The following is a 115,343-nucleotide window of genomic DNA, read 5'->3' as shown; positions in this document are numbered from 1 at the left end:
TGACAGTATTACGCTGTTCCCCCGTTTCAAAGCATGGGGGTTTGATTCTGTTGAAATTGCGCTGGAAGATCCGGCACATATTAATCCCTCGCTGGTACGGCGGGCGCTTGATGATAACGGACTGGTATGTGGTTCCATATGTGCAGCCATGGGTCCCGGGCGCGATCTGCGGGGGAGTGTTCAGGAACAGGAAACTTCCCTCTCCTATCTCAAAAGCGTGCTGGATGTAATGCCCATACTGGGTTGCGGTATGCTGGCAGGGCCGCTGTATTCTTCTGTAGGAAGAGCCGGCGTTGAAACACCCGATGACTATCAGCAGCAATGGGAACTGGTGGTAAAACATTTGAGCAACCTCTCCATGTATGCCGCTGAAATGGGCCTGCAACTCGCCATTGAACCGTTGAACCGTTATGAAACGGATTTCATCAATACAGCAGAGCAGGCATTGCAGATGATCGATGCAGTTGGCAACGAAGCGCTGTTGCTACACCTGGATACTTATCACATGAATATTGAAGAAAAAGATCCGGTGCAGGTTATTCTGCAGGCAGGGCATCGCCTTGGGCATTTTCATGCATGCGGCAGTGACCGGGGAACGCCGGGTAAGGACCACATAGACTGGCGTATGATCAATGCCGCACTGCAGGTAACCGGGTATACCGGTGATGTGGTGATAGAGTCTTTTACACCGGATGTAAAAGTTATTGCCAAAGCAGCCTCCATCTGGAGGCAGATAGAAAGCTCGCAGGAGGCCATTGCTGTGGAGGGATTGGCCTTTTTGCGGCACAAGATTAACTGAATTTTAACACCCTTTCCACAATTATATAAAAGCCAAAGAAGAGTTGTAGGTTATCTTTGCCCAAAATAACTGCAGCTCAATAGGTGAAAAAAGTATTACTCATACTGCTCATTTGTGTTTATGCTATCTCCACATTTGGAGTAAGTATAAAGGAGTTCCATTGTTGTGGTCAGAAAAAGTTTGTAGGCATTAGCTATCTAACAGTTCTACATAATAAGGTAAACAGTGATTGCTGTGAAACAACTCATCATTTCTATAAAATAACGGATTCCCACCGGGTTGCAAAACATGTTAAAAAGCCGGTGAAGCCATTTACAGATCAAACTGTTCAGCTCCGTCCATTCGGGGTTACGTTTTCTATTCCCCGGCTTTCCAGCAAAACAAATACTACTTACGCTTCTCTTATTCCATTTAAAGCGCCCATTTACACCCGCCATTGCGTTTTCAGGATTTGATTCCCCTCTCTCCTATTTTTTATCCAACATTTACTTCATTAAAAACTACTTCAATCATGAAAACGATTAGAATATTCATGGCTATTGCCATTGCCGTATTATCTGCCCAGGGAGTCAAAGCACAGGATCATAAGCTCAATCTTTTCAACTTCGAGCCAAAGGCACAAAAAGCCACCATTAAAGTATATGGCGAGTGCGGGATGTGTAAAAGACGTATTGAAAAAGCCCTGAAAATTGAAGGGATCAAATCCTCCTATTGGGATGTGGATACCAAATTACTGACGGTAAACTATCACAAAAAGAAAACAGACATTGATAAAATCTCTGCTTTGATCGCTGCTGCAGGGCATGATACCGATAAAGTAAGGGCAAAAGATGAGGTCTACAATGCATTTCCGGATTGTTGCCAATATGAAAGAGCACCTGACAATAGCCCATCAGAGGCAACAAAATAATCAATAAGCACAGCCGGCAAACGCTGGCTGTGCTTTTATAATGCCTTCTGCTGCCGATACTGTGCTGATCCTAATCAATGTAGCGATGCCCTGCATCTATCCAGGCAGTAATTTTATCCCGCTCAACCTGTGGTATCAGGCCGGATGTTGGCATAGGCGATGGAATCCCCTCTACTGCGCGGGCTTTTATTCTTTCCCATTTTAACAGAATATCACATGTTTTACTCCAGTCATGACCTGCCTGGGGATTATTGCCACTATGGCAACTGATACAATATGTTGCCAGCACCTGCTTTACCTTGCTAAACAACGGACCTGCAATTGTGGAAGGAATTACAACTGTATCGGCCTTTTCACAGCCCATACCATTTTTTACTACAATAGTATATTTTCCGGCAACCAATGATTGAAAGTCCGGTGAGTATTGATAAGGGCCATTATTAATACGGTACTGATGATCATTACCGATGGGCTTTATAATCCTGATAGCCCCCACAGGAATGCAGGAATCGGATGGCGTAGTTGAAACTTCAATCCGGATAACATCAGAACAAGATATCTTATTATCATTGTTTTTATTACAACCAATTGTAAACAATACTATCAATGATATGCTAAGCTGTTTCAACAAGGTTTGGCTTAATAGTTTATACTTTTGTCTGTTAATCCATTAATAAAAGCTATCATGGATTTTTTTTCATTGTCATTCAGGGTCAATGAATCAAAAGGCAATGTTTGAGCAGGTAAGTTAATACCAATACCAGCACCTCCCCCTTTGTGATAAAATTCTATTACATCATCAAGGGTTTTGAACACACCATTATGCATATAAGGCCCCGTCTTCTCTGCGTTTCTTACGGTTGTGGTTTTAAATGAAAACATTAGTTCCGGGATATGGTTTATTTGATAGCGCCCGCTATCCGGATCAATTACAGCATTTTCCCAAACTGCCTTTACCGGTACGCCTATGATCTCTGATTCTGATTTTGTATACCAGGGAGGAATATTCCCGTTAAATACCGGGATGAAATGACAGGTGGCGCATTTAGCTTTACCCGCAAATAAATTAAAGCCTCTGATCTGTTCACTGCTTAATGCCCTTTTGTTTCCTCTCATATATTCATCAAAAGAAGAAGAAAAGGGAGCAAGTGATCTCACAAATGCGGCCATTGCATTTCTAACCTCAAACCCACCAATGGAGTCTGTATTAAAAGCCTTCTTAAACATGGGTATATATTCCGGCTCAGCAGCAATCTTCCGGGCAATGGCGGCAGAAGAGAAGTTAAACTCATCGCTGCTTTTCATTACTTCGTGAGCCTGGTCCTCAAGCGAGGGGGATCGCAGGTCATAGAACTGGCTGCTTTGAAAGCCTGCATAGTAAAGCGTGGGCGTATTACGCTGCAAGGATCCGCCATGTACAAAATTCCCTGCTTTTTCCTTACCATCAGTAAAAAACAACTGTGGCTGGTGGCAACTGGCACAACTAATAGTGTTTGATCGGGAAAGCCTGGTATCAAAAAAGAGTTTTTTACCCAGTAAAACCTTTTCAGGATTGCTCTTTGCTATTTCGTACGGAGAATAATAATCAGCATTCAGGCCTTTCCCCTGCATTAATAATGTAAGTGTACCTGTAAAAGGTTTTCTTACAAGACTATCCATTTTCCTGTCAATATCCGGAACCGCATTAGCAAGGATATCACTTAATGGCATTAAATGGGATGTTATAAAATTTAACCGGTCGAAATTGTCAAACTCATTATTTAGCCAGAGATACTGTATGGCATCAGCTACTTTTTTCCGGGTATCCGCATCCGCCTCCCCTGTATATAACAAAGTTATTTTTTCAATTCCCTGTAAGCTATAACCTGATTCCTGCAATGATAATTTGCTTAATGGTGCGTCAAACCCCGTAATACCCATGCAGGCGACCCTGATGAGCTGATGCTGCAGCATCTCTTTAACATGGTTCCCGGTTATAGAGATATATTGCATATTATCTTTTATAAACTTCAGATCTGTCTGCAGGGTCTTTATTTTATCTGATAAAGCAGGTTGCAGACTATCATTGTATCGATCATATAAAAACTGCTCAATTACCTGAAATCCAGCAGGAGGCCACACCACACCATCTTCAGTTTTCACATCCGGTAGTGCCGGGCCGTTAATACGTTTGGTTACTCCCTGGAAATAATATTCAACAACAGCTTCAATTTTTTTATATGTAAACCTGCAATTGGCAAACTGGCCCTGCAATACTGCAACAGGTTTCTTTTGATCCGTCAGAACGTCAAGTTTATCAAGTTCGTCTAAAAGCGTATCCATTTCATTGAAAAAATATTCCTTTACAGCGGCATCTCCTTTTTCAGGCCTGTTATTACAACCACTGATCTGCCATTGTATAAGCAGGAAAACACCCAGCAGGACAATGAGAACCTTTATCTTCATACAGATGATTAATAATATAAAAATCCCCTATCTATTTACAGATAGGGGATTGTTTTTTTCAACATTAAATTTATTTAGGTATTCCTTTCAATATAATGGTTTGGCCGCCACCGGCATATGACTGAACATTTGAAGTGGCTTTACTGGGATTCAAAAATTTATTGCCTTCAACCCAGGTATGGGCGTGTATATTGATGATAAAAGTATTTGGCTCTCCGATAATATCGGAAACATCGAGCATAGCACCGTGTTCCCAGGTAGCAAATCGCTGATCATTAGCAGGATTATATTTCGTACTGCCCAGCGTTTTGTTTTTCATGTCAATCATCTTCTTCTTAGTACCTTTGGCAATATCATACTGCCAGATAAGTGAATTATGGGATGCACCGGGGAAATACGAATCGCCATCCTCCTGTATATAAACATAATTTTGGGTTACACACAGGTTATCCGGATTAATTATCTCATTTCCCGGATTCAGATCACCATCTTCTATGATCTCCAGCTTTCCGATCAGAGGATTACCAGCATCCATCTTAAGACGGTAAATACGTCCCCAATATGTTTTTTCAGGAACACCGCTTATCCCGGTTGCTGTAAAATAAACTTCCCGGCTATTTGCGCCACCACCTTTCCTATAGTCCAGGTCTTCCACACGGGCAAACTGTATGGATTTTAAAGTACCATTTAACGCTTCCATTTCCGGACCGGTAATATTTTTCGCATTGGGCACTTCAATGAATTCCACATCATAAGTATTCCCCTTGCTCATGCTGGTTTCAATCTGGTTCAGGTTGGTTCTGCGTAATGCATATAATTTCCCGTTTTCCAGGTCACCGGGTGTGTTAGACACATACAAATAAACCTGTCCATTGGAATCATCTTCACCTAATATAATTACTGTTTTCCCTGGATAAGCATCTTTAGCCAGCGGAACTGCGTTTTCTCCGCTAAACTTCCCAAGAGCTGGTTTCTTACGTGTGGCATCGCTGGCATTTGCTGCCCCAACCGGATCAATCTCATGCGTCATTGCATTTACATTACTTTCTCCCGTGCTTAAGAATGTATATTTGGGGAAACCATGTTCCTGCGGCGTAGCAAGGGAACCAGAACACAAGCGTGTTGTAGCCCCCTGGGAATTAAGAATATATTCTCCTTTTACAGGATTTAATTTTTTATCGAGATAAACCCTTGAGATAGCCCAGGGATTCTCATGATTTGTAACCATTATATATCCTGATCCATCAGGGTTTTTCAAAAACCCTTGTCCGTCAGGAGTACCGCCATACACAAAATCCTTAAACCCGGGTATGGTATCACTGCTGCTTATAAGGGTATAAGCACTGACATTGGAAAAAGCGGGATCAATAGTAATCAGTAATTCTGCGTTAGAGCGGTTCTTAAATTCCGGACGATCTTCTTTTGGATCAACACCGTTTTTGTCTTTACATGCAAAAATAAATACCAGCGCCAGGGGTAAAAGCTTCTTCATACCAGCTTATAGTTTAAAGGTTAGAAATTCAGATTCAGATCGACCCAATGTCACACAAAGAACATGGTTGATCATTATCGAATTGTTAACATAACAACAACAAATTGTAATAATTGGCGCCGGGAGCCTCCTTTAACCCTTCATCGCGGATATTTTTGAATGGTAATAGTCTGCCAAACCCTGTATCGGATCCTGGATGATCCTGCCGGTAGTCATACCGTAATGCATAGCGGTTTCCTTCAGTATCTCTTCAAAATGAAAGGCGATAGAACCTACGCAATTAAGCGTATAACCTTCATAACCCGGATAGTGGCAAACAAGGGAACGAAAGAAATCATGAAAGGCATCTGCTGCGAGCTGATGTATATATGGATCGTTGAGATGCTGTTTTACAAATTTTGTGAACCCGGCACAAAAACGATTAGCCATCGGATCTTTGTACACACGCTCCATGATGCGCTCCTTTGTTAATCCATAAACAGCCAGGAACTCCTGCCGCAGCGGGAGCGGAAGATATTCACGGCAATAGGCGGTCAGCAATTTCTTCCCGATATAGCTACCGCTCCCTTCATCTCCCAGCATATAACCTAAGGGATCAATGGAGTGGATAACCTGTTTCCCATCATACAGGCAGGTGTTGGTGCCTGTTCCGAGAATAGCTGCAAAACCCGGCTTATTACCTAATAATGCCTGAGCGGCGGCCAGCAGATCACTGCCCACGGTTACCTCCGCATGCTCAAATAATGCACTGAGGCCTTGTATGATCACCGCCTCCGTAGAAGGCTCACAGCCTGCACCATAAAAATGCACTGCTGTTACTTCCGCACGCGGCACTTCCGCAGGCAATGCATTGTGCAGTGATTGATGGATGTAATGACTATCTACGTAGTACGGGTTATATCCTTCCGTGCTGAAATACAACACCTCGTTTTCCGGGTGGATCAGGCACCAGTTGGCTTTGGTAGATCCTCCATCTGCAATCAATATCATGTTTAAGTTCTTGCTGAGAGATGATCTAATGCTTTTCTTACGCTCCCATGAGCCATCAGTAATTCTTTTGCTGCTTCGTAATCCCGGATGTCTGCTTTTATCATCAGCATCTTTACAGCCCTGTCGATGATCTTGTTATTGATCAGCGCAACATTCACCATGCGGTTATCTTCTACTCTGCCGAGTTGTATCATGGTAGTGGTACTGATGATATCGAAGATCATCTTCTGTGCCGTACCACATTTCATACGGGTACTGCCTGTAACAAATTCAGGCCCTGTGATCACTTCTACCGGGAAGTCTGCCTGGGCCGCAATAGGAGAACCCGGATTGCTCACAATACAACCAGTGGCTATTCCATGTTGCCTGCATTGCTTCAAACCTTCCAATACAAAGGGCGTAGTGCCGCTTGCTGAAATACCGATCACAATATCATTCTTACTGATCTGCTGCAGTTGCAATTGTTTCCATCCTTCTTCCGTATCGTCTTCCATTTCTTCCCGTGCTTCTACGAGGTGATCTGTACCTCCCGCCAATACTGAATTCAAAAGCCCCTTTGGGACGCCGTAAGTGGTAGGCATTTCAATTACATCCAGCACTGATAAACGGCCGCCGCTGCCAGCCCCCAGGTAAAACATCCTTCCACCGTGCTGCAATTTCCTTACCACCGCATTGATCAATGCATTCAGATACGGCAAGGCTTTTTCCACCGCCAGCGCTACTAACTGGTCTTCCCGGTTAATATGAGCAGTGATCTCTTCAATGGTCATTTTTTCAAGATGCCTGTACCTGGAAGGCTCTTCTGTTACTTTTAAGATGTTCATGGTTCGAATATTACGTATTTGATCGTTTATTTCGATAAATATAACTGCACAAAAACGCAAATCATAATCTACAATGCAGTTTTTTAGACAGGTAAATACATCATTTTTAATTCTTATTTAGGCTTATTTGATGCTAAATTTTCAGTTATAAAACCATAAAGCATGGTTTTAGTTAATAAAACAGAACTATTGAGAATATAGCCACATCCAACATCTATTCATTTGCGTTTTTATTTGACCTGAACTTCAAAAACGCAAATAAACGCATACCTTCAGGGCCGATATGATGATCAAAGAAGAACGACATAAGCTGATCATGCGGGAAGTGAACCTGCATAACAAGGTATTATCCAACGACCTCAGCGTCCTGCTGGATGTTTCGGAGGACACCGTACGCCGCGACCTGAAGGAGCTGGTGGAGGATGGATATATTATTAAAGTGCATGGCGGGGCCATCAGCAAATCCCTGGCTACACCGTTCATGAAAGACAGCACGGTCTATGCAAAGGACTCCAAGCAGGTGATCGCAGAAAAAACATTATCCCTGATCAAAAAAGATATGGTGATACTTACTGAAGGTGGCACTACCATGCTTGAGTTTGCGAAGATCATCCCGGATCACCTGACGGTAACCTTCTTTACCATCAGCCCGCAAGTGGCCATTACATTATCTGAAAAGAGCAACCTGGAGGTGATCACCATAGGAGGCAAACTTTGTAAGAACGCAAACCTGCATACCGGTTCCAGCGTGATCAACCAGCTGGCCGAGATCAAAGCAGACCTTTGCCTGCTGGGCGCCAATGGATTTTCTTCTGAAGAGGGGCTAACGGATGTAGACTGGGAAATTGTGCAGGTAAAAAAAGCCATTATCCGTTCTGCCCGTAAAACGGCGGTGCTCTGCATCAGTGAGAAACTGAACAGCAGCCGGAGGCTGAGGATCTGCGACCTTAACCAGGTGGATTACCTGGTAACGGAGCTTTCATATGACCATCCGATGATGGCGGCGTACAGTAAAGAAGGATTAACCGTTTTATAAATGCCAAAAGCCCCACGCGAACGAGGAGCTTTTCTATTCGTAAGTTTAAAAGATTCTATTCCGCTCTCAGGCTTTTCACCGGATTACCCAACGCTGCTCTTATGGATTGGTAACTTACCGTGAGCAATGCTATCAATACAGACAAAGCACCTGCTAATGCAAACACCCACCATTCAATACCCACCCGGTATGAATAATTCTGCAGCCATTTATCCATCCCCCACCATGCAAGTGGTGTAGCTATTAAAAGTGAAATGAGCACCAGTTTCACAAAGTCTTTTGATAACAAGGTGGTGATGCCGGTTACGGATGCACCCAGTATTTTTCTAATGCCGATCTCTTTGACCCTGTTCTCTGCCATATAGGTAGCCAGGCCAAATAAACCAAGGCATGAAATAAATATAGTGAGGCCGGCAAATAAAGCAGCGAGTGTACCCTGCAGCTTCTCCCGCTCAAAATTCTTCGCATAGGCCTGGTCTACAAACTTTATATCAAAGGGATATTCAGGATTATATTTTCTAAAAATAGCTTCTGCCCTGCCCAGGTTTTTATCCGTAGCATTACCTCCGTTTAGTTTTATCTGCATCACCTGGAAGGTCATGAAGCGGCTCTTAGCTCCACATATCAACAAAGGGTTTATTGGTTCGTAAGGATTGGTCAATATAAAATCTTTCACCACTCCTACAATGTGCCAGTCGATACCAAGGTCTCCTACTACTTTTCCGATCGGATCTTTAAACTTCATCACTTTCAGGGCGGATTCATTGATAATAAGCCCTGTTGAATCTGTCGGGAACTTTTTCAGATCAAAATCACGGCCCTGTACAAACTGCAGGCCAACGGTATTCCCCAGATCTTCATCAGACAAAAACCGGTCAAAAGATGTTTTATCATTAGGGTCCTTACCTTCCCAACTCTGCCCCCATCCATCGCTCCATCTGTCAGTGATCGGAGAATTGGTTCTGGTGATCGATCTTGCAATACCGGATGAGATCAATTCATTTTTTATCAGTTCGAAGTTCTTAGGTATATCGCCCGTCATGAAATGATAAACGAGATGATCTTTGTTATACCCTATTTTCCGGTCGCGGGCATAGTCTATCTGCTGCTTTACGATAATAGTACAAATGATGAGCACAATCGCAAATGTGAACTGCAACACCACTAACACCTTTCTGGGCGTTACGAGTGCGTTTGCTTTTTTAAATGTGCCTTTCAATACTTTAACCGGTTGGAAAGAGGAAAGGAAGAAGGCAGGATAACTGCCGGCCAGCAGACCAGTGAACAGGATAAAGCCCACAAATGCTATCCAGGTATAGATATTGCCATAGTTGATGAAAAGTGCTTTATCAGTAAGCTTATTGTAGGCAGGCAGGGATACCTGCACAATAAGGAGCGCTATGATACCTGCCAGTAAGGCAAGAAAAACAGATTCTCCTATAAACTGGCTGATCAGTGAGCTTTTCTGTGCCCCTATTGATTTTCGTATGCCTACTTCCTTTGCCCGTTTCTCACTTCTTGCTGTACTGAGATTCATAAAATTGATACATGCGATCAATAATATGAAGCCAGCAATGATGGCAAATAGTTTTACAAATCCAATACGGCCATTGTTATCCTCTTCTCCATTGGTAAAACTTGAATATAAATGCCAGCGTTTGAGCGGATAAATGAGATACTCCCATTTCAACTCTTTCGCTTCACCGCCATCATACCTTTGCTTCAGGTCTTTGATTTTAGCAGACACAGTAGCAAAGCTTGCATTTGGCCTCAGTATTACATAAGTAGGCGTACTGTTATCAGACCAGCCCAGGTCCTGCCCCTCGCCGTATTTTTTATATGCCATGGGCAACAGGTATTCAAAATCGAACCTTGAATTAGACGGCGGATCTTTTACAATACCCGTAACCGTAAAATTATCCCGGTTCTCCAGTTTTACTATCTTACCCAATGCCTCTTCATTACCGAATAAAGCCTTAGCAGTACTTTCCGTCAGTACCAGTGAATGCACCTCGTTCAGCGCAGTAGAAGGATCACCTTCCAGCATAGGGAAGCTGAACATCTGCAAAAAACCGGTATCCACCATTTGGCCCGACTTCACTATTTTTTTATCTCCTACCGAAAGCAATCCCTCATACGACACCACCCTTACTGCGCGCTCCACTTCAGGTATGTCCTTTTCCAGTGCAGGGCCTAATGGTGAGGGTACGGAATTCCATAAGGAAAGCTTACCATCAAATGGTACGCGGTTCCATACCTCGTAGATCCTGTCCTTATTTTCATGAAACTCATCATAGCTCAGCTCGTCCTGGATCCACAGGAGGATAAGGATAGCTGCAGACATACCAATAGCCAGTCCTGTAATATTGATCACGGAAAAGCCTTTGTTGCGCAGAAGGTTACGGTAAGCGACTTTGAAGAAGTTTTTAATCATGGCATACCGTGGTGTACAAACAGGATGCCGGACAGGCAAAAGGTTGATTTACAGCGGAGTTATTATTTTACCTTGTCCGCTTTCGACACAAAAACTGTCCGGTTTTGATACATTTCCTATTATTCGGTATGCCTCAGAATTAATTCTGCAGCGGACTGATCTGCCACGCTTGTATCTATTTCCAGATCCGCATCTTCTCTGAGCAATGGTTCTATCACCTGTTTCAGCCGAAGCACACGTTCTGCTTCTTCCGGCGATTGGCCATAAGCGTTGCCTTGCCTTTGGCTAAGGCGCTGAACGATTACCGCATCTGGTGCCGTAAGCAGTATGATATGATCAAAATAAGGGTAAAACTTAGCCATATTACTCGCGCAACCGCTTACAAAAAGTGGCTCCTTATGCTGCAGGAGTTCCAGCACACGGGGTTCATTCCATACCCAGTCTTTGCCTGGTTTTACCTCATCGTCATCTCCGGTTGCATCCACCCATACTGAAAAGGCTTCCGTATCCAGGTCTATTGCTTTATGGCCACGAGAGACCAGATCTCTTATTACGGTACTCTTTCCAGTAGCGGACATTCCGGTGATAAGGGTAATCTTCATTACCGTAAATATACTGGATGAGGCCGAAGAATTGCGGAATCAGGCCGGCGCAAGGCCGTTACAAGGCCGATTGAGGCCGTCACGAGGCCGTTACAAGGCCGATCAAGGCCGTCACGAGGCCGTTTAAGGCCATTACAAGGCCAATACAAGGCCGCAAAAGGCCATCTAGAAACCTAAAAAGGGGGGCGCCTCAAGAGAAAGATCATACTTTTGAGAGGGCTTCCGCTGATTTAATGCTTTTTCCCATTGGCGTCTTTTTTACCGGCCGGGGAACAGCAGTTTGCGCCTTCTTCCTTCTACCCCACCAGATGTAAAACCCGGTAACGGGTAGCGAAGCGCAGAATAATGCGATGAAGGTAGCTAACAGCTTAGTGGGCCATCCATAAATACTGCCTACGTGAATGGGATAGTTACTGTTACGCCATTTGGCACCCAGTGTTTTCTGATCGTGCGTGATGGTGTGGTATAATTCCCCTGTTTTAGGATGATAATAGTAGTTATCCCATTCATTCCAACCTGAACGGCCGGAGGTATATTTTACATTCATTGAGATGGCACGATCCTCTTTCCTTAGGATAGAAACACCCATGTTTTCCCATCCTGGAACACGTTTGGCTGCATCCGCCAGCACAAGATCCAGCACATTGTTCACATTATTTTCTGCGGGTGCAGGCACCGGAGGTTTCGGAAATACTTTTTTGGGATCATTGCCCAACATGCGGTAAACACTGTCTTCCCACCAATCGAAAGTCCATACCAGGCCGGTGAGGGCAAAGATGATAATGAAAAAGAAACTGTAGATACCGCCGATGTTATGCAGGTCGTAGTTTTTCCTTTTCCAGCGGGTAGTGTCTTTCCAGCGGAACCATACGCGTTGTTTTAATGCAGCCTTGTTCTTTGGCCACCATAACACAATACCCGTCACTACCATGATGAGGATGATCAGCGTGGCAAAACCAACTATGTAATGGCCTACATCATAATTGATCAGCAGGCACTGATGCAGCATACGTATACTGAAGATCCAGTCGTACCGCATATCAATGGCGCCCAGTACTTCGCCGGTATATTGATCAACATAGATCCGGCTGTATGCATCCATCCCCGAGGCCCAGGTCCAGCCTTTTTTTACTGCCGGTTTATAGTTGATGAAGCTGAAAGCTTTTGCGGGATCACTATCTACGTTCATGAAGGTGAGCGTACTGTCCGCAAAGGCCAGCGTTCTGGCTTTTGCGATAATCGTATCCATTGGTAAACGCTCCCTGCCTACTGACTTAACAAATATCTTATCGTGGTGATACCATTCATTCAGTTCCTGCTCCCATACGAATACTGCGGCGGCCAGCAAACTTATTAAAACCACCAGACCGGCGGTGAGGCCGAGCCAGAGATGCAATTTTCCTGATATTTTCTTAAATGTCATTTACAAAGTATAATAGATGGTCGCCTGAATGTTACGTGGTGCGCCCGGGAACAGACGGTTATAATCGTATCCACCGATCCAGTGTGTTTTGTCTAAAATATTGTTGATGTTAACAGCGAGCTGGATCTTATCGAAATGATAATACAGCGCTGCGTTCGCTACCGCATAACCCGGCAGCTCCAGTATTTCAGAGAACGTTCTCCGCTGGGTCACAAAACTACCACCGGCAGCAGCACCCAAACCTTTCAACTGACCATTCCGGAAAGCGTATTTCACCCAGAGGCCGCCTTGCTGGCGCGGAGCATTCTCCTTCAGCCTGCCTGCCATTTTGGGATCAGCGGAGCGTGTAATTACGGTTTCGCTGAAAGTATAGTTTGCGCTGATGGAGAGATTATCCAGTATGCGGCCGTTAACGTCTACTTCTACACCACGGCCACGCTCTTGCCCCCGTTGCTCGAGGCGTTCAGGATTATTGGGGTCGTTGGCATTTACCAGTACATTGTTTTGTTCGAGATGATACAAGGCCACGGTAGCTCCCAGCTTCCTGTTCAGGAAATCTCCCTTTGCACCCACTTCATACATGCGGCTGGTAAGGGGGTCGAAGGGGCCACCTACGTTGGGATTGACCATGGTTGAAGAGGTCTGCGGCATGAATCCCTGCACGTATATTCCATATACATTGATATCGGGTGTAAGGTTATACACGAGGCCGATACGGGGGATGAAAGAATTTTGTTCTACCTGTTTCTCCGCAGGTTTGGAATAGTTGAACTTATCTTTATAGAATTCTTTTCTCAGCCCAATGAGCAGGGAGAATTTGTTCCACCTGATGTTATCCTGCAGGTAGATGCCATGCGCCATATTCCTTGCAGGGGCTGTAGCCGTACTGGTAGTGATATAACCGGAAGTGGTGGCAATGGAATAGTCCGGATTCAGCAGGTTAAAGTGCGGCACATTGGGTACCGGGTTACCATTTGCATCCAGTATGAAATTCTCTTTATTCGCTTTAACATAGTTGCCAACTGTGCCATTCTTCAGGCGGTAACCCTCCTTTGAGGTTTCACTGGAACCACCTACGGGAACGGAAAACTGATTGAAGTCGTACCCCACCAGCAGGTGATGCTCTAATGCGCCTGTGCTGAAGCGGCTCACGAAATAGGCCGTCATATTATCGTTGTATTTCTTCGATAACCTGCGGATGGTCATCATCTGCATAAGGGTAGGAATTTGCCTTCCGGCACTGTCCACCGCATAACCATTGGAGGTGCGGTGCTCCATCAGGTTCTCATTCCACTGATATTTCAGGTAGGAAACGTTGAATGAAAAGTTCTGTGAAAACTGATGGCTCAATGATATGTTGGCTGAAACGTTCTTTTCTTTCAGGAAGTCGTTTGCCTTGCCGATGGTGAAAGAGATGGGGGTAGAATTTAGTTGTGTTCCCGCTTCTGCGCCGAAGATCGGTTGGCCACGGTATAGTTTGCCATTGGACATGGAATACACCAGGTCCAGGTTCACCCTTGTTTTGTTGGTGGGCGCAAATGAGAGGGATGGACTGATCACGAGATTTTCAGTGCCCATATTGGTTTTGAATGTTTCACTGTTCTCGTAGCCGAGGTTCAGGCGGTACAATACTGTTTTCTCTTCATTCAGCGGGCCTGTAAGGTCAATGGTGCCGCGGTATGTCTGGAAACTGCCAACAGAGAAGCCAAAAACCTTTCTGTTTACATCCAGGGGCTTTTTGGTGACGCTGTTGATGGTACCGCCGGGATCTGTGTTACCGAACAGTGCGGCAGCGGGGCCTTTGATAACTTCTACACGCTCGATGTTCACCAGTAGCGGCATACTCCAGAAACCGGTCACTGTTCTGAGGCCGTTGAGTAACTGGGTGGTGCTGCGGAAACCTCTGAGTGTGAAGTCGTCATAACCGGAGAACTGGTTAACTCCGCTGACATTTTTCACGATATCTCCCATGCGGAAAGCCTGTTGGTCCTGCATCAGTTCTTTGGTAACGGTAGAGATGGCCTGGGGCACATCTTTTACTGCCATTTCAATCTTTGTGGCAGAAAAGGAGCGTTCGTTTTTGTAGGAGTTGTCCTTACGGCCCGTTACTTCTACAGTCTGGAGCTGGCGGGTGGTGTCCCGGCTGGCTTTGAGGCTGTCGCTTTTCGTTTGGGCGAAAGAGATGGCAGGTGATATTATTAAAAAGAATTGAAGTAGCTGTTTACACATATGGTTGGGACCTTTTTGCAAAGGTAGCGCTGACGGGAAACGGGGGTTTACCATATCGGGAAAAAGAGCGGCCGGAATTTGCGGTATCGGGAATATTTTCTTCCAACATGGCCATAGGTCAGTCAGGCAGTTTATGATTTAATCCTCTCTTTTCCTGATAACATTTTATCCCATGCAATAATACAGCAGCCTTTCAGGATATAATTGCAAACGTTTGCACTATATTTATATAAGACCCGCCTGTTTTGACCCGACCGCATAAATGATGTGTTGTTATTCCTCTTTTCTTTACCATAAAACCAATATGCGATGAACTTCCACAACGTTATGAAAACCGCTTCCAAATGGGGAGCAGCTATGCTCGTGCTATTAACGGGCCTTACTTCACAGGCACAGGTAACCCTCAAAGCAGATGGCCCTGGCAATACCTACCAATTGATCGAATCAAAAGGATTTGGCATAGAATCACCTGATTGCCGGCACACTTCTTTCGGACCGCACGTAACAGAGATCTTTGATAATACCCTGGGCCGGAACGTATTTGTTTTTCACAGCCATCCTGTTGAGGACGATGACCGTTGCACGAACGAGGACCGTACCCGCATGGAAATAAAAGGCGGCAGCGGCTCTCCGGCAGACATGCAGCACACACAAGGGCAAACCGCCTATTACCGCTGGAAATTCAAACTTGATGCAGGGTTTATTCCTTCCAGCCGGTTCACCCACATTTTCCAGATCAAAGCCATTGAAGGAGACGCTGGTGCTCCGCTGATCACCATCACTCCGCGGGCAGGCAATCCACAAAAGATGCAGATCATTCACAGCACCGGCAGTGAAAGCGGCGGATTGGGTACGGTAGCCGAGGTAAACCTCGCGCCCTTTAAAGGAGCATGGGTAGAAGCCTACGTGAAATACAAAAGCAGCGAAGGCAGCGCGGGCACTTTTGAGATCACTTTAAAAAGACTGAGTGATGGCGTTACCCTGCTTTCTTACACGAATAACAGTCTTGATATGTGGCGTACCGGCGCAGACTACAACCGCGGCAAATGGGGTGTATACCGGGGCAAGGACCCAGTACTCCGCAGCGAGCAGGTTCTGTTCAACGACTTCTGTATAACAGAAAGCAGTGCAAGCCTCTGCCCCAGCGACATAGGCGGCGTAAATCAACCGCCGGCCGTATCCATTACAGCCCCTGCCAATGGCGCTTCTTTTGCTGCCCCGGCTAACATCACCATTAACGCCAATGCTACGGATGCAGATGGCAGCATCAGCAAGGTAGAATTCTTTAATGGTGGAACGAAACTGGGAGAAGCGCTGAGCAGCCCGTTTACTTTTGCCTGGAATAATGTACCGGCAGGTACCTATAGCCTCACTGCCAAAGCTACCGATAACCAAAGTGCTACCACCACATCTACAGCGGTAGGCATCACCGTCACAGGCACACCTGCATGCATTCCCGTTACAGCCAGTGCCGATGATGGAAACGTACCGGCCAATGTGCTGGACAATAACCTTGCTACCCGATGGTCCGCCAGCGGCGATGGACAATGGATACAGTTATGTTTATCCGATACCCAAACAGTTAACGGTGTACAGATCGCATTTTACAAAGGAGATATCCGTACCTCCAGCTTTGATGTGCACACCGGGCTGGACGGTGTTAACTGGACTACCGCCGCTACCAACCTTGTTAGCAGTGGCACCAGCCTGAACCTGCAATCATTTCCATTCTCTGCCCGGGCAGCAAGGTATGTGCGCATTACAGGCCATGGCAACAGCCAGGACCTCTGGAACAGTTATACAGAAGTAAAGGCCAGTACGGCATCCTCTTCCATCGTATTAAACCCTACACAGGATGCTTATGTGCGGGATGGTTCCAATGCCGGTATTACACATGGCACTACAGATCCTACTCTGCTGATCACCAAGGTATCGCCGGCCGGCCAACTGAACAATGCACGGGAAACATACCTGACCTTTAATCTCTCTTCAGCAGGCAGCAATATTACTTCTGCAGTATTGAAGGTATATGGCAAGATAGATGGCACCACCACACCCAGTGTACCGGTAGCTGTATACGCCGTTGCAAATACTACATGGACGGAATCTGCTATTACCTGGAATAACAAACCTGCTTCCGGCACTACCGCATTGGCCACTCAAACAGTAACGAATGCTGCGAACACTTATTACAACTGGGATATCACCACATATGTACAAAGCGAACTTACGGCTGGCCGTACTACTATTTCCCTGGCATTGAAAAGTTTGCAGGCACATGATCCGCGTATATTCTTCAATTCAAAAGAAGCAGCTGCCAATCCGCCACAGTTGGAAATAAATACTGCAGCTCCATTGGCGGGGTTAATAAGTGCTAAAACGGAGTCTCCTGATATACTCCCGGCTCCGTTTACGATTGATTATGCGCCGAATCCATTCAAAGATAATTGCAGGATCACGGTGTTCCTGAAAAACGCGGGGCAAACAAGGCTTACTGTATTTGATATGCAAGGCCGGCCGGTGGCCGTGTTGCTGAATGGATTTTTACTGGCCGGGCAACATAACGCGGTCTTCAAAGGAGAAACAGTACCGGCTGGTTTGTACTCTGTGCAGTTACAACAAAATGGGAAAGCAGTGACGAAGAAACTGGTGAAGCAATAAACCTGCCTTTCCTATAAAAAAATGGGACAGGTCTTCTATCCAAAGATCTGTCCCTATATTTAGTCCGCTACGTTGGAAATCACCCCCCACTGTCCCCGGATCAACGCCTCATCAGCATCTACCACCGCCTCCACACGAATGCTCAGGATCTGGCAAGCCAAAGTATAAAGCGGAATATGCGATGCCCCCGCCACCAGGTATACCGGCATATTAGCCGGCACCTCTTTCAGTTCTGCACCTATAAGTAACCCGCTTAAATAAAAACTGTTATAAGCAGGTGGTATTTTTTTAAGCAACTGGTTAGTCCGCACCATAAAAGCAGCATGCAGCAAATTCCCTGCCCACCCGGCTTGCAACCCTAATTTAAAACAGTCACGGCAGGCGGGATCATCCAACATTCCATCGCTGTTGACCGATGCAGCCAGGATGCTATGTGTAGATAAAAGATCAAAGAACTCTCCCGTCATATAAGTTTTAAAACGAACTACCTCCCCTCCTTTCACTACCAGGTGTTTATTATGCGTACCCGGCATCAGTAACAATGCGGTATCCGGCAAGGAGGCTGCACAACCCACTACTTTCGTTTCTTCACCCCGCATCACATCATTCTCACTGCAGGCACCGGAGATGATAATAAACCGGCCGGACCTATGTACCGTCAGATCACTTCCACTCAGGCTGAAGGGCAATTCCTTATAAGGAAGCTCTACCATCCCTATGCTGGAAGATGCCATGCCGGACAATACCACCGGAATTTCTTCCAGCGAAATACCCGTTCTTTCAGCCAACACATCAATCTGCCGGTTAATGATCGCAGCAAAAAATTCCTCACGTGGTAAAGATGCCTGCTGCCATTGCTGGTATGTACCTGCAATACCGGTACCCGATCTTTCTTCCGCAATTATTTTGAGATCTTCCACCAGCCGCAGCCGGAAGGAACTGGTGCCCCAGTCACAGCTTAAAAAATATTTCATTCTTCGCCTGTTTTTATACGTTCCACATTCCCCACCAGGAAAATGTACGAGCATGCACCCATTAGTCCCATCACCGCAACAAATACCAATGCCGGCGCAAAGCTGCCACCGCTTGCCAGGAAGCCTATTACGACAGGCACAATAATACCGGCCAGCTGGCCAATGAAGTTAAACACGCCGCCTGTAAGATTGATAAGATGTTTAGGCGCCAGCGTTGATACAAAGATCCAGGTAATGGAAGCAAAACCCACTCCAAAAAAGGAAACAGACATAAAAAGGATGATGAACGCAGGTTCATTTACGTAGTTGGCACCCAATATAAAAGCAGATACCAGCAAGCCTATGATAATAGGCCGTTTGCGCGCTTTTGCCGGAGATACCCCTTTCTTCACCAGGTAATCAGATAAAAAGCCGGAGCATAAAATACCTGTGAATGCTGCGAGATAAGGAATCGAGGCCCAATAACCTGATTTAATGAAATCCAGGCCACGATAATCCACAAGGTATTTCGGGAACCAGGTGAGGAAGAACCAGAGTGTGGAGTTCACGGCAAACTGGCCGATATAGATCCCCCAGAGCTTGCGGTAAGAGAGCACAGCTTTAAGGTCCGACCAGCGGAAGGCGTTTTTCTTTTCGGCCGCTGCCTGCTGCTTGTCCAGCAGACCACCGCCGCTTTCAATATGTTCCAGCTCCGCTGCGTTAACCGCCTTGTGTTTGAGCGGATCGCGGTAGAAGATATACCATATAATACCCCAGATAATACCGATGAGACCTGTTACCACAAACAGTCCTTTCCAGCCTACTTCCAGCTGGATCTTCGATAACACCGGCATCAAAAATGCCAGGCCCAGGAACTGGCCGGAGGTATAGACCGCAATAGCAGAAGCCCGCTCATTATCCGGGAACCAGTTGCTCACTACGCGGTTGTTGATGGGAAATGCGGGTGCTTCAAATACGCCGGTGGCCATACGAAGACCGAATAACGTGGCAAAACCCTTTGCAAATCCCTGCATCACCGTTGTCAGCGACCAGGCAATGAGGCTAAAAGCATACAGGATACGCGGGCTGAAACGGTTCACCAGGATACCGCCGGGGATCTGAAAGAGCAGGTACGTCCAGCTGAAGGCGGAGAAGATCAGGCCCAGTTGTACCGGTGTGAATCCAAATTCCTTGTCTATTTCAGAAGCGGCTACGGCCAGGTTACTTCTGTCCATGTAGTTGATCACAACGTTCACAAATATCAGGAACAGTACCTGGAAGCGGATTTTTGTAGGTTTCATGTTTAGGTTCGATCTGTGTTTACCATTCCGCTACACTGCCGTCCGTATGACGCCACACAGGGTTGCGCCAGTTGTGGCCTTCTTCGGCCATTTTTCTTACATGCGCTTCGTTGATCTCTATACCGAGACCGGGTTTGGAAGGAATATCCACATAACCATCACTGTATTGGAATACCGTTTTGTCTGTGAGGTAGTCAAGCAGATCGCTGCCTTTATTATAGTGAATACCGAGACTTTGCTCCTGTATAAAAGCATTGTGACAGGTAGCATCCACCTGCAGGCAGGCCGCCAGTGCAATGGGACCCAGCGGGCAATGCGGCGCTGCAGCTACATCAAATGCCTCTGCCATGGAAATGATCTTTTTACATTCGGTGATACCACCCGCGTGGGAAACATCCGGTTGAATGATATCTGCGTATCCCTCTTTCAGCAATGTTTTGAACTGCCATTTGGAGAACATGCGTTCACCGGTGGCGATAGGGATGGCTACGTGCTGTGCTATTTCTCTTAAGTCTTCGTTGTTTTCAGGGAGTACAGGTTCTTCAATGAACATGGGCCGGAAAGGCTCCAGTTCTTTGGCGAGTATTTTGGCCATGGGTTTGTGTACCCGGCCGTGAAAGTCTATGCCAATGCCCATTCCGGGGCCACCGGCTTCGCGTACGGCGGCGATGCGCGCAATGGCGGCATCTATTTTTTCGTAACTGTCTACATACTGCAGTTCTTCCGTGGCATTCATCTTTACAGCCAGGAAACCCTGTTCTTTCATTTTACGGGCGGCCTCTCCTACTTCTGCGGGGCGATCTCCCCCGATCCAGGAGTAGACTTTCATTTTTTCCCGCGCTTTGCCACCGAGTAACTGGTGAATGGGTGCGTTGTAATATTTTCCTTTGATGTCCCACAACGCCTGGTCGATGCCCGCGATGGCACTCATAAGGATAGGGCCACCACGGTAGAAGCCCGCGCGGTACATTACGTTCCAGTGGTCTTCGATATGCATGGGATCCTTGCCTACCAGGTATTCCATCAGTTCGTCCACCGCGGTTTTAACGGTGGCCGCTTTTCCTTCGATCACGGGTTCTCCCCAGCCGGTGATACCTTCGTCCGTTTCTATTTTCAGGAACAGCCAGCGTGGTGGTACCTGGAACAGTTCGTAGCTTTTTATCTTCATAATGTAGTTTTTTAGGATTGAAGAGCGCGGATGAACTGCCGCGACTTTTCTGTCAGCTGCTGCAGATACTCCGGCGTAACCGCAGTTTTGGCATTCACCAGTGAACTGCCAATACCAAAGCCGGCGGCTCCGGCTTTCTGGAAATCTTTGATATTCTCGGGTGTGATACCGCCTGTGGGTAACAGGTGCATCTTCGGCAGTGGTGCTGAGATGTCTTTGATGTAAGCGGCGGAAGTAGCGGGGAATACCTTGATCATGTCTGCCCCTTGTTTGTAGGCAGCATAAATTTCAGTAGCCGTGTAGGCGCCCGGGATACTCACTACCCCCAGTTCCCTGGCCGTTTTGATCACTTCCGGCTCCAGGATCGGAGAAAGGATGAAACGTGCCCCGGCTGCTGCGGCCTCCTTAGCTGTTGCGGCATCCAGTACTGTGCCGGCGCCTATGATCATTTTATCCCCCATTCTGGCGGAGACTTCTTTGATAACCGCCAGTGGCTCAATGGAGTTCATGGTTACCTCCAATAAACGGATACCGCCTGCATACATGGCTTCTGCGATGGGCAGCACATCCTGGGGTTGTACGCCGCGGATAATGGCAATGATCTTGTGCTCAAGTATTTGTGATAGTGTGGACATGGAATTTGTGCGTATAATTGAATATGGGTAAGATAGAAATAAATAAGTGTATTTTCAACCTTTCCTATAATCCCTTGTTACTGAAAAATCAAAGATGAAAACAAACACAGCAGAATATGATATAAACGGACTTAAAATTGATTGGGGCAAACCTCTCAATGAAGTTCGTTCAATACTTAGTGCGTTTGAAAAATTCCAACCGTATGGAGGTTGGTCTAACATAAGATGTAAATGCACAGAGATCTTCGGGTTACCAACAACAGAAGCTGAAGTAAGAGCACCCTTTGAAAGCCAGCCTGTTTTACAGGTTATATACAGTATAGCCCCAATAGATCATAGTTTTTTTGAAAAACTTCACTCCCCATATCTGAAGCAGTTAGAAAAAGTCCTCGGAAAGGCTGTTAAATCCGAAAGTAAATATAATCAGCGCGGAGTGAAAAAAGAATATTTATATAGCGTAGTTGTATTTAGTGCAACATGGTTGTTTGACGATATTAGGATCAGTTTATCTGTTTTTGGAGCAACAAGGGATAAGGAAAGCGGGCCTTGTGCTGCGGGGATCTACGTAGATTGGATCAATGAAATAAAAGCAGCCAGTCCTTTCAGAGAAAAAACTGAACAATTCGAAAATACACTATCGGCATATATTAAGGATAATATCATTGTTGATAAATTCAAACTTGCTAATAAACAAAACCCATTCAGAATTGTACATTATGAATTAGAAGACCCTTATATAGCGGAAAAGGACCATCAGCTTAGAGTTTCTCAGATGGCATTATACAAAAGAGAACTATTTCAAACCCCTAAAATAATTCGGAACAAATTATATGAAGACGATATAGGGCTTTATTGGATTCCGGAATTAAATAAACTATTCATATCAAACAAATGGGATACAATTTATATTAGTGCAACGGAGGATGAACACAAGCGATTGGTATTTTTGGAAGTTCTACCTGCCAGAGGCGGTGGGAGACGAGAATTGATTCTAAAGGACCTCAAGATCTATGACACTAAAACCAGTGATACACTCATTCATTTAGTGCAAAAAATAGAAATTGAAACTGGACTTAATATCTCAAAAGAAGAAGCATATGATGATTAAAAGAGGCTATTAAAATATATAAGAAAAGATGGATAGGAAAAGGTATGAAATATTAGAAGCACTGCCTGTTTATGGCCCAATGTATATAGCCGTATCCGATAACGAAGAAGAATTCTCTTCACAGGGTTTTGCCATTCGTTTCTACCGAATGGATGAAACCAGTTGGGTCGCAAACTTTAAGCCAGGATGGTCCGGATTAAATGAAGTTCATGAGTTTGCCGGCCTTCCCGATCTTCTGATAATTGCAGGCGGAATGTGTTACATCATGAATCCGGAAGAAGCAAAACCTGTTGCTGTTTTTGGTCTTTATTATAAAGGTTCCTTAAAAATCCCTGATGGGCGGTTGGTTTTATACGATCTGACAAGAATAACCGTTGTTGAAGCTAATTGTCAATATTGGGATTCTGAAAGGATCTCATGGGATGGAATAAAAGAGATAAAGTTGGAAAGTAACCTTGTAAAAGGGCTTGCATATGACCCAACGGATAATGAAGATGAATGGAAAACATTTATTTTAGATCTCGATACCCGAAAGGTAACAGGTGGTAGTTACCTCCTGCGATGAATTGAGAAGAATTAAATGTAGGGAAAAATATCCCCATACGGGATTATATTCACCAACAGATAATTGATAATCAGTAAATTAAAGTTTTGCAAGATTTTTGTGCCTTGTACATCAACCGTTACCTTTACAAAAGTAAGAACAACATTCATGAGCACATCCACCGTCATCATAGGAACAGGCAGTTACATACCCGATGTTATTAAAAATAACAGTGAGTTCGCCATTAATAACTTTTATACTAACACACAGGAGCCTATTCCAAATGCTGCCGGAGAGATCATTGAGAAATTTGAAAAGATCACCGGTATTGCCGCGCGGCGCTATGCAGGAGAAGACATGAACGCCTCCGAAATGGCCTGCCTGGCTGCCAAAGCTGCCATCGCAGATGCCGGCATAGACCCTGAAACGCTTGACTATATTATCCTGGCACATAATTTCGGGAACGTTGTCAAACATACGATACAGACAGACGCAGTTCCATCACTTGCTTCCCGCGTGAAACATGCCCTGGGTATCCATAATCCTTCCTGTATACCTTATGATATCCTGTTCGGATGCCCCGGCTGGGTGCAGGGCCTGATACAGGCGCATATTTATTTCGCAGCAGGTGTTGCCAAACGTTGCCTGGTGATAGGCACTGAAACCTTAAGCCGTGTTATTGATGTATACGACAGGGATAGTATGATCTTTAGTGATGGCGCAGGTGCCTGTGTTGTAGAAGCAAGAGAAAACAGCAAAGCCGGCATCCTGGGCAGCAGCGTTCAATCCTATGCTGTTGACGAACTGGAATACATCAATATGGAAAAGGCCAACTATCCCGGTTCAGATGCCCGTATACGGTATATTAAAATGCAGGGCAGGAAAGTATATGAGTTTGCACTCACGCATGTACCGCTGGCCATTAAGGATTGCCTTGATAAAGCCGCCGTGCCCTTGAGTGAGGTGAGTAAGATCTTCATTCACCAGGCCAATGAAAAAATGGACGAAGCAATTGTTAAGAGGCTTTATTCCCTCTATGATCAGCCGGTTCTCCCGGAAAATATCATGCCGATGAATATACGCGAACTGGGCAACAGTTCCGTTGCCACCGTACCAACACTGTTTGATATGGTAAAAAGAGGCGCTTTCCCTCAGCACCAGCTATCAGCGGGTGATGTGGTGGTTTTTGCCTCTGTGGGTGCGGGTATGAATATTAATGCTGTGTGTTACAGGATATAACATCACACATGTATATATTTCTTACGGGCCGCTTTCCAAAACAACATAGCTGATACAACAAACAGCATAGCAAAGAACACATGCAACCCAAACACTGCTGCTACACCATTATCAAAAGCAGGTGTTCCGATGATCAGCGCAATGGCGGGCACAAGCAGCACAGCGAACGCAGTCGCAAGCAACGCGCGGGACATTCCCTGCGGTTCTAAATGTGCAATAGCGGCACCGGTACATCCAACCAGCAATACGCCAAAATACATCATGTTAGCGGGGTTATCTCCCAGGATACCTCCCACTGCGGCGTTCATCCAAACAAGGAGTAGCGCTGCTGCGAGTGCAACAACTACGGCAAACCGGTATGCTTTATTACTCAGCCTTTTCTCTGCCAGTAATCTGTAGGTGAGGCCGGCACCCACCAACAGAAGAACAAAGGCCAGGATAAAAGAACCCGGCTTCCATTGCCAGATAGCAAGTAATGTCAGTACCAGTGGTATAAGCAATATAAGTCCTGCAATGCGGATGATGTTTTTCATATTTATTTATCTTTTGTGAAAACTCTCTGACCACCGCCACGTTTAATGATCATCTGTTTTTGCGCAACATCAAATTCAACAACGATGGCTCCCTGGATCTGAAATTTATCCTGTGCTATTGCTTCGAGTGGAGCAGGAGATTGTTCGCTGGGTGGTTGAATGAAAAGTATGGAGCCTTGCCTGCTGATCGTAAATTTCATAGGAGCGCCGGCGATTGAATAAGTACCTACATATTGGTCCAAAACTTCTGCGCTAACGGCGATAGGTTCAAAAGATGGTATCTGAAATGGCTTATCGTAGTAGATATCTATCACACCACTGACAATATCTTTTACAGGAGTAACCTTCGCATTCGTAGTGTAAGCCACTGCCAGTTTTTCCTCCGGCAGGTAAGCCAGCCATGCGCCATAGTTATCCACTCCGCCGGTATGGCCATAGAAAGTTTTGCCTGCAAATGAGAATGGTTCCATTCCCATGCCCTCTCCTTCACTCATCGTTTTCATCTGACCGAGGCTTTCCTTTGATATTATCTTTCCTTCGAACAGTGCCAGGATGAATTTGTTCAGGTCATTCGGTGTTGACATAATGGCACCGGCGCTGAAGAGCATACTTGGATGGGTTTCAGGCATCTGTTTCCATCCGCTTAAGTACATATAGGAAAGTGCTTCTTTTTTGTTCACATCAATGTTGCCAATGGCCATGTAAGTATCTTTCAGCCCTATCCTTCCGGTGATCCTTTTTTCGAGGTTTTCCGCATAGGGTTTCCCGGTTACCTTTTCAAGGATAAGACCTAAAACAAGATAACCGGCATTGCTGTAGCCATGTTTTGTGCCCGGTTCAAAATCAGGTTTACCATTAGTGATCAACGTGAGCATTTCATCTTTCGTTATCGGAAGAGTATTCACGTTATCCTGGGGAGTCTGCGTACGCTTTGCATTAGTGATACCGCTGCGGTGCCCAAGGATCTGTGCCATCGTTATTTTTCCGGCGTTCGGGATCTGTGGGAAGAATTTATCAAGCGTGTCCGTCAACTGCAGTTTCCCCTCTTCTATCAGTTGAAAGATCATTGCAGTGGTGAACATCTTTGTGATCGAACCTATGCGGAACCGGTTTTCCACCGTCAGGGGTTTTACATTGACCTGGCCGTAGCCGATGCTGCGGGTATATAACACCTTGCCGTCTTTGGCGATACTGATGTTTCCCATCGCTTTATTCTTTTCGGCCAGGCGGTCAAAATACTGGTCGAGTTTGGCTTTCTGAGGTAGCTGTGCTAAAGCAGCATTACTTAATATCAGGAAGAAAAGGATCTTTTTCATAATACTAAGCTAGTAAAAGTACTTTGAACTTCAAAGCACTTTAATAAAAAAAGAGTTCCTATGCCCGCATTTTATACACTCTCCTTGCAAAAAAGTAAGCTACCACCATAATTCCCACACACCATGCCAACGCAACCCATATTCCATTACCCACCGGCTGGTTTAATAGTAACGCGCGGATGGCTTCCACTATCGGGGTCACCGGCTGATTTTCTGCAAAGGCACGAACAGGTCCTGGCATGGAAGCCGTTGGTACAAACGCAGAGCTGATGATCGGCAGAAAGTGGATCGGATAGGCGATCACACCTGCGCCATCCACCGATTTGGCTGACAAACCGGCAATCGCGGCTATCCATGTCAGGGCCAGTGTGAACAAGGTGATTATCCCGGCCACGGCAAGCCATGATAATACGCCTGCTGATGAACGGAAGCCCATGATGAGTGCTACGAGAACAATTACAACAAGCGAAATAGCATTGGATACCAGCGAGGTCAGCACATGGCCCCACAATGCGGCAGAATGCGCAATCGGCATGGAGTTGAAACGCTCGAAGATACCCCGTTGTTTATCTAAAAACAGGCGGTAAGACACATAGCCTATGCTATTTGCAACGGCAATCAACAGGATGCCGGGCAACACATAATTCACATAATTATCGGAGCCGGATTGAATGGCACCGCCAAATACATAGACAAATAACAACATCATGGCAATAGGCATGATGGTAACCGTAATGATGGTATCCAGGCTGCGGAAAATGTGCCGCATGGAACGCCCAAGCATAACACGCATATCACTGAAAAAATAGCTATTGATCGTTTCCATTTACTTTATTTTTTTATGTGTGATGGTATCTAAGATCAGGATGGCGCCGCTGAATACATACACGAACAGTAACATGCACACAAGGGGTACAATGATGATCATGGTATGCCTGCGGTGAAGGATATGGCGTATGGAACGTCCGAACAGCAGACCCATATCCCTGAAAAAATAGCTTTCTATCTTTTCCATTACTGTCCGGCCTTTTTGCCAATGATGGTAAGGAAGATCTCCTCCAAAGTCGGCTGTTTTTCAATGTATTCAACTTTCGCAGGCGGGAAGAGTTTTTTCAGTTCAGAGAGGCTGCCGTTCACGATAATCCTGCCCTTATCAAGAATGGCAATCCTGTCCGCAAGTTGTTCAGCTTCTTCCAGGTACTGCGTGGTCAACAATATGGTTCTGCCATCGCCGGCAAGTTCTTTGATGACCTTCCAAACCTCTATACGTGCCTCGGGATCAAGCCCGGTGGTTGGCTCATCCAGGAAAATGATCGGAGCATCTCCCACAAGGCTCATGGCAATATCCAGCCTGCGGCGCATACCTCCTGAGTAAGTGGATGACCTGCGGTTGGCAGCATCCGTCAAACCAAAACGTTTCAGCAGATCATCGGCAACCTGATGCGGGTCTTTGAGGTGTCGCAGCCGGGCTATCATGATTAAGTTTTCCCACCCTGTCAGGATCTCGTCCACAGCTGCAAACTGCCCGGTGAGGCTGATAGATGCCCGTACGTTATCCGGCTTTGATGCAACATCAAATCCGTTGACCGTTGCGTTTCCACTATCCTGCCTGAGCAGCGTACTGAGTATTTTTACAATGGTTGTTTTACCGGCACCATTGGCACCGAGCAGGGCGAAAATGCAGCCTTTCTTTACTTCAAGATCCACGCCTGTCAGGACCGGTACATTTTTATAGGATTTTTTCAACCCTTTCACCGAGATGGCAATTTCATGTTGTGTCATAGTCTTCCTCTTTATGCTGTTAACAATGTGATACCGGTTAAATCTGCCTTCCCGCTTTTCAGGAACTCATAGGTCATCCGGTCGGCCTGGCAGTTGATAAACCGGATCCCTTTCAGACTTCTGCATTTGAAAAAGGTGTTGGTAAGTGTTGCATTCTGGAAGGTCACCCGCTTGAAAGCGCAGTTTTCAAAATAGCAGTCCTCTATTTCACCTTCGAAAGTCATATCGCCAAGGTATGTTTCCTTAAAAGAGGTACGATTCCACACAGCATTAGCAAGTGTACTTTTATCCATGCCGCCTGACCTGATCACTACTCCAGTGAGGTCAGCGTCAGTAAGATCGCAACCGGAGATATGGCTTCCTGAAAACTCCGTCTCTTTCATAGAACAGCCTTTAAACAGGTTGTTGGCTAAGTGCGAATTCTGAATATGGCTCCTGCTGAAGTCTGAACCTGAAAAGTCGCAGTTATCAACATTATTGCTTTTGAGCAGCAGGCCTGCCAGGTCCGAACCAATAAACTTACAGCGCTGCATATTGGAGGAGCTGAATTTCTCGTGCAGGTTCTTCAACCCGGAAAAGTCTGCATCCACCCAGTTCCCGCGGGACATATCCCAGTTGAGCTTTTTCTGTTCCTTTTTTGATGGTAACTCAACGGGTTGCTTCATAACCGGCGTCTCAGGTGCCTCAGATGGGAAGCTTTCTGAAAAATAGTTCAGGTCAACACCCAGGATCTCTGAGAGGGTATTAAGTGTAGTGATATCCGGCATTGATTCTCCACGTTCCCACTTTCCTACTGCCTGGGAACTGATAAACAGCCGTTGGGCGAGCTGGGCCTGGGAGATATTTATTTTCTTTCGTGCTGTGGCAATTTTATCGCCGATCATCTTGGCATTCAACATACGTACAATGTTTTTATTTTTGACAGTACAAAGATATTGCGGTTCATTTCCAGAATCAGCAAAACAACCGCTACTCCTGGTTGTGTTTGCGCTACTTGCAGTTGTTTTTTGACAACTATCAGTATATAATAGTCACAAACTGCCTTTTTAATGACGTAAATACCCCTCGCCGGGTAAATCCCTCCTTTCTACCTTTGTTTAAACACTGAATAACATGAGTAATATTAATAACACCATCGCCGGGCTTGAACTCGCACAAATTGGCTGGGTAGTTCCGGACATTCATGCCGCTGTAAAATTCCTTTCCGGTGCCCTGGGCATCAGTTTTCCCGAGCCGGAACATGGGCGGGCAGAAGATTTTGGTGTGAGCTATTACGGGAAAGTGGTGCCTGCCGAATGGCTGACCACCCAAACCTATAACGGGGGCGCCTTCATAGAACTCATTCAGCCGCTTTCCGGCCAAAGCATCTTCCATGACTACCTGATTAAGTTTCCCGCAGGCGGCACACAGCACCTGGCGTTCCGGTTACCGGTGAGTGGTTTTGATAAGGTGATCAGTGAATTACAGGAACAGGGGTATGCGCTTATCAGCGAAGTGGACCATCCCATTGCAAGAATGAAGTTCTTCGATACCTATGCAACGCTGGGTGTTGCCACCGAGATCATGGGCATTACGCCGGATGGTTGGACTGTCATCAAACAAATGGAGGGGCGCTGAAGGGTTTTCATAGATATATATAAACAGACCTTCAGGATCAAATGATCTGAAGGCCTGATGCTTTTAACGTCCGTCAAAACCCGTTTTCAGCCAGCCAGCTTTTAAACATCCTGAACCAATTGTCCTTACTGTTCGCATCGGTAAGGGCAAAACCATGCCCGCCTGATTGCAGGATGTGCATTTCGGCTTTTACATGTGTTTTCAGCAGGGCATCAAAAAAGGAAAGTGTGTTTTTAACCGGGATCACGTCATCATCAGCGGCATGGACCATAAAGGTGGGTGGCGTAGTGGCCGTAACATGTTTATCTGTACTGTAGAAGGCCAGTAATTCCGGAGAAGGCTGTTTACCGATCAGGTTTTCACGGGTCCGGGGAATGGCCGGGTCATAAATGATCACGGGGTATAACAATGCCATAAAGTCTGGCCGGAGGTTGATCTTTTCCTTGTTATCGATCACAACTCTATCCTGTTGCGTTCCTTCCATCGATACCAGGTGGCCGCCAGCCGAAAGACCCATCATACCTACTTTGTTTGGATCAATCCCCCACTCTGCCGCTCTTTTACGCACCAGTCTGATGGCCGCCTGCGCGTCCTGCAAAGGCCCGATGGACCTGTTGATCATGATCGTATCATTGGGTAAACGGTATTTTACAATAAAAGCAGCAATACCTTCTTGGTTAAGCGCCTTCGCTATTTCTTCACATGCTCCCAGTGACAGGAGGCGGTAACCTCCTCCCGGAAAAATAAGTATAGCCGTACCGGTGGCGGTTTCTTTAGCAGGAAAAAATGGAATGAGTGCCGGTTGCGTTATCCGGGTTACAAGGCCATCGGCATCTGTTTGCTCCAGGTAATCTGCCGGAGCCTGACGGGCATTAGGTACATGGTTTTCGTAAATAGGTATTGGTATCTGCTGAGCCCTGGATTGCTGGAAACAAATAATGGACATCAGCACAGCGGATTGTATAAACCTGATCATCATACGCAAAAGTACCAACGTACAGGCACCACCGCTATGCAAAAATGCTCAAATTACCCCTCTGCCCTGAAGCGGGTGGGCTGCACACCGTAGACCGATCTGAATGCCCTGCTGAAAGCAGCCGCATTTTCAAATCCGCACATCCAGGCTATGTCCTGCACCTGCTCATCTGAATGTTGCAATAAACTGGCCGCCTGTTGCAGCCTGACGCCGGTAAGATATTGGTAGGGTGTAGTATGAAAAACAGACTTAAACTGCCTCACCAGCTGTGGAACGGACAGTCCGGCCTCGGTACTGACCTTGTTCAGATCAATATTATCCCCATGAAATGAATGCAGGAGATCCCTTGCTATGCATAAACGTTTATATATTTCCTGCCTGGTGCTGACTTTAACTGCCTTCACCTTACTGACACTATTTGCATCCAGCTGATATACACTTACCAGGTAGCGTAACATGAACACAAAATACTCATCGGTCATGGTCTCATTATATCCCTCGGTTTCAAGCAGGTGTACAAGACCGGATAATTGCCTGTTCATGTCCGGTGTGATCTCACGAAGCGTTTGAAAGAACTCAGGCATATTACCATTACCTGTACCGGGATGGTCCAGTAAAAATTCCTCACTGTGCAGTGTATCAAACAATACGGATGAGGCTAAGGTATTTTTAAAGAAGATGGATAAACACTGTACTTTCTCTTTACTGTTAATGCGGCAGGAATAATGCTGATCATCATTTAAAACAAGGAATTGCCCCGGACGGACCACTAATTGCCGGCCATCAACACCATAGATCTCCTCACCACTCAATATTGTTTTAATGGAAAGGCAGCCTACATGGTCGTCACAATGGCTTTCTCTGCTCTCTGCATTGAAGATGATGTTATGCTTTCTGAATTTGCTAAAATGCTGTGCTTCGTCAAAGCCAGGTTTAGAATGATCTGGTAAACGGGTAAAGTACATGGTGATCTAAGTTACGGGAAATTGAGCATTTTGGCATATCCCGGCTACTCCGCCAAATGTACTTTACATCTTATGAAGCTACTTACTCTTTTAATTTCAATAACCTGCCTGCCAGCAACGAACCGCATCAGCAAAAAGAACATTAAAAAGCTTAGTGATGCCGCAGCACTACTCGTAAGCATATCAGCAACACCAGGAAAGGTCTTTTTTATCTAGCAAAATTAATTATTCACCTTTTGTATGTATTACAGAATGTTTTTACATACATTTACGTAATTAATATCGTAAATGAAAGGTACAAACCTCGGAGAATTCGAAGAACTGGTGCTACTCACCGTTGCAGCGTTGATAAACGAAGCATACAGCGTAGCGATATGTGATGAACTCTCTAACCATACCGGCCGTTCAGTGAAACTCGGCGTGGTGCACGCGGTGCTCAACCGTCTTGAAGAGAAAGGATTGTTGAAAAGTGAGCTGGGTGAAGCAACAAATGCCCGTGGCGGCAAACGTAAAAGGTTCTATCAGGTCACTATGCAGGGAAAAACAGCATTGATCAACGCCAAATCCATGCGCGATCAGCTGTGGGCCAGGATACCAACGCTTGCCTGGAAAAAAATGTAGCATGAAAGAACAACGGCAACACCATCCCCCCTCCTGGGCGCAGCGATTTGTTGAATGGTATTGTAAACCCGGGCTCGTAGAGGACCTTACGGGAGACCTAAACGAATGTTTTGAGCGGAATGTACAATCCATCGGGCCACGCCGTGCAAAGCTGATCTACATCATTGATGCCATCAAGTTCTTCCGGAGTTATACCGTACGAAGCTCAATATTTGTGAACCTTTTTATGAACCGCATCATGATCGGAAGCTACGTCAAAACATCAGGGCGCAACATCATGCGCAACAAGCTGTTCTCTTTTATTAATATCCTTGGCCTTGCCATCAGTATGTCCGTTGGCTTACTGCTGATCGCGTTTGTACTCGACTTGCGTTCGTACGACAGGTTCCACAAAAATGGCGAGCGGATCTATCGCATCACCAATGTAGTAACATCCAACGGTGACGACAACGGCAAGTTTGCCACCACATCCACAAAAACAGGAAAGCTCATCCGTGAGAAGGTATCCGGTATTGAAGTGGCTGTTATGCGCAACAATTTTTCCGGCGATGCAAAGGTGGGTGACAATGTTCTTCCTCTCAGGGGCTTCTGGGCAGAGCCCTCCCTATTCAGGATCTTTACATTTCCGATGGTGGAAGGTAACCCTGCAACAGCGCTGAAAGAACCTTATTCGGTTGTTCTCACGGAAACAGCAGCCAGGAAGTTGTTCGGCAACCAGGCTGCACTCGGCAAGGCCATCCAGGTGGATACGGTCATTTACCAGGTGACCGGTATCATGAAGGACGTTCCCTTCTTCTCACACATCAGTTTCGAAGCGCTGGTATCTTTATCCACGGTTGAACAAAACAATACAGGCGAATGGACGAATATGTGGTCCAACGCCGTGTACCTCCTACCCTCGGAAAATGCTGACATGGCTACAATCCAGTCGCAGCTCAATGCAATTGCAAAGGAGGAAAACCTCGCCGAAGAAAAAACAAAGATCCAGCTGGAATTGCTTCCTTTATATAACATTGTGGTCGGAGAAAGCCTCCGTCAATCTGAAGGCGGCCCCGGTTTTGCCGGCCCTCACATGCCCCCTGTTGTACTGTGGATCCTCGGTGGGCTGGCGCTTGTTGTGATATTGTCCGCCTGCTTCAACTATACCAATCTTTCGATCGCACGTGCTACACGCCGTATTAAGGAAATAGGTCTTCGCAAAGCTATCGGTGCCGGAAAGGGCCAGGTACGGCTACAATTCCTGGCCGAGGCGGTTATGATCTCCCTGGCAGCCCTTCTCCTTTCATTCCTCCTGTTCCTCGTATTGCGGCCGCTGCTGATCAACATGGCGCCGGAAATGCAGCAAACGGTGAAGCTCGATCTCACGCCATCCATGGTGGCAGCCTTCATCCTCTTTTCAGTCACCGTAGGTGTTATTGCCGGTTTCATGCCCGCTGTATTCTTTTCGAAAATAAGCCCCATCAATGCGTTCGGAAGTGTTGCATCCATGAAAATGTTCAAACATCTCACTCTCAGGCGCGCTTTAGTGGTGATCCAATATACGGTTACCCTGATCTTTATTACAACAACCGCCGTGGGGTATGTGCAGTATAAAAACATCCTGGCATTCGACCTGGGATTCAATACAGCCAATATCCTGAACATTGATATGCAGGATAATAAACCAGATGCACTCCTTAAGGAACTTGGTGAAATGCCGGAAATAACCGGATTGTCCCGCTCACTGATCACCACCGGCGTTGGGAACGTCTGGGGCGGCAATATGAAATACAAAGATTCCCGGGATTCTGTTCTGGTAATGACCAACCATGTGGACGAGAACTATTTGCCGTTGCACGACTACAAACTCCTGGCCGGCGGAAACTTTGCTGCGCGCCCTGCTACAACAGCGGCCAGCAGCGAGGTGATCGTGAACGAGCAGGTTTTAAAACGATTCAACATCGGTGCCGGCAACCCTGAAAAAGCAATCGGTGAGCAGATCACATTGAATGGACGCAAAATGACCATCGTTGGCGTCATGCAGGACTTTCACTATGGTAAAGTGGAAAACCTCATCGGACCGGTAGCATTTACGTTCTGGACACCCAAGGACAGGAGCATTATCAGCGCCAAAATAAAAAGCGCAGACATGCCCGCCACCCTGGCTAAGATCGAATCCGTTTGGAAGAAGATCGACCGTGTTCACCCTTTTACGGCTGAATTCTACGACGAAGCAATAGAAGAGGCATACAGCGAATTTTCCACCATGATCAAGATCATCGGCTTCCTTTCGTTCCTGGCCATTTCCATCGCATCCATGGGTTTGTTCGGAATGGTGGTATTCACCACAGAAACAAGACTAAAAGAGATCGGCATCCGAAAGGTAATGGGTGCCAGCATCGGCAACCTTATATACTTACTGAGCCGCAATTTCCTCTTCCTCCTTTCCGTATCAGCGCTCATTGCCCTACCGGCAACTTACCTCTTCTTCAAAATTGTTGTGCTCCCCAATTACCCCTATCATACCCCTGTGCAGCTCACGGAGTTGTCCGCTGGCTTACTGGTGGTATTGCTGATCGCGTTCATGATGATCGGGTCGCAAACCTTGAAGGCCGCGAGGAGTAATCCGGTGGCGGTGCTGAAAAGTGAATAAATTACTGTTTATCAGACAATAAAAAAGGAGATCGTGTGAAAACACCATCTCCTTTCTTGCATCTGCATATAAGAATTAGTACATTAGCAGTATCCACAACCACGTTAATCGAGATAGAAAGAACCTGTGCATTATTCATTTTGAACCCGTCAGATTATGAATATGTTAATTGCACTCCACAGCAGTAAACTTCCAATTGAATTTTTCCAATTTTGCCTCGCTAACATCGAGGTGAAATAATTCGGATAGTTTATTATGGATGACAGAAGATTACCGGCACAAGGTTCCGGTATGACCTTCCCATTCCATCCCTATTTTTTTTCTCTATCCGACACTTATTCTACCATCATCTAAATCAAATCTTATGCATTTCTTAAAGAAAAGGCTTAATCTGATGCGGTGCACCCATCAGAAAACATTGGCATGCATTGCATTGCTCCTTTTAGGAAGCGAAGCAGACAGAGTAACCGCTGCTTCTTTGACACCTCTTTCGCCTGCTGTTGTATCAAAAGCCGACCGGCGTATTACAGGCAGGGTAATCAGCGATACCGGAGAAGGTTTACCAGGCGTGAGTGTTGTGATCAAAGGCACCACTACTGGTACACTCACTGATGCTACAGGTAATTACGCCCTGAATATACCAGATGAAAATACTATCCTGGTATTTTCCTACATCGGTTTCCTTAGCCAGGAACTGAAGCCCGGCCAGAACAGCACACTCAATGTGAAACTCCTGCCCGATGCAAAATCCCTCGATGCCGTAGTGGTAGTGGGTTATGGTACACAAAAGAAAGTGAACCTCACCGGAGCAGTAGACCAGGTGAACCCGGCCGCACTCCGGAACCGGCCCGTACCCAACCTGGCCCAGGGCCTTGTAGGCGTAGTGCCGAACCTGAACCTGAGAATGCTGGACGGTAAACCCACACAATCACCTTCGTTTAACATCCGCGGAACTACTTCCATCGGCCAGGGCGGTAGCGCATTGGTACTGATAGACGGTGTGGAAGGTGATCCCCGCATGCTCAACCCCAACGATGTGGAAAGCATCTCCGTTTTAAAAGATGCTGCCTCTGCTTCTATTTACGGGGCACGTGCAGCATACGGCGTAGTACTCATTACCACAAAGATGCCCGTGGCAGGAAAAACAAGTCTTTCTTATTCTGCCAACTATGCCATCAAATCACCTACTGAAACACCAGACAATATCACCGATTCCTACCCCTGGGCAAAAGCATTCAGCGATGCCTGGTCACGGTGGAACGACAACGGCAGCACGCCTACGGCTATCAATAAAACCATCGCCTTTTCTCCAACCTATCTCGCGGAGATCAAAAGAAGATGGGAAGATCCTTCATTGCCGAGAATAGAGGTAAACCCCAGTAACGGCGAATACCAATATTTTTACAGCACAGACTGGTACGAGCAATTGTATAAGAAAAATTTTGGCGCGCAGGAACATAACCTCTCTGTTTCCGGAGGAACGGACAAGTCTACTTTTTACCTGAGTGGCAGGTACAATGGCCAGGATGGTTTATTCCGCTACAATACCGATAATTATAAGATGTACAACCTGCGTGCTAAAGGCAGTTTGCATTTAACACCATGGCTGCTGATAGATAATAACACAGAATATTCCACGCAAACATACCATCAGCCGCTGAACGTGGGTGAAGGTAGTGGTGTATACAGAAATATTGCAGATGAAGGCCACCCCCTGGCCCCGTTACTGAATCCGGATGGTACCCTGTCATTTTCCGCAGCCTACACAGTGGGTGACTATTACATCGGCCGGAATGCTATTGACTTAACACAACGTTTCCTTAAGAACAGGGTTGGTGCCAGGGCGCACTTCCTGGACGATAAGCTGAATATCCGCGCGGACTTTACCTTCCAGAGCACCGATATTGCCTCTCAACAGAACCGTGTACAGGTGCCCTATAGCCGTTATAAAAACGTGATAGGCTATACCGGTACCAATACGAACGATCTGCAGGAGCGGAAAAGAACAACGAACTATCTCGCCACTAACTTTTATGCAGATTATAAACACCAGTTCAGCGGTGGTCATAACTTCACTTTCCTGGCGGGTTTCAACTACGAACAATCTGTTTACAGCAACTTAACAGCGCAGCGTAATGGTATTGTTTATGGTGGCGCAGACGATATCAGCCTGGCGCTCGGCCAGAGCATCACTACCACCGGTGGTTACCAGAAATGGGCCATCGCAGGCGGCTTCTACCGTATCAACTACAACTTCCGCGAACGTTACCTGCTGGAACTGAACGGACGTTACGATGGTTCCTCCAAGTTCCCTACAGATCAGCAATGGGCATTCTTCCCTTCTGTATCCGCCGGCTGGCGCGTATCTGAAGAGCCGTTTTGGTCAGTGAGCCCCAAGGTGATATCGAATGTTAAAGTACGTGCTTCCTATGGTTCGCTGGGTAACGGGAACATTGCTCCTTATAACTTTTACGAAAAATTCCCCATCACACAATCCGGCCGTATCATCAACGGCATCCGGCCGCAGACTACCCGTCAGCCGGCTGTGTTACCTGATGGGCTCACCTGGGAAACTTCTACTACCGGTAACCTTGGCCTCGATTTCTCTGCGCTTAATAACCGCCTGACCTTTACAGGTGATTTTTACAGGCGTTGGTCGAAAGACATGTTTACGGTGGGGCCTACCGTACCGGAAGTATTCGGTACTACACAACCATTTGGCAACTATGCCGACCTCGAGACTACGGGCTGGGAACTGTCTGTTAGCTGGGATGACCACTTCGACCTGGCATCGAAAGCCTTTACATATGGCGTACGGGCTACCTTAGCCGATTCATGGGCAGATATCACCAAATACAACAACAAGGATAAAAACCTGACCGATTACTATGCAGGCCAGCGCGTAGGTGAGATCTGGGGATATCGTGTAGAAGGATTGTTCAGATCGGCTGACGACATTGCCAAATCACCCTCACAGGCCAATGTACCCAGCACCAATACCCGCAAAAACTATGTAGGTGATCTCAAGTTCAGAAACCTGGATGGTGATAATACGATCTACCACGGCCTGAACCGTGTAGGCAACTCCGGTGATAAAACCATTATCGGCAACTCCGAGCCACGTTATACATATGGGCTCAACCTTTATGGCGACTGGAACGGGATCTTCATTTCCACTTTCTTCCAGGGAGTGATGAAACAGGATTGGTACCCTTCAGCAGAAGCACGTTTCTGGGGAATGTATAACCGTCCTTACAATGCATACCCACGCTGGCAGGAAGCCAATATGTTCCGCGAAGAGCTGGGTAATTTCGATGCATACCTGCCCCGCCTTGTGGGTTACATCGCGCAAGGTACCGGCCGTGCATTACAGGTGGCCAATGACCGTTACCTGCAAAATGCAGCCTACATCAGGTTGAGAAATATACAGATCGGCTACACGCTTCCGCAACGCCTCGTATCTAAGATCCATGCACGCGACCTGAAGGTATATGTATCAGGTGAAAACCTCTGGACATGGTCGCCCATGTACAAATGGACACGCGATACAGACGTAACCAATATCTACGGCTCTGACCGTGACCTGAGCGGTGGCGGCAGCGGTGATGGTTATAACTATCCCATGCTGAAAGCGGTATCAATTGGTTTAACCCTTAATTTTTAAATCATGATGACAGGAAAAATATTCAACTATACACTCGCAGCAATGCTGTTGTTATCATTCAGCTCCTGTGACCTGAATGAAGTGCCGGTAGACACTGCTACTAATGAAGCCGTATTCGGATCTGAAAGCGGCATGGAATTATATACCAACTCCTTCTATGATCTGCTTCCGGGTACGGATGTAGGCGTATTCCAGGGCGATGATAATTCGGACCTGGTAGCACGGAACGGAGTAGACAATTACCTGGCGCCGAACGCGCTCTCTCCTATCACCAGTTCCGGCTGGAGCATGCCTGACTGGGCGGACCTGCGCAACATCAATTACTTCCTTGAAAACGCCGAAAAAAGCAAAGTACCCACTAAAGGACACTTCATCGGCATGGCGCGTTTTTTCCGTGCACTGTTTTATTTCGAGAAAGTAAAAAGATTTGGTGATGTGCCATGGATCGAAAAACCGATCGAAATTACAGACACTACGAAGCTGAGTGCCCCCCGCGACAGCAGGTTTGATGTGATGGATAAAGTATTGGCAGACCTGAATTTTGCGATCGAAAATATTACGCTGACTTCCGACCCCAGCTGCACACGTATCACTAAAAATGTGGCACGCGCTTACAAAACACGCATCTGCCTGTTCGAAGCATCTCTCCGCAAATATCATACGAACTACAACAAGCAGGCAACAGCCGATGCATGGTATGAGGAAGTGATTAAGGAAGCAAATGCTATCACCGGCTTTACATTACACGCAGGCGCCACACCGGATAGAGGATATCGTGAACTGTTCATTGCGAAATCCGCATTCGCCGATGAAACGATCCTTTCCGTAGCACTGAGCTCCAGCCTGCAGGTTTTCAGTTCAGCCAACCGCCGGTTCATCAGCCCAACGTATGGTAACCGTCCGAGTTTGACACGCCGCTTTATTAATACCTATCTGAACCTCGATGGCACACCTTTCACCAGCAAGGCGGGGTATGCAACCACACCTTTCGTAGATGAAGTAAAAGACCGTGATCTCCGGCTCAAACAAACTATCCGCCTGGGAGACTACCGCAGAACAGAAAACGGTTCGCCTGTTATTGCTCCACCGAATTTCAGCCAGACCTATACCGGTTATCAGCCCATCAAATGGTGCTATGATGAACGTTTCCCTTTCGATGATGAAAGCCGCAACGATAATGCGCATATTGTTATGCGCTGGGCAGAAGTGTTGCTCAATAAAGCAGAAGCACTGGCAGAACTGAACAGGATGACAGCTGCGGATTGGACCGCCACCATAGGTGCACTGCGTAAAAGAGCGGGCATTACAGGCACCACACTTACTACATTACCCACAGTGGCAGATCCTTATATGATCAGCTTCTTTGCCAATAAATTTACCAATGCCGTACTGCTGGAAGTACTTCGCGACAGAGGCGTGGAACTGATCTTCGAAGGTCTTCGTCCTGATGACCTGAGACGCTGGAAGCTCGGCGAACTGTTCCAGACTGCCCCTATGAACGGGATGTACGTTCCTGCATTGGGAGAATATGATCTGAATGCCGATGGTATTAAGGATGTATATTTCTACCAGGGTACCAAACCTACTTCCACCACACCTGGTATTGCATTTGTAGATGTAAGCCCCTCTACTGCAGTGGGACGTATACAATTGTCCAATGGTACTTCCGGTGAAGTGATGTGGAATCCCGGAGCACGTCAATGGATTGATGCAAAGTATCTGTATCCGATACCGCAAGCTGTGCGGGACAGGAATCCGGCACTGGGGCAGAACCCCGGTTGGAATTAGACTATCACATAACACACACTATCACGCATAAAAAGAGCGCTACCATTTATAGTAGCGCTCTTTTTTTGTATCAGACATTATTATCAGCCGGATCACATACTTTTTCAGCTCATCACCGGGTTCAGCTGCAGCCAATACAAGATATTCTTTAAGCAGTACCGGGTCTTTTACATATTCATCAATGGCGTACAGGCAACCTATCTTATGATACTCCTCATCAACGGTTTCCCACGATTGTCTGAGGAGCACCCTTATAGCCGGATAACCCAGTTTTGCCAGTGCTGACAAGGATATCCGTTTGGTATATTCATCGTTGCTATGATAAAATTCCAGAAGTATGTTTTCTATTTCCGGCGTGAGGGTATCGAATTTTTTCTCGAAGCAGGCAGCAAACTGACATTTTGCATCATAATATTCGGTTCCACTTAGTTTGGATGCAGCGCTGGCAAGGATCATAAAATCGCTGACCGACAGATCACCGATGTTTGACAATGCGGGTGCATTGGATAACCAGGCAATCATCCTTCCACAATCCCAATGCCGGGCAATGAGGTAAAGCAGGTGAGCCAGGTCTTCATCATCCAGTTGATGCATCTCTCCCCCAGTAATCAACGAGGAAAAATATTTTTCTATTGGCCGCCATTCCGGGTAACCGGCATCATCAATTCGCAAGTCATCGATCTCTTGTGGAGAATAGTGTGCTGATAGCCAGTTTTTAAATACACTTACAAAATCTCTGAGTATCGTCTTGTGGTCCGTCATAATTGAAAATAAAGAAAATAACCCAAAGATCTTTTCGGGGTTCCCCTGCGGGGCTACCACAGCGGACCTGCGGAAGGATGGGCTGCTATCGAACAAATGCAAAAGGCCCGGTAGGAAAACAGTGAGTTGTACGTTATGAGGGGGAATTATAATGCATGTTCTCCCCCTAAGTAGGGATAGCAGCATTTTCCGGAATGCCCGTAATTTGCAGTGACAGTATCCTGATTAACCACAACCCATATCCTCGTGATAAAACATTTACACCTGCTGGGCATGCTCCTGCTCTTTTCTCCCTATTTACAAGCGCAGGAAAACTTCATTTATGCCAATTTCAACAAGCATCTCGGACTGGTGAACCCTGCCATTATGGGCATGGATTCTTCCACTTCGCTGACAGCGTTCGGCCGCAAACAATGGGCAGGCATCAACGATGCACCATTGGCTTTCAGTTTCACGGGCAATACCTTCGTGCGAAGGCCGGGCATTGCCGTGGGCCTTGTGGCGGAGCATAAAAAAATCGCCGTCACCTCTTACACTTCATTGGGCGCCATGGTGTCCAAAACCGTGAACATTACTTCCACAGAACGCCTCACCCTTGGTTTTTACGGTGGTATGGATAATTACTCCGCCCGCTATAACGGCCTGGGGCAGGGAGATCCACTGCTGGCCGGCAAACAACCCATAAACGAATGGCGCGGCGTTGCCGGTTTTGGTATTATGCTGCATGGGAACAATTTCTACATTGGCGCTTCCATGCCCCGCATCAAACTGAAGAACTTCAAAAGCCAGGGGCAGCTGCGCCCGGAGGATGAAGGCAACAGCGGGTATGTGGCAGCAGGCAGCATTCACCAGCTCGGTGAAAACTTTGCGATCGCTCCTTCCCTGCTCTACAATATTTTCCCGCAGGACAAGCCACTGGATATAGGCGCCACTGTTATATACCGCGAAAGCGCCGCCGCCGGCCTCACCTGGCGCAGTACAGGTGAAATGAATGCCGCATTACAATATACCGTTCAACGGCGGTTGCAACTGGGCTATTCCTACATTTTTGCGTTCGGCAACCAGCGCAATATTATCCGTTTCAGTTCCGGCTCGCACGAAATTTTCGTGAATTACAGGATTCCCTGGGCATCCGGCGCATTCCTTCCTTATAAATGGTGGTAATATCCTTTCCTTCCAAACTCAACATGATATGTTTTCTTTCCGCATAAAATATTTGCTCTGCACGCTGGTACTGCTGCTGGCAACATTACACACCTATTCCCAGGCTGGGCCGTTCGTTAACGCTACTCCCGCCGGTTTCGGCAACCTCAACACCATCGGCGGCTACGCTGCATGGGCTGATTACGATAATGACGGCGACCTTGATGTTTGTATAGCAGGCCTGGGGATGGCGGTTGCTCAGTCCCATGTGCGCATTTACCGGAATGACGGTAATGGCAATTTCACCGACCTTGGTATCGACTTCGGCGGTGTTGCCTACGACTCCAAAATGACCATCGTCTGGTTCGATTACGACAACGATGGCTGGCTGGACCTTCTCCTGTTGCTCGGCGGGTATATCTCGCTATACCGGAATAACAACGGCGTTTTTACACTTGCGGCCAATACCGGGCTGCCTGAGCACCTGTCAGTCAGTGCTGCGGCTGCGGGTGATTATGACAACGATGGATATCCTGACCTTGCCATCAACGGTGCTTCTACCACGAGGCAGTCAAAGATCTATCACAACAACCGGCAAGGCGGTTTTGAGGCAACAAGTATCCCCCTTCTGGGCGTAAACGGCGGGGATTTTGCATGGGGGGACTATGATAAAGACGGGCTGCTCGATCTGATGATGACCGGCTACGATAACAACGAATCCACCAACCGCCTGTACCGCAACCTGGGGAACGGCAACTTTTCCACCGGTACAATGCTGGGGACATATGGCTTTCATAACGGCACCATTACCTGGGGTGATTATGATAATGACAGCTATCCGGATCTGTTGTTATCGGGATACAGCTCTCAATACCCCAACAAATATCTCACCATCATTTTACACAACAACGGCGGCGCCGGGTTTACCAATATTAATGCCCCATTGCAAGGCGTAAGCGGCAACACCGCCTGGGGCGATTATAATAACGATGGACGGCTGGACGTACTAGTGGCCGGGCAAACGGTTTGGAATCCGGAGCAGTCTGCCACACAGGTATATACGAACGGAGGCGGCAATAGCTTCACGCTTGCTGCAACCTTACCCTCACGCACATTTTCAACAGCGTCATGGGCTGATTATGATAACGATGGGCGGCTGGACCTGTTGTGGATAGGTGCTGAGGTGAATAGCTCTTTTGCATGCACCTTGTACAGGAATACCACAACCACCGCCAACACGCGCCCCAATGCTCCCTCCGGGCTTACTCATACTATTTCCGCCGATGAGAAGTCCGTGACCTTTAACTGGCAGCCGGCGAACGATGCACAAACGGCTGCCGCCGGTTTATATTATAACATCTACCTGTACGAAGACCCCGGCAGTGCAGTGAAAATTAATTCATACAGCCGTACTAACGGTTACCGTAAGCTCGTAGCCGTAGGCAACACCACCCAGAACACCAGCTTCACCTTCAACGGCCTGGCATACGATAAAGTATACCGCTGGAGCGTACAGGCAATCGACGCAGCCTGGGCAGGCTCTGCCTTTGCGCCGGAACAATCGTTCCCCACCCGCAAAACACAAACTATCCAGCTGAACAACCTCATACATCAATACGGCGATCCTGATTTTGTGCCCGCTACGCTCAACTCCGGCCTGCCACTTTATATTCAGTTAGGGAATCCTTCCGCAGCAGAGCTGCTGCCGGATGGTAAGATCCGCATCAAAGCGGTAGATACCTGCTCGCTCATTGCCTGGCATCCCGGCAATAGTGAATGGCGGCCTGCCACCCTGATCCAGGAAACGATGCAATTCACACCCGGTACCCTCACCGTTGCAGCGGATAATAAAAGGATCACCTACGGCGATGCTCTTCCGGCGCTTACTTACCACATTACCGGCTTCGCAGGCAGCGAAACTGAAAGCGTACTAACACAGCCTGTGCAAATAACCACTACTGCCACCGGCAGCAGCGGCGTGGGCTCCTACCCCATCAACGCGGGTGGCGCAGCAGCTGCCAATTACATTTTCACTTACCAGGCTGGCACGCTCAACATTGATCCCAGGAAGCTAAACATCATACTGGCTCCGGTTGCCGACAAAGTATATGGCACGGCGGACTTTGCGCTCAATGTACAGGCAGACCCTGCCCTGCCGCTTACCTTCAGTAGCAGCCAGCCCGGTGTGGCCACTGTTGATGCAGCCGGCAATATCCATCTCACAGGCCCGGGCACCACTGAAATTGCCGCCATGCAGCAAACCAGCGGCAACTATACCGGCGATACTGCCCGTATAACGTTGCGTGTAACGCAGGCAGCCCAAACAATCACCTTCCCTGCCATTACGCCCAAAACGTTCGGCGATGCGGATTTTGACCCGCAGGCACAGAGCAGCGCAGGTTTACCTGTACAACTCAGCAGTTCAGATGCGAATGTAGCCACCATTACGGCGGATGGAAAGATCCACATTACAGGGGCAGGCACCGCTACTATCACCGCTACGCAAAGTGGCCATCCCAACTACAACAGTGCCACTGCTACCGCTGTACTCACGGTCAGCAAAGCCACCCAAACTATCACCTTCCAGCCATTACCGGCCAAAACATACGGCGATGCAGATTTTGCACCGCAGGCGCAAAGCAGCGCGGCACTGCCGGTAACTTTTACCAGCTCTGATGTTAATGTGGCCACCATTACGGCAGACGGCAAAATTCATATAACCGGCGCCGGTAGTGTTACTATTACGGCCACGCAAAGCGGCAACAATAATTACAATGGCGCTACGGCCACTGCAACATTAACTGTAAACAAAGCAACACAGACCGTTACCATAGATCCGCTGCCAGCCAAAACTTTTGGCGATGCGGATTTTACACCGCAAGCGCAAAGCAGCACGGGATCACCGGTAACTTTTACCAGCTCTGATGCTAATGTGGCCACTATTACGGCAGACGGCAAAATTCATATAACCGGCACCGGTAGTGTTACTATTACGGCCACGCAAAGCGGCAACAATAATTACAATAGCGCTACAGCCACTGCAACATTAACTGTAAACAAAGCAACACAGACCGTTACCATAGATCCGTTACCAGCTAAAACCTTCGGAGATGCGGATTTCACCGCTGTAACACACGTCAGCAGCGGCCTTCCGCTTACATTCAGCAGCTCAGCTGCAAACGTAGCTACGGTTGCAGCAAACGGTACTATTCATATCACCGGTGCAGGCACAGTTATTATTACGGTTACACAACCCGGTAATGGTAACTATCAGACCGCCAGCGCCACAGCAACGCTTACCGTTAGCAAAGCCTCACAGCAGGTAACACTGGCGGACCTGCCGGTAAAAACTTTTGGCGATGCAGATTTCGCAGCAGGCGCCATGGCTTCCAGCGGCCTGCCTGTTGTATATGCCAGTTCAGATATTAATGTGGCCACCGTAAATGCTTCCGGCCAGATCCATATCACCGGCGCAGGCACCACTACCATTACGGTATCACAACCCGGCAACAGCAACTATAACGCTGCGGCGGAGGTTACCAGGCAACTGGTAGTGAAAAAAGCCCCGCAAACCATTACGTTCGGACCGCTGGCAAGGCACAATATCAGTGAACCACCATTCGACCCGGGTGCCACGGCCAGTTCCGGACTGCCGGTTCTCTATGAAATAGAGAACACTACTATCGCTACCGTGAATAACGCACTGGTAACACCACTGCGCGCAGGCATTACCCGCATTACCGCGCGGCAACCGGGCAACAACAACTTTGAAGCAGCTGTGGAAGTTACCCAGGAACTGGAGCTCACTTCCTCCGGCCAGGAAATAAAAGTGAATGATGCGGTTACGCCGAATGGAGATGGGATTAACGACTACCTGCAGATAGAAGGCCTGCGTAATTTCCCGGACAATGAGATCCATATTGCCAATGCCTCCGGGAAGATCGTGTTTGAAGCAGCACCTTACAGAAATGATTTTAAGGGGTATGCCTCAGGCAGCACCCGGGTGCTGCCTAAGGGCGTGTACTATTATGTGTTCTTCTACACATCCGGCAGTACCCGCAAAAAAGTGACAGGCTTCTTTGTATTGGAGTATTAACTGAAGAAAGGCCCGGGTTGTTTGAAACAGCCCGGACCGGATTGGCCATATTTGTACACTGTGTATGAAAGAGCGTTGCCGTAAATGGCAGCGCTCTTTTTATTTCCGGAAAATCCTGCATTTATTTATATAAATTGCTGTAGTAAAAGCCACGCACGTTGTGAATACTATAGCTGCTTTGAAACAGGGTAACCTTTTGGTATTTAATGAAATATATTATTCCTGGCACAAAAGGATCTACTCTTTTATTCTTCAGAAAACAAAGTCTTCTTTCATTGCTGAGGAGGTGGTGCAGCTTACCTTCATCAAATTCTGGAACTACCGGGAAAGCCTGGCGGATGATATGGAAGTACACCTGCAGCTGTTCCGGATTGCCCGTACCACCCTGATAGATCTTCTCCGTAAAGAAACCGTTTATAAAGAAAAGGTGATCCACGTTATGGAGGGATACCGCCTGCCACAGGATGAACTCTGGGGTAAACTGGCAGAAAAGGAATTGCAGCACAAACTGGCCCATGCCCTGGAAGAAATGCCCCCCATGCGCCGCAAGGTTTTTGAAATGAGCCGCTTCAAAGGCATGAGCCACCAACAGATCGCGCAGGAACTTTCCCTATCGTCCAGAACAGTAGAAGCGCATATTTTCCAGGCCATCAAGCAGATAAAACATTATTTCGGCCTGCTCCTCCCCCTCCTGGCCTGGCTTTTCCCTTGCTGAAAATATTTTTTTGCCCGGACTAAGTAGTCCGCCTTTCACAAACGTATTACTTATCTATCAGCCGTATAACATGATAAACGATGAATTACTGACACGGTTCTTTAATGATCAATGCACCCGGGAAGAAGCCCGCGAGGTAGCTGAGTACCTGCAGGAACATCCGGAGGTGCTGGAGAAATATTTGCCGGAAGAAGAGTTTTTGCAATTACAGGAGCAGGACGATTTCCCGGAAACTGTTTCCCGGCAATGGCTGAGAAATATTCACCGGCAAACAGTATTTGCCAATACCCGCACCAAATGGGCTAAACGGCTGGCCATTGCCGCGGTAACAACCGGCGTGCTGATAGGAGGAACCATGTTGCTGGTTGACCGCAACGATAAAAAAGCCATCACAGATGCCGGCACAACCGTGATCACTATCCCGGCAGAGCAACAGGAACGGAAAGAAAACACCGGCACCAGAGCCATGGTGGTTGCCTTACCAGATGGTTCTGTAGTGCAGCTGCAACCGGCAGCCGGCATTGTATATAATAAACAGTTCAGAGAAAACAGGAAGGTATACCTCACAGGAGAAGCAGATTTTACAGTAGCTGCGGATCAATTACATCCCTTCACTGTTTATAGCAGTGAATTATCCACCACCGTTCTGGGCACCTTCTTCCATGTGAAAGCCATTCCCGGGGATGATATGATCACCGTACGGCTGAACACGGGTAAAGTATTGGTACAGAACGCCACCGATATGAAAAAACTCCTCCGTGATGTAGTGCTCACACCCGGCAGGGAACTTCGTTATTACCGCAAAACAGGGAAAGCCATCGTGGCCAGCTTCAATACTACGGGCACGGATATGCTGGTAAAAGCAGGGAACGAGAGCAGTCATGCAAAGCCGGACTGGTATAAGTTTAACAATCAACCAATGGCACAGGTACTCGATCAGCTGAGTAACTATTACGGCGTAGCCATCTATTATTATCCATCAGACGTGACCGAGATTTATTTTGATGGCAAATTTGAAAAGACAGATTCATTGGAGAAGATCCTGACCGACTTAACACTTCCCAATAATCTGAAGCTTATCCGGAACGACAGCGGATTTATAATTAAGAAGAAATAATTCAAGACTATATCGCTCTATTCCTAAAAAGGCGCAAAATGCGCCCGGGACTTTTTATGCCCCGTATTAAAAAAACACGTTTCAAGTTATGAGAATGTACTATCAACCAAACTGGCGCCTGCTCCTGCTGCTATGCATCCTGATATCAGGCGCTTCCACGTTAGCACAGTCACAGGTCCGCATGCAGGTAACCGGCACCGTACGTACTGATCAGGGAGAACTCCTTCCCAATGCCTCCGTTGTGGCGCTGAATGAAAAAACAAAATATACTGCCGGCGTTATTACAGACAGCAACGGCGTATTTCGTTTCTCCGGCCTGCCACAGGAGGGTAAATACTTACTCAGCGTTTCTTACATGGGGTTTGAAACACAACAGTTCAGCAACGTTCAACTTAAACCTGGTGCCACATTAACCTACTCTGTACGGCTGGTTAAAACGGTATCCGCCCTGAACGACATTGTGGTGATCGGTTATGGTACTGCCCGGAAAAAAGATGTGGTTGGTGCATTCAACGTGATAACGCTGAAGGAAGTGGGTGCAGTAAATGCCACCAATCCTTCACAATTACTCATTGGTAAAGCCGCCGGTGTACAGGTGTTGCAAAACAATGGTGCTGCGGGCGCCGATGCGCAGATCATTATCCGCGGTACCGGTAGTTTTACAGACATCAATCCGCTGTATGTGATAGATGGTATCCAGGGCACTAAAAATCTTTTTAATACCATCAATGCCCAGGATATAGAAAGCATAACTGTTCTCAAAGATGCATCTTCCACCGCTATCTATGGCTCCGCTGCCGCCAACGGTGTGGTGATCATCACCACCAAAAAAGGAAAGGCCGGCCCGCCCCGCATCAGCTTTACCTCACAATGGGGCGTTGCAAAAGCATGGAAGAAACTGGACCTGCTGAATGCAACACAGTATGTGGATGCATTGAAAGACCTGGCAGCCACCAAAAATGCAGTACTACCGGCAAAGTTTAATACCACGGCGGTATTACAGGATAGTACCGACTGGCAGGATGCTATTTTCCGCAATGCCCTTGTATCCGAAAACGATCTGAACATCAGCGGTGGCGGAGAAAAAGTGAATTACTCCATATCTGCCACTTACATCAATCAACAGGCGATCTTAACCGATGCCACCAACAAAAGGTTCCAGGCGCGTGTAGGCCTGGAAGAAACACTGGGGCGCTTCCGGTTTACGCAAAACCTTATATTCAGGCAGTATGTGGGCAATGGCAACTATGCCAGTATCATCAATGCTATTCAGTACGCACCATATAAACCCGTACTGGACCCCTCTATACAGGGAGGATATTCTATCCTCGCTAACATCGATGACTATAGCAACGCCAGCAATCCCCTGCAGGATATTGCCATGAGAAGTCAAACTTCTAAATCGCTGGCTTTTTTCCCGCAGCTGTCTGCTGAAGTGCGCATCATAGATGGATTGAAATTCCGTTCGCAGTTTGCCGCAGAAGTGAATTCCAGCCGGAGCAACAGTTACCAGAAACAATACCAGTCCTCCAATTTCCTGAACCAGGCCCGCCAATCCACGCTCGCTTTCACGGAGAACTCGTATTACATGCTGGAAAACTATTTGTCGTACGACAAGGTATTGGGTAACCACCAGTTCTCTTTAATTGCCGGGCAAAGTTATATTGATCCGGGGCAAACCAACAGTTCCGGCATCAGGGGTACCGGCCAGCCGAACGATAATATTACCAATATTACCGTAGCTTCTTCCCAGGCTGTTACCAGCGGTTATTCCAACTACGCCCGCCCCTCTCTGATCTCTTATTATGGCCGGCTCAATTATACTTTTGATGATAAATATATACTGACCACCAGCTATCGCAGAGATGGCGCTTCCAACTTCGGTGCTAATAACCGCTTCGGTAATTTCGCCGCAGGAGGTTTGTCTTGGCGCTTTTCAGAAGAAGATTTTATCAAAAAAGCACTGCCTGTGCTCAGCGATGGAAAGCTGAGTGTCAGCTGGGGACAAACTGGCAATAATAATATTCCCAACTTCCTGAATACCGCGAGAACATACCAGGGTACACCCACAGGCGCGCTGGTATATTCCTTTGGCAGCACGGAAACATTTGTATCCGGCACTACGATCACTACGGTAAGCAATCCTGATTTAAAATGGGAGAAAACCACGCAGACGGATATAGGTATCGACCTGGCATTTCTAAACAACCGCCTCACTGTAGAAGCCGATTGGTATAACAGGAAAAGTATGGGCCTGCTGGTCACCACCATGCTGCCAGCCAGTATTGGTGTGAGCCCAACCGGCGCGCAACCAAGAAAAACAGTCAATGCCGCAGATGCACAAAACAAAGGCTTTGAACTCACTATCGGTTATAAGGATAAGATCAACAATAATCTCAGCTTCAACGTAAGTGTGAACGGGTCCATTAACCACAACGAAGTATTGTCTTTAGGAGACCAGTTTTCCGCACCGATACAGGCAGGCGCCTTCACACCTGTACCGGCTACCACTTATACTGCTGCAGGCTATGCTATTGGCTCCTTTTATGGCTATCGCATGGATCATGTGGCGAAAGATGCAGCAGAAGTGGCTGCGCTTGATGAGGCAGCCGCAAAGAAAACAGGCAGGCCCAATGCTAAATACCAGGATGGATTATTACCGGGAGATTTTATTTATAAAGACATAGACGGTGATGGTGTGGTTACTGCAAAAGACCAGGAAGTATTAGGCAATGCTATTCCAAAATATATCTATGGCATCAACGCCGGCGTAACGTATAAAAACTTTGACCTCAACCTGGTGTTATCCGGTATCAGTGGATTGAAACTCCTCAATGGCTTAAAATTAAATACCAGCACAATGGCCACCGGGCATAATGCCTCTACGGACCTTCTTAACAGGTGGCGCAAACCCGGTGATGTAGCGGCTTTGCCAAGGCTGGGCCAGAATGCCACCGGCAATGGCAACCTCCGCCCCTCAGATTGGTGGCTGGAAGATGGCAGCTACCTGCGTTTGAGGAACATTACCATTGGTTACAACGCTTCCGGGCAGATGCTAAGCAATATCACCAAAGGCACCGTTAAATCACTCCGTATTTACGTGGCAGCACAAAACTTAATCACTCTTACTAATTATACCGGGTACGATCCGGAAGTGGTAGGCGATTACATTTTTGCGCGTGGTATTGACCAGGGCCAGGTGCCGCAGCCAAGAACATTGCTGGCAGGTATTCAATTAGGGTTTTAATTGTTAAAAACGATTTTATGAAGAAGTATATATATCAATTGCTGATGATAGCCGCACTGGTGACCATCACGAACGGATGCAAAAAATCCCGCCTGGAACTGGTAGATCAGAGCGCCTATGCATACGAAACTTACTTTAACAATATCACCGCGATGAACCAGGCCACTGTAGCCAGTTACGCTACACTGCTTCATCCGGGACTATGGGCCAGGGAGTACTACTATATTTTTGATCTGATGGGGCATGATGCCAAACGTGCCAGCTTTTTGCTGGGTGCAGAGCAGGAACTGGGCGATTATAGTTTTGGCACTAACAACGCCAATCTTAGCTCCTTATGGGGCTCTCTGTACCGGATGATCTTCAGGACCAACCTGGTAATAGACCGGGCTGCCGCCTGGAATCCCACGGCCACTGTGGATCGCGCCAAACTGAACCAGTACCTCGCGGAAGTAAAGTTCCTGCGTGCCTATGCTTACTTTCACCTGGTAGTATTATGGGGAGATGTGCCCTTGTACATCGATTATCAAACCACACTTAATAACAACTACCTGCCTCGCAGCCCTGCTGCGGATGTGTGGAAGCAAATAGAAAAAGATCTCACAGAAGCACAGGCTACAGCGGAATTACCTACTGCATATCCGGCCGCAGAATTGGGCAGAGCCACCAAAGGCGCCGTGACGGCGCTGCTCGGCAAGGTGTACCTGTACCAGAAAAAATGGGCTTCTGCACAAACGGAACTCGAAAAACTGATGGGTGCACCCTTCACCTACAAACTCGATCCTTCTTACGATAATGTTTTCAGTACCACCAATCAGAACACACCTGAAAATATCTTCCAGATCATGAACCAGCAGTGGACGGACTGGGCCATTGGTTCTCCTTATTATATGTTTGGCAACGGAGCAGAACAGGTAGGTAAACAAACACATAGCGGACGTGCCATGGAGTATGGCTTTAATGATAACTGGAAGAATGTATACATCAGTAACGCCGCTGTTAAAGCATTCACTTATACCAATCCTGTAACCGGCCTGCCGTATACTGATCCGCGCGCTAAATCCACCTTCTACGGTACTGCCGCTTCCGGTGGTGAAACAGTTTTCTGCCAGCAATGCCCCAGCGGACAAAAGCCCTATCCATTTGATGCCGCTGATCCACAGGGAGATTATCGCTGGAAGAAATATGAGTATTATCACCTGGTGGAAAAATACGGTGATCCTAAAAGTCCGATCAACGGGCAGGTGATCCGCCTCGCAGATGTGATGCTGATGCTCGCCGAAGCACAGATCCAGCAAGGCAATACAGGTAATGCTCCGCTGGCACTGATAGACAGCGTTCGCTCCCGCTCCAAGGCATTTTTATATACCAGCCTGGGCGATCAGACAAATGCGATGAATATACTGATGCGCGAAAGGCAGCTGGAATTATGCGGCGAACAAGTCCGCTATTTCGACCTGTTGCGCTGGGGTATTATCAAACAAACGATCAACGCAGAAAAAGCCGCAGAACCGGGAACGGGTACACAACCCTTCCAGGATAAACATCTTCTCTTCCCCATTCCTGATGCAGAAAAAAACTATAATCCTAACGTAGCCAAAGCCGTCAAAAATGGCTGGAATTGATCTAAGACACAACATGTATCAGGGATAGTTCAACATAATCCTAAATAATTCCACATGAAAAAGATTTGCTACACCCTATTACTCGCCATTTTTTACCTGGCGGCCTCACAGGGAGTGCGCGCGCAAACCTATACCTGGAACCAGGTTCGGATAGGTGGCTCCGGTGCCATCCCCTCTTTTGTGGCGCACCCTTTGGTACCTGATCTTTATTTCATCACCACCGATGTAGGCACGCCCTACCGCTGGAATAAGGACCTGCAGAAGTGGGAGCACTTAATGTTATTCAAAAAAATACCGCTCAACTACTGGAGCTGGGAATTCCATCAACGTTGCGGCAGCATTGCCGTAGACCCCAACGATGCTACCGGTAATATTCTTTACGCCACCGTAGAGAACGGCCCCGGTTCCGGACCCGGTAAAGGCTCTGCCACGGTGGGTACCATCATGAAAAGTACTGACAGGGGTGACACCTGGACGGACCTCAACGTTCCTATCGCCGTGCACCCGAACAGCACACAGTCATTCGGCGATCGTATACAGGTAGACCCTGCCAACAGTAATCATGTGTGGGTTGTAACTGACTCGCATGGCGCCTTAAAAACGCAAAATGCCGGTACCAGCTGGACGCAGGTAAGCAACATCAGCACATCTGGTTACTGCTCTTTTATTCTTTTCGACAAAAGTTCCGGCACTGTTACTGTAAACAGCCAGACTGTTACCAAACGGATCTATATCGGCAGGCAGGCTGGTGTATACGCATCAGAAGACGGCGGCCTTTCTTTCACGCTGATGAGCAACAGCCCTGCTTACCCTATCCGTGCTACGATCCATGCAGATGGAACGCTGTACATATCTGCCGGTACCGAGAATCAGGAAAAAGGCGTTTACAAGTATAAGAACGGTAGTTGGCAGAATATCTCTCCCGTAACCTTAGAACCCGATCCTGATCCGAATAAAAACGACAGGTTCTTCATTAAAGTTGCGGTGAACCCCGCCAATTCAAATGAGATCATTGTAGGCACCCGCGGCACCTGGCAAAAGGACCCTTATTATATTTCGACGCAGGGCGGCGCACCTGGCTCCTACTCGCCGGGACAGATCAGCCGTGATAATTCGGAAGCACCGCATTCGAAGAATGATGGTGTACCATTCAACGCTCCCGGCCATAATTCTTATGGCTTTCACTGGGACCCTTTTTATCCCAACCGCGTGTGGTTAAATGATATGCTGGACGTACTTTCCACAGATAACATCTTTGCAACCCCTACCAATTGGAAGATACGCGTGGTAGGTTTGGAAGAGATCATGGTAACAGGTCCGCTGGTAGCGCCTCCCAGTGGCAGGAACCTGCTGCTCTCTGTTACTGCGGATGTGGGCGGCGCGCATCACCGCTCCCTTACGGAGCCCCTGAACCAGGGTAATGTTGCCAATACTGCTTTGTTCACCAATATCTTCAACGCCTTTAACATGACGGGCGTAGCCTTCCAGTACAACGATCCTGAGTTTGTTGTGCGCGTTGGCTGCGATGGCCCTGCCACTACGGAAGTGATTTATTCGCGTGCAGGTTACTCCACCAATGGCGGAGATACCTATACCCTCTTCCCGCAATCACCCGGCATACGCGGGCGTGTAGCCGTGTCCGCTAACCGCAGGAATATACTCTGGCTTACGCAAATGGATGGTAACAGTCCAGGTAATTTGTACTGGTCGGAGAACCTGGGTACCAGTTGGCAAAAGTCCACCGGCGTTGCTTCCGGCATCTTACCTGCGGGCCCGCAATGGACCCTGTACCCCGGGCAAAACCATCTGGCAGCAGATAAAGTGAACGGCGACTATTTCTATATCTGGGACCGCGGTTCGTTTTATGTAAGTTCAGATGGCGGAAAGTCGTTCGTGAAAACAGCTGCCGAAGGCCTCACGGCCAATGCAGGCAGCAACCCGAACGGTTCAGCTTATGCCACCACTTCCAATGTTGAGGTAACACCCGGCAAAACCGGTGATGTGTGGATCGCCTTTCACAATGAATCATATCCTCAATTCAGCGGCCTTTTTCATACAACAGATACAGGAAAAACATTCAGCAAAGTAGGCGGCGAAAATTTCAAGCCTAAATGGATAGCTGCAGCTATGTCCGACACAACGGTGAATGCACACCTTGCTTTGTATGTGACCAGCCAGGCTATTCCTATCAATGGCATTAACTACGGCGCTTTCCGTTCAGACGATACCGGCCGCACCTGGCAAACCATTTTAGACAGGCTGCCGGGCGTTGCGCCGAATATTACGGCAGACAACAAGGGAAGGATGTTTATTTCTGCTCACGGGAACGGTATCTTTTTTGGTACTCCTGTAGCAGGCCCTGTTCAGTCCGTGGAAATTATCAATCCCGCATCAGACACACTGGTGAAAGGATATACTACTAAACTGAATTTTAAGCTCACACCTGCCTACCCCACTAACCCGGCCATTACCTGGAGCTCCTCCGATACTACCATCGCAAAAGTGGACCAATTCGGGAAAGTGAGCGGCATCAACACCGGTACTGCTACCATCACTATTACAACGACCGATGGTGGAAAAACGGATACGCAACCAATTGTTGTGATACCTCCTACCATATCCACCGGCATTACAATAGACAGTGTTGTGTATGGCACCATGAATACACCTAAGCAACTCAGTTTCGCCGTTTTGCCTGCCAACACTACCAACAAAGCCCTTACCTGGTCTGTGGCAGATGGAACTGTTGCGAGCGTGGATGCCAATGGTGTGGTCAGAGGCCTGAAACTGGATACCACCACCCTCACTGTTACCGCAGCAGACGGTGGCTTCACCAAAACCGTACAGCTGATCGTGAACACCATTGTAACGGCTATCAATGCAGGTACTAACGCCACCCCGCCAACGCCTTACCAGAATACCACCATTGGCCAGTACATACCCGAAGGGCCGGCCAACACCGCCGGGCTCTGGCATGCCGGATACACGGGGAACAGCAACATCACTGCAACAGTGGACCTGAGCCAGGTAACGGAACCTGCACCCCGCAAGGTGTATGAATACATGCGTATTTCCAGGAATAACGTTACACAGATGCGTTACTATCTGCGCAACCTGATCCCTAACGCCAGGTATGCGGTACGCCTACATTTCATAGAGCCCAGCAATACCGATAAAGCGAACCGCATCTTCAGTGTAAAGACCCTCTATGGCGACAGCCTGATTAATTTCAATCCTTACGCTGCAGCAGGTAATAAACTGAACACCGTTGTAACGCGCACACTTGAAGCGAAAGCGAATAGTTCCGGCATCATAGAAGTATGGTTCTACCCACAAGCCGGTACGAATTACAGCGCTTCCATTGCAGCTCTTGAAGCACGTATCATTCCGCTACAGGGGATCAGCATTCATTCAGACAGCAGCAACCTCTATGTTAGCTACACTGATACATTGAAGCTGACCACTACGCCAGTGAATGCCACTAACCGGAACCTGGTATACACTTCTTCCAACCAGGCAGTAGCTACAGTAGACCTGAACGGTGTTGTAACAGGAAGATCCGCAGGAACGGTTACGATCACTGCAACCTCCGTTGAAAGCGGCTTTACGGCTACCAAAAACTATAATGTAATTTATATACCGGTTACCTCTTTAACGCTGGATAGTTCATCAGCCAATGTATTTGTTGGATCCACCATCCAGCTGAATGCTACCATCGCTCCGGCAAAAGCAAGTAATAAAGGGGTGATATGGACGTCTTCAGACACCCTGCTGGCCAAAGTAAGCAGCAACGGTACCATCACTGGCATCAAACAGGGGGACGTTATCATCAAAGCTACATCGGCAGACAACGCGACTATTTTTGCACAGGCCAATGTACATGTGGCCAATGTATTAGCTACCAGCCTTACGCTGACCCCATCCACCGCTATCATCGGCGCCCTGGATACCTTGCTGGTGAAAGTCAGCTTCTCTCCTGCCAACACCTCCATCAAAAAGGTTTCCTGGAGCAGCTCCGATGCAACAGTAGCTACCGTTGACAGCGCAGGTATTATCACGGCCATTAAACAAGGTACTGCTACCATCACCGCCAATACGCAGGACGCTTCAGGCGTTTCAGCTACATTGCCGGTAACCGTTGTACCGTTTGATTCCTGCGGCGGCATACCCAACTACGGTTTTGAAAGTGACCTGATCAACTGGCTCACTTACCTGAAAGGCCAGCCGAATACCGGCGCGGTGTACACTGTAAGCGGCAAAGGCCACGCCGGTGATAAAGCTGCAACACTAGGCTTTACTAAAGAAAAAACCAGTATGAACATCCAGGGTGCCATACCTGTAAGAGGCGGTAGTATCATTGTATTCAACCAATGGGTGAAAGTGGAAAAAGGCGCAGGCATTGAAGGCTATCCCTGGTGGGCAGGATACGGCGTTGGATTTGTGGATAGCCTGGGTGCTGCCACAGGTAATGCCGACTATTCAAGAAATATACATGTGGCCGCATACTATGATAACTGGGTACAGATAAGAGATACTGTTACCGTGCCTGACACTGCAACAGGCCTCACTTATTGGGTGGCTAAAGAAGGGCCCGGTACTGTATGGCTGGATGATTTCTGCATAGAAGTTTTAAAGACAAATAAAAATGCTATTTACGGCATAAACGCAGGTACTACCACAACGCCTGCCGGCCCGTATGCCAATACCACCTTTGCGCAATATGTTCCGGAAGGGCCTACCGGCACGGATAAACTCTGGCATGCAGGTTATACCTGGGTACAAAAAGTGAATGGACCTGTAGATCTGTCTTATGTAACTGATCCGGCTCCACCGCAGGTATACGAGTATATGCGCGTATTCAAAAGCAATGTTACGCAGATGCGTTATTACCTGCGCGGGCTCACGCCTAATACCGTTTATAAGATCCGGCTGCACTTTGTTGAGCCAGAGGATGCAGCGAAAACCAAAAGGATCTTCAGCATAAAAGCCACCAATGGGCTGGACAGTCTTATAGACTTCAATGTGTACCAGGCCGCAGGCAACAGGCTGAACACTGCTGTGATACGCAGCATCAGGGCAACAGCGAACAGCTCAGGCATGATACAGGTGTTCTTCTATCCTAAAACAGGATTGTATGATCCTTACAGCGGATCAATTGCTGCTATCGAGGTGCGGGACCTGATGACAACGGATACCCTGGAAAGCTTGCAAAATACGATCGCAGCGACCAGTAACAAACCAAACGTTAGCCTGAATTTTACAACGGAAGTATTTCCTAATCCTTCCAGCAATGGATTTAATGTAAGAATGACCTCTTCATTGAAAACGGAAGCAATGCTTAACATTGTTGATAACGCCGGCAGCATCATTTATTCCAGGAGAATAAATGCCGGTACATATTACCAGGTTGGGCAAGATCTGAAACCCGGACTTTACTATATCAATGTTAGTCAAGGAGTTCAGAGCAAGACAATGAAGGTTGTGAAACAATAATGGGTTATAACTTCAATAAAAAGAGAGCTACTGTAATGGTAGCTCTCTTTTTTTATTTTAACTTGTGAACTATGAAGATCATGCTCGTATTAATAAGCCTGGTATTTAATACCAAGCCCATTAAACACTTCACTTATTTCGGCAGGGACCGGGAGAAGATCCATGACTCTGCATTTTATAACAATCCCAATATAGCGGGTGCGCAGATCAGGTATGCATGGCGGCAACTGGAATCTGAAAAGGACGTTTATAACTTTAGCGAGATAGAAGAAGATCTCAGATTTCTGACATCCAAAGGTAAAAAGCTCTTTATTCAGATCCAGGATGCCACATTCATGAAAGAAAATCATGCTGTTCCCAAATACCTGATGACTGATACCATTTATCATGGAGGTGAAGCAAGGCAATGTGGCGAAACCAGCTGTCATGGTTATGTTGCAAGAAGATGGGATCCTGCGGTAGCAGCGCGCTTCTATAAACTTTTACATAAGCTAGGTGAACAGTTCGATGGCAGAATTGAAGGCATCAACCTCCCTGAAACTTCTATTGATGTTTCCGAAGAACAGTTGCCCGGAGATTTCAGTGAGGCAGCGTATATGGAAGCGATAAAAAAGTATATGAAAGTGACGCGTGACTGTTTTAAGAAATCCGTTCCTATATTATATGCCAACTTTATGTTTGGCGGACAAAAAGGGATTAAAGAACTCTATGACTACGCAGAGAAGATCCATATGGGAATGGGTGGCCCGGATATCAAGGTGAATAAACCGTTTCAGATGGCTAACAGTTACCCGCTGATCAGGGCCCTATCAGGTAAAGTAACTACCGGCGTGGCTGTTCAGGATGGGAATTATGCTGAGCTCAATGTGAAAACAAAAAAGAAAGTAACCGTGCCTGAGATCCTGGATTTTGCGCAGAATTATCTGAAGCTGGATTATATCTTCTGGTGTACGGAAGAACCATATTATACTAAAGAGGTTCTACCCCTGCTGGCCTCACTCAATAAATAGAAAACAAGTTATCCATTTAAAGCGGGTTTAGTTCTCCTGATAAGGATGATATAATTATTACCGACCTGGTATTGATCGGGAAATTGATCTGATTAGTTATATCCCCAACCCTCGCGATGATAAGATCAGCGCCTGTTTAATATTTGTTCCACGGCCATCTGGTCTTGCAGGTTTGTTCCGGAAGATTTCAGTTTATCGCTCATCACACCTGACGCCACAACATACCGGAAATTATAGAATGGCATGAGGGTGGTCTCCAATCCGTCAGGAACCAGTTTTCCAGTGGTATTGGCCGTCCAGTAATAATGAATGGTGAGCGTTCCCTGGCGGTACTCATATGCGAAATTATGCACCACGTCCGAGGGTGATGCGGCCTGGAACGACAGCGGCAGCGGCATCCAGTTGTGTACACCTTTCGGGATCATATATACCAGCACCAATCCGTTATCGATAACTTCTTTTGTGATCTCAGGTGCTTCTATGGTGATGTATTTGCTGAAATGCAGTTTTACCTGGTTATTGCCATAGTCAAGAGCGTAGTGGCCCGGGTATTTCCAGGTAGATGCCATCGTGGTAAATTTCTTTGCCGTGATATTGGCATTTCCATCTTTCCCTGCCGGGCCGGCGGGGCCTTCTTTCTTACAGGCGCACAAGGCAAACAGGAGTACCGATGCAAACAATACAAACGTATTTTTCATAATTATAAAGATTTAGGGGACATTTTCTGAATGCAAGCTAGGACTGTGAAACGGCTGTTAAGGGAGAGAATTAACAGATGAGAGGTTTGGGTTTATGAAACATGCGTATGATTGATCAGCATACCAAAAGGGCCAGCCTTTCCGGCCAGCCCTTTTAGTGCAATGTTAATTTTATTTATTACTGTTTACCAATTGTCTGTACGGAATGGAGAGGCTGGCAAACCTTCATTATTGAAAAGCTCACCTGAGAACCAGTCTTTAAAAGCATACCGCACTGCTACCGGAACTTTCACCTGGTCTGAATGCAGGCGGATACCGGTTGACGTTATTTTGGCCCCGGCAGCATAAAAGACTTTATCCTCACCTGCTACTTCAAATAATGTAAGTGGTTTCGCTCCGGCATAAAGGCCATTTTCAGCATGTTCAAAAGTAAGATCAACAGTGTCCTTATTGATTTTTATCGCCTTGTAAACCGGCCCCTGGTATGGAAGCTGGCTGATCCCATAATCCCGTGCCAGTGCGCAGTAAGCCAGGCGCTTGCTAACCGTCATTTTATCCGGTGGATGGATCGAAAATTCTCTACCTGCATCCGCTGTTACCGCCATAGCAGCGTTAGGGATCAGCTTCAACGCCTGCAATTGCGCTTCCCTGAGATAAGCTGATATGTTATCTCCATCATATTTAAACGGAGCGATCTGTGCATAATAGAACGGCCAATCTCCGCAATTCCAGCGTTTACGCCAGTCGGTTACCATGGCCTGCATCATCTGCGCATACTCCCGGGAATTTTTCCGGTTAGCTTCTCCCTGGTACCATAAAACTCCTTTGATACTAAAACCAACAATAGGGTTGATCATTGCATTATAGAGCACAGCAGGGCTATTCTGGTTTAGTTTTACTGCAGCACCGGAAGCGGGGATCTTAACTGAAGGAAAGGCCTGCAAACCGGGAGCGCTCATCCATGCCTCAATGCGGGTTCCGCCCCATGCAGTAAGAATAATACCCACAGGCACGTTAAGACGCTGCTGAATGATCTTTGCAAACATATAACCCACAGCACTCATTTCGCTCACGCTTTCTACATCCGCTTCCTCCCAGTTACGTACCTTTGCATCAAACTGAACCTGGTCAGAAAACTGGCGTGTAACCTGGAACAGGCGGATATGAGGATTCTTCGCATTTACCAAAAGATCGTTTGAACCCTCTACAGGCTGGTTGCGATATCCTTTAACGGGCATGGCCATATTGGACTGACCAGAGCAAACCCAAACCTCCCCGATAAGTATGTTCTTCAATACCAGTTTTTCACCATCGTCGAAGGTGATATTGAAGGGGCCACCGGCTGCGGGAGTACTTACTGAAACACGCCAAAGACTGTCTTTCCCAACAAGGGCAGTATACATTTTTCCATTCCAGCCGGTTGTGATCTTCACCTTCGCTGCAGGGCGCGCCTTTCCCCAAAGCGCGGCATTCGTTTTTTGCTGTAGCACCATGTTGTGGCTGATGACAGCCGGAAGAATTACCTTAGCGCTGACCACCGTATTCATCATCAACACAAGAGCAATACATGCTTTTATCCGTTTCATATGACTTATTGATTATTTCATTTTTTGTAGCTGTATCATTTTTGCGGCCAGGCGTTTGCCCAATTCCGTAGCCGAAGCAGCATCGAAATGGGTTTTATCTCCTTTGTGAACCAGTCCTTCGGAACTGGCGAGCGCTGTGTTCTTTACTTTTCCCGGCAATTGTTTTAGCTGGTCATTCACTAAATGATAGTTATCCCGGTAACGTCCCAGTTCGCCTGCAACAAAAGGTAAGCTGGTATCTCCTGCCACCTGGCGCAGGCGCCCGATGAGAGATCCCAGTTTTTCGAGATAACCGGCAGATCTTTCAGGCGTGCTATTGGCCTCTCCCTGGTGCCAGATAATACCTTTGATCACACCGTTTTTCATTCCTGTGCGTAACCTGGCCACAGCATCGTCATACGGATACACCTCCGTTACACGATCCTTCGCCCCGGGCTCCCAGGATTCTATCGCCGTACCACCAACTGCACAGGGGATCAGCCCGATCCGTACGGAAGGATCAGCCTTCGCCATTTCCAGGCCAAATGCAAGGCCCGGACCCACTCCTGCCCTCGCGGGTTTATCAAAATGCAGGGGATGCGATGCTGTTACCCATTTACCCTCTTTATCCAGCATCAGTACATTGGGTTGTGAACTGTTTTGGTATTCAGCGGTGATAACTCCCCTGCCTGCCATATTGGACTGTCCAACCAGCAGGTAAAGGTGAAAATCAGGATCCGGTTTTGAAACAGAAGATAAAAATAGTATTACTGCAAAAAGTGTATTCATTGATTCAAATTAATAATTATCAAGGTTCAGGTTGGCCATCGAGCAACCATGTCAGATTAAATTTCTGAAATTCGATAGACCAATGGCTATTTGTGGAAGAAGGCGTTTCTTTTTGCTCCACTAACGCTCCTACGGCAAAGTCAGCTGTTTTAGTCATGCTGGAGTATCCTCCTTTTCCCAGGGCAGCCGCCTCTTCCTGCGTAATGGTATTGTGCAGCCTCCGGCTGGCGTACCAGGTCTGTCCTTCATTATAGCTTACACGGGCAACCATGTTATAGCGGGTACTTTCACTGGCTGAATTCAGGAAAATAATACGGGAGCGGTCTCCGGCATATCGTATTATCGAACCTTCACATCGCGGATCAGGCAATGCAGAAGCTGGCGTAAATGCTGAAAAGCCTCCTTCAATGGTCCCGGTGGAGATATGGCGTCTCTTAGCTTCCTGCCAGGGTGTTCCGCCCGGTCTGTCGTTACGCATAAGCGTGCCGTCTGCCCGTTCAACAATTGTACCCTCATCCGTTCCTGCAGGAATAATCTGGTAGTGCCATGTTTGCCCATGATCATCGCTATAAATATTACGCCTTCTGGCGGGAATGATCAAACGGCCGGGATGGGGGCCGCCTGCAGTTTGTATGCCAACACCTGGCCCCATGGCATCCCAGGTCATCGTGGGAGGTAACAGTGCACTGGTTTTATCAACAGGTGTTGCCCAGGTGGCGCCATTATCATCACTCCATGTTAAATATACGCGTCTTTGCCCCCAGGTGTCAATCGGGTCTGTATCACCGCTGCCATTTTCGCTGTGATCAGCATCGTTCCAGGACATAAAGAGCCATACCCGGCCTGTATCCCAGTCAACAACCGCCGTAGGGTTCCCCCATGTACCGAGGGTTGCTCCTGCAATAGTTTTAAGCGCGGACCATGTTGCACCATGGTTCGAAGATGTTTTACAGACAACATTGATATTTCCGTAATCGTTATCTCCATCTGCTCTCCCTTCACAAATAGCGATGAGCGTACCGTTGGTTGTACGTACAATAGAAGGAATGCGATAAGCATGAAAGCCTCCGGTTCCTCCGTCAAACAGCTTAATACTTGTGTGTACGGCAGTTGCCATCGCCATAACATCAGGCTTAAGGCTTTGAAGGTTTTCATTGATACGTTCCTTCGTATCTGCTCCTTTCCGGCATGCAGAGAAACTTATAATTACAATGAGAGCCAGCAGATCCAGTTTTTTTCTCATAATATAGTTATTTAACGGTTAAGGAATAGTCACCTCTATTTCGCGGACAATCCGTGCCTCACCTTCATGACTTGCATTGGTAGCAACAAAAACTGCCTTGTAAGTTCCAGGGGTGTTATAGTTAAAAGAATAACTGCTTAGCAGCGGATTGATGACACTCTTTATGGCAATAGGCCTGTCCGGCCCCATATCCGTTTCAGTGATCCGGAATGCTTTGCTTATTGCCCAGGACTCCGTATACACCTCTTTGTTCAAGTGGTTCCCATTGAACCGGATGGCACCGGAGCTTTCAATAACTGCCCCTCTGCCGGCATCGATGATCGTTCCATCGTTGACGAGCTTCCAGTCCGCTGTGGTAAGTGTAGCAAGCGAAGTAACTCCCAGGTCCGTTTCTGTTTGCAGTGAAAAAGCGCGGATGCGCCAGGTAGAATTAGCCCCGTTTGCCGCCTGTGGTTTACAGATGTAGCGGTAAGCATAATAAAGGGGTTTCCCATCCGCAACCAGGTCTTTGATATCTTTCGTTCCTGAAGGCAGGGATGCGGATGCATCTCTTGTATTAAGTACAAAGCGGCTGGTGATATCCGTCCATGTAGCGGCATGAATGTTTGCAATGTCGTAAGTGCCGTTAAAGTCCGAAGAAACCATTACAGACAGCTGGTTGTCCTGCGTTCCGTTATTCAGCGTGGTAGAAAATGACGAAAGCAATGCCTTTACATCAAGAATGCGCCCATCCCGGTGGGCATAATCGCTGCCCATAAGGCCGGGATAAAAAGAAATAATGGCTGCCTCACCGGAAAAGCTGAAAGTTACCTGGTTAACCGTGTTACCTGAAGAATCCACGATAGAGGTGACCTTGTAGCCGGTTATGTTGAAAGCCGGCTGGCTGATACCTTCTTTATCACAGGATGCAAAGATCACAAGGCACAAAGCAGCTATGATATACCTGATTTTCATATTGATAAGTATTAGTGAGTGATTTACCATCCCGGATTCTGAACGAGCGCGCGGTTAAGCGACATCTCATTAGTTGGAACGGGGAACAGATAATTTTTCTCTGAAACGTTAAGCCCTGCCCTTGATTCAAATTTGTAGGCCGATGCGGCAATCTGGTTGATCTCCGTACCTGCTGCACGCATCTCTTCAATGAACTCCTGCCAGCGGATGAGATCTCCTTTTCTCAGGCCTTCAAAGCATAATTCCCTGCTGCGTTCATCGTGCAGGAAGGCGCGGAAGTTGTTCTGCGAGCTGTAATCGCCCGGCGTTACATCTGCATCGCCGGGAGTGGTGATCACTGCAACTGCACTCGCTCCGGTTCCGCCTCCGCCTGTTATCGTAACAGTTGGAGCAGTGGTATAGAAAGCACCGCGGTTCGTTATAGTGATCGCAGTTATCCTGCCACCGGAAACCGTTGCACGTGCAGTTGCACCGCTGCCACCGCCGCCTGTTATCGTAATAACCGGAAGATTTGTGGAGGAATAACCGCTGCCGCCATTTGCAACAGTTATCGTGCTCAGGTTTTCTCCATGAATATTTTTACCAAATGCTCTCCGCCTTACAAGATTCACCGCATTGATCGCTTCTGCTGAGGGTACTGCATTCAGCTCGTTATCCGCTTCTGCAAACATCAGCAGAACATCTGCATAACGCATGACCGGGTAATTGATCGGTGTAAAACTGGTACTCTTTGGCAGGAGTACTTCATACATCCGCCGGTATTTGCCACAGCTTCGCTGCCAGGTATTGCTCTCCGGCCAGTATTCCCTCACAGCATTGTTCGTACCACCGTAGATATAGGGTGCAATATTCCAGTCCCGGCGCTCATCGAGCGGCTGATATCTGTTGTAGAAACGCGGCGTTGCATTAATACGTCCAAGGCTGTAGCCTGTATCCACGTTTGTACAACGGATGCCGTTCCGGGAACCAAGGCGGCCGCTTTCCGTATAGGCATCTGAACGGTTTCCCCAGAATTCAACTTCGAACAGGCTTTCCTTTATGTCGTACTTGTCTGCAGCAAGATTGATAAATACCTGGTCATAGGAGTTATTCAGGGCATGGCCAGCCTCCCCATCATCCATCACCTTTTTGGCCCAATCGCGTGCATCGGTATATTTCGCCTTATCATTCAGGGGATAACCTGCCATATAAAGGCATACCCGCGCAAGCATTCCACGTACGGCAGACTTATTTGCCCGCCCGCCGAAACCCAGCGTTTTGATGGGCTGTACAAGTGTTTCTGCTTCTTTGAGGTCCGCAAGGACCTGTTTGTAAACATCCGCAAGCGGAGTACGCGGCCGTTGCGTATCATCAGGGGAAGTGGTTGTGTTGAGGATCAGTGGCACATCCCCCCACATCTGCGCCAATAAAAAATAATAATAACCGCGAAGGAAAAGTGCTTCGCCTTTGATCACTTTCCTTTTAGCCTCATCCATCACCGGCCGGTCTATATTTTCAAGAAGCAGATTGGCACGCCCAATACCATTGTAGAGCGTTTCCCATGTACTGGCTACAATCGGATCCGAACTGGAAAAATTGTATACCTGTACACCCGCTGTAACACCAGCGTGACCGTATACTCCTTCATCCGTGATATCGAAGTGGTAGAACACATTGTCACCATAAAGATCAGAACTGCCCAGCACATCGTATATGCCGGTGAGCGCATACGTAAGTTCCTTCTCTGTGTTATAGTATGTTTCAGGGGCCAGAAAATCGCTGGGTTTAGTTTCAAGGAACTTTTTACAGGAACCCTGAGTTACCAGGACTAATGCCAGAAGATATATGTATTTAGCTTTCATATTGCTATATTATTAGTAACTAAAAACCAGCCCTGATGCCGAAAACCAGCGTCCGGGCCCGTGGATAAGCAGAATAATCAAATCCCGGCGTCAGTGCGGAGTTCCGTACAGAAACCTCCGGGTCCATACCGGAATACTTCGTCCAGGTATATATGTTCTGCGCTGAAATGGTGGCCGATAAACTTTTCACGAAGGTTGGCGCCAGCAGTTTGGCAGGGATAGTATATGCAAGCGCAATGGTCTTGAGCCGCAGATAGGATCCGTCCTCCAGGTAGTAGTCCGTATAATAACCTGCCGGGCCTGCTCCCCCGGTGCGGAACATTTTGCTATCCTGGTTATCCGGCGTCCACCGGTTGTTGTAAGAAGCATATTGATTCAAATTGGCCTTGTTGTTAACGTTGCCTTCGAACATCATCCGGTTGGCATTGTAGATCTGGTTCCCGTACGACCATTGAAAGAATATATTCAGGTCAAAGCCCTTGTAGCTGAAGTTATTGTTGAAACCTCCCGAATGTTCAGGCAGCACACGTCCGATGACAACCCTGTCCTTTTCATCCACCACTCCATCGAGATTGACATCCTTATATCGGATATCACCAGGCTGGATACGGTATCTCGCCATTCCATTCGTGGGTTCGGACAATTTGAGTGTATATGCACCGCTGGCCGATTGATCGAAATCATCTACCTGGTATAGACCATCAGAAAGATACCCGAAGAACATTGCTGCCGGTCCGTTGAGGGAAGCCATATAAAGGGGTACTGTATTAAAGCTGTTTTCCCATCCTATTGTGCTAAGTAAATTATCCTGGTTTTCAGCAAGCCCCATCACCTTATTCCGGTTGAAGCTGATATTGATATCACTGTTCCAGGAAAATGAATTAGACCTGACGTTAATTGTAGTTAGTGTTAATTCAAGACCTTCGTTGCGTACCTCTCCTATATTTTTGAAAACGTTGGAAAAACCAGTGGTTGTTGGGAGGCTGGCATTCAGCAACAGATCGGAAGTAGTTTTGCGATATACGTCTGCGTTTAACATTATCCTGTTATCCAGAAATCCCAGGTCCAGGCCCACATCGATCTGGGTAGTATTTTCCCATTTTAGTCTGGAGTTGCCTAAAGACGACTGGATAACGCCGGTGGAAGGGCTTCCGTTATTGAATGAATACGAAGCTCCTATTGGGCTGGTCAGCGCCGGCAAGGTGGCGAAATCGCTTACCCGGTTATTTCCTGTCACGCCATAACTGGTTCTAAACTTCGCCTCAGAGATAAATTTCAATGACTTCATAAAGCGTTCCTCCTTCACTCTCCAGGCAAAAGCTGCAGATGGGAAATAGGCCCAGCGGTTTTCGGGAGAAAACTTTGATGAACCGTCTGCCCGGAAACTCGCTGTAACCAGGTACCGGGAACGGTAGCTGTAGTTCACCCGGCTGAGGAACGAACTGAGCTTGCTTTCTGATGCTGATGAAGATGTTGATCCCGGAATTCCCTGCTCAAGGCCGGCAACACCAAGCGATTCATTAGGTACATTCTGCGACAGGAAACCATAGCCTTCAGCATTTGCACCCTGCAAGGTAAAACCTCCCAGAATTTCCACGCGATTGTTCCGGTTGATCTTTTTAGTCCACGTCAGCGTGTTTTCATTTAGCCAGCTGCTTCTTTCAGCATAACTAACGCTGCCGAACTGACCGCGCGTGTTATTAGGGAATAGCGGCGTACCACGGGAAGTTTGAGAATTATAGAAGCTTGTGTTTTTCCGGATAAGGTTCTCTACACCTCCGGTTATCCGCAGTTTCAATTCCGGCGTGATATCATATGTGAGATAAGCATTGGCGATAAGATTATTTGACACCGATTTCCTGATCTCGTTCTCCACCGATTTGATCGGGTTGACCCGGTAATCCATCGTTTGATCAATATCCTCGTCAATCAGATCTTCACCAAGGTCATCAGTTTCCGGGTTCAGGCTCTTTCCGGACACAGGGCGGGATCCCCAAACGGAATATAGCAGGTACGCACTTGCGCCGTTTCCGGCATTTGCCCCGGAGGCAATCTGCCCGTAACTGCCAAACCGGCTATAATTTACATTGATACCTACGTTCACCTTTTTGCTCACTGCCTGGTCCAAAACAAAGCGGCCCTGGTAACGGTTCAGGCCGGAATTTATCATTATCCCTTCCTGGTCTGAGACGGAACCTGAAACAGCATATTTTGTTTTGTCGTTACCGCCGCGGAGTGCAACATTGTAAACCTGCATAGATGCCTGCCGGAACAAGCGGTCCTGCCAGTTGATGCCGGAAGTGCGTTTATAGTCCTCAAGCGTTAAGCCGTTTGTGAGATACGTATCGGTGGTGGTTTGATCGTCCCGCTCGAACTGATAACGTACAAAATCAAAGGGGGTCATCATAGCCATCTGTTTGGTCACATCCTGGAAACCAAAAGTTGCAGTTGCTGTAACGGATGCCAGGCCGGTTTTACCACGTTTCGTTTCAATCACCACAACACCATTCGCGCCTCTCGCACCGTAGATCGCAGTAGCAGAGGCATCCTTCAGTATATTGATTGTTTTGATATCTTCCGGATTGAGGGACATATTCTGCGGATCTTCCATCGGGAAACCATCTATCACATAAAGCGGTGAATTGCTTTGCGACAAAGAGTTTGCACCGCGGACAACGATGTTGATACCTTCCGCTCCGGGCTGCCCGTCATTAGACGATACCTGCACACCTGCCACCCTTCCTGCAAGCGCCTGATCGAATGATAACACCGGCGCCTTCTGCAGATCCTCCACACGCACCTGGGCAACAGAGCCGGTCAGATCCTTTTTAGCTGCGCTTCCATAACCGAGTATCACTACTTCGTTGAGGCCGGTAACATCCGGCTCAAGTGAAACGGAGATCTTTGCGCGCCCCCTGACAGGTACATCAGTAGTACTGAAACCCAGGTAAGTAAAAACAAGGATCCCCTTTTCAGGATCAGGAACGCTGATCTTAAAATTGCCTGTAGTATCCGTGCGTGTTGCGGCTGTTCCATTTTTAAGCCTGATGTTTACACCCACCAATGCTTCGCCTTTGGTGTCTGTTACGCGCCCTGTTATAACAGCAGGCGGGCGTTGCGCCATGGCCTTCCCCAGCAGGAATAATGCGATGAGCACTACAGCCATCAATGTTCTGAAATAGCGGCGTACAGGTACACGGATGCGGACTAAACCCGCAGAAGTAGTTGGTTCATGGTACATGTGATAAAAATTTGATTTGGTTGTTTCGCTGTATAATTTTGTTAAACATAAATGCTAGATTAATTTTACAGGGCCGGCCAATCCTGCCGGGTGCAACGGCTGCTTCCCGGTCCAGTGTTGTGCAACTGCATTATCCTCCAATGATCTCATGTAATTACCCAGTGTTGTGGTGACTTTAATTTTCACTGTATTACCACCGCTTTTGAGTGCCTGGCCCAGATCGTAAATATGCCTGCCATACCATCTGGCTCCTAATGACCGGCCATTGACTTCCACCTCCGATATTCCATATACTTTCCCAAGATCGAGTGAATGATAGTTGCCCGGCTCGTTTACCTGGAATTGCTTTTCGTAGAAAATAACGCCGGCAAACGAATGAAGTTCCGGATCATCCTTAAGATCGATCAGCTTATTAAATGTTGTTTTGCGAGGCAGTTCATGTATCTTTTCCAGGGTTACATCCCATGAACCTTCCAGCATGCGGGATTGTTTGCCAGTAACTTTTGAGAATTGATATAACTCTCCTTCAGAGCCGTTCGTAAACACGATCAACACAGATTGGGCAGGATTAAGACTGATCCTGAGATTATTCTTTGCACCCTGATAAGGATACAGATACCTTTTTCCAGTCTCGGGATCCCACAGCCATGCGCTTTTATTTTTGACATTAAAAGTTGCCGTGAATTCATGGTTTTTTTCCTGGTGATAGTTGCAGATAAAGAAAATATCTGCTTCGGCTGTTTTGTAATACACCTGGCTTACATACGAAACAGGTTTATCGAATTTTACAAACGGGGCAATCTTACATTCAGATTGTAACTGAGCATACCAGTCGATAATCTTTCCCTGGGGAGCCGGGAACCATCTAACGTTCTCCGGGAAAGCCTTTTTCAGGGATTGAATATCACTTTGTACTTCCGCTTTCTGCTTTCCGAAAGTCTTAACAGGTTCTTTGCCAATAAAGATCACCTTCCCTCCTGCGGCTGCAAATTTCTTAAGCAGCTCCGGCGTCCCGGTTGCTATCGATTGCATTTCCGGCATAAGCAATACTTTATAACTTCTTGTATTAAAATGCAGCATGCCTTTTGAAAAACTGCATTTTTGAAGGATAGTTTCGTTTATATAATCGCAACCGCTTCCATTCTGGTGAACAGCCTCCCATAAGTTGTTTGCATATGCCGGGTAAACGATCTGCGGCACCTGTTGATATTGCAGCCCAACCTCCGACCAGAGATCTGCATGAGGGAACATAACGGCAACGTCTGATTGCATTTCTGAATTTTGAAAAACGGCGGATAGCCTGGCTTTATAGTCTATCCATCTTTTCAGGTATGGCCACCAGGTATTTCTTTCACTAAAAAAAGTTCCATAGCGCACCCAGCCTGGGAAAGGTGCTTCTGGCGGACTATAATTGAACCCATGGAGGATGGAATGAGTAACCCCGGAAAGATTACTTTGATCTCCCGCAATTTTTATCTTTTCCAGTGAGGCATTAAAAACGAGATCAGTATTGGTGATCTCTTCACAACTTATCACACGTTTACCGGTTAATCTGGCTGCAGAAGAAACAAACTTATTCACCGGCCTGTAGGCTCTGCCGGTTCTAAAGGTGTTCTCCGGCAGATCGCCGCCTATATCATCACGGATCCAGGTTTCACATTCCGGGATATCGGGCAGCATAGCTGACTCTAACGCGTAATATTCGCGGCCATAAGCCTGCACTCTTGATCTTACATTGTTCTTCCTGCACCAGTCTAAAAACGTTTGTAAGAACCTTTCATGAAAGAGCTCGAGGCGGGTTATTTCAAAATCGTATCTCACGCGGTTAACTTCGTCCTGCGCCTGAGGCGACAGCGTGATGATGTTTTCCAGGGATTGTGAACCTGTATGCGTGAGCCTTTTGCTTAACTTAAACAGGATAAAAGGCAAATAAGGTTCCAGGGAATATCCTCTTCTTTGTTTAAACTGTTCATACATATCATCGCACCAGTTCGATCCGCGAAGTTCAAGACTATCTACAAATACAGATCTGAAATGATCGCCCATGTTGCCAATACCGGCGGTGATTGCATCAGACATCCTATCCAGGTAACGTTGAACTGCGGCCTTGTTGTAATGGTCGAGTACCGGCCCTGATGCACCAGGCGCCCCAAGTGTTACAGATGCATAACCCTTGAATTTTACGATGGAATAAAGCACATGTTCTCCGGCAGGTACATCAACGATGATCTCATCCTCCTTTATTTGTGCATGGAGGTCGGTTCCGGGGCTGAAAGTATTGAGCCGGGCTGGTGAAAGCCTCAATCCAAAAAGTTCCATGGAGCCGGTTTTACGCTTCAACAGGAAATTTGTTTCAGCTAACAGGGCTTCCTTCTTTATGATGAACTGCTGTGGCCCTATCAGTTTTTTGGTTCCGAGCGCAAGTAATTGTAACTGCTCCTCCTCTGGAAGGAATTCACCACCGAATGGCCAGCCGGAGCCTACAATGATATCACAGGCTATTCCCCGTTCCCTGGCAGCCTTTAGTGTTGCTTTCAACGCTGCCAGCCACTCCGGACTTAGCCAGTTCAGCGTCTGGTAATCGATTGCATTTATGGCTTTTGGAAAGGCTACGGAATTAATTTCAACTCCTGAAATACCTTGTTCTTTAAGAAGGTCCAGTTCACGGAGCAGTTCCTTTTCATTTATCTTTCCTCCATTCCACCACCAACGGACAAAGGGCCGGGCAGCAGCAGATGGCGTCTTAAAATTTTCGTACAGGGAATCTGCATTTGTATAGAATGCACCCAAAAACTCAGGAAAAGGAAAAGCGTATGTAAGAGGCGCCAAAGAACTTAGTTTAACGAAATTCCTTCTTGATATAGCCATAAGATTTTTGAATTACGTGCTGTATTGACGTGTTAATCTATTACCTCCGAGGGAGAGATGTTAATTTCATAATCGTGTAATCTAATCCTGTCAGTCGTGGAAACTATCTAAAACAAATCTAGTAGATATGTAGTACATATCAAAGATTTTTTTTGAAATTGATAATATTCAGGGCCAGAATATTCATCTTTAGGCCTGGTAATACGTGAATTAAATTCATGAAAACCCACATCAGAATTCGGCTGTAAGTCTTAGTGTATATGAAACACATTCAAATAAATATTTTTTTTCAGAGAGGATATTTTTCCCGCCTGGTATAAAAAAACAGCAACAGGGGATAAATATGCTTGCTTTATTTAATTGTAGTACATATACTTGTTGAAAAGTAAAAAATGATTTTGGGCACAAATAAACATGCTTTTATAGCGATCTCTATAATGTTGATGGCGATTAGCGGATGTCGCATTAATAAAGGATTGAGCGATAATAAAAAGCAACCTAATATCCTTTTTATTGCAATAGACGATCTGCGCCCTCAATTGGGGTGTTATGGAGATAAGATCGTGCAGAGCCCCAATATTGATAAACTGGCAGGGGCTGGTGTTTTATTCAACCGGGCTTATTGCCAGCAGGCAGTATGCTCTCCTTCACGCACTTCTTTAATGACGGGAAGAAGGCCGAATACCTCGAAGGTCTGGGATTTAAAGACGCATTTTCGTAATACGATTCCGGATGTAGTTACATTACCCCAGTATTTTAAAAATAATGGTTATTATACGCAATGCATCGGTAAAATCTATCATGATCCTGCCTCAGCACAGGATTCCCTTTCCTGGTCGGCTCCGGAGATAATGGCAGTAACAAAAAGGGAAGGTAAATATGTACTGCCTGCAAACCTTCAGAAAAAAACTTCAAAAGCAGCGGCAACAGAACAGGCAGATGTACCTGATGATGCTTATATAGATGGGCAGGTTGCAGATCAGACGCTGGAAATGCTGAGAAAGATCAAAGACAAGCCTTTCTTCCTGGCGGTAGGTTTTCGCCGTCCGCATCTGCCTTTCAGCGCGCCAAAAAAATACTGGGACCTGTACGATCGGAAAAATATCCCCCTGCCCGTTCAGCGTACTATTCCTTCAAATATACCGGCCTATGCAGTTCATAAGAACGAGGAGCTCAAAGGGTACAGCGACATTGGACCTGATACCCCATTTGCTGATTCAAAACAGCGGGAATTACTGCACGGCTATTATGCCGCGATCAGCTATACGGATGCCCAGATCGGAAAGGTGCTGGAAGAACTGGACCGTTTAGATCTGGCCAGGAATACCATCATTGTTTTGTGGAGTGATCATGGATTCCATTTAGGCGAGAAAGGATTATGGACAAAAACAACCAACTATGAGCTGGATACCAGGGTACCTTTAATTATTGCCGCTCCGGGTAAAGGGCATGGTATCAGGTCTGATGAGCTGGTGGAACTGGTAGACCTCTATCCTACTCTGGCCGAGCTGAGCGGGCTTATTGTTCCCGAAGGGCTGGAGGGTACTTCCTTTGCTCCGTTATTGACCAGGCCGGATCAATCATGGAAAAGTGCCGTGTTCAGTCAATTTCCCCGTCCCTGGCAGTACAAAGGTGAACCTGAAATAATGGGTTATGCCATCAGAACGGATCGTTACCGTTACGTGGAATGGCGTAATTTTAAAACAAATGAAGTTAAATCAATAGAACTTTATGATCATCAGTCGGATCCCGGTGAAGTGAATAATATCGCCGGCATTTCAGCGAATATTGCTTTGATCAGGGAATTGCAGCAACAGCTGCAAGATGGGTGGGAGAAGGCCCGGCCAGCAATGAAAGAATAAAATTACAACGCTCCGGATATCCGGGGCGTTTTTTTGTTTCGCTATCCCGACCGTAGAAGAAAGAATACAATCAATAAACCGGGCGATTAACTTCATTTCCTAAAAACAGAAGGCCGCATAGCTCTTAAGAACTATGCGGCCTTCTACCGATATCATTCATTACTTCGATTTATCCGGAAACGCAGGGATCTTCGGCACCCCGGTTTTTCCACCCTGTGCCAGTTTGTCCAGCAGTTCTTTTATGCCCCGGGCCAACTGTGCATCAGCACCTTTATATTCACTGTACGGATCATTGACAACTTCAATATCAGGATGAACGCCCTCCCCTTCTATGATGAACGAAGATCCATCTGCTGCAAAGTGTGCGAACTCCGGTTTCCGCATATCTCCCCCATCAATAAACGGCAGCGAACCGCTGATCCCAACCACGCCACCCCAGGTGCGTTGACCGATCAGGGGGCCAATATTATTGTATTTAAACTGCCAGGGGAACAGATCGCCATCAGAAGCGGAGTACTGATCAATCAGGCAAACCTTCGGGCCTATATGTGCATCCGGTTTAACGGAAGATGTTTTGCTGTTCCGCAACATAGTACCCAGCGATGGCTTCCGTAATAAGCGCTCGATGATCATCGGGGATACATTTCCTCCTCCGTTACCACGATCATCAATGATAAGCGCTTCTTTATCAAGCTGGGGATAGAAATAACGTGCGAACTGGTTAAGCCCTTCCACTCCCATATCCGGAATGTGTACATAACCGATCCTGCCGCTACTGGCGGCATTCACTTTGGCTATATTCTGCTGCACCCATTCATGATAGTAAAGAGAAGATTCATCGGCGATGGGTTTCACCAACAGCTTCCTTGTGCCTGAAGCAGCTGGAGAACCCGCCACTTCAATCTCTACAAACTGGCCTGCTTTACCGGCCAGTGGTTCGTAAAGATTATTGACCGACTTCATAGACGTGCCATTGATGGAAATGATATAATCCCCGGCTTTCACTTTCGAGCCTGATGCGCGCAATGGAGATACCAATGTTTTGTTCCAGCTTTCGCCGGACAGGATGCTGTCTATACGGTAGTAGCCGCTTTTATCACGACTGAACCTTGCTCCCAGCAGGCCCAATTGGATCTTATTGATGGGCGGCCTGTCCCCGCTGTTAACATAGGCGTGCCCGATATTCAATTCTCCGATCATTTCACCGATCAGGTAAGTAAGGTCATCACGATGGTTGACATGCGGAAGCAGCGGTGCGTATTTGTCGTGCATGGCTTTCCAGTTTACACCATGCATATTGGGATCATAAAAATAATCCCGCATCTGCCGCCAGCTTTCATCATAGATCTGTTTCCATTCTGCTTTCAGGTCTACCGTTATCTTTAATCCGGTCAGATCAATTTTATTGCTGGGTGTGATCTTTGACTTACTGAGGCTTTCAATAAAGAAATCATTCCCTGTGCGGAACAGGATCTTCTTTGCATCCGGTGTAACACTGTATCCACCGAAGTTGCCGATCTCTGTTTCCTTCTGATCTGTAAGGCTGAAGAATTTGAACCCTCTCGGGCCGCGGCTCCCGGAGGAATAATAAACACCATCTTCCACAGGCACCAGCCCTCCGTAAGACCCGGGTGATACGGGCAGGCTTTCAATACGGTCTGCCAGGCCTTCTTCATCCACCACTACTGTTATCCCTTTTCCCGCAGGAGCAGGTGTTTTTTTACCGCTGGTATCTGCGTCTCCTTTCACACTCACTTCATCGTTCTTATCAGCCAGTGGCGATTTATCACCAGCACTGAGCCGGGCAAAATACGGGCGCCCCATATCTGTATAAGCATGGTTCCATTCTGTATTACTGTAAGTGGGATTGAAGTCGCGCTCGGATACGAAATACAAGAGCTTCCCGTCGGGGCTGAACTGTGGCCCGCCACTGTCGTACCAGGTATCTGTAACGGCGATGGTTTTCTTTGTGTTGATATTATAGAGTTTGATCACACTGAACTCACGTGCCTTTCCGGGAACGGTAAATGCGATCCATTTGCTGTCTGGTGCAAAAGTGTATGATCCAAGTGTGCCGGCATCCGAATGAGCAACCAGTGTTTTGCTTCCGGCAGCAACATCCACTATAAAAAGGTCTTGTTCCCGGTTGCCGAACATCAGGTATTTACTATCCGGGCTCCATACGGGATTGAACTTATAAGAACCACCTCCTTTCGTTAATTGTTTTGCTGGTTCAGCCCCACCCTGTTGCTGGATATACAATTCATCCTCTCCTGAACGGTCCGAGATATAACTGATCCATTTTCCATCGGGGCTCCAGCCAACATTGCGATCATGTGCATTGCTGGATTGAGTAAGATTGCGTGTAACGCCGGTTTTGGATGGAATAGTAAACACATCCCCGCGTGCGCTGAAAACAGCACGTTTACCATCAGGCGACAGGTCCCAGCTATACACAAAATTAGCTGCATCTACCTGTTTGGAACGGCCTGAGGCAAGATCTTCCGCGATGGTGATGCTCAGCTTCCTGGTCTGGTTATTACTGAGGTCCAGCAGATAAATATATCCACCATTTTCAAACACGATGGCATTATCTCCCAGGGATGGAAATTTAACATCGAACTCTTTGAACGTAGTTACTTTCTGCGTTTGTTTTGTTTTGGTATCATACACAAAAATGTTCGCTGTTCTGTCCCGCTCACTCACGAAGTAGATCTTATCGCCATGATACATCGGGAAAATGTCCTGGGCAGGGTTGTTAGTGATATTTTCGGCTTTACCGGATGCGGGATCTACCAGCCAGATATCATCCGCCATACCGCCGCGATAATTCTTCCAGGTGCGGAACTCCCGGAATACGCGGTTCATGGCCATTTTGGAACCATCGGCATTATAGGAGGTCCAGGAAGCAACGGTGAATGGCAATTCCTGGCTGAGGTCTCCATTAATGGGCGCCAGGTAAAGCTTGCCTTTGAATGCATTAAAGGAGGTACCGCGGCCGCGATAGATCACATGTTTGTCGTCCGGCGTCCAACCCATTACGATATTGTTGGGCCCCATACGGTCCGCTATATCATCACGGCCGAGGGTGGCGGTGTAGGTGATCCGTTTAGGTTCACCACCGGTAGCGGGCATAATGAACACCTCCGTGTTGCCATCGTATTGGCCGGTAAAGGCAATTGATTTACCGTCATGGCTGAAACGGGCAAACATCTCGTAGCCGGGATGGCTGGTAATGCGCCGTGCCACACCGCCTGTTGCGGGAACGGTATAGAGGTCACCTGCATAGGTGAAGGCTACCTGGTTACCATGAACGGCCGGGAAACGGAGTAAGCGGGCATCCTGTTGTGCTTTTAAGGTAAGGGTTGATCCTAAAAGGACGAAACAAGTAAGAATTCTTTTCATTAGGGCTTAGACTTTGTGTGAATATGAAAATACGGGTTTTATTTTTGAGAGGGAGTTCCTACAAAAAAAGGAATATTGCCAGTGGCCACCTTATTCCTGCCATTGCTCACGTACAAAAACAAGCGGTAAGCACCGGCTTTCTCAGGAGTTTTGAGGGTACACCCCGTTTTGTTGGCCGTTATCAGGCCTGGTATGGCTTGTGGCCTTGATTCGCGGTCGCCCCCCTCCTTCAGATCAGTACTTTCGGGTAATAGTTCCCAACGGTTAGTAAGGCCCTGGCCCTTTACGTAAACATTCACCGGGTACGTTTTGCCTGGTTGCAGGTAAATAAAACTAGTGGCCCGCTTTCCATCCAGCGTTAATGAATCCAAATGAGGGGCACGGTTATCCGGCCATTTGCCCGTCCACAGATATTGCATCACGTCTATTACCTCAGATTCTTCCCCTGCTTCCGTAAACAACCCATACCAGGTAGGTGTGCGTTCCTGCTTTTGCCCCCACAGGAATACATAGGATCCCAGGCATTTTTTGTCTGTTTTGATCGAAGCCTCATAACGTTTCCGGTAAACTTCCGCCTTTTCACTGCTGGTTTCCTCTATAGCTGCTTTCCAGGGAGTAATTATACTTTCCCAGTGACCAGTTGGGCCCCATTCCGTGACGATATACGCTTTTTTCCATCCGGCATTTACTATCTGTTCCGGAACCTTTGCTAAGCCGCCATACACCTGTACAGCTAACAAGTCAAGATCCGGGCATCTCGCTATTACATTCTTTACTACCGCCGGGTTTACTCCTGCAAGCATGGTTGTAACAGGGTGATTAGGATCTTCCTGATGGATCATTTTGGCAATATCGTTCACAGCATCCCATACTTTAGGGTTTTTATAGCTGAGATTAAGCTCATTACCAATGCCCCACATCAGCAAAGCCGGGTGATTGCGGTATTTGATCACTTCCCGGCGAAGTTTTTCCAATTGCTTACGAACTGCAATTGTATCATCATAGTTAAAACCATGTCTTTCCCTCGCTACATCCAGGCCCATCGTTACCGTTAAGCCAAGATTCTCCGCTTTCGCCAGAACCTGGTCGCCGTTATTGGTGCCCCAGGTACGTATGGAATTGCCGCCATACTTTGCCAGCCGGTCTATATAACTGGTGCCGCCTGCGCCCTTTATAAAATAAGGTTTGTGGTTCCTCATCAGCACAAAACCATTGTCTTTTTCTACGATTTCGACTTTTACGGGCTGGGCTTTCACCAACCCTGCAACAGTCAATAGCAGGCATGCAGATGCGAGTTTAAATAGTAAGGGTGCTTTCATCAGACTAATTTACTATTTTTTGATTCCCTGTTTTTAAATAAAAGAGGCTCCAAAATATTCGCTATTTCAGACTTTCCAACTGTATAAATACAGGGATCAGGGCTTTCCCATTTTCGGTGAGATTGTATTCGATATGCAGCGGTTTCTCCTTTATAACAACTTTTTGCAACAGGCCGCCTTCCTCTAACTCTTTTAAGGCGATGGACAATGTTTGTTTATTAGACCCTTCAATTTGCCGGAGTAGACTGCTAAACCGCAAAGGGCTATCAACAGCCAAACGAAAGATCTCCGGCTTCCATTTACCTGACAAAAGCTTTAAAAGCGCCTGCGCAGGGCAGGTTGTATTATCCTCTATTACTTTTTTAGTAGTCATAAAAAGCTGACTTATTGCAGATGCCAGCTGAGACGTTGACATTTGTGCAAAAATAACATTTTATGGCACAGGAAGGCGCAATTATTCATCAAATGAAGTCAGTCATTTATCTCCTGCTGCTGCTAACACTGCCCGGCAATCAAAGTTGCCAGGCTCAAACAAATAAGAAAATGGAAAATACCAACCCTTTATTATGTGATCCGGAAAGTGGCGTTTGTGAGATGCCTGGACAACAAAACAACTCTGCAGCCAATACTAAATCGGAGACGAAGCCAATTAAGGTTGTTTATTATACTGATCCTATTTGTTCTTCCTGCTGGGGTATAGAGCCGCAATTACGGAAGCTTAAATTAGAATATGGTGATGTTATTGAAATAGAGTACCGGATGGGCGGTTTATTACCGGATTGGAGTTATAATAGTGGGGGTATTAGCAAACCCTCCGATGTTGCCCACCATTGGGATGAAGTTAGCCACCATTATGATATGCCTATTATCGGCGATGTTTGGATAGAAGATCCCTTGCCCTCTTCTTATCCACCATCCATTGCTTTCAAAGCAGCACAACTCCAGGACAAGGGCAAGGCTATTTTATTTCTTCGTGCGATCCGGGAAATGGTTTTCCTGCAAAAGAAGAATATTACTAAATGGGAATACCTGGAATCCGCTGCCATGAGCGTTGGATTGGATGTTGTTCAATTCAAAAAGGATTACGAAGGGAAGGCAAAAGATCTATTCAACGAAGATCTGAAGTTAGGTAAGGAGTTAGGGGTCCGGGGATTTCCCACGATGTTTTTTACCGATGCAACAGGCAAAACAGAAATGGTTTATGGGTCTAAGCCATACAGCGTTTATGAAGGTGTTTTGCAGAAACTTGAGCCTAAGTTTGTGAAGACAGCGTATGATACAAGCTGGAGTTATATATTTTCAAAATACCATTCACTGACAGCAAAGGAATTTGCTGAACTGACGGGGACTGCAAGGAACGAAAGTGAAAGGGTTCTGGACGAATTAACTACAAACGGGAAGCTGGAGAAACTGACAACGAAGAATGGAGCAATTTGGTGGCGGATCTGAGGATTCAAAAAGAAAAATAGTGTAACTATAACTATTTTTCTAAATAATCGGGAGGGAAAATTGTTTGCCCGAACTGCTCACCAGCCGCGCGTATTTTTTGAAGCAATGCTTCGTCCATTGGCTTTTTGGGAAGAAAAGTGCCAGGAGTAACCGGTTCGCCAACTGCCAGGAAAAAACCATCGAGCCCGGCAGGAACTACAGTGCAAAGCAGTTTCACGATTTTATCTGTTTTGTTTTTAAAAGCATGTACAATGCCGCCTTTCGGAATAACAACATACGCTCCCTGGGAAGCAGTATACGTGCCAGCTTCTGATTTAAATTCCACTTCCCCTTCAAGAATGTAAAAAGTTTCCTGAATATCCGTATGAGCATGCGGTCCAGGGCCTGCACCCGGGGGAACAATCATTTCTATGGCAGCAAATGCACCGTTCGTTTGTTCACCGGAAACCAGTATGCGGTAAGTGCCTCCCTGTATAGAAATACAAGGCCCATCCATTGGGCCGGTAGCTTTTGGCGCAAGTTCTGTATTATTCATGATGGTAGTTTATGCCTGATTACCGCTGTACATGCCGCCAGCAAAAAATTCAGCCGATTCGTCTGTTACGAACAATACCAGTTCGGCTTCTTCCGCTTTTGATGCCAATTCAATGTTTTCACCTTTAATAACAATCCCTTCCTTTTTCTCCAGTATGACATCACTGTTTACCTGCACCTGGCCCTTGAACACATATAGTATGCAGGTAAGGTTGTCTTTTGGTAAGGCGGGAAGCTGAACATTGGAATTTTTCAACAATTTCATATCATACAACCATGTTTGGCTGCTGAACTGAAAAGTAGTTTCGGATGTAGGGCTGGCCAGTAATCGCCATGCGTTTTCGCTGTGGAGGGAATCCAGTTCAAGAAAAGTTACACTCGGCTGGAGGTCCTTTTTACCTGGGCGAATAAATATCTGCAGACCTTCCATTGGTTCTTCATCACCAAAAATCTTTTCCTCGTGGTAGAACAGCTTGCCCGCTTTCATGAGCATAAGGGTGTTCTTCCCAATCATCCGCACATAACCTTCCGAATCAGTGTGCTCGGCTTCTCCTGTCCTGAAATAAGAGAGTATTTCATCGTTAATGTGTGGGTGCAATTTAATTACCGGGTTTCCGTGAATTTCCGGATGGTCAATTCTTCCAATACTGCCTATACCAGTATCCGTAACTGAATTTACCCGGCCAGGATACAATATCCTGATTGGGCCACTACCTACGAACAAGGCTTTATTTATTTTCTGTAACATTTGCTGCTGTTTTCATTTATTCTGAATATTAAATAAATACAAATAATGAATATGGTCACTACAACATGCTTGCTTTACTCTTACTATAACAACAAATTACGGGCATATTGATGTATTTTTGTTATCTATTACATAAAGGATACCGGTTACAAAAAGGATACTATGTCTAAAAAAGATAAATGCATTGTTGGAAACAACGATGAATGTGCAAAAGCAAGATTAACCATCCAGGATACACTTGATATCGTAGGTGGTAAATGGAAGCTGGTATTAATATCCATTTTAAGAGAAGGAAAGCTGCGATTCCGCGAATTGTCGCGCGAAGCAAATATAACACCGAGGATATTATCCAAAGAACTGCAGGAGTTAGAAATGAACGGGCTTGTTACCCGAACTGTACGCAATACAAAACCAGTTACAGTTGAGTATGAGTTAACGCCTTATAGCGAAACGCTTTCCGAAGTAATTATTGCCTTGCATAATTGGGGCAAAAATCATCGTAAACGAGTACTTGAAAATGAACTGCATGTGAAAGATTTGCAGAGCGCTTAACCATTACCCGGATCCGTATATATAATGACTGATACTCCCGCCACTATTCATGAAGGAGTTTTTGAAAGAATGGAAAGATGTTCCTGGATCAATAACAGAGTTATTGCACCCGGGAGGTAAATGATCAATTAAGTTCCGGTATTCATTGGGTGTGCTTCCATCCTTAACACTTTGGTAACATCCTGCGGCTATATTTGCCTTCCGTATGCATATCTCCCATCAACATCCTGCTGTACCAGCCTCTGTTCTCGCCGCGTTCCGGACTGGGTCTGAAAAGGCATTCCGGGAAATATTCATGGCCTACGATACCCGCCTTACCGCTTATGCATCCAAAATATGCATCACCCGGCAGGATGCAGAAGAAGTAGTACAGGATGTATTTACCAGCCTCTGGGAGCACAGGGCCGGGATGGAAGGCAATGATCTCTCCGGCTGGCTCATCACCGTATGCCGCAACAAGGCCCTTAAATCCCTGCGCAGGCAGATCCTGCATACGGATATCAGCAGCCTGCCCAAAGTACCCGCTGACCTGTCAGACCCGCTGCAACAGCTCTATTTCCAGGAGATCGAACAATACATCCACACCATTATTCAATCCCTCCCACCTATGCGGAAAAAGATCTTTCTCATGAGCCGGGATGAAGATAAAAGTTACCAGCAGATCGCGGATGAGCTGGGCATTTCCGTACTCACCGTGAAGAAGCAGATAAGCCTTGCCCTCGCACATTTACGCACACAGGTCACTCCCTATGCTTACAGCCTGGCTGTGTTGCTGTTCCCCGTATATTAACTTAATGTTACCGCTTACTACTCTGCAGGCTTTATTGGGTACTTCCTCTAAAAGCCGCCCGATATGCCTGTTTCTCCCGAACTGTTGAAGCAATTGCTGCGCAAACAGAAAGACAATACCATTACCGACCGTGAAATGGCATTGCTGCGCCTGTACCTGTCTACTCCCGAAGCGGAAGACCAGCTGGCCAGCATTGATTTCTCTGACATGCCGGATGCTGCCGGTGAGCCTGCAACATCACAGGAGATACGTTTTCAGCAGATCATGCAAAAGATACCGCGCAAACCTGTACGAAAGGTCCTATGGTACCGCCTCGCAGGCGTAGCCGCTGTGGCGCTGGTGATGACAGGCATTGGTATGTTATTGCAGGAAGATAAAGACCCCCCTATGTTAACCCTGCAAACAAGCAACGGAGAACTGAAAGAAGTTATTCTGCCAGACAGCTCCCGCATCTTCCTCAATGCCCGCTCCGCCATCCGTTACCCGGCCAGCTTCAGCGGAAAAACACGTACTGTGCAATTACTGCAGGGGCAGGCTTATTTCGACGTTACAAAACAGGAAGCACCTTTCATCGTGGAAAGCCGCGAAGGTATGCAGACCATCGTATTAGGTACCACATTCACTGTTATGACAGACAGCATTGCTAACCATTTCCAGGTAGCTGTAAAAACCGGTAAAGTGCGGGTGGAGAGGCAGCAGAATACCATTGCCACCTTGTTACCAGGTGACGGAGTGTTCTATGATTTCACTAAATCGAAAACCACACATACTGATCCTGGAGGTATCGGGGAATGGACCAGCGGGGAAGTACGCCTTTCTGAAGCCAGCTTTGCAGAAATGGCCAACCTGGTAAAACAACTCTATGGCATCACCGTCATAGCAGGCGATGCAGCTGTACAACACAATCAATATAACCTGCCTGTGAAATATGGAACAGACCTGCGGCCATTAATGGAAGTTATCTGTATGGTGAACGGGAACCGTGCGGAATGGCGGAAAGACAGTACTGCAGTGATCATTCGCTAAAAAAGAAAAACGCCTGTTAGAAGCAGGCGTCTTCAAAACACCGGTATTAGAAGTACCGGTATTTATAACAAATAAACTAGAACGAAGGTATGAAATTTTTCAGTCGGACGAAACCACGGCACCGCCTATGGCAACACCTCCTGCTCCTGGTGTGCCTCTTTACCGGTAGTCATTTGTATGCACAGCAATCCGTTTTATCCAAAAAGATCAGTATCCGCTTCACCGGTGAAAGCATGGCGGCTGCATTGGAGAAAGTAGAGAAACAGGCCGGGCTTAAACTGGCTTTTAATGCCGCCAACACCAATGGTTACAAAGCCCCTGTTACCGAATACACCAACAAAACGCTGGAGCAGGTATTGAAAGCCCTGTTACAGAATACTTCTCTTTCATTCCGGGAAGCCAATGGTTATATTATCATCAGCAAGGAAAGCAATGCCCCTGTTCGTACAAAAGGAAAACTCGTTGGCCAGGTGATAGATGAGGAACAACGGCAACCCGTTCCCGGCGCCAATATCCGCATTGGGAGTAACGGCGTCACAACGGATGAGAACGGGCATTTCAGCATCACGCTTCCGGCTGGCCATTACACCGCCATCATCAGTTATGTGGGATTTGCTTATACAGAGATCCCCGGCGTAATGGTAAAGGACGATTCTACCTCCACACTGGACATCGTATTACAAAAAGACAAACGCCAGCTGGGAGAAGTGACCGTGCGGGCTGACCGTGTGATCACCACCAACGACCGCCAGTTGATCGAAGAGATCAGAACAGCGAGAAGTATTGCTTCCGGTATTTCTTCCGAGCAGATCACGATCAGCGTAGACCGTTCTGCTTCTGAAGTAGTGCGCCGTGTATCCGGCGTTACTTTGCAGGATGGTTTTATCAGCATCCGTGGTATGACACCGCGGTACAATCCCGTTTACCTCAACAATGCTTTTCTTCCCTCTACCGATCCCAATAAAAGGGCATTCAATTTCGACCTGTTACCCTCTTCCGTGATAGACCGCATGATCGTATATAAATCTCCTGCTCCGGAACTCCCTGCTGATTTTGCCGGTGGCGTGGTAAAGGTATACACGAAAAAATCTGTTCCTATCCGCAGGCTGGAGATCAGCCTGAACGCACAATACCGCACAGGCAACAAGTTCTTTGATGATCATGTGCAGGGTGGTAGTGGTAAATACGACTGGCTGGGTTTTGACGATGGCACCCGTGCGATGCCGGTGAACATGCCGCGTAACCCTTATGGCATGGTGATCCTGGGAGATGTACCCTCCGTCCCTGATGCTTACCTGGCTGCCAACGGTGCCATTACGGACGCTTTGCTGGCACGCAGCGTTCAATCCTGGAACCTGAGCAAAAAATATCATCCGGCAGATCTTCAGGGCGATATGACCTACTATACTTACGCCAATATCGGCAAGCTGAAACTGAACAGTGTAACGGTAGGCCGTTATGAAAATCAACGCAGCTTCTATACTACCAAAACGGCACGCAGTGCCAATATGTACAGAGATACAGCATTTCCAGTTCCCGGTGTAGCGCTTACGCCCTTTACGCTTCCGAGCCTCCGTATAGGACATGATTCCGTTTACTCCTCCAGCATACGGCTGGCGGCTATGCAGCACTTCTCGCTGATCATCAATGACCGGAACGAGATCACTGCCATGGGCCTGATGAACCGCAGCACAAAACAGGTGTTGCAGATCAATACCGTTAATGAGTGGTTTGTGAACGAAGCCCCTTCGCTCTTCATCCGCCGCATGGAAAATGCATACAATACGCAGGACCTTTACATGGGCATGCTCGGTGGTTCGCATAAAACCGGCAATCAAAAACATCTGCTGGAATGGACGGCCAGCTATTCCCAGGGCATCAATAAAGATCCCAACCAGTTCTCCAACGCTTATGAGCCGGACGGCGCATCCATCATCGGCGATAGGTCCGGTGCGGGAAAGTTTGTTCAGACGGATTCAACCACCTGGAAGTTAAACGCAGCTACACGAAAAAATACCACCATCGGGCGATTTACAGATGGTGAAGGTGATGAACAGCGCTGGCAGGGAAGTCTCGATTATACCCTCACGCCACTGTTACAAAAGAAAGATTTCCTGATACGTGCAGGCGCATATGCAGAAAGCCGCCGCAAGCGATATTTCTACAGCGCACTGGCTTACAAGAACTTCCCGGAACTGGGATACAGTACAAATCCCTGGGATAACCTGGGCGACAGCCTCTTATACGCCATGCAAACAAGAAATGTACGCATGTACACCAGTGTACAGGAAGTAGGACTGGGTGGAGCACAGACAAACGGGTACACCGCCACTTTCGATAACGTAGCTGGTTACCTGGCCTCCAGTCTCCCCGTATCCTTCCGCTGGCCCTTCGGCAAACGCCCGATGATGAAGCTGGACATCTATGGCGGGTTACGCGTGGAATATTCCAAACGTATTGTGTTAGACACGAGAGGAAAACAGATCCTCGAGGAATATCAGACGAACAGCGCCGGCCAGCGGGTGCTTGTTAGCACAGCACCTGCCACACATCAGTATTTCTTTTTACCCTCTCTGAATGCCACGCTGCATATGAACAAAGAGTGGCAACTGCGCGCGAGCTATGGCAAAACGCTGAACAGGCCGGAGCTGCGCGAACTGTCTCCTTTCGTTACCTATAATCCATCAGATGGATTTACTTATATCGGAAAACCTACACTGCATGATGCACGCATCGACAACTACGATCTGCGGCTGGAATGGTATCCCGCTGCCGGAGAAGCTGTATCTGCCGGTTTTTACTACAAACATATCAATCAGCCGATCGAAGAAACGATGGCCAATACCAATACCGGTGTTCCCGGGTTCACACACAGCAATATGCCCTTTGCCCGTATCTATGGAATGGAGCTGGAAGTACGCAAACAACTGGGCTTCCTGGGTGGCGATGTATTCGAGCATATGGGCCTCATCGTGAACGCTTGTTACAACTTCACAGAAGCGAGCAACCAGGCCATGATGACGGATGCACCAGGCTACCTCAACTACTATCCCGGTGGTGAGAACAGGGCCTTCACAGGCGCTGCCCCCTGGATCCTGAATGCCGGTCTTTTTTATGACCACAAGGCCAGCGGCAGCAGAATATCATTGCAATACAATGTGCTTGCAGAACGTATCATCACTAATACCTCCGGCGGCAGGTTAATAGAACTGGAGCCTCCGGTGATTGAGCGCAGCAGGCATCTGCTCGATCTTTCCGTACTGCAGAAGATCGGCAAACACGTAAGCGTGAGAGTAGCCGCGCAGAACCTGCTGAACGTAGCGATCCGTCATTATGTGGACAATGACTTTAACCAAAAATTCAACACTGATCCAACCTTGTTCGGATGGACCATACACGGCCCGGTCCGTACGGAGAACAATAAATACATCCGCGGTGATTATTACATCCGCGACTACAAACCGGGTATTTACTATACGCTGGGATTCCAGTTCAACCTGTAAAAAATAATAGCATGAAAAGACATATATACTTACTGTTTGCGTTGCTGATGTGCACGTTCATGGCCTGTCAAAAGGAAGTGATCGATGTGCGTGATTTTGGCAGAGTGACTATCGACAGCATTTCACCGGGCATCGGGCCTGCGGGTACCTACATAGTAGTACACGGCCATAATTTCACCTATCTGAAGGCAGATGCCAAAGTGCATCTCAACAACGCCGAAGTACACATCGTTACCATGTCCCTGGACAGTATGTTGTTACAAATACCACAAGGCGCTATGACCGGAAAGCTGGAATTCAATTTTAACAGGAAGAACCAAACCGGTGGTTACAACTACAGCGGCCAGATAGATTCTGCTGCTACGGGGCCTGTATTTACGGTTGACGCATCTGCTATTCCAAAGCCCATGGTCATGGAAGTGCAGCCTATGCATGCGAGGGTTGGCGGAGAGATCACTATCAACGGATATAATTTTAAAAGTGGCAGCTGCAAAATTTTCTTCGGCGATGCGGAAGGAACCATCACGGAGATCAGCAATACACAGGTAAAAGTAAAGGTGCCGAAAATAACGCCGGATACCATACCCATGCGTGTAGAACAAGGGGCTTACGTAGTACCTGCAGGTCAATTCATTGTAGATGAAACACCCACTGGCGTAAAGGAGATCTTCTGGGCATCATGGGGCAAGGTTTACAAGGCGGTACTGGATGAAAACGGCAATCCGGTGATGACGGTTATATATGACGAATCTGACAACATAGGCGTTTATGCCGCTGGCCTAACCGTTGATAAAAAGAACGGACGCGTATACTGGTTGGACATCAACAAAGTTTACTACGGCAGTATGGATGGAAGCACTACTCCCACCCTCGTTCATACATTTCCGGAAGCAGTGATGTTGTCTGATATTGCTTTTGACAGCCAGGACAGATTATATGTAACGGCGGCAGACCTTACCTGGTCGGGTCACAATTTTATCTTCCGGGTAAACAGAGATGGAACAGGAGTAACAGAACTGTATAATCTGGCAGATATGCTGCCTGTAGGAATAAAAATAGATGAATCCAGGGGGAAATTATACTGGACAGAGCAAACGTACATGGGCACTTATGAGGGCAGCATAAACGGCCAGGCAGCACAGGCCCCCAAAGTGTTATTCGATACCAATGATGGCATCGGTGCTCCAACCAACCTGGCCCTTGACGACACGAAGATCTATATTATAGACGGGGGCAATAATGCATGCTTTGCAGGCGCACGGGATGGCTCCGGAACGCTTGAAAAACTGCCGGTCCCGGCGGAATTCATGGGGGGAGTCGGAGACCTGGAAATAGATACCGGCAATCAATACCTGTACTGGATAGTATATGATTATACGGTAAACCATGGTACGCTGTTCCGCTGTAAAACAGACGGTACCGGTTTGCAAAGGGTCATCGAAAATGTGCCCGAAGCCTATCATCTGTCTATTATTCTGTAATTCAAAAGGTTGGAAAAAAGGATACACTAAGTTCAGTTTCTTAGTGTATCCTTTTTTATTACTTAATGAGGGATTTGAAACAATTAGTATTAATTTGTATCAGTACCTTCAAACGAATAATCATGGCTCACCTTGTTACTTCTGAAACACAAATACTGAAAAGTATTCATGTAGCCAATCCCTGGAACAATGACGTGCCCGCCCAGTTCAACATTTGTGTGCAGTATAAAGGCGGGGTTGTACCTGCACATGCTGCATATGATAAACGATCCAGGTTACAGGGCTACCTTATCCATTCCTTATCTGATAATAAGTACCGGTACATGCCGGATGCATTGGCCAGATTATGGCTCGATGGGAAAGTGCCCACCCAGCAATTACCCGCGCTTTTACAACTGACCGAATCCAGGCCCGAAAGAAAAGATATCACTCCCTACCTGACCCTCAATTCCACACAACGTATCGTACGGTTCGTTGGTGTAATATTGCTTGGCATCATCACTGGCTTACTTGGTTGGTTATTGCACCAGGAAGGCCTGGCATGGGGGCTGATACTGTCTGCATGCGGCATCCTTTTCAGCATCGTGTACCTGGTGCGCTTACAGGGAATGAAAGCGAGACGAGCAGCGCTCACTGATTGGATCCTGGCCCAATTGATAGTTACAGGCAAGCGCCTATAAGGAGGAGGCTTATTCTCCATTACACTGTACCCAAGTAATTGCCAAGCAGTTAAAGGTGAACTGAAATAAATACTATAGCAAATCCCCAAACCGTTAGCTGGCATTTTGACTAAACCCGCTCACAACAAAAAATGATAATTATGACACAAAAAGAATACGCTGCATATCTCGGAAATTTAATAGGAGAAGAAATAGATACAGAAAGAAAATTTTTAGAGGAACAATTCTATGGCTATTTTCAATGTTTTATGCCTTATGGGAAAGACGCAGAAAAAATTTTTGAACCTATCTCAAATGGGCAATTATTTTACGAACGAGTAAAACCAATTTTTAAAACAACCGAAAAAGAGGCTTTAGCAATTTTTGAACAAAATGCTTCACCGGGATATTTTGTACCCGGCAAAAAAGAGGATACTAAATTAGTAAAAGAAATAGGCGAAAGAATTCTGAAAAACCTGATCGCATTTGCAGAATTTATCGAAGACGGAAACCTTATCAAAGGTTTAAAAGAAATCACCGAAATAGAAATATCGAATACAGACCAGCAGGATTTTAATAACGATAAACACCTATCCTTATACGAAGCTTTTTCTGACTGGAGAATTGAAAATTCGGATAAAAGCGAATTGGTTAGTGTTCTTGATGAAGCATACTATTCTATAAGTTGCGATTATTTTCTTTCTGCCTATTTCCAATATCCGAGATATAAAAACAAACCCGAAATCGATTTTTTAAAACCGTATTTTGAACTTTGGGAACAAGGGCGAAGATTTGTATTGAGCAACAGTAAACTAATTTTATTCTCATAAAATGAGGTACATAACAGCATCATTAAAAATGCATCTGAGGGCCGGCTTATTTTCCGTTATTGAACAAATAACCAATACTTATACCCAAACTCCTGCTTTTATGTGAAAGCTCCGGTTGCGGTTCTACGTCCGTCAGCCCCAGGTTGTAATTTGCGCTGATCAGTATCCCGGCGTTGAACTCATATCCCAGCGTAAAACCAACTCCTGCATTAAAAGGCCGTAAGTATTGCCTGGGCTCTTCAATTCCATTATATACCTTTTGCTTATCAAGCAACACCACTATTTCTTCCGGATAAGTATATCCATCATAGGCCCTGTTCACCCTGCCGCGTACCGCATATGCCAGGAAAGGGCCAGCGCCCGCAAAGAACTTACCGGGACCAAGGGAATATTTGTACAGGAAATTGACAGGCAGTTCAAGATAATGATAGCGGGCCTTTACGCTGGCATCTACCGGCCCGTCAAGAGGACCGGGGACGCGGCCACCCGCATCAAATCCGCGGAGCGTATATAACAGGCCCGGCTGAAGGGCAAAATGCTCTCCCAAAGCCACATCCACCATTACACCAGCGTGATAGCCGGATACTTTATTATAATCAAGGCCCCTTATATTATAGGCATCCGTTTTCATTTTAACATCAGTAAGATTATAACCCGCCTTTAATCCAAATCTAACCTGCGCATTTGCAGCAAACACGTACAGCAGGAAGGCTAAGAGAATAAACATTTTCTTCATGAGGGATATTTTTATATTCCCTACAACGAGGAGGAATATTGTAAGTTACATGCTTAACGATTAGTTAATATTGACATTAAAAGGTAGTATTTAACTTTAGCAGGAAACCCAATACCAAAATCCTTAACCCAAACCCTTTTTATGAAAACGTTAGCCACCAAACTCCTGCTCGTAGTCCTTATTCTATCTTCCTGTAAGAAAAACAGCATTGAAGAAGATAAGCAGCGTATAACGCTTAAAGACCTGCAGGCTACTACAAGACCCTTACCCGCCGGAGACCCTAACCTTGATCCTACATGGGACTGGACACAACAATCATGGACCGTTTACTTCAATAATGCTAACGGTTCTATTGGTACAGTCACTACCTTAAACCCCTTTATTGACGGTTCCCAGGAGATCTATGGTACTACTGATGTGCAGAATGCAGATATGTATCCCGCTAAAGGCTGGATACTGGTAGCCAGGGATTTCGGTACACCTACCGCTGCAAATGCTTATCCTTTTGTTGTTTTATATAACAAATACAGGGGCATCTTAAGAGTTTGTATCCTGAGAACGTATGATGTTCTCTCTTCGTCCCAGCAAATAGTGCTCAGTTTTGCAGCACACAACACGTATGCGGATGTGTTTAAATATAGCCCTCCTATAAACATTTACCAGAATTCCCAGACCTCCAATACCAAAACCAGTGATTATAAGCAGGTTGCGGTAACAACTGCCGGTGTACAGGAATGGATGGTATCAGATTTTGATGTACGGGGTTACAGCGCTGTAATAAATGACAACCTTGCATTCAATATCAGCATGTCTGAAATTGCACAATCAGACATTGTATTAAATGGAAATATTCAATTAAATGGTACTATAGAACCACAAGGCGGAGAATCTACCTTAGATGGAATAAAGAATCTGACAAATTTTATCACTTCATTTATTGGCCTGGGGAGCAGCATTGATGCGATCAATGGAGGATCAAGCGGATCTACCTCTGCAGGCAGTGTAAGCGGCGTATTTAATTCCTTAGTAGATTTCATATCTGCAGTCACCACCCCTCCTGACGGGAAGGGTACTTATGCGATCAAAATAAACGGCACTGTTTCACAAAAAGGAACCGTAACGTTAAAGTCTCCTAAAACATCTTTTAGTGTTTATTTAAAGAATCAGAGTGGCATATTAGCTTACAGAGCTGTTCAAAATATCAGCTGGGGTGTAATCAACATCGGTAACTGGCCTTATGTGTCCATTACAAACGACCCGATCACTACCTGGGTGCCGGATCCTAACGGAGGTCCGGATTACTCCGAGGTAACAATCGGATTTAGCAGAACAGTGGTATTTGAACCCAACTTTATTACAAAGGCCCTCGTCATCAATCCGGCTGTTGCAAATGAAGTAGCCGGTATTGAGGTGGCTTACATCACAAATGGAGACAGCCCTACCCATTCCTATGAGGTGGGGACTTTCAAACCCATTGCTCAATTTGAAGCAGAAGCTAACAATCGGCCTTACGACAAAAACAGTTTTACCAGTCCCATTGGCTGGATCAATTTCATGGCATTTGGAATTAAGATAACATTCAACAATGGCGCGGTAGTATACCAGGTGATGACCTTTTAGCTAAGACAGCTTGTTTTATAATGAGAAAGCCCTGGGAGATTTATTATTCCCGGGGCTTTTTTCAAAGCAGAAAAAATAAATTACCAAACTGGTAAAAGAACCGATCATTCAAAAAGCAGAAGTTTAATGGGCGTTCGCCTACGGATCGGATTGAAGGCCTAGTGCGCCCTATTTCAGGCTTACAAAAAATACCTACATTTGACATTATTCCCTGTTAACCACCATCGCAAACTGATCAAACCATACTATGCATTACCTGTTTTCCAGCCAAACACAGGATGAACTTGTAGTTAGCGTCCAAAAAACACCTCACACCGCATTATACATGATGCCTTGTGCCGCCGCCACAATTCACGAAGGATCTTTTGGCAGCCTGCTGACCCAGGAGATCAGAAGAGAGGAGTTTACCATCAGCCTGCATATCTTCCAGGTACATGAACTTCAGGCCTTCAAGTTCGCTGTAGAGAAACCTTATGCGGCATTTACCTATGTATTGCAAGGCGAAGCCCTCTTTTCTGTACCGGGCATGGGGAATGTTCCTATTGAAGAAGGATCATATTACCTCTTTTACTTCCCAACTGGTGTGCATACCCTGCAATTAGAAACGAATATTTGCATGATTGTTCAGATTGAGTTGACCACTACCCTGCTGAACAAACTGGCGGGTACTTACTACGGGATGTATGAGGCCCATACCAGTATCCTTGAAAATGCAACTGAGGGCATCCTGCTCAATGTAAACTGGATGAATCCCCGCATTTGCAATATATTGAGTAAACTAATATACTGCCGGCTGGTGGAAGAAATTGGTGCCCTTTACCAGGAAACCCGGATGCGAGATCTCTTATTACTATATGCAGAAGATATAAATGACAAGGACAAAAAAGAGCATGGCAATTTCAATTTTTCGTCCGCGGATATTAATGCTATTCTGGAAGCGGGAAATCAGCAGATACAGAAAATAGACGAATTTACCTATCTGAAAGATATAGCCCGAAGTGCACTGCTCCACCCTACCAAGCTGCAGGCCGGTTTTAAAAAAATATTCGGAAAAAGCCGTACAAAGCTAATTAACGAGGCCAAAATAGAAAAAGTAAAGAGCCTGTTGCAAGAAACTGATAAACCGCTAAAAGACATAGCTTACGAAACCGGATTTTGTAATACATCCTCTCTCATCAGATTCTTCAAACGCCACGAAGGTATTACCCCTCTTCAATACAGAAAATAAACACCGGAGTACATGTACCTCCGGCGTTTTGTCTTGTTTATAAACTCAGCTCCCGCTTGGTCAAATTTCCAGGCAGATCGCTGACCTCAACCTTGATGATACCACTGGCGCCATCGGGATTGGCAGCCGTTGTTGTATAAGTCCAGAAGTCATCACTTTCAGGATGCGCCATTGCCTCTCCGGATTCGATCTCTTCCCCCTCTATGTTAAGGATCGATACTTTAACAGATTTGACCTTGAAGTCGTCAGTTGCCATGATCAGGATTGGTTCACCTGATAATCCGGTATAAGTAGTTACATCCACTTCCAGGATTTCCGGAGCTTTAAAGAAATCCACCATTGCTACATTAAAGGCAGACATGCCAGGTCTTGCCTTGGCTTTATAAGCCACCTTTAAAGCGGGATCTGCCGTTGCCGTTTTTGCGTAACGATTAGCTTCTTTGAATTTGCTTCTGACTTCCACCTGGTCACCAGTAGGATTGTCCTCCCTGGGCACAGGTGGTAAGCTGATTACTGTTTTCCCGGCACGCTGCCTGAAAACAAGTTCCTCTCCCAATGCTCCGCTTGCCCCGCGCATGATAGAGTTACGGTTTTGTTTCATAAATAGTAAAATTTAAAAGTTTGAAAAAATGATTTCGAATAACTTTAAGTACTTATTGTTAACTCTGCAAAGATGAGATGCGGAAAATAAAAAGCGTATACCGCATACATGAAAAAGTATACCGACCACATGAATCTTAAAAGCATATAGTATTTTAACTATTGTTCATGACCGAACGTGAACCGAAGGAGAACCGAAGGAAAACCGAAGGACTGCCCTTGGTGTAAACGGGTTAAAATTGTATTAGAACAAAGTTGCCAAAAGATATTCTAATTATTTGCCGGCAATTAAAATTTATCATTTCCCTCAAAAACTATCAAATTCCGCACTTTCCTTCAATTCCATCAAAATCCTTCAAAATCCATCAAAAACATCATGTAGGTTTTTTTAAAAAAATCTCCACAATTAGTTTTGCCATATCGGTACCGAAAACACAGCATGCAGGAAAGACGTCTCCATCGTTCTGTGAACAATAAGGCGAACAGAGCTGGCCTTAGAATCAGTTCTATTTATCACAAAATTCAAAAAATATTAATGCTATGGTAAAAATAATTGGTGCCATACAAACAATAGGCACAATGGATAATATCAAATGCCGAAAATCGGAAGATGGTTTCATAACTCATCCGAAAAAAGAAGCCAGAGCTACCACGAAAGACCAGACCAGAGAAAACATGCAAGAGTTTGCACGCGCCCTGTCAGGAGCAACTATTATCCGAAATACATTTTCCGAATTTATCGAAGCGATAGATGTATCCTATTTTGGCCACAGGCTGAATAGTCAAATGACTAAGGTGGTAAAATCGGATGTAACTAACCCGCGTGGCTATCGCAATCTTTATGATGGTGAGCTACATCTATTGAAAGGTTTTCAATTGAATTCGGAGAAGCGTTTTTCAGATGCACTCAAAGGAGCATTTTCGGCATCTATAGATCGCGCAACCGGGTTAATGAAGGTAGTTTTCCCTTCTTTGGTTAAGATCATAAAACCAGAGGAAGCCAGCTACTTCAGGCTATACCTTTCCGGCGCTTCAATAGACTTTCAAACTGCCGCCCGACAAGTGGTATACAAGTCTGGGGAATATATGCTGATCAGGAATGAAGGTCACATTTTATCACCGCTGGAAGTACAATTGCCTGCAGCATGTACTTCCACCTTAATCCTTGCCCTTGGGATCTGCTTTTATAAGGAAGTGGATGGAAGGTTCAGCCCAATTGGCAAAGGATATAATGCGGCGGCTTTCGTAGCCGTTTCTGCACAATAAACCATAATTCATGAGTATAAAGGAACGGCTATTTAAACGAACACCTCCATTCTTCCGTAAACTTCGCACTGTTGGCCTGGTACTTATTGCAGCAGGAAGTACAGCCGGCACCGTAAACGTTCCATTGCCAGACATCGTGAAGCAGATCAGTGGTTACATAATTGTAGCGGGGAGTGTAATGGTGGCTGTTAGTCAGGCAGTCGTAAAAGATGAAGAATAGGTGTACAACGCCCCGGTTAAGCCGGGGCGTTGCTTTGTTACAGAAAAATTTCATTTTTTGGACTGCATTATTTCCCCTAATTTTTAAAGATCAGCCCCTATCCCTCTCTAAGCAAAGCATAATTCTTAATCAAAAACCAAAAACAAATGGAGAACCTCTACCACTCTGGGTATGATGCTTTATACACCAGGATCAACCAAATTCAACCCCACCCAGAGGAATTAAAAAAAGACATTATCCAAACAAGCACTATCGTAAAACTCGACAGGAAAGATATCATCGTTAGACCAGGAGAAATTTCCCGGCATAGCTATTTTATCATTGACGGCTTTGTAAGGATCTATCGCGACCATGGACGAAAGGAGTCTACAACATGGTTCCTCAACAATAATGACTTTATGCTCCAGGTACACGGATCCTTCTTTGGTAACCCCAGCCCGGAGTATCTCCAGGCAACTGATCCTACAACCTGCATCAAAATGCATATAGACGATCAAGAGGAGTTATTTAGAAAGTATCCCATGTTTTTTGTTACCTACACAAAGCTTATCCATATTTATTACACACAACTTATTGATCGGGATTCCTGCAAAGCGCTATCTGCAAAGGAAAAGTACCTAAAGCTGCTGGAAGAGTATCCTTACATCATTCAAAAAGCACAAAGCGCCCATATCGCCTCGTATTTTGGTATTTCCGAAACCTATTACAGCAAGATAAAAAACAATCGCGTTTAGTTGTCAAATGACAAAAAAAACCCGGGATTCAGATTTTTTGTCATTTGACAAACCGTTGAATTCCCGGGTTCTGTAATTTTGTGTAATAAGATATCCGACAAGAAAAACTAAACCTCAGAATATGCACCCAAAAAACAGAGCACTACCATCACTTCTTAAAAACAAATCAATCGGGAAATGAAACCGGCCCGTGTAGTGGTATACGTTCAGGATGTTATGAACATCACTGGTCTTAAAGAAGGCGCAGCGAGGCTCCTCTTACACAAAATCAGGGATAGCCTCGGCAAAAAGCCATCGCAATGTATCACCATCCAAGAGTTTTGCGAATACTCCGGCATAAAAAAGAAGACAATAAGAGAATTCTTCAAAGACTAATTTAACCTAACTAAAACCGAACCCTTATGTCAGTGAATCTATTTGAGAATTTTGAACGATTCATTCATTATGAATTATCGCAAAAGATAGAGGCCCTCCCCTGGCCGCCACCTGTGTATTATAAAAGCGTGACAGAGATCATTGAACAGGATTCAAGACGTATTTTTAAAAGGATCAATTCCGTTAAAGTGACTACTGCCTCAAGAAAAAAGGCTGCATGGTTAATACAGTCTTTTCAGGAAAAGGTCGATAACCTGTTAGGCACTTTAGGGTATTTCATGGAAAAAATATCATTTACAATAGATGATACCCCTATATCGGACAGCTGGCATGCCCTTGTGATGGAGATAATAGCTTATCTGCGAGAAATAATGGACCTATTGATATCCAGGCACCCAGACCTATTTGACATAGACCAGGTAATGTCAGATGTGATGGAAATGTTTTTCGTAAAAGAAACCCGGGAAAAGATAAGCGATCAACTAGAACTGCTTCAGGAAGGAACTGCTTGCTACGAAGCCTATAAACTTCTTCTCCTGCCAATTGAAGAGCCTGAAAATGAATTCGTTTATAGACATATTTTCTATTATCAGGCATTGATCAAAGACACAACTTCAATAATACGCCGGGAGGTGAATGATGCCGAGAAAGCCGGATCTATCAGGCAACTTCTCTGGAAGTTGAATTTTAATCATCCTAGATATGTAGCAATGATCCGGGAAGAGTACTTAGCGTATTTGGATAATAGTCAGGGGAAAGAGCGGATAAAAAAATGCCTGGAATTAAGAAAAAATATAAAGTTGAACAGGTCACTCAGCGGAGCTCAATTGTATTTTCTGGGACCTTCCCTCGAAAAACAATGTGAAACATGGATAAATACAGAGTTAAGTTGTATCAGGGCCTTGATGGTTACGGAGTCCATTATTACAACAAATCCTTTCGCTGAGTTCAAAGTAAAGACAAAGCTTTCCTTGCCCCAAATAGCAGGTCTATTGCGCTTATTTTTAAATGAGGACAGGCGTGAACTAGTCCGGTTCATGGCCAGGTATTTTGTTACCATATCCGGGCAACCATTCACTCCCGCGGCACTTACCCGAAGTTATGATAAGAATAAGGGGAAATCGCTCTTTCAGCAATTAAAGAGCCTATTTGAGCAAAAAGAGAGGTGAAGCAATCCACTTTAAAGATAAATTATCAGAAAGATGTTTTCATTAGGATATGGGTTTTTCATAGGATAGATAACAAACTGCCCACTTCTGCGGGCAGTTTTAAACCTTGGTTTAATAAGCGCTGAAATGTTCATAAAGCACCTTAAATATCATCGGAGCACAATTATAATCTGCCTCATTTGCTGGGTAATATTTCTTATTACAGCTAACCGGGCCTTTGTTGCTGGATCCACTTTGAGCCTAATTTTCCTTTATCTAACCTGCAATAGGTTTCGTATTGGAAAACTAAAACTTATTTCTTGTCTAATTTTTCTTGCTATTATACTGCTTGTGCTCTCAACTATTATTGATCCTGATTCATCGAGAGGCAGATTGCTTATATATAAAATATCACTGCCAATTTGGAAAGATCATTTCTTTTCAGGAATTGGCCCTGGTAAATTCGCAAGTATCTATAATATATATCAGGCGGAATACTTTGGGGGTGGACTAAATACCAGCAAAGAGCTATTACTTGCGGACAATACCTATTACGCCTTTAACGATTACCTTCAATTTGTGGTTGAATATGGAATTGCAGGCATTATTGCACTGGTTGTCTATTTCTGGTTTTTAATCGAGCTCGTTTTATACTTAATAAGGAACAAAAAAGAGGATCTTAAATCGACCATCTTCTTCACATCACAAATAATCACTATTTCTTTTGCTGCATTTTTCACCCATATTTATGAAAACCCCATTATCTGGTGCATTTTAATCAGCGCTATACTTACTCTGGTTTTAACTGCTTATAAGGTAAGTATAAACAAGAAATACTCGCTACCCCTACTATTTTCAGTTAATATTCTTGTATTAAGCTTAAGTAACTGGGAATATATCATTAATAAGCAGGCATATAACGATTGGAAAGATGCAAGGATACTAAGTGAAACGGGCGCAATCACAGCATCTTTACTTTCGTATAAAAAAGCATACAATGATCTACATCAGAACTACGAGTTCCTTCTTTCATATGGAAATTCCCTACAAGAACTCCATCATTTCTCCTTAGCACTGGAAATATACACCCAGGCCAGCATTATTAGGATCTCTAATAGTTTATTAGACAATATCGCCACTTGTCATCAAAAATTAGGAAATCTAAATGAGGCAGAATCCTTTTTCTTAAGATCAATATTCACAGTCCCAAATCGATTTAAAAACAGGTACCATCTTTTCAATTTCTATTTAATAACTGGTCAAATGGAGAAAGCATCCATTTGTGGTAATTCTATCCTAAGTCTTCCAGTTAAAATCCCCTCTATTAAAATAGATGAGATACGGATGGATGTAATAAGAAAACTAAACAAAATAGGCTCCAATGGAGACAAAGGCAATTTTTCATTCATTAATCAAACCATTGAACATGAAAAGTAAAATTGTACAATCTATTTCTTTCCATATTTCAACATTTCTATTCCTGGTTATAATTGCATGCAACAAATATCACAATCCACCGGACATTACCGATCAGGAATTAACAATTTCTGCAGCGCGAAACTACTTTAATGAAAGATATCAGCAAAGCACGCCAAAATCAACAAATCTGAGACAGAGATCCGCTACATCTGGTCCTATTTATCCTTACTGGAGGCAGGCAACAACCTATTCAAAAAAGGGAATTACTTACATTGAAATTCCAACTGTTTTTCTTGTTAAACAATCTATAAATGTGAGTACGCGGTCTTCCAAATCGGAAAAAAAGAAAGAAAAACACGCCCCAACAGGAGGAATACAAAGATTGCTGTTATATAAGAACAAAACGGATGGAAATATTAAAGAGATATTCATCAACTACGTTCCAGATGAGGGATACTTAAAGAGTAAGGGGTACGATATAAGTGGTAACCGCCTTAATGCAATTGATGATGATTATTATGGTTTCATAGTTTACACCAGGGTGGACCATTCTCCCTTGTTTATGTTAAGAATTGAAAACGGAAAGGCCAAAAGAATGATTTCTCTGAATAAGCCCGGTGGCAGTTCAGCCAGAAAAGCTAACAATGGGGTTAATACAAATGCAAATTATGAGTGCTGGGAATATTGTACAGAGTATTGGCAGGAAACCTGCTGGGATGTGCCAGATCCGATGCCCGGTAGCCCTTCCTTTGAATGTGGAGAACCAGTTTACCTGTATGATATCTGCATTTATGAATGCTTTGAATCGGAAGAAGAATATGATCCTGGAAATCCCGGAGAATATCCGGGGGAAAACCAGGGAGGGTTTCCCATTCCATATACCTTTTATAGTGAGTATGTGCATAGTGCCTCTGAATTAGAGGTTGATATAAATGACTACCTTAAGTGCTTTAGGCGAAACCTGGGGGCCAAAATTACAATTTACTCTGATCAACCAGTTCCTAATACGCGGAACGTGATTACAACTACAAATGGCATAGCTGATGTTGGCCATGCATTTGTAAGCATTGAACAAACGGTTAATGGTGTTATCACCCGGCGAACATTCGGCTATTACCCTTCAGAAGATGCCAAAATGTTTAATTACAGCAATCCACATGCATTTGCAGATGATAGTTATAAACATTATGATGTAAAGATTGAAAAAAATGTTGGGGCTCAAGTCTTTGCAGATATTCTTGACATGTGCTATAATGCAACAGCAAATTACGATCTTTACAGGTATAATTGCACCGATTTTGCCATTGATATAGGAAGAGCTGCAGGGCTGAATATACCTTATACAAAAAACCAGTTATTTCCTGGCCGAAACCCAGGCGATCTTGGGCAGGATATGAGAAATATACCAGGAGCAGATGGAACACCCGGCTCCGCTCTTTCAAATACAGGTAATTGCAATTAATCACACTAAACTCTTATTATATGCTTATTTTATTATTATTAGCACTTCTTAATCCATTTAAGCTTGATCAGCCCAAATGGAGCGAGCTAACATCTTTTGAAATTCATACTATTGTAGAAATAGATCAGTTCCACAAAATGAATGATGTTGATATCCAGAAATTGCCGTCCAAAATGGCAGATCTAAATGAAGCTAAAAAAATACTCTCCACCGCGAAAGTAAAATCAATCCCGATACTCTGGAAAGGGACTGCCCGCGTGGCAGTAGCGAAATTTAAGGATGGCAGTAGGCGAACGATACTTATCAATACCTATGGGCATTCATTCAGGGATGTTACAGGGAAGGTAGATTACACATTTGAGGAAAATGGCGATGCCTGGACTTCATTTATTAAGAGTAATAGGCCATAGTGAGTTTCTGCCCTTTAGGCAAAACGGCTTAAAAAAAAACAAATTTGCATTAGATAGGTCTTTCATATTAAATGGTTAAAAATAAACAGCCTACTTCTGTGGGCAGTTTTATCTATTCAATCCATAAACATTTATCGCTAGATTAGTAACTCGTACAACCTTGGCTCACGCCCCATTACCGGAAGAATGCATCCCATTGCAAAATAATGAGAATCCCTCCTTAACAAGCAATTAAGAATTCTCAGGGTTTTAACCCAACAGGTAATCCTTTTATTTTCAGGTATTTTCATTCCATGACGATTAGGGATGATCTTCTCCACAAAGCAGGAACCAACGGGTATACCAGCATATTTATGGGTATAAAAAACACCAATAATATACCTTTGTATAGATGCGATACAATCCTCGATAAATACAATAATTGATAAATACAAGAATATGATACCAACCTATCAACATCACAACTGCATTACCGATTATATGAAATTACTTAACGTAAAAGCAAATGATTTAGCTAAGCATATGAAAATGACTAAATCACAAATGCATAAATGGATGAGCAATACCTACCAACCAAGAATTGATCAACTTTACAACATAGCTGACTGTTTAAAGATACACCCGACAAGATTGATATCTGCATATACTTCTGAACCTTCCATTTTTAATACAGTAACATATGTATCAGCAAACAGATAAGCTAAACAGAATTAAAGCTCTTCTTTGTCTGCAGGAAAAGACAGGAGGTGAGCTGGCGAAATATTTAAATTGTCACCCGGCAACCGTAAGTATATGGTGCCAAAATAAAAGACAACCACGTTTGAACAAATTAGCCATGATAGTAAAGTTTCTCAAGGTACATCCCGGAGATTTGATGCAAGGATATGTAATAAGGCATAAAAATTAGTGAAATAATTGAGTAGCCTCTAAGTCAAAGTACAATTAATTATAGCGGGTGTGACTTTAATTTATCTAATAATTGTTGTGCGTCACCAATTAGATCTTGAGGAATGTTTTGCGAAAATTCATTTCCAGGCGCTTTAACTCCTTGAGCTTCATTCAGTGTTTCTACCTCTTTCTGATTCAAATTAAAAAAATTATAAGTAAAGCGCCCTTTATCTGTGAGTGGTGTATACTTAATTATTTTTTTATCGTTTTTGGCTTTGAATAAATATTCAATATTGTCGAAATAGTTATCAAGGTTAGGATGGCTAAAAAGATATTGACCAGCATTTTGTGGTTGGAGACGAATTTGGTTCAAATCCAAAAGGAAATCAGTTCGTTCCTTTTTTATGCTCATGTTACATCTTTTGCATGAAACACTTAAATTGAACAATTCGAACATGAAATCTCCAAATTTTGATTTGGGCAAAACATGCTCTATATCAACAACCATCATAAATTCATTTGTAAAATCCGTTCTGCAATAGCAACATTGTTCAGTTGTTAGCCCTAAACAATGAAGCTTAATTTTTCTCTTTAAATCAGACAAAGTTTCGTCATTCCATACATCGCCCCCCCTATTTATAGCTGCTTTAATTAAATGAATTTCTTCTGGCCCTAACACCATATATTAAGCTTTTTTTATTCTTCTTCCCATTTCGATTATATCGTGTAAGACCTCCTTCTGTTTATCATCATAGGAATTGGAATTTAGTTCGTTTATCGTTTTTTCAAATTCTATCAAAGTGATACCTCCGTCAGCCAAATCATTCATTTTATGAATAACAAGTTCTGATAAATACCTATTTTCTGGTGTAGTTACGTCAAAATAATCTTGATATATTTCTTCTACATTATTAGTTTCGTTTTCCTGCAATTTAAATTCACCCTTAACACCTTTAAATATTTGAATAGCTTTTGAAAGCAAATCTGCACCATTAATAATAAGAGGTGAATGTGTGGCTATTATTATTTTAGGCTGGTAAAGATAAAATAGCTCACTCATGTTTTTAACATATTCAATCTGCCATTTTGGATGCAGACTATTTTCTGGTTCATCAATTAGAATTACTGAATCATATGAAATAATGCTGGTTATAAATAGAAGAGTCGAAATCAAAGTAAGCTCACCTGAACTGGCACCATTTAAAGGAATTGTTTCTCTTTCTCTGTATAAAAAAAAGTCTACATAGCTAATTACTTTATGTTTTCGTAATTCGCTCTCATATTTGAACAAGGTTAATAAATATGAATCTTTAATGGCTTGAAATGAGCGGTTATCTACAGTTATCTTAGCAGTGGAATATTTATACTGAAATTGGCGTCTGTAATTTTCAAGGCAATAAGTAATTTCCTCCTTACTCTGCGGGCTAAGATCGCTTTGAGCGATTATATCTATGGCATTATATTTCAGGCCCCGAAGCTTAAATCCGAGTAATTTCCAATAACCTATATAAGAAAGTGTATTTCCAATGCTATTTAATCTTTTCATATCATCCCGGGCCACCATCGCAAGACATTGTATTAAAGCCTTTCTTATAATGCTTTTACCTTCAGATGCTTTTAAAGAAAAAAATCTTTTATTCTTGACCTTGAATTTGTCATGTATCGTGTTAGCAATTGCAATAACCTGAGTGTAAGAATCGATGTATTTCTTTGCTATGTCATTTAACATCGTACTTTTTCCACTACCATTTTCTCCAATCAAAATGGCTATATCATCTTCACTACGTTTTTTAATTAATAATTCATTGGGGATTTGAAACATGCCTGTGAAGGACATAGAATTTAGTTTAGGCTAAAATACTTCAATTCCCTATAATATATACATCTTAATGGAACCATTTTGTAGACATATTAGGTCAATCTGAACCAACTCCCCCCTCATTGTAGACTTTTAGAACATAAGTGAGTTTTTATAGAGTATCTTATGATAATGCATTTCATTTCATCACATTGTGTATGAAATTTATTTGGAGGCTATAACTTTTCAATTTCGTCCAATGGCACCTTAATTTCTTCATGATTATATTTGATGCTAATATAAAGCTCTCCAAACTGAATGAATAACCCGGCATTTACACCTTTTCCCCTTTCCGGTTTCCAACTTGCATGATTTCGGAGGTAATGCTTAATCTTTGGGTACAAATCAAGTGGAGGCACCCACTTTTTTGTACTTAACAGGCTTACAAAAACCTTAAATCCCGGAGGTTGGCCAGCTGCAATTGTCAGCTTCTCCTTTTCACCCACAAGATCAACCTGGTATACGTGCTTTCTCTTATCAAATTTGATTGCCTGGAAATGAGCGTTTACCTGGGAGAAATCCTTATAAGGCGTAATGAGAAACGCTTCTATAATATCTGTCTGAACATGATCCATTCCTCGAGGAAAGGACTGCCGTACAAAATATTGGAAACCGCTTGCGCAAAGCCTTTCCAATAACTGTGTTGTTAGAAGTGCCAAGGGGTTGTGCATGTTTAAATATTAATGGTTAATACCTGGTCCAGTCTAGTGGTATAACATTGGGAAAGTTTCTCCTGGCGAAGTTTCCATTTACGTCCATAACCCTGAACGGCAAATTTGACTAACTCTTTGGCTCCACAGGATCTGTTGATGGCATCCATGGCCTTCATGAGCCGATCATTACGGGGGCGATCTACTTCATCAAATAATCCGCGCTGTGCTGAGTTGGCAGGAATAAGGTCCAACAACAGGACACCCACCTTCTTAAAGTTATATCCATCCCGCCAAATATGATCCAAGCCGGTTCTTGCGTAGTGTAACAGCTCACTGGTCGCGGATGTGGCAACGGGTAATTGTATATTTATTGATTTGTAATACTGAAGGTCCTGTGGGCGAAAATTATTTGTTTGGATGAAAACATTGATCATCCTGCAGCAGCTGCCCTGTTCCCTTAGCTTCTTGGCTGCTGTTGCCGTATAGTTTGCCAGGGCCTCGGTCACCTCCTTTTTTTCGGATAATAATTGTCCGAATGAACGAGCTACACATATATTCTGTTTGGCTGGCGGTTCTTGCTCAAATTCTATACAGGGAATGCCTTTCAGTTCATTATAGGTGCGCTGACCAACAACGGTCATATTTTTACGTACCCATTCTTCCGGTGCTAAAGAAAGATCCAAAGCTGTCCGGAAGCCATTCCGCTTCAAAAGTTGTGCATACTGCGGGCCAACGCCCCATATGTCTCCTACCTCCGTATATTGGAGTACTTCCTGAATCTTTTCAGTAGAATCAAGGATATGCGTCCCAATGTGTTTTTTCATTTTTTTAGCGTAACGATTGGCCATCTTAGCTAATGTTTTTGAGGGCGCTATGCCAATCGTAACCGGTATACCCACGGCTTTGATTGCGGATTTAATATCTGCTGCATACCGTTCAACATCGATGTTCGGCATATCTCCAAGAAATAGGAAGGCTTCATCGATGCTATAGGTTTCTACCGTTCCGCAATAGGTCTGTAACACCTGCATGACCCGGCCTGACAGGCTGCCGTATAGCGCGTAATTGCTGGAAAAAACCGCAACATTGTGGCTACTTAACATTTCTTCCATGAAAAAGGCAGGGGCGCCCATTTCAATACCTATTTCCTTAGCCTCATCAGATCTGGCAATAACGCAACCATCATTGTTGCTGAGTACTACTACAGGTCTTCCCTGCAGGCTTGGTTGAAATAGTCTTTCGCAAGAAACATAAAAATTATTGCAATCAACAAGCGCAATCATAAATAAAGATTGGGATCAATAAAAATACGGGTAACTACACCCCAAACTTCGAAATCATCATCTGGTTTTATTGTATAGGGATCATATTCCGGATTTTCCGGATGTAACATCCAGCCTGCTCCTGTCTTTAGCAGTCTTTTAAGGGTAAATTCCCGATTGAGTTTAGCAATTACCAGGTGCCGGTCCCGGGGAGTGATATTTCGATCCACTGCAATGAGTGCCTTGCTGGGAATATATGCGTCTCGCATGGAATCTCCATTTACTTTAATGACATATACAGTAGGTGAATTGAGATTGAACAGTTTTACCAGATCTAGCTCCTCCTCCATATAATCCAATGCCGGAGAAGGGAACCCTGCAGATATTGGGACGTCAATTAATTTGAACTGAAGGGTTTCTTTTTCACTTAGTGCATATATTACATACTCTTTATATTTTCCGACAGCCTTCATGATGTACTAATTTATTTAGCAATATTACTAAATTAATTAGTTAACAAACAAATTTGCGTTTCTTTGTTAATGGCCTGATTAACAATTGGTAAGGGAACGATCTATAATCGTAATTTTGCCCTAAATCTCTGAAAGCATGCGGAAGAAAAAACGCGAAGAGATCCTTATCAACCGGATTATTGCGCATTGCAACAATGCAGGCATTGATGCAACGAAGCTTTCAATTCTTACCAAACTAGAGACACGGGAAACGAGGAAGCTGCTTGCAAGGGATATAACATTTGTGGGGTTTTACTTATTAAAGGAAATTGCTGATGTGCTAGGGATTTCATATACCGATCTATTATAAAGGAACAATCTTCCCTGGTTTCATTTCTCCAATCAACGCTCTCGGCAACATCAGTAAAAATTCTAACGCCTGCCCATAATCCAACAAATCATACTCCAACCCTAACGCCCTCATATTATCATAGTAAGCCTGGTGATGGTGGTAGTAGTATTTTTCTGATTGTAAAAACCACGCCTTCTCCCCTAACTTTTCAGCAAGAAACCACTTTTCCAGCAATCGTGCACTACGCCCATTACCATCATTCCAGGGATGAATCTTCACAAACACCAAGTGGATCATGCCGGCGTAATAGAAAACCTCTTCAATAGAGAGCTCACTCTTTAACAGCAGATCAATATCAGCATACAGCTTTTCTATTGCATCTTTCACATCAGATGAAGAAGCTGCTACATATGCAATGGCACCATCCTTTCGGGTAATAAGTACATTTTCACTTCTGAACTTGCCTTGGTTTACGACCGGAAGTATATGTTTAGTTAATAAAACATGTGCCTTGGCTAAACTATTACTTTCAAGACGCATTGTCTTTGCAAACTGATACGCTTGGTATAGATCATCTATTTTACAGGTATAAGCGGGTTGATATTCTATGCCAAAGCGCTTATGCTTAACGTAAGAATCCAGTTCAATGGCTTCCCCTTCAATCTTACTGGAATGCACAGCGGCTGAAGAAGCATAAAAGCTGAAATTATCAGAAGAAAGTTCCGCGTCCTTCAACTTTCTAAAAATATGGAGTAACTCAGGTGCTACTATATGAAATTTATACAGATCTAATAAGTCAGAGGAAACTATTTGCATGTTCATAATTCATCAATCAGTTTTGGTAATGAAGTTGGTGAATGCATAGTTCTCACGTCAAAGGAATGGTTACCTTTGAACCTTTGGTGTGAAGGACTCCCGTTGAAAAGGGGCTTTTATTCACCCAAAATATCATGCAGCCTGGCTTTTGCAATAAAGGCAGCCAGGACAGCCAATAAATGCTCCTGATCCTCCCGGCTTAGCTTTTCAAATTGCCGAAGTTCTATGCCTACAGAAGTATTAGAGTCTTCGTCAGCGCTCGTTCCGAAAACTAAATAATCCAAGGAAATCTTTAACTCCTGGGCAATCCTTCCCGCAACAACCACAGATGGGATAATCACATTGTTTTCATACCTGCTTAATACTACTGGGGCAATGCCTACAGCTTTAGCAACATCTTTTTGTTGAAGTTTTTTCTCATTCCGGATTGCGGAGATCCTATCGCCAAAGGTCATATATAATGGTATTATTATACGTTAATTGTAAAATTCAATAAATGATCTATAGGTAAATAGAACGATGAATTTAATGCAAATAATTAACATTTATGCTAATAATATTTGGAAAGAACATGACTTATTGGTATATTTGAATGACAAATATGCTAATTATGGAAATCAAAAAAGACAAACGCCTACTTACAATTGGATATACTGCGGACAGTAGATGGGGCACCACTAGATGGAAACCGGAATACAGAATACCATCATTAAAGCTTGTCGGAAAATGGTTTAAGGAAGCAGGCTTCCAATCCGGGGATATTGTTGAGATAGAAGTTAAACATGGCTGCCTTACGATCAGACCGACAGCTAACAAGTGGGTAATGACTATACCTGAAAAGTGGATGGTGAACGAAAACAATGAACCTATTCCTGGAACAAAATCTAAGTATTAATAATCCTTTAGTATTTTAGTATGGTGAACGTATATACAGATACATCGGTTATCGGCGGCTGTTTTGATGCCGAATTTAATGAATGGAGTTTAGCCCTCTTTGAGGAGTTTAAAGCCGGCACAAAGCAAATTATCCTTTCTGACCTTGTTCTCCTGGAATTGAATATGGCAAGGGAGGAGATCCACTCTAAATTAAAAGAAGTACCTTTACAGCATAGAATTGATCTCGAAACTAATGACGAGGCTATTCAGCTGGCGGAAACATATATTTTGGAGGGCGCCCTTACTAATAAGAGTTACAATGATGCCCTTCACATCGCTTTAGCAACTATTAATAATGCGGAAGTTTTAGCCAGCTGGAATTTTAAACATATTGTAAACCTTGATCGCATTCGGCTTTACAATTCTATTAACCTCCGATTAGGCTACAGATTAATTGAAATTAGAACACCCCGCGAAATATTAAAAGCAGGAGATGATGAAAAAGGATAAAAAATACGATGCTGTTCAGGAAGTCCGCGACATCCGTGAAAAGCTGAGTGTTAAATACTGGCAGCATCCAGAAGAATTAAAGGCAGCCTTGAAAGCAGTTAGGGAAAAGTTTACCGCCTCTCAGAAAAAAAAGAAAACTTAGGTTTTCCGGGGGCCATGGGGCTCACAGCCTTTGGCTTTCCTTTATTCCTCTCCTTTATGTATATCCCTCCCTCAGTTTCCCCCAATTCAGAACAACGCCTAATCTAATTATGACGCTGACCTAAACTCGTAGTTCAGAGTTGCATAACCATATTTATAAAAGAATGTGGGCAAACTCACATTTATGCTGTGGAGGGTGGGGCCACCTACCTTTAAAAGTAATTTCTGCCTGCCACCCTCCACAGCATAAATGCGGCAAGATTATTCAACGCTGAATACGATCAAAAGTAGCCGTTCGCGGCAGTCTTATTCTATAGCTTGGTTTTTAGGGTGCCGGAAATATCTGCAGGACCAGGTCGTCCAGCCTCAACTTATAGCCCATGGATATGTCGCACTCACTTTAGGACATCGATCATCTTAGTTTATGAGACTTTCTGCCGGAGCAAAGGATCTATGCTTCGGCAACCGCTCCCGCCACCACCCGCACGGCGGGTGGCGGACGAAATGGACAGCGGAGGGATTTACGCGTCAGCGTAAAGACCGAAAGCTGGCCGAACGCAGGCTTTAGGGAGGCAGCACCAGGGTAATGTTGTAGGAGCAGATAAACATGGGCATTGGGAATTTGCCTCCCTAAAGCCGGAGAGAGACCTTTTTCCCTTTGTCGGGCCGAGGACTCATAGGGGGACTGCGGGTTTTCCGCCCATCTTCCAGGGATAAGGGGGCTTTGGAAAAACAGGCCGCTTTATGCTAAACTAATAGCGATCCTAAAGTTGAAGAGTGCGACGCAACGGTGGCCCAATTGAAAATATGTCGCTGGGTCCCACCATGTGCTAATTGTTTTATTGTAAGCTGTCAATTGTCCAATATGGAGCATTTCGGTTATATTTATTGAATAATTCCATTTTCATAAAAGACTCTTTATATGAACAATGATTTACAAAAGGCGATAGAGCAACTTCAGGAATTAGATTTACCTCATTTCTTTGAGGAGTTTAAACAGATTAAGGAAATTGTTGAATCATTAAAAAATCAACCGGTACTTAATAATACGAAGATCCATTCGGAAATATCTGATTTTCATAAGAAGATAACGGCTGCTGTAGCGAGTGAAAAGGTTTTCAAAGCGATGGCTCCTTTTGGGGGTTCATCAATTCAAACTGCTATAGCCGCAGCATCTTTGCAAATAGATCAATATTCCAAGACTTTTAAATATCTAACAGAGAAACTAAAAAAATATTAGCTTTCCTACTGAAGAGTATATTTCGGAGACGCTAACGATGTTGGCTATGTACGGTTGGTATATAAATTATAGCTTTCTTCCTAGAGCTACTGGTGAATTAAGGCAGTTTCTTGATGCCAACGAAATTATATTACTGGATCAATATATGGTAGAGAATATTGACGAGATTTACCAGGACCTAAAATGTAGATTATTGAGGCATTATGTTGAACGAAATGGCCCATTAAGTGCAGCCTTCAATGCTCACGAGAAAGGGGAATATTACTTATCTATTCCTGTTTTTTTTGCACAAGTAGATGGTATCTGCAAAGAACATACTGCTGTCTCTTTTTTCTTAAAGGAGAATGAAACTCATTTGCCAAGAGTGCGAAATTGGGTGCTTGCCGAACAAAGGTTTGCGTTTAATAGGGCGATGGCAGCCGCATTATTGGTGAATGGGGGCATTCCAACTTTACTATAAAGATGAAAATAAAATAGAGTTTACTAGGCATTCCATAATGCATGGGGAATATTCCAATTACGGGACTAAGGTAAATTCATATAAAGCATTATCGCTGTTGTTCTATGTTAGTGATCTGTGTGCTCCTAGTGCCCATTAAGGCGGGAATTATTAACTTATAAAAACCTCTTTAATTAGGAGATTAATTATTATAGCATATGGTATCCTTGCTTATTAATGCAAGTTTATTATTTTAAAATTTCGGCTAACGGCAAGGCCCGGCCACTTTTTTTTAGGACAGCAATTGCCAAAATGAACCGGCTACACATATTCTTACTTAGTCTGAGGTCGATTCCGGCAAAGGGTGAAAAATGAAAGTAATTAGACTTTCACAAGTTTAAATGGGCAAACTACAGTTGAAGAGTGCGACGCAATGGTGGCTCAATTAATAACCTGTCGCTGGGCTCCCCTAAATCCGGACAAGTTTTATCTCTTTCTATCCAACTAAAAGTTTAACATTAGATGATAAAAATCTTCTCCATTGTGAAGGAAATACGTCATTTTTAAAGTGAACTATAGAAAGAGATTTGAGAAAAGATAAGCCAATTGCATCCGTTACAAATGGTACTTCTGCTTTGGGCTTACTCATTACCTGCGCAATAAAGGCGTGAAAATCTTCGGGCAATTCAATGCTAGATTCCGCCACCATACTATCTGCAATATTACCTGAGAAGTAAGCAATTTCCGTTTCTTTTGGATCGGTTTCCCAATTGGGATAGGCGGTTTGAAAATTGACGATTTCCTGAAACCTTGACCGTGTTTCGCTGTACATACCTGCATTTCCTACAACGGCCAACATCTCAATAATGGCTAAAATTAACATAGAACCACCATCTTTATATTCGGCAGATTTTTTCCTACTTGCAGCTGTCTCAATCAAAGCGCTTATATTGTCGTTTAACTCAGGCAAGCGATGTCGCATGACCTCAATCATGGCAATACCATCTAATACATGTACCAGGTAATTATTTAGCTGAATGATATCTTCGCCACTACAAAAGGTGTTGCCCATAATATATTCGCTTATCAGGAGTATAGGTCTGGAATGCATATCTAACAATGGTCTTTTACAACCATCATTATTGTCAATAATGGAAAAAAGTGTTTTTATATTATTTCTACGATGTTCTCTAACATTCAGCTCACCATAATCCATATAGTTTCCCATGATGAATTCTTCTAGTCCAAAATAATATATCAACATAGCCAAGTAATCCATTGACCGCAGTGAATAGCCGATGTCTTCAAATGAACCACCTGGTTCAGAAAATAAGCCATCTTCAAGAACTGCGGCCGGTAGTGTCTTTTCATAGTACGCCCTCAATACTTCGTAGTGGGTTTTTAAAAGAGTTTTAAAAACTTCCATTACAGCAGGCTTAGATTGCAATTCATTTTTCAATATCCAAGCCCAAGTGCGCAAAATTAGGTAAGAAGTACCTTTGATGGCAGGTAAAAGATTTTTATTCTCTTTACTATAATGCCATAAAATGTAGCTAATCAAGTTTAAACTAGCAAACATTTTGGTAAAGGAACGTCCTTTAACTTTAATTTGGCCTGATAATAATTTATCTACTAATAGATAAAAATCCTCTAAATTATAGTCCGGCACTTCCATTAGCACTAATGTTCTCTTAAACAAGCGGATACTTTCCTCATCCGTCAACAAGTACTCGCTGAATAAGTGCTCATTAAATTCATCAGTCAACCGATGGATGTCCCAATGTTCAAATTCCCTTTCCCCATCAGCAAAAAGCGAAACAATAAATCCATTAAAAACATCTCTGGCACCTGGCTTAAGAATCCCATTATGAACAAGGATTATTTTCACAGGAAGATCATTAAACCCAGGAATTCCGTTTTGCTCAAATTTGGCGTACTTGGCTGAAACGAGGGAATCTCTGATTCCATCGGTTTTTGCCATGGATGCTTCGGTAATATCCTTATCACTATGGCCTTTTACCTCGAAGTAAAAACGTTTTGCTATCCCGTCCTTGTCCATTCCATAGGCAATGATATCCTTGCCTTGTTGATTGACACCCTTTGTATCTTTAGCAGTTCTTACGATTTTCAAGCCTTTAATACTGAGCAAAATAGGCAATAGTTTGTCCAATTCCTCATCTTCCTTTAAGCTGTTTAAGTATTCCCGGACAATAATATTGTTTGTGAGCATGTTGAAAATTCATTTGACCAGTTAGTGGAATAAAATTCATAGGAAGCATATTCCTGTTTCTCAGGAGATAGAAATACTGTCCGGGGAATGGTAAAAGATACACTATGTCGAGAGAAGGAATGAATCGTTCCATCCGGATGCAGGTACCCACCACCCCTAGCCACAGTAACGCGGTTCACCATCGACAAGAAACTCTTTTTTGGCAAAATAGACTTCTTTTTACCCTCGTATTGTTTAAATTGGGCCTTGGAAAACTGCCGCATTAAAGCTGGATAATCATACCGAGCATCTAATTCACGTATGCCATGTTTTTTGCGCAAATTGCTATACAATTCTTTCAATGCAGCATTTAGCCTTTCTAGGATACCTGTTTTATCCACAAGGGCTTCAATATGCGGAGATAGTTCTTCAATAACCTCTTGTTTATATCCCATCTGCAACTCTTCCAACTTAAAAAGTAATAATTCTTTTACAATATCAGAGGGGGTGGCTAATAAAGGAGAAACATAGGTAATCAGTTCCTTCATATGAACTCTGTCATAGAAAATAGTTATGATAAACTTATACTGTTGCAGTGCATCTAAAGACAATAGATCAAATGTTAAAGACTTTATCTGACGATAGCCATGAAGGGAAAATAGTAATTGATTTCCTCCATATCTTACTGATCCTTCGTCGTGGATCATCATTTGAACAACAGCTGATTCAAACAATGCTGGTTGTTGTGTATGCAACATAATAATGGAGTCTTCAAACGTAGCCGGATTAAATAATAGCCCGTTAATCAGACTATATGCTATTAGAAAGGTAAAATAACCGTTCAAATCTTGATGGGATATATAAAATAAGCCGGTAGGCTGTGAATAAGAAGGTAACCAAGATTCACTTTGTAGTAAGTCAAGCAAAAGTTTAGAATACTGTTGAGTTCTGCTTTTTGAAATGGCCATCAAGAATATAGTCCCATGGACTATATTCTCATTCTCACAGCAGAGCGCATTATTTATGAACTGAAGCAACAGTTGCTCATCTTCTATGGATAGGTCCCTAAAAGTAGTTAGGACATGCGATACTAGTTTAATGACATCCGAATATCCCTTGTCTGCAAATGTAACTATTAAACAACGTTGCTTGATAATTCGAAGATGGTCTACATCTACTA

The 115,343-nt window shown here is 45.3% G+C and carries 92 protein-coding genes (2 of these 92 only partly in view); 46 read left to right on the top strand and 46 right to left on the bottom strand.

Annotated elements, in window-relative coordinates; translation table 11 throughout:
• Together AAHN97_RS06765 and AAHN97_RS06760 are read left to right on the top strand one after the other, a co-directional pair.
• A protein-coding gene (locus tag AAHN97_RS06765; protein WP_343306799.1) for a sugar phosphate isomerase/epimerase family protein crosses the window boundary here: on the top strand, nucleotides 1-799 show its 3' portion. The gene continues 47 nt to the left of window position 1, outside the view; the window shows 799 of its 846 coding nt (coding positions 48-846); its start codon lies beyond the left edge, outside the window; it ends in the stop codon at nucleotides 797-799.
• Between the two features lie 511 nt (nucleotides 800-1,310).
• Nucleotides 1,311-1,709 carry a heavy-metal-associated domain-containing protein gene (locus AAHN97_RS06760; RefSeq protein WP_343306798.1) on the top strand — a complete coding sequence of 133 codons (399 nt, stop codon included), beginning with the start codon at nucleotides 1,311-1,313 and terminating at the stop codon, nucleotides 1,707-1,709.
• Nucleotides 1,710-1,779: 70 nt separating this feature from the next.
• Here the strand turns inward: AAHN97_RS06760 and AAHN97_RS06755 are convergent, their stop codons facing one another.
• From AAHN97_RS06755 to AAHN97_RS06735, 5 genes are all read right to left on the bottom strand, one after another.
• A complete protein-coding gene (locus tag AAHN97_RS06755; RefSeq protein WP_343306797.1) occupies nucleotides 1,780-2,340 on the bottom strand; it encodes a hypothetical protein in 561 nt (186 codons plus the stop codon).
• A gap of 8 nt (nucleotides 2,341-2,348) precedes the next feature.
• Nucleotides 2,349-4,154 (bottom strand): cytochrome-c peroxidase, encoded by a 1,806-nt coding sequence (locus AAHN97_RS06750; RefSeq protein ID WP_343306796.1) that lies wholly within the window; start codon nucleotides 4,152-4,154, stop codon nucleotides 2,349-2,351.
• A 70-nt stretch (nucleotides 4,155-4,224) separates the two neighbouring features.
• The gene (locus tag AAHN97_RS06745; RefSeq protein ID WP_343306795.1) at nucleotides 4,225-5,646 is read right to left on the bottom strand and encodes an alkaline phosphatase PhoX; all 1,422 of its coding nucleotides are present in this window, start codon (nucleotides 5,644-5,646) and stop codon (nucleotides 4,225-4,227) included.
• 132 nt (nucleotides 5,647-5,778) lie between these two features.
• Nucleotides 5,779-6,636 carry an N-acetylglucosamine kinase gene (locus AAHN97_RS06740; protein ID WP_343306794.1) on the bottom strand — a complete coding sequence of 286 codons (858 nt, stop codon included), beginning with the start codon at nucleotides 6,634-6,636 and terminating at the stop codon, nucleotides 5,779-5,781.
• Between the two features lie 2 nt (nucleotides 6,637-6,638).
• Nucleotides 6,639-7,460, bottom strand: coding sequence for an N-acetylmuramic acid 6-phosphate etherase (locus AAHN97_RS06735; RefSeq protein WP_343306793.1), 822 nt, complete (start codon nucleotides 7,458-7,460; stop codon nucleotides 6,639-6,641).
• A 283-nt stretch (nucleotides 7,461-7,743) separates the two neighbouring features.
• Between AAHN97_RS06735 and AAHN97_RS06730 the strand changes: the two genes are divergently transcribed.
• Nucleotides 7,744-8,496: a DeoR/GlpR family DNA-binding transcription regulator gene (locus tag AAHN97_RS06730; RefSeq protein ID WP_343306792.1), complete on the top strand. Its 753-nt coding sequence runs from the start codon at nucleotides 7,744-7,746 to the stop codon at nucleotides 8,494-8,496.
• 55 nt (nucleotides 8,497-8,551) lie between these two features.
• On the opposite strand, the gene AAHN97_RS06725 is transcribed toward AAHN97_RS06730, so the two are convergent.
• The 4 genes from AAHN97_RS06725 to AAHN97_RS06710 form a co-directional block, all read right to left on the bottom strand.
• On the bottom strand, nucleotides 8,552-10,930 hold the full coding sequence (locus AAHN97_RS06725; RefSeq protein ID WP_343306791.1) for an ABC transporter permease: 2,379 nt from the start codon (nucleotides 10,928-10,930) through the stop codon (nucleotides 8,552-8,554).
• Between the two features lie 119 nt (nucleotides 10,931-11,049).
• Nucleotides 11,050-11,532, bottom strand: a complete 483-nt coding sequence (locus AAHN97_RS06720) for an AAA family ATPase (RefSeq protein ID WP_343306790.1) — start codon at nucleotides 11,530-11,532, stop codon at nucleotides 11,050-11,052.
• A 202-nt stretch (nucleotides 11,533-11,734) separates the two neighbouring features.
• On the bottom strand, nucleotides 11,735-12,955 hold the full coding sequence (locus AAHN97_RS06715) for a PepSY-associated TM helix domain-containing protein (RefSeq protein WP_343306789.1): 1,221 nt from the start codon (nucleotides 12,953-12,955) through the stop codon (nucleotides 11,735-11,737).
• Nucleotides 12,956-15,184 carry a TonB-dependent siderophore receptor gene (locus tag AAHN97_RS06710; RefSeq protein ID WP_343306788.1) on the bottom strand — a complete coding sequence of 743 codons (2,229 nt, stop codon included), beginning with the start codon at nucleotides 15,182-15,184 and terminating at the stop codon, nucleotides 12,956-12,958. It abuts the gene before it with no gap.
• A gap of 309 nt (nucleotides 15,185-15,493) precedes the next feature.
• Between AAHN97_RS06710 and AAHN97_RS06705 the strand changes: the two genes are divergently transcribed.
• Nucleotides 15,494-17,845 carry a DUF7594 domain-containing protein gene (locus AAHN97_RS06705; protein WP_343306787.1) on the top strand — a complete coding sequence of 784 codons (2,352 nt, stop codon included), beginning with the start codon at nucleotides 15,494-15,496 and terminating at the stop codon, nucleotides 17,843-17,845.
• Between the two features lie 59 nt (nucleotides 17,846-17,904).
• On the opposite strand, the gene AAHN97_RS06700 is transcribed toward AAHN97_RS06705, so the two are convergent.
• Genes AAHN97_RS06700 through AAHN97_RS06685 form a run of 4 tightly spaced genes read right to left on the bottom strand, consistent with a single transcriptional unit; the run spans nucleotide 17,905 to nucleotide 21,902 of the window.
• On the bottom strand, nucleotides 17,905-18,819 hold the full coding sequence (locus tag AAHN97_RS06700; RefSeq protein ID WP_343306786.1) for a 2-dehydro-3-deoxygalactonokinase: 915 nt from the start codon (nucleotides 18,817-18,819) through the stop codon (nucleotides 17,905-17,907).
• On the bottom strand, nucleotides 18,816-20,099 hold the full coding sequence (locus tag AAHN97_RS06695) for an MFS transporter (RefSeq protein ID WP_343306785.1): 1,284 nt from the start codon (nucleotides 20,097-20,099) through the stop codon (nucleotides 18,816-18,818). The genes AAHN97_RS06700 and AAHN97_RS06695 overlap by 4 nt, the downstream gene beginning before the upstream one ends.
• Before the next feature lie 19 nt (nucleotides 20,100-20,118).
• Nucleotides 20,119-21,267, bottom strand: coding sequence for a galactonate dehydratase (gene dgoD, locus AAHN97_RS06690; protein ID WP_343306784.1), 1,149 nt, complete (start codon nucleotides 21,265-21,267; stop codon nucleotides 20,119-20,121).
• An 11-nt stretch (nucleotides 21,268-21,278) separates the two neighbouring features.
• Complete coding sequence (locus tag AAHN97_RS06685; protein WP_343306783.1) at nucleotides 21,279-21,902, bottom strand: bifunctional 4-hydroxy-2-oxoglutarate aldolase/2-dehydro-3-deoxy-phosphogluconate aldolase; 624 nt, start codon at nucleotides 21,900-21,902, stop codon at nucleotides 21,279-21,281.
• 94 nt (nucleotides 21,903-21,996) lie between these two features.
• Here AAHN97_RS06685 and AAHN97_RS06680 point away from each other — a divergent pair, with 94 nt between their 5' ends.
• From AAHN97_RS06680 to AAHN97_RS06670, 3 genes are all read left to right on the top strand, one after another.
• On the top strand, nucleotides 21,997-23,010 hold the full coding sequence (locus AAHN97_RS06680; RefSeq protein ID WP_343306782.1) for a hypothetical protein: 1,014 nt from the start codon (nucleotides 21,997-21,999) through the stop codon (nucleotides 23,008-23,010).
• 28 nt (nucleotides 23,011-23,038) lie between these two features.
• A complete protein-coding gene (locus tag AAHN97_RS06675) occupies nucleotides 23,039-23,575 on the top strand; it encodes a hypothetical protein (protein WP_343306781.1) in 537 nt (178 codons plus the stop codon).
• A gap of 147 nt (nucleotides 23,576-23,722) precedes the next feature.
• Entirely contained in the window at nucleotides 23,723-24,793 is a 1,071-nt protein-coding gene (locus AAHN97_RS06670; protein WP_343306780.1) for a 3-oxoacyl-ACP synthase III family protein, read from the top strand.
• Between the two features lie 2 nt (nucleotides 24,794-24,795).
• On the opposite strand, the gene AAHN97_RS06665 is transcribed toward AAHN97_RS06670, so the two are convergent.
• From AAHN97_RS06665 to AAHN97_RS06640, 6 genes are read right to left on the bottom strand one after another with little or no spacing between them, the layout of a single operon-like run.
• Nucleotides 24,796-25,326, bottom strand: a complete 531-nt coding sequence (locus tag AAHN97_RS06665) for a hypothetical protein (protein ID WP_343306779.1) — start codon at nucleotides 25,324-25,326, stop codon at nucleotides 24,796-24,798.
• A gap of 2 nt (nucleotides 25,327-25,328) precedes the next feature.
• Complete coding sequence (locus AAHN97_RS06660) at nucleotides 25,329-26,642, bottom strand: serine hydrolase domain-containing protein (RefSeq protein ID WP_343306778.1); 1,314 nt, start codon at nucleotides 26,640-26,642, stop codon at nucleotides 25,329-25,331.
• 58 nt (nucleotides 26,643-26,700) lie between these two features.
• Entirely contained in the window at nucleotides 26,701-27,468 is a 768-nt protein-coding gene (locus AAHN97_RS06655) for an ABC transporter permease (protein WP_343306777.1), read from the bottom strand.
• Nucleotides 27,469-27,657, bottom strand: coding sequence for a hypothetical protein (locus tag AAHN97_RS06650; RefSeq protein WP_343306776.1), 189 nt, complete (start codon nucleotides 27,655-27,657; stop codon nucleotides 27,469-27,471).
• On the bottom strand, nucleotides 27,657-28,424 hold the full coding sequence (locus AAHN97_RS06645) for an ABC transporter ATP-binding protein (protein WP_343306775.1): 768 nt from the start codon (nucleotides 28,422-28,424) through the stop codon (nucleotides 27,657-27,659). Before AAHN97_RS06645 ends, AAHN97_RS06650 begins: the two co-directional genes overlap by 1 nt.
• A gap of 11 nt (nucleotides 28,425-28,435) precedes the next feature.
• Nucleotides 28,436-29,323: a pentapeptide repeat-containing protein gene (locus AAHN97_RS06640; RefSeq protein WP_343306774.1), complete on the bottom strand. Its 888-nt coding sequence runs from the start codon at nucleotides 29,321-29,323 to the stop codon at nucleotides 28,436-28,438.
• Between the two features lie 214 nt (nucleotides 29,324-29,537).
• Between AAHN97_RS06640 and AAHN97_RS06635 the strand changes: the two genes are divergently transcribed.
• Complete coding sequence (locus AAHN97_RS06635) at nucleotides 29,538-30,041, top strand: VOC family protein (RefSeq protein ID WP_343306773.1); 504 nt, start codon at nucleotides 29,538-29,540, stop codon at nucleotides 30,039-30,041.
• A 73-nt stretch (nucleotides 30,042-30,114) separates the two neighbouring features.
• Here the strand turns inward: AAHN97_RS06635 and AAHN97_RS06630 are convergent, their stop codons facing one another.
• Nucleotides 30,115-30,987, bottom strand: a complete 873-nt coding sequence (locus tag AAHN97_RS06630; protein ID WP_343306772.1) for an alpha/beta hydrolase — start codon at nucleotides 30,985-30,987, stop codon at nucleotides 30,115-30,117.
• Between the two features lie 83 nt (nucleotides 30,988-31,070).
• Nucleotides 31,071-31,982 carry an AraC family transcriptional regulator gene (locus tag AAHN97_RS06625; protein ID WP_343306771.1) on the bottom strand — a complete coding sequence of 304 codons (912 nt, stop codon included), beginning with the start codon at nucleotides 31,980-31,982 and terminating at the stop codon, nucleotides 31,071-31,073.
• 288 nt (nucleotides 31,983-32,270) lie between these two features.
• On the opposite strand from AAHN97_RS06625, the gene AAHN97_RS06620 reads away from it, so the two are divergent.
• From AAHN97_RS06620 to AAHN97_RS06605, 4 genes are all read left to right on the top strand, one after another.
• A complete protein-coding gene (locus AAHN97_RS06620; RefSeq protein WP_343306770.1) occupies nucleotides 32,271-32,603 on the top strand; it encodes a PadR family transcriptional regulator in 333 nt (110 codons plus the stop codon).
• A gap of 1 nt (nucleotide 32,604) precedes the next feature.
• Nucleotides 32,605-35,235 carry an ABC transporter permease gene (locus tag AAHN97_RS06615; protein WP_343306769.1) on the top strand — a complete coding sequence of 877 codons (2,631 nt, stop codon included), beginning with the start codon at nucleotides 32,605-32,607 and terminating at the stop codon, nucleotides 35,233-35,235.
• A 364-nt stretch (nucleotides 35,236-35,599) separates the two neighbouring features.
• On the top strand, nucleotides 35,600-38,899 hold the full coding sequence (locus tag AAHN97_RS06610; RefSeq protein ID WP_343306768.1) for a SusC/RagA family TonB-linked outer membrane protein: 3,300 nt from the start codon (nucleotides 35,600-35,602) through the stop codon (nucleotides 38,897-38,899).
• A gap of 3 nt (nucleotides 38,900-38,902) precedes the next feature.
• Nucleotides 38,903-40,687, top strand: coding sequence for a RagB/SusD family nutrient uptake outer membrane protein (locus AAHN97_RS06605; RefSeq protein ID WP_343306767.1), 1,785 nt, complete (start codon nucleotides 38,903-38,905; stop codon nucleotides 40,685-40,687).
• 39 nt (nucleotides 40,688-40,726) lie between these two features.
• Here the strand turns inward: AAHN97_RS06605 and AAHN97_RS06600 are convergent, their stop codons facing one another.
• On the bottom strand, nucleotides 40,727-41,449 hold the full coding sequence (locus tag AAHN97_RS06600) for a hypothetical protein (RefSeq protein ID WP_343306766.1): 723 nt from the start codon (nucleotides 41,447-41,449) through the stop codon (nucleotides 40,727-40,729).
• Nucleotides 41,450-41,695: 246 nt separating this feature from the next.
• Between AAHN97_RS06600 and AAHN97_RS06595 the strand changes: the two genes are divergently transcribed.
• From AAHN97_RS06595 to AAHN97_RS06560, 8 genes are all read left to right on the top strand, one after another.
• Entirely contained in the window at nucleotides 41,696-42,613 is a 918-nt protein-coding gene (locus AAHN97_RS06595; protein WP_343306765.1) for a PorP/SprF family type IX secretion system membrane protein, read from the top strand.
• Nucleotides 42,614-42,641: 28 nt separating this feature from the next.
• A complete protein-coding gene (locus tag AAHN97_RS06590; protein ID WP_343306764.1) occupies nucleotides 42,642-46,688 on the top strand; it encodes an FG-GAP-like repeat-containing protein in 4,047 nt (1,348 codons plus the stop codon).
• Nucleotides 46,689-46,848: 160 nt separating this feature from the next.
• Nucleotides 46,849-47,403, top strand: a complete 555-nt coding sequence (locus AAHN97_RS06585; protein ID WP_343306763.1) for a sigma-70 family RNA polymerase sigma factor — start codon at nucleotides 46,849-46,851, stop codon at nucleotides 47,401-47,403.
• Between the two features lie 70 nt (nucleotides 47,404-47,473).
• Complete coding sequence (locus AAHN97_RS06580) at nucleotides 47,474-48,520, top strand: FecR domain-containing protein (protein ID WP_343306762.1); 1,047 nt, start codon at nucleotides 47,474-47,476, stop codon at nucleotides 48,518-48,520.
• Between the two features lie 88 nt (nucleotides 48,521-48,608).
• On the top strand, nucleotides 48,609-51,767 hold the full coding sequence (locus AAHN97_RS06575; protein ID WP_343306761.1) for a SusC/RagA family TonB-linked outer membrane protein: 3,159 nt from the start codon (nucleotides 48,609-48,611) through the stop codon (nucleotides 51,765-51,767).
• Nucleotides 51,768-51,784: 17 nt separating this feature from the next.
• Nucleotides 51,785-53,389 carry a RagB/SusD family nutrient uptake outer membrane protein gene (locus tag AAHN97_RS06570; protein WP_343306760.1) on the top strand — a complete coding sequence of 535 codons (1,605 nt, stop codon included), beginning with the start codon at nucleotides 51,785-51,787 and terminating at the stop codon, nucleotides 53,387-53,389.
• 54 nt (nucleotides 53,390-53,443) lie between these two features.
• Nucleotides 53,444-58,882: an Ig-like domain-containing protein gene (locus AAHN97_RS06565; RefSeq protein ID WP_343306759.1), complete on the top strand. Its 5,439-nt coding sequence runs from the start codon at nucleotides 53,444-53,446 to the stop codon at nucleotides 58,880-58,882.
• Nucleotides 58,883-58,953: 71 nt separating this feature from the next.
• Nucleotides 58,954-59,892, top strand: a complete 939-nt coding sequence (locus tag AAHN97_RS06560; RefSeq protein WP_343306758.1) for a hypothetical protein — start codon at nucleotides 58,954-58,956, stop codon at nucleotides 59,890-59,892.
• A 125-nt stretch (nucleotides 59,893-60,017) separates the two neighbouring features.
• Here the strand turns inward: AAHN97_RS06560 and AAHN97_RS06555 are convergent, their stop codons facing one another.
• The 8 genes from AAHN97_RS06555 to AAHN97_RS06520 all read right to left on the bottom strand — a co-directional run bounded on the left by AAHN97_RS06555 (nucleotide 60,018) and on the right by AAHN97_RS06520 (nucleotide 73,091).
• A complete protein-coding gene (locus tag AAHN97_RS06555; protein WP_343306757.1) occupies nucleotides 60,018-60,590 on the bottom strand; it encodes a hypothetical protein in 573 nt (190 codons plus the stop codon).
• Nucleotides 60,591-60,775: 185 nt separating this feature from the next.
• Nucleotides 60,776-62,176, bottom strand: coding sequence for a sialate O-acetylesterase (locus tag AAHN97_RS06550; RefSeq protein WP_343306756.1), 1,401 nt, complete (start codon nucleotides 62,174-62,176; stop codon nucleotides 60,776-60,778).
• 12 nt (nucleotides 62,177-62,188) lie between these two features.
• Entirely contained in the window at nucleotides 62,189-62,944 is a 756-nt protein-coding gene (locus tag AAHN97_RS06545; RefSeq protein ID WP_343306755.1) for a sialate O-acetylesterase, read from the bottom strand.
• Between the two features lie 19 nt (nucleotides 62,945-62,963).
• On the bottom strand, nucleotides 62,964-64,187 hold the full coding sequence (locus tag AAHN97_RS06540; RefSeq protein WP_343306754.1) for a sialidase family protein: 1,224 nt from the start codon (nucleotides 64,185-64,187) through the stop codon (nucleotides 62,964-62,966).
• A gap of 18 nt (nucleotides 64,188-64,205) precedes the next feature.
• A complete protein-coding gene (locus tag AAHN97_RS06535; RefSeq protein WP_343306753.1) occupies nucleotides 64,206-65,141 on the bottom strand; it encodes a DUF5017 domain-containing protein in 936 nt (311 codons plus the stop codon).
• Nucleotides 65,142-65,164: 23 nt separating this feature from the next.
• Nucleotides 65,165-66,982 (bottom strand): RagB/SusD family nutrient uptake outer membrane protein, encoded by a 1,818-nt coding sequence (locus AAHN97_RS06530; protein ID WP_343306752.1) that lies wholly within the window; start codon nucleotides 66,980-66,982, stop codon nucleotides 65,165-65,167.
• A 19-nt stretch (nucleotides 66,983-67,001) separates the two neighbouring features.
• Nucleotides 67,002-70,223: a SusC/RagA family TonB-linked outer membrane protein gene (locus AAHN97_RS06525; protein ID WP_343306751.1), complete on the bottom strand. Its 3,222-nt coding sequence runs from the start codon at nucleotides 70,221-70,223 to the stop codon at nucleotides 67,002-67,004.
• Between the two features lie 54 nt (nucleotides 70,224-70,277).
• On the bottom strand, nucleotides 70,278-73,091 hold the full coding sequence (locus tag AAHN97_RS06520) for a glycosyl hydrolase (RefSeq protein WP_343306750.1): 2,814 nt from the start codon (nucleotides 73,089-73,091) through the stop codon (nucleotides 70,278-70,280).
• Nucleotides 73,092-73,528: 437 nt separating this feature from the next.
• On the opposite strand from AAHN97_RS06520, the gene AAHN97_RS06515 reads away from it, so the two are divergent.
• Nucleotides 73,529-74,953, top strand: coding sequence for a sulfatase (locus AAHN97_RS06515; protein ID WP_343306749.1), 1,425 nt, complete (start codon nucleotides 73,529-73,531; stop codon nucleotides 74,951-74,953).
• A gap of 159 nt (nucleotides 74,954-75,112) precedes the next feature.
• Here AAHN97_RS06515 and AAHN97_RS06510 read toward each other — a convergent pair whose 3' ends face one another.
• The 3 genes from AAHN97_RS06510 to AAHN97_RS06500 all read right to left on the bottom strand — a co-directional run bounded on the left by AAHN97_RS06510 (nucleotide 75,113) and on the right by AAHN97_RS06500 (nucleotide 80,050).
• Nucleotides 75,113-78,358, bottom strand: a complete 3,246-nt coding sequence (locus tag AAHN97_RS06510; protein WP_343306748.1) for a S41 family peptidase — start codon at nucleotides 78,356-78,358, stop codon at nucleotides 75,113-75,115.
• 38 nt (nucleotides 78,359-78,396) lie between these two features.
• A complete protein-coding gene (locus tag AAHN97_RS06505) occupies nucleotides 78,397-79,677 on the bottom strand; it encodes a glycoside hydrolase family 2 TIM barrel-domain containing protein (protein ID WP_343306747.1) in 1,281 nt (426 codons plus the stop codon).
• A 61-nt stretch (nucleotides 79,678-79,738) separates the two neighbouring features.
• Nucleotides 79,739-80,050, bottom strand: a complete 312-nt coding sequence (locus tag AAHN97_RS06500; RefSeq protein WP_343306746.1) for a winged helix-turn-helix transcriptional regulator — start codon at nucleotides 80,048-80,050, stop codon at nucleotides 79,739-79,741.
• A 62-nt stretch (nucleotides 80,051-80,112) separates the two neighbouring features.
• On the opposite strand from AAHN97_RS06500, the gene AAHN97_RS06495 reads away from it, so the two are divergent.
• Nucleotides 80,113-81,126: a ClpXP adapter SpxH family protein gene (locus tag AAHN97_RS06495; RefSeq protein ID WP_343306745.1), complete on the top strand. Its 1,014-nt coding sequence runs from the start codon at nucleotides 80,113-80,115 to the stop codon at nucleotides 81,124-81,126.
• Nucleotides 81,127-81,157: 31 nt separating this feature from the next.
• Here AAHN97_RS06495 and AAHN97_RS06490 read toward each other — a convergent pair whose 3' ends face one another.
• Together AAHN97_RS06490 and AAHN97_RS06485 are read right to left on the bottom strand one after the other, a co-directional pair.
• Entirely contained in the window at nucleotides 81,158-81,661 is a 504-nt protein-coding gene (locus AAHN97_RS06490) for a cupin domain-containing protein (protein WP_343306744.1), read from the bottom strand.
• A gap of 9 nt (nucleotides 81,662-81,670) precedes the next feature.
• Entirely contained in the window at nucleotides 81,671-82,408 is a 738-nt protein-coding gene (locus AAHN97_RS06485; RefSeq protein WP_343306743.1) for a pirin family protein, read from the bottom strand.
• A gap of 162 nt (nucleotides 82,409-82,570) precedes the next feature.
• On the opposite strand from AAHN97_RS06485, the gene AAHN97_RS06480 reads away from it, so the two are divergent.
• From AAHN97_RS06480 to AAHN97_RS06450, 7 genes are all read left to right on the top strand, one after another.
• Complete coding sequence (locus AAHN97_RS06480; RefSeq protein WP_343306742.1) at nucleotides 82,571-82,960, top strand: winged helix-turn-helix transcriptional regulator; 390 nt, start codon at nucleotides 82,571-82,573, stop codon at nucleotides 82,958-82,960.
• A 205-nt stretch (nucleotides 82,961-83,165) separates the two neighbouring features.
• A complete protein-coding gene (locus AAHN97_RS06475; protein WP_343306741.1) occupies nucleotides 83,166-83,750 on the top strand; it encodes an RNA polymerase sigma-70 factor in 585 nt (194 codons plus the stop codon).
• Nucleotides 83,751-83,813: 63 nt separating this feature from the next.
• On the top strand, nucleotides 83,814-84,776 hold the full coding sequence (locus AAHN97_RS06470; RefSeq protein ID WP_343306740.1) for a FecR family protein: 963 nt from the start codon (nucleotides 83,814-83,816) through the stop codon (nucleotides 84,774-84,776).
• An 89-nt stretch (nucleotides 84,777-84,865) separates the two neighbouring features.
• On the top strand, nucleotides 84,866-88,279 hold the full coding sequence (locus AAHN97_RS06465) for a TonB-dependent receptor (protein WP_343306739.1): 3,414 nt from the start codon (nucleotides 84,866-84,868) through the stop codon (nucleotides 88,277-88,279).
• An 11-nt stretch (nucleotides 88,280-88,290) separates the two neighbouring features.
• Nucleotides 88,291-89,760, top strand: coding sequence for an IPT/TIG domain-containing protein (locus AAHN97_RS06460; RefSeq protein ID WP_343306738.1), 1,470 nt, complete (start codon nucleotides 88,291-88,293; stop codon nucleotides 89,758-89,760).
• A gap of 122 nt (nucleotides 89,761-89,882) precedes the next feature.
• Entirely contained in the window at nucleotides 89,883-90,440 is a 558-nt protein-coding gene (locus AAHN97_RS06455; protein WP_343306737.1) for a hypothetical protein, read from the top strand.
• A 140-nt stretch (nucleotides 90,441-90,580) separates the two neighbouring features.
• Nucleotides 90,581-91,249 (top strand): hypothetical protein, encoded by a 669-nt coding sequence (locus AAHN97_RS06450; protein WP_343306736.1) that lies wholly within the window; start codon nucleotides 90,581-90,583, stop codon nucleotides 91,247-91,249.
• 46 nt (nucleotides 91,250-91,295) lie between these two features.
• Here AAHN97_RS06450 and AAHN97_RS06445 read toward each other — a convergent pair whose 3' ends face one another.
• Nucleotides 91,296-91,985 (bottom strand): porin family protein, encoded by a 690-nt coding sequence (locus AAHN97_RS06445; protein ID WP_343306735.1) that lies wholly within the window; start codon nucleotides 91,983-91,985, stop codon nucleotides 91,296-91,298.
• A gap of 141 nt (nucleotides 91,986-92,126) precedes the next feature.
• Between AAHN97_RS06445 and AAHN97_RS06440 the strand changes: the two genes are divergently transcribed.
• Both AAHN97_RS06440 and AAHN97_RS06435 read left to right on the top strand, forming a co-directional pair.
• Nucleotides 92,127-93,605 carry a hypothetical protein gene (locus AAHN97_RS06440; RefSeq protein WP_343306734.1) on the top strand — a complete coding sequence of 493 codons (1,479 nt, stop codon included), beginning with the start codon at nucleotides 92,127-92,129 and terminating at the stop codon, nucleotides 93,603-93,605.
• Between the two features lie 247 nt (nucleotides 93,606-93,852).
• Entirely contained in the window at nucleotides 93,853-94,833 is a 981-nt protein-coding gene (locus AAHN97_RS06435) for a helix-turn-helix transcriptional regulator (RefSeq protein WP_343306733.1), read from the top strand.
• A 37-nt stretch (nucleotides 94,834-94,870) separates the two neighbouring features.
• Here AAHN97_RS06435 and AAHN97_RS06430 read toward each other — a convergent pair whose 3' ends face one another.
• Entirely contained in the window at nucleotides 94,871-95,434 is a 564-nt protein-coding gene (locus tag AAHN97_RS06430; RefSeq protein WP_343306732.1) for a hypothetical protein, read from the bottom strand.
• 578 nt (nucleotides 95,435-96,012) lie between these two features.
• Here AAHN97_RS06430 and AAHN97_RS06425 point away from each other — a divergent pair.
• The 9 genes from AAHN97_RS06425 (at nucleotide 96,013) to AAHN97_RS28975 (ending at nucleotide 103,374) form a co-directional block, all read left to right on the top strand.
• A complete protein-coding gene (locus AAHN97_RS06425; RefSeq protein ID WP_343306731.1) occupies nucleotides 96,013-96,699 on the top strand; it encodes a hypothetical protein in 687 nt (228 codons plus the stop codon).
• Nucleotides 96,700-96,709: 10 nt separating this feature from the next.
• Complete coding sequence (locus tag AAHN97_RS06420) at nucleotides 96,710-96,919, top strand: hypothetical protein (RefSeq protein WP_343306730.1); 210 nt, start codon at nucleotides 96,710-96,712, stop codon at nucleotides 96,917-96,919.
• Nucleotides 96,920-97,065: 146 nt separating this feature from the next.
• Nucleotides 97,066-97,653 (top strand): Crp/Fnr family transcriptional regulator, encoded by a 588-nt coding sequence (locus AAHN97_RS06415; RefSeq protein WP_343306729.1) that lies wholly within the window; start codon nucleotides 97,066-97,068, stop codon nucleotides 97,651-97,653.
• 401 nt (nucleotides 97,654-98,054) lie between these two features.
• The gene (locus AAHN97_RS06410) at nucleotides 98,055-99,197 is read left to right on the top strand and encodes a hypothetical protein (RefSeq protein WP_343306728.1); all 1,143 of its coding nucleotides are present in this window, start codon (nucleotides 98,055-98,057) and stop codon (nucleotides 99,195-99,197) included.
• Between the two features lie 126 nt (nucleotides 99,198-99,323).
• On the top strand, nucleotides 99,324-100,613 hold the full coding sequence (locus AAHN97_RS06405) for an O-antigen ligase family protein (RefSeq protein WP_343306727.1): 1,290 nt from the start codon (nucleotides 99,324-99,326) through the stop codon (nucleotides 100,611-100,613).
• Entirely contained in the window at nucleotides 100,603-102,057 is a 1,455-nt protein-coding gene (locus tag AAHN97_RS06400) for a hypothetical protein (RefSeq protein WP_343306726.1), read from the top strand. Before AAHN97_RS06405 ends, AAHN97_RS06400 begins: the two co-directional genes overlap by 11 nt.
• A 20-nt stretch (nucleotides 102,058-102,077) precedes the next feature.
• Nucleotides 102,078-102,467, top strand: coding sequence for a hypothetical protein (locus tag AAHN97_RS06395; RefSeq protein WP_343306725.1), 390 nt, complete (start codon nucleotides 102,078-102,080; stop codon nucleotides 102,465-102,467).
• Nucleotides 102,468-102,905: 438 nt separating this feature from the next.
• Complete coding sequence (locus AAHN97_RS28980; RefSeq protein ID WP_430516965.1) at nucleotides 102,906-103,166, top strand: helix-turn-helix domain-containing protein; 261 nt, start codon at nucleotides 102,906-102,908, stop codon at nucleotides 103,164-103,166.
• Entirely contained in the window at nucleotides 103,147-103,374 is a 228-nt protein-coding gene (locus tag AAHN97_RS28975) for a helix-turn-helix domain-containing protein (protein ID WP_430516964.1), read from the top strand. Before AAHN97_RS28980 ends, AAHN97_RS28975 begins: the two co-directional genes overlap by 20 nt.
• 39 nt (nucleotides 103,375-103,413) lie before the next feature.
• Here AAHN97_RS28975 and AAHN97_RS06390 read toward each other — a convergent pair whose 3' ends face one another.
• The 5 genes from AAHN97_RS06390 to AAHN97_RS06370 form a co-directional block, all read right to left on the bottom strand.
• Nucleotides 103,414-104,037 (bottom strand): HNH endonuclease, encoded by a 624-nt coding sequence (locus AAHN97_RS06390; protein ID WP_343306724.1) that lies wholly within the window; start codon nucleotides 104,035-104,037, stop codon nucleotides 103,414-103,416.
• Nucleotides 104,038-104,040: 3 nt separating this feature from the next.
• Nucleotides 104,041-105,192 carry an AAA family ATPase gene (locus AAHN97_RS06385; RefSeq protein ID WP_343306723.1) on the bottom strand — a complete coding sequence of 384 codons (1,152 nt, stop codon included), beginning with the start codon at nucleotides 105,190-105,192 and terminating at the stop codon, nucleotides 104,041-104,043.
• Between the two features lie 197 nt (nucleotides 105,193-105,389).
• Nucleotides 105,390-105,884 (bottom strand): hypothetical protein, encoded by a 495-nt coding sequence (locus tag AAHN97_RS06380; RefSeq protein ID WP_343306722.1) that lies wholly within the window; start codon nucleotides 105,882-105,884, stop codon nucleotides 105,390-105,392.
• A 2-nt stretch (nucleotides 105,885-105,886) separates the two neighbouring features.
• A complete protein-coding gene (locus AAHN97_RS06375; RefSeq protein ID WP_343306721.1) occupies nucleotides 105,887-107,149 on the bottom strand; it encodes a Y-family DNA polymerase in 1,263 nt (420 codons plus the stop codon).
• A complete protein-coding gene (locus AAHN97_RS06370) occupies nucleotides 107,146-107,601 on the bottom strand; it encodes a LexA family protein (RefSeq protein WP_343306720.1) in 456 nt (151 codons plus the stop codon). Before AAHN97_RS06370 ends, AAHN97_RS06375 begins: the two co-directional genes overlap by 4 nt.
• Before the next feature lie 136 nt (nucleotides 107,602-107,737).
• On the opposite strand from AAHN97_RS06370, the gene AAHN97_RS06365 reads away from it, so the two are divergent.
• Entirely contained in the window at nucleotides 107,738-107,950 is a 213-nt protein-coding gene (locus tag AAHN97_RS06365) for a hypothetical protein (protein WP_343306719.1), read from the top strand.
• Here AAHN97_RS06365 and AAHN97_RS06360 read toward each other — a convergent pair.
• Both AAHN97_RS06360 and AAHN97_RS06355 read right to left on the bottom strand, forming a co-directional pair.
• Nucleotides 107,945-108,754, bottom strand: coding sequence for a Fic family protein (locus tag AAHN97_RS06360; protein WP_343306718.1), 810 nt, complete (start codon nucleotides 108,752-108,754; stop codon nucleotides 107,945-107,947). The two genes, AAHN97_RS06365 and AAHN97_RS06360, sit on opposite strands and share 6 nt — an antisense overlap.
• A 110-nt stretch (nucleotides 108,755-108,864) precedes the next feature.
• The gene (locus tag AAHN97_RS06355) at nucleotides 108,865-109,203 is read right to left on the bottom strand and encodes a helix-turn-helix domain-containing protein (protein WP_343306717.1); all 339 of its coding nucleotides are present in this window, start codon (nucleotides 109,201-109,203) and stop codon (nucleotides 108,865-108,867) included.
• 155 nt (nucleotides 109,204-109,358) lie between these two features.
• On the opposite strand from AAHN97_RS06355, the gene AAHN97_RS06350 reads away from it, so the two are divergent.
• The 5 genes from AAHN97_RS06350 (at nucleotide 109,359) to AAHN97_RS06330 (ending at nucleotide 111,975) form a co-directional block, all read left to right on the top strand.
• Entirely contained in the window at nucleotides 109,359-109,643 is a 285-nt protein-coding gene (locus AAHN97_RS06350; RefSeq protein ID WP_343306716.1) for a SymE family type I addiction module toxin, read from the top strand.
• A 20-nt stretch (nucleotides 109,644-109,663) separates the two neighbouring features.
• Nucleotides 109,664-110,134, top strand: coding sequence for a hypothetical protein (locus tag AAHN97_RS06345; protein ID WP_343306715.1), 471 nt, complete (start codon nucleotides 109,664-109,666; stop codon nucleotides 110,132-110,134).
• Nucleotides 110,118-110,276, top strand: coding sequence for a hypothetical protein (locus AAHN97_RS06340; protein ID WP_343306714.1), 159 nt, complete (start codon nucleotides 110,118-110,120; stop codon nucleotides 110,274-110,276). The genes AAHN97_RS06345 and AAHN97_RS06340 overlap by 17 nt, the downstream gene beginning before the upstream one ends.
• A gap of 921 nt (nucleotides 110,277-111,197) precedes the next feature.
• Nucleotides 111,198-111,515 (top strand): hypothetical protein, encoded by a 318-nt coding sequence (locus tag AAHN97_RS06335; protein ID WP_343306713.1) that lies wholly within the window; start codon nucleotides 111,198-111,200, stop codon nucleotides 111,513-111,515.
• A gap of 46 nt (nucleotides 111,516-111,561) precedes the next feature.
• Complete coding sequence (locus AAHN97_RS06330) at nucleotides 111,562-111,975, top strand: hypothetical protein (protein ID WP_343306712.1); 414 nt, start codon at nucleotides 111,562-111,564, stop codon at nucleotides 111,973-111,975.
• Between the two features lie 475 nt (nucleotides 111,976-112,450).
• On the opposite strand, the gene AAHN97_RS06325 is transcribed toward AAHN97_RS06330, so the two are convergent.
• Together AAHN97_RS06325 and AAHN97_RS06320 are read right to left on the bottom strand one after the other, a co-directional pair.
• Nucleotides 112,451-114,184, bottom strand: coding sequence for a hypothetical protein (locus AAHN97_RS06325; RefSeq protein ID WP_343306711.1), 1,734 nt, complete (start codon nucleotides 114,182-114,184; stop codon nucleotides 112,451-112,453).
• Nucleotides 114,148-115,343, bottom strand: the 3' portion of a protein-coding gene (locus AAHN97_RS06320; protein ID WP_343306710.1) for a hypothetical protein. Its footprint extends 928 nt past the window's final position; 1,196 of the gene's 2,124 nt are visible here — the last part of the coding sequence; its start codon lies beyond the right edge, outside the window — the gene reads right to left on this strand; its stop codon occupies nucleotides 114,148-114,150. The genes AAHN97_RS06325 and AAHN97_RS06320 overlap by 37 nt, the downstream gene beginning before the upstream one ends.

The sequence above is a fragment of the Chitinophaga niabensis genome (genome assembly GCF_039545795.1).
GTDB lineage: Bacteria > Bacteroidota > Bacteroidia > Chitinophagales > Chitinophagaceae > Chitinophaga > Chitinophaga niabensis_B.
The sequence above is the reverse complement of the archived record's forward strand: the minus strand, read 5'-3'. Positions and strand labels throughout refer to the sequence as shown.

Excerpts from the sequence above, each read along its gene's own strand:
- AAHN97_RS06760 (WP_343306798.1), top strand. The coding sequence starts at position 1,311 with ATGAAAACGATTAGAATATTCATGGCTATTGCCATTGCCGTATTATCT.
- AAHN97_RS06750 (WP_343306796.1), bottom strand. The coding sequence starts at position 4,154 with ATGAAGATAAAGGTTCTCATTGTCCTGCTGGGTGTTTTCCTGCTTATA.
- AAHN97_RS06745 (WP_343306795.1), bottom strand. The coding sequence starts at position 5,646 with ATGAAGAAGCTTTTACCCCTGGCGCTGGTATTTATTTTTGCATGTAAA.
- AAHN97_RS06740 (WP_343306794.1), bottom strand. The coding sequence starts at position 6,636 with ATGATATTGATTGCAGATGGAGGATCTACCAAAGCCAACTGGTGCCTG.
- AAHN97_RS06735 (WP_343306793.1), bottom strand. The coding sequence starts at position 7,460 with ATGAACATCTTAAAAGTAACAGAAGAGCCTTCCAGGTACAGGCATCTT.
- AAHN97_RS06730 (WP_343306792.1), top strand. The coding sequence starts at position 7,744 with ATGATGATCAAAGAAGAACGACATAAGCTGATCATGCGGGAAGTGAAC.
- AAHN97_RS06725 (WP_343306791.1), bottom strand. The coding sequence starts at position 10,930 with ATGATTAAAAACTTCTTCAAAGTCGCTTACCGTAACCTTCTGCGCAAC.
- AAHN97_RS06720 (WP_343306790.1), bottom strand. The coding sequence starts at position 11,532 with ATGAAGATTACCCTTATCACCGGAATGTCCGCTACTGGAAAGAGTACC.
- AAHN97_RS06715 (WP_343306789.1), bottom strand. The coding sequence starts at position 12,955 with ATGACATTTAAGAAAATATCAGGAAAATTGCATCTCTGGCTCGGCCTC.
- AAHN97_RS06710 (WP_343306788.1), bottom strand. The coding sequence starts at position 15,184 with ATGTGTAAACAGCTACTTCAATTCTTTTTAATAATATCACCTGCCATC.
- AAHN97_RS06705 (WP_343306787.1), top strand. The coding sequence starts at position 15,494 with ATGAACTTCCACAACGTTATGAAAACCGCTTCCAAATGGGGAGCAGCT.
- AAHN97_RS06700 (WP_343306786.1), bottom strand. The coding sequence starts at position 18,819 with ATGAAATATTTTTTAAGCTGTGACTGGGGCACCAGTTCCTTCCGGCTG.
- AAHN97_RS06695 (WP_343306785.1), bottom strand. The coding sequence starts at position 20,099 with ATGAAACCTACAAAAATCCGCTTCCAGGTACTGTTCCTGATATTTGTG.
- dgoD (WP_343306784.1), bottom strand. The coding sequence starts at position 21,267 with ATGAAGATAAAAAGCTACGAACTGTTCCAGGTACCACCACGCTGGCTG.
- AAHN97_RS06685 (WP_343306783.1), bottom strand. The coding sequence starts at position 21,902 with ATGTCCACACTATCACAAATACTTGAGCACAAGATCATTGCCATTATC.
- AAHN97_RS06680 (WP_343306782.1), top strand. The coding sequence starts at position 21,997 with ATGAAAACAAACACAGCAGAATATGATATAAACGGACTTAAAATTGAT.
- AAHN97_RS06675 (WP_343306781.1), top strand. The coding sequence starts at position 23,039 with ATGGATAGGAAAAGGTATGAAATATTAGAAGCACTGCCTGTTTATGGC.
- AAHN97_RS06670 (WP_343306780.1), top strand. The coding sequence starts at position 23,723 with ATGAGCACATCCACCGTCATCATAGGAACAGGCAGTTACATACCCGAT.
- AAHN97_RS06665 (WP_343306779.1), bottom strand. The coding sequence starts at position 25,326 with ATGAAAAACATCATCCGCATTGCAGGACTTATATTGCTTATACCACTG.
- AAHN97_RS06660 (WP_343306778.1), bottom strand. The coding sequence starts at position 26,642 with ATGAAAAAGATCCTTTTCTTCCTGATATTAAGTAATGCTGCTTTAGCA.
- AAHN97_RS06655 (WP_343306777.1), bottom strand. The coding sequence starts at position 27,468 with ATGGAAACGATCAATAGCTATTTTTTCAGTGATATGCGTGTTATGCTT.
- AAHN97_RS06650 (WP_343306776.1), bottom strand. The coding sequence starts at position 27,657 with ATGGAAAAGATAGAAAGCTATTTTTTCAGGGATATGGGTCTGCTGTTC.
- AAHN97_RS06645 (WP_343306775.1), bottom strand. The coding sequence starts at position 28,424 with ATGACACAACATGAAATTGCCATCTCGGTGAAAGGGTTGAAAAAATCC.
- AAHN97_RS06640 (WP_343306774.1), bottom strand. The coding sequence starts at position 29,323 with ATGTTGAATGCCAAGATGATCGGCGATAAAATTGCCACAGCACGAAAG.
- AAHN97_RS06635 (WP_343306773.1), top strand. The coding sequence starts at position 29,538 with ATGAGTAATATTAATAACACCATCGCCGGGCTTGAACTCGCACAAATT.
- AAHN97_RS06630 (WP_343306772.1), bottom strand. The coding sequence starts at position 30,987 with ATGTCCATTATTTGTTTCCAGCAATCCAGGGCTCAGCAGATACCAATA.
- AAHN97_RS06625 (WP_343306771.1), bottom strand. The coding sequence starts at position 31,982 with ATGTACTTTACCCGTTTACCAGATCATTCTAAACCTGGCTTTGACGAA.
- AAHN97_RS06620 (WP_343306770.1), top strand. The coding sequence starts at position 32,271 with ATGAAAGGTACAAACCTCGGAGAATTCGAAGAACTGGTGCTACTCACC.
- AAHN97_RS06615 (WP_343306769.1), top strand. The coding sequence starts at position 32,605 with ATGAAAGAACAACGGCAACACCATCCCCCCTCCTGGGCGCAGCGATTT.
- AAHN97_RS06610 (WP_343306768.1), top strand. The coding sequence starts at position 35,600 with ATGCATTTCTTAAAGAAAAGGCTTAATCTGATGCGGTGCACCCATCAG.
- AAHN97_RS06605 (WP_343306767.1), top strand. The coding sequence starts at position 38,903 with ATGATGACAGGAAAAATATTCAACTATACACTCGCAGCAATGCTGTTG.
- AAHN97_RS06600 (WP_343306766.1), bottom strand. The coding sequence starts at position 41,449 with ATGACGGACCACAAGACGATACTCAGAGATTTTGTAAGTGTATTTAAA.
- AAHN97_RS06590 (WP_343306764.1), top strand. The coding sequence starts at position 42,642 with ATGTTTTCTTTCCGCATAAAATATTTGCTCTGCACGCTGGTACTGCTG.
- AAHN97_RS06580 (WP_343306762.1), top strand. The coding sequence starts at position 47,474 with ATGATAAACGATGAATTACTGACACGGTTCTTTAATGATCAATGCACC.
- AAHN97_RS06575 (WP_343306761.1), top strand. The coding sequence starts at position 48,609 with ATGAGAATGTACTATCAACCAAACTGGCGCCTGCTCCTGCTGCTATGC.
- AAHN97_RS06570 (WP_343306760.1), top strand. The coding sequence starts at position 51,785 with ATGAAGAAGTATATATATCAATTGCTGATGATAGCCGCACTGGTGACC.
- AAHN97_RS06565 (WP_343306759.1), top strand. The coding sequence starts at position 53,444 with ATGAAAAAGATTTGCTACACCCTATTACTCGCCATTTTTTACCTGGCG.
- AAHN97_RS06560 (WP_343306758.1), top strand. The coding sequence starts at position 58,954 with ATGAAGATCATGCTCGTATTAATAAGCCTGGTATTTAATACCAAGCCC.
- AAHN97_RS06555 (WP_343306757.1), bottom strand. The coding sequence starts at position 60,590 with ATGAAAAATACGTTTGTATTGTTTGCATCGGTACTCCTGTTTGCCTTG.
- AAHN97_RS06550 (WP_343306756.1), bottom strand. The coding sequence starts at position 62,176 with ATGAAACGGATAAAAGCATGTATTGCTCTTGTGTTGATGATGAATACG.
- AAHN97_RS06545 (WP_343306755.1), bottom strand. The coding sequence starts at position 62,944 with ATGAATACACTTTTTGCAGTAATACTATTTTTATCTTCTGTTTCAAAA.
- AAHN97_RS06540 (WP_343306754.1), bottom strand. The coding sequence starts at position 64,187 with ATGAGAAAAAAACTGGATCTGCTGGCTCTCATTGTAATTATAAGTTTC.
- AAHN97_RS06535 (WP_343306753.1), bottom strand. The coding sequence starts at position 65,141 with ATGAAAATCAGGTATATCATAGCTGCTTTGTGCCTTGTGATCTTTGCA.
- AAHN97_RS06530 (WP_343306752.1), bottom strand. The coding sequence starts at position 66,982 with ATGAAAGCTAAATACATATATCTTCTGGCATTAGTCCTGGTAACTCAG.
- AAHN97_RS06525 (WP_343306751.1), bottom strand. The coding sequence starts at position 70,223 with ATGTACCATGAACCAACTACTTCTGCGGGTTTAGTCCGCATCCGTGTA.
- AAHN97_RS06520 (WP_343306750.1), bottom strand. The coding sequence starts at position 73,091 with ATGGCTATATCAAGAAGGAATTTCGTTAAACTAAGTTCTTTGGCGCCT.
- AAHN97_RS06515 (WP_343306749.1), top strand. The coding sequence starts at position 73,529 with ATGTTGATGGCGATTAGCGGATGTCGCATTAATAAAGGATTGAGCGAT.
- AAHN97_RS06510 (WP_343306748.1), bottom strand. The coding sequence starts at position 78,358 with ATGAAAAGAATTCTTACTTGTTTCGTCCTTTTAGGATCAACCCTTACC.
- AAHN97_RS06505 (WP_343306747.1), bottom strand. The coding sequence starts at position 79,677 with ATGAAAGCACCCTTACTATTTAAACTCGCATCTGCATGCCTGCTATTG.
- AAHN97_RS06500 (WP_343306746.1), bottom strand. The coding sequence starts at position 80,050 with ATGACTACTAAAAAAGTAATAGAGGATAATACAACCTGCCCTGCGCAG.
- AAHN97_RS06495 (WP_343306745.1), top strand. The coding sequence starts at position 80,113 with ATGGCACAGGAAGGCGCAATTATTCATCAAATGAAGTCAGTCATTTAT.
- AAHN97_RS06490 (WP_343306744.1), bottom strand. The coding sequence starts at position 81,661 with ATGAATAATACAGAACTTGCGCCAAAAGCTACCGGCCCAATGGATGGG.
- AAHN97_RS06485 (WP_343306743.1), bottom strand. The coding sequence starts at position 82,408 with ATGTTACAGAAAATAAATAAAGCCTTGTTCGTAGGTAGTGGCCCAATC.
- AAHN97_RS06480 (WP_343306742.1), top strand. The coding sequence starts at position 82,571 with ATGTCTAAAAAAGATAAATGCATTGTTGGAAACAACGATGAATGTGCA.
- AAHN97_RS06475 (WP_343306741.1), top strand. The coding sequence starts at position 83,166 with ATGCATATCTCCCATCAACATCCTGCTGTACCAGCCTCTGTTCTCGCC.
- AAHN97_RS06470 (WP_343306740.1), top strand. The coding sequence starts at position 83,814 with ATGCCTGTTTCTCCCGAACTGTTGAAGCAATTGCTGCGCAAACAGAAA.
- AAHN97_RS06465 (WP_343306739.1), top strand. The coding sequence starts at position 84,866 with ATGAAATTTTTCAGTCGGACGAAACCACGGCACCGCCTATGGCAACAC.
- AAHN97_RS06460 (WP_343306738.1), top strand. The coding sequence starts at position 88,291 with ATGAAAAGACATATATACTTACTGTTTGCGTTGCTGATGTGCACGTTC.
- AAHN97_RS06455 (WP_343306737.1), top strand. The coding sequence starts at position 89,883 with ATGGCTCACCTTGTTACTTCTGAAACACAAATACTGAAAAGTATTCAT.
- AAHN97_RS06450 (WP_343306736.1), top strand. The coding sequence starts at position 90,581 with ATGACACAAAAAGAATACGCTGCATATCTCGGAAATTTAATAGGAGAA.
- AAHN97_RS06445 (WP_343306735.1), bottom strand. The coding sequence starts at position 91,985 with ATGAAGAAAATGTTTATTCTCTTAGCCTTCCTGCTGTACGTGTTTGCT.
- AAHN97_RS06440 (WP_343306734.1), top strand. The coding sequence starts at position 92,127 with ATGAAAACGTTAGCCACCAAACTCCTGCTCGTAGTCCTTATTCTATCT.
- AAHN97_RS06435 (WP_343306733.1), top strand. The coding sequence starts at position 93,853 with ATGCATTACCTGTTTTCCAGCCAAACACAGGATGAACTTGTAGTTAGC.
- AAHN97_RS06430 (WP_343306732.1), bottom strand. The coding sequence starts at position 95,434 with ATGAAACAAAACCGTAACTCTATCATGCGCGGGGCAAGCGGAGCATTG.
- AAHN97_RS06425 (WP_343306731.1), top strand. The coding sequence starts at position 96,013 with ATGGATAATATCAAATGCCGAAAATCGGAAGATGGTTTCATAACTCAT.
- AAHN97_RS06420 (WP_343306730.1), top strand. The coding sequence starts at position 96,710 with ATGAGTATAAAGGAACGGCTATTTAAACGAACACCTCCATTCTTCCGT.
- AAHN97_RS06415 (WP_343306729.1), top strand. The coding sequence starts at position 97,066 with ATGGAGAACCTCTACCACTCTGGGTATGATGCTTTATACACCAGGATC.
- AAHN97_RS06410 (WP_343306728.1), top strand. The coding sequence starts at position 98,055 with ATGTCAGTGAATCTATTTGAGAATTTTGAACGATTCATTCATTATGAA.
- AAHN97_RS06405 (WP_343306727.1), top strand. The coding sequence starts at position 99,324 with ATGTTCATAAAGCACCTTAAATATCATCGGAGCACAATTATAATCTGC.
- AAHN97_RS06400 (WP_343306726.1), top strand. The coding sequence starts at position 100,603 with ATGAAAAGTAAAATTGTACAATCTATTTCTTTCCATATTTCAACATTT.
- AAHN97_RS06395 (WP_343306725.1), top strand. The coding sequence starts at position 102,078 with ATGCTTATTTTATTATTATTAGCACTTCTTAATCCATTTAAGCTTGAT.
- AAHN97_RS28980 (WP_430516965.1), top strand. The coding sequence starts at position 102,906 with ATGATACCAACCTATCAACATCACAACTGCATTACCGATTATATGAAA.
- AAHN97_RS28975 (WP_430516964.1), top strand. The coding sequence starts at position 103,147 with ATGTATCAGCAAACAGATAAGCTAAACAGAATTAAAGCTCTTCTTTGT.
- AAHN97_RS06390 (WP_343306724.1), bottom strand. The coding sequence starts at position 104,037 with ATGGTGTTAGGGCCAGAAGAAATTCATTTAATTAAAGCAGCTATAAAT.
- AAHN97_RS06385 (WP_343306723.1), bottom strand. The coding sequence starts at position 105,192 with ATGTCCTTCACAGGCATGTTTCAAATCCCCAATGAATTATTAATTAAA.
- AAHN97_RS06380 (WP_343306722.1), bottom strand. The coding sequence starts at position 105,884 with ATGCACAACCCCTTGGCACTTCTAACAACACAGTTATTGGAAAGGCTT.
- AAHN97_RS06375 (WP_343306721.1), bottom strand. The coding sequence starts at position 107,149 with ATGATTGCGCTTGTTGATTGCAATAATTTTTATGTTTCTTGCGAAAGA.
- AAHN97_RS06370 (WP_343306720.1), bottom strand. The coding sequence starts at position 107,601 with ATGAAGGCTGTCGGAAAATATAAAGAGTATGTAATATATGCACTAAGT.
- AAHN97_RS06365 (WP_343306719.1), top strand. The coding sequence starts at position 107,738 with ATGCGGAAGAAAAAACGCGAAGAGATCCTTATCAACCGGATTATTGCG.
- AAHN97_RS06360 (WP_343306718.1), bottom strand. The coding sequence starts at position 108,754 with ATGAACATGCAAATAGTTTCCTCTGACTTATTAGATCTGTATAAATTT.
- AAHN97_RS06355 (WP_343306717.1), bottom strand. The coding sequence starts at position 109,203 with ATGACCTTTGGCGATAGGATCTCCGCAATCCGGAATGAGAAAAAACTT.
- AAHN97_RS06350 (WP_343306716.1), top strand. The coding sequence starts at position 109,359 with ATGGAAATCAAAAAAGACAAACGCCTACTTACAATTGGATATACTGCG.
- AAHN97_RS06345 (WP_343306715.1), top strand. The coding sequence starts at position 109,664 with ATGGTGAACGTATATACAGATACATCGGTTATCGGCGGCTGTTTTGAT.
- AAHN97_RS06340 (WP_343306714.1), top strand. The coding sequence starts at position 110,118 with ATGATGAAAAAGGATAAAAAATACGATGCTGTTCAGGAAGTCCGCGAC.
- AAHN97_RS06335 (WP_343306713.1), top strand. The coding sequence starts at position 111,198 with ATGAACAATGATTTACAAAAGGCGATAGAGCAACTTCAGGAATTAGAT.
- AAHN97_RS06330 (WP_343306712.1), top strand. The coding sequence starts at position 111,562 with ATGTACGGTTGGTATATAAATTATAGCTTTCTTCCTAGAGCTACTGGT.
- AAHN97_RS06325 (WP_343306711.1), bottom strand. The coding sequence starts at position 114,184 with ATGCTCACAAACAATATTATTGTCCGGGAATACTTAAACAGCTTAAAG.